This is a genomic window from Rhodococcus sp. 06-1474-1B, from assembly GCF_002258885.1.
GTDB classification, from domain to species: domain Bacteria; phylum Actinomycetota; class Actinomycetes; order Mycobacteriales; family Mycobacteriaceae; genus Rhodococcoides; species Rhodococcoides fascians.
The window spans coordinates 173,014-288,356 of the sequence record NZ_NOYR01000023.1; the positions used below are offsets into that span (position 1 = coordinate 173,014).

The following is a 115,343-nucleotide window of genomic DNA, read 5'->3' on the forward strand; positions in this document are numbered from 1 at the left end:
GGAGGCGGAAGCGCGGCTGCGCTCGCCTCGTTCCAGGCACCGTTGGCCATCGGCACCGACACCGGTGGATCCATCCGGCAGCCCGCGGCACTGACCGGCACCGTGGGAACCAAGCCGACGTACGGCAGCGTCTCGCGGTACGGACTCATCGCCTGCGCCTCCTCGCTGGATCAGGGTGGACCCTGTGGTCGTACGGTGCTCGACACCGCGTTGCTGCACGAGGTCATCGCGGGTTACGACCCGCGGGATTCCACGTCGGTCGACACCCCGGTTCGTCCCGTCGTCGAGGCGGCCCGAGAGGGCGCTCGCGGCGACCTGACCGGAGTGAAGGTGGGTGTGGTCAAGGAGTTGCACTCGGACAACTATCAGTCCGGTGTCATCTCGTCCTTCGACGCCGCAGTGGCCGCATTGACCTCGCTCGGTGCCGAGGTGGTCGAGGTGTCGTGCCCCAACTTCGTCCACGCATTGGCTGCGTACTACCTGATTCTCCCGTCCGAGGTGTCGTCCAACCTGGCTCGGTTCGACGGAATGCGGTACGGCCTGCGTGCGGGCGACGACGGCCACCACAGCGCCGAGTCGGTCATGGCCACCACCCGCGCTCAGGGGTTCGGGCCGGAGGTCAAGCGCCGCATCATGATCGGCACCTACGCGCTGTCGGCCGGTTACTACGACGCGTACTACGGGTCGGCCCTGAAGGTTCGCACCTTGATCGCGCAGGACTTCGACGCGGCATACGAGAAGGTGGATGTGCTCGTATCGCCGACGACCCCGACGACGGCATTCCCGTTGGGCGACAAGGTGGACGACCCGATGGCGATGTATCTCAACGATCTGTGCACCCTGCCCACCAACCTCGCCGGCCACTGCGCGATGTCGGTGCCGTCCGGTCTGGCGTCCGAGGACGGTCTGCCGGTGGGTCTGCAGATCATGGCTCCCGCGTTCGCGGACGAGCGGCTCTACCGAGTCGGCGCTGCGTACGAGGCCGCCCGCGGCGATCTGCGGTAGTTCGAGGTGTTGCATCGGTGGGCCGCCCGGTTGGCGCATCTGCCCTTGCTCGGTGGAGCGGTCCCGGTCATCGGATTGGCGGCGGCCACGGTGCTGGCGATCGTGGCCGCCGGTGCGATCGTGGTTCGCATCCGCCGTGGCCGTCCGCTCGGCTCGCCCGTCGGTGGGCTGAGCGCACTGGGCCTGGCAGCGGCGCTCCTGGTCGCGACCGCCGTACTGACCAATCTGACGGTGACGCGGTATCCCACGGCCGCGTCGGCACTCGGGCGTGCTCCGGTCGTGCATGTCGAAGGGCACGGCCGGTTGGTCGACGTGGAGGTGCCCGGCACGGTGTCGCAGTTCCATGCTCGTCCGGCGACGGTCTATCTCCCGGCCGCGTACGACGACGGAGCGGACGACCTCCCGGTACTGGTGTTGCTCACCGGACAGCCCGGCCACGTGGTCGACTGGATCGAAGGTGGTCGACTACCGCAGACGATGGACGCGTTCGCGGCACGTCACGGCGGCGTCGCCCCGGTTGTCGTCGTTGCCGACGGGCTGGGGGACACCGAAGCCAACCCGATGTGCATGGATTCGGGCCTCGGTAATGCTGCGACGTATCTGACAGTCGATGTCCCGCAGTGGGTTCGGTCGAACCTCCACGTGTCCTCGGACCCGCGATCCTGGGCGGTCGGCGGGTACTCCTACGGCGGAACCTGCGCCCTTCAGCTCGCGACGACGGACCCGTCGGCGTACCCCACATTTCTCGACATCTCCGGTGAGGACGAACAACGTCGTGGCACCAGAGCGGAGTCGGTCCTTGCTGCGTACGGGGCGGACACACCGGCCGACGAGGATCGGTTCGATCGTTCTACGCCGCTGAACGTGCTCTCCCGCAACAGCTTTCCCGACTCTGCCGGTGCCTTCGTCGTCGGAGCCGACGACGAGGAGTTCAGGCCGCAGACCGAGCGGGCCTACCGGGCAGCCGCCGCCGCGGGCATGGATGTGCACTACAGCGAGCTGCCGGGAGGACACTCGATGCAGGTCTGGGCGCCGGCGCTCGATCAGGAGATGGACTGGCTCGGCAATCGGCTCGGTCTGCTCGGCTGACGGACCAGCACTCCCTTTTCCGGCGGCCCCTCTCGTTAGCGGCAGCGAGCCATGGCCTCGCCTTGGTCGGTCCCGTATCGATGGCCGTGGCCCGACGTGACATCCAATGCGGCGAGCAGGTCGACGGACGTCTGCAGGAAGCCGACGACAGGCAACCACGGCGGCCGTGGGGCGTCGATCGTGAACGTCGTCGTATCCGGCGGCGACCACAACAGATCGAGAGACCATCGCGCGACGGGGTCCGAGGAGTTGGCCAGGACGGCGGCACCGTCGGTGTCGACCGATCCCGCGGGCGGGCCGGCCCAGACAGCCCCGCAGAGTGACGAAATGTTCTGTTGCACGGCAAGGTACGCATCACTTCCTGCAACCGAACCCAGGCTCTGGCCGTACACGACGACTTTCGGTGTGGTCGGCTCCGCCGCCGCTCGGGTGGCGACCGCTCGAACCACGGCGTTCGCGGACCGGCGGGCGTCGTCCTCGGCGAACAGGAAGGTCGCCCAACTCGGCTTGTCGGAGTACTGCACCGCCACCGTCGCGACGTCACCGCCGAACGTTCTTTCGGCCCCGGTGATCGCATTCTCGTCCACCCAGCCGGACCCGGTGGGAATCGCGACCACGACGACGCTGCGTTCGAAGGCTCCAGCCCGTTCCATCTCGGAGACGGCCAGTGCCACACGCTCGTCCGGTGTCGCGGCCGACTCGAGTCCCACGTACGTCCGTACGGTGTCGAGATCCTGCCCTCCCGACGCGAACGCGCGGCCCTCGCGTCCCAGCGTGCGCCACGGCGCCGAGGATCCGGGACCGCCGGATCTCGTCTCCGATGTCGGGGCGGCCACTGCGTCGTCCATCGCCGAGTTCGAGGCCGAGTACGAGGCCGACAGAGTGGACCGCACGAACGGAACGGCCAGGGTGTATAACAGCGCAGCGACCGTGACGAGCATTGCCACGCAACGGTTCCGGCCCGGAGCGGAGAAGATTCGCCGGAGCGCGCTACCGGCTCCGCACAGTACGAGCGCAACGCACAGGGCACCCCCGGCAACATCGACGGCGTAGCTCCAGCTCACCGGCTCGACGTCCATCGCGGCTCGTAATCGATTCTGCCAGTGCATGTTCGAGGCCAACGCGACGCTCGAGATCAGTGCAGCAGCGACGACGGTCCACGCTCGTAGTCGTAGCGACGCGGGCCGTCGTGGCCCGAACACCCGTCGGCCCGCCCATGCGACCGTCAGAGCGAGTACCACCATGATTCCGGTGAACAGGGCCGCAGTGACGGCGGAGCGGGGCAGAAGTGACGGAGCCGAGGAGATCGCCACAGCCGCTGCAACGGACACCGACGTGCCGAGTCTCGGCAAGCGAATATGGTTGGGCAACAGGACATCCGATGCGACCGGGGTCTCGACCCCACGGTCCGGGATGGCCGTGGTGGACATCAGCGTCGGTCCGTGCGGGTCGGGGTCATCGACACACGTCGGTACCGCGCGACAACGGATGCGATCAGCAGCGTCAGCGCCAGCACGGCTCCGAACAGTGTCAGGGGCATGGCGGGTTCGGCGACCGGTGCACCGAACGATTGTCGCCAGGAATTGAGGTCGACTGCCGTTGCCGCCACGACCGCCGCTGCGTCGCAGATCTGCCGGGACCCGTCGTCGGTGCGATGGTCACAGGCGTCGTGCATGCGACTGTCGAGTTGGGCGTCGATCGCCCTGCGCCACTGTGGGTCGACGGTCGTCCCCGTCGCGTTCGCGTACCGGAGGAGGTCGTATCCCAAGTCGTGGGCTCGGCACGCAGCCTCGAACTCGGGTGGCAGTGGGATCGGGGACGAGCAATCCCCGCCGGGATTGCTCGCCATCCCGTCCTGCACCGCGGGCCGGTAGCCCATAACGCCTGCGAAGTCGTTCGGGATGGTCGACGCAGCGTCCTCGGCGGGTTCGGTGACCAGTGCACGAACGGTCTGTGCCACGGGGGAGCGACCGTCCTCGATGGGTGACGACGTTGCTGCTCCCGTCGTGGCGGTCACGACGACGATGGCAGCTGCCACGCACATCAGGGTGCGAGATGTGTTCCGGCTCATGAGGATCGACGCTAAGTTCCGCCGGCCGAGGCAAGCATCGCTCCGAGGTTCGGCTGTGGTGAGTGCCCCCGGGACCGGTTCGACGCGGTCCTGATACCTCCGAGCCATGCCGAACCGATACCCCGGTACGAGGACGCCGGCGGTCGATGCTGCCTAGGCTCGAGACGTGCGAAAGAAAAGGTCGACGAGTATCGAACTCGGGGTACGTGCTCGGCGCCGGGTGCCCGAGCAGATCGGCGGCGTCCGTTCGGTCGACGTGCTGATCATTGCGGTGACGGCAATTCTGTACTCGGTCGCGTGGCCGACACTGACGGTGACGCATCAGGTTTCGGTTCCGTTGCTACCGTTCGTCGCAGCGTTGGCAGCGTTTCCGTTCGCTCTGATCAGACTCAATCCCGCGATGGGGTGGGCGGTATCGGCGCTGTCCGCGTTGGTGATTCCGGCGGCGTTCGACCGCGTTCCGGATTACGACTACCCGTGGCAAGTGGTGCACATCCTCGTCCTGTTGGCGTTGCTGTTCGCGGTCGCGCTGCGTTCTCCGGCGCAGGTGCTGTTGGTGGCGTGGTTGGCCAGCATGCTGGTGTTCTTCGCGTACATGCCGGGCTCCGACGGAATCGGGTGGTCGGTGGGCCTGACTGCCGTGGTCGTGTTCGGGCTGCTGACCCGGTGGCTCGTTCTTTCGCGCAGGCAGCTCGCGCAGCAGGAGGAGGTCAGCGAACTCGAACGCACTCGCCGCACGATTCTCGAGGAGAGGGCGAAGATCGCCCGCGATCTGCACGACGTCGTGGCACACCACATGTCGATGGTCGTCGTTCAGGCCCAGAGCGCGCCGTACCGACTGGACGACGTGTCACCGGCCGCGGCTCGGGAATTCGAGTCGATCGGCGCGAGTGCACGCGAGGCGCTCAACGAAATCCGGGGGATGCTCGGGGTACTGCGCAGTGATGGAGCGCAGATGCAGGACGCGCCCGCGCCGAGTGCACTGGATCTCGAACGCACATTGCAGGCGAGTCGCAGAGCGGGCATGAATGTGCGGTGGACCATCACCGGTACCGTCGAATCGGTTTCGGAGACAACAGGACTGGCCCTGTTCCGTATTCTGCAGGAATCGCTGTCCAATGCCGCGCGCCATGCGCCCGAAGCCGAGGTGGAGGTGTGTATCGCGATCGGCCCTGCCGTCGTGGACATGACGGTGATCAACGCACCGGCTCCGAACCCGAGCATCTCCCGCACTCCCGGAAGCGATTGCGGCGGGCACGGAATCGCGGGAATGCGCGAGCGAGCGCAGGCCGCACACGGCCGGCTGCATGCAGCCCCTCTGCCCGGCGGTGGGTTCGAGGTTGCGGTTCGTGTGCCGACCGGAATGTCGACTCCGCCGGCAACGGGTGACGCCGGCGACGCGGTTTAGGCTGTCACGCGTGGTTACAACGGTGTTCATCGCCGACGATCAAGCGATGGTGCGGCAGGGGTTCGGTGCACTGCTCGGCGCTCAGGACGACATCTCGGTCGTCGGCGACGCCGACAACGGTCGTACCGCCGTCAGCGAGGTAGCGCGGCTGTTGCCGGACGTAGTGCTGATGGACGTGCGCATGCCCGAGATGAACGGGCTCGACGCGGCCCGCGCGATCCTGTCCGCGTCGCACGCGTCGCCGGTCCGTGTCCTGATGCTGACGACCTTCGACATCGACGATTACGTCTACGAGGCCCTGGCTCTCGGGGCCAGCGGATTCCTCCTCAAGGACGCGCCGGCCGAGGAACTGATCAGAGGCGTACGGGTCGTCGCGGCCGGCGACGCGCTGCTGGCACCGTCGGTGACCCGACGGCTCATCTCCGACGTCACGACTCGTCGCGGTGCGCGGAGGAACACTCCCTCGCGCCTGGCCGATCTGACGCCGCGCGAGCGCGAGGTTCTCGAACTGATCGCGACCGGTATGTCCAATGCGGAAATTGCAGGTGCGCTGTTCTTGGCCGAACAGACGGTCAAGACCCATGTGGGCAAGGTGCTGAGCAAGCTCGGGCTACGCGACCGCGCGCAGGCGGTCGTGCTGGCCTACGAAACCGGTGTCGTCACGCCCAAGTGAGGCCGACCGGTACCGGCGCGCGCGGGGACCCACGCCCGATTAGGCTGATGTTCGTCACTTCGGTCCGCTCCGCGGGCCTGCGAGCAGAGAGGCCAAAATCGATGCGCATCGGAGTTCTGACCGGAGGCGGCGATTGCCCAGGGCTCAATGCGGTGATCCGCGCTGTCGTTCGCACCGCCGACGCGCGATACGGCTCCACGGTCGTCGGATTCCAGGACGGGTGGCGTGGGCTTCTCGAAGACCGTCGAGTCCAGCTGCGCAACGACGACCGCAACGACCGGCTGCTCACCAAGGGCGGCACCATGCTCGGGACGGCTCGAACCAACCCCGACGTGTTGCGGGCCGGTCTCGACCGAGTCAAGCAGACCCTCGAGGACAACGGCATCGACGTGTTGATTCCGATCGGCGGTGAAGGAACTCTGACGGCAGCTGCGTGGCTGTCCGAGGAGGGCGTACCGGTGGTCGGTGTCCCCAAGACGATCGACAACGACATCGATTGCACCGACGTCACATTCGGCTTCGACACGGCGCTCACCATCGCCACCGATGCGATCGACCGACTGCACAGCACCGCCGAATCGCACCAGCGAGTGATGCTGGTGGAGGTGATGGGGCGACACGCAGGCTGGATCGCGCTGCACGCGGGATTGGCCTCGGGCTCGCACATGACTCTCATCCCGGAGCAGCCCTTCGATGTCGAAGAGGTATGTACGTTGGTGCGCAAGCGTTTTCAGCGGGGCGACTCCCACTTCATCTGCGTCGTGGCCGAGGGGGCCAAGCCCGTCGAAGGGTCGATGCAATTGCTCGACGGAGGTATCGACGAATTCGGTCACGTCCGATTCACCGGAGTCGCACATCAGCTCGGCGTCGAGATCGAACGTCGCATCAACAAAGAGGTACGCACCACGGTGCTCGGTCACGTGCAGCGTGGCGGCACTCCCACTCCGTACGACCGTGTGCTCGCAACGCGATTCGGTGTCAACGCCACCGATGCCGCGCATTCCGGAGACTTCGGAAAGATGGTGTCGCTGCGCGGTGCCGAGATCGGCCTGGTGTCGTTGGCCGAGGCCACCAAGCAACTCAAGCGGGTCCCTCAGACCCGGTACGACGACGCAGCAGCGTTCTTCGGCTGACCCCGAGGCGGATCGGTGCGCGAGGACACGTGGTTACTCGGGTGGCGAATGCAATGCATAAACTACGGAGCATGACTGCTGCAACCGTCGATCTGATCGATTACGACGATGTGCTCGCCACGTTCGACCCCGTGCTCGGCATGGAGGTCCACGTCGAGTTGGGTACGGCCACCAAGATGTTCTGTGGTTGCCCCACCGCGTTCGGTGCGGAGCCCAATACGCAGGTGTGCCCGGTGTGCCTGAGCCTCCCCGGCGCACTGCCGGTGGTCAACGCTGCTGCGGTGGAGTCGGCGATTCGTATCGGGCTGGCGCTCAATTGCTCGATCACTCCGTGGGGACGGTTCGCGCGGAAGAACTACTTCTACCCGGATCAGCCGAAGAACTACCAGATCTCGCAGTACGACGAGCCGATCGCCACGGAGGGTTACCTCGACGTCGTGCTCGACGACGGCAGCACGTTCCGCGTCGAGATCGAGCGTGCCCACATGGAGGAAGACACCGGCAAGTCGACGCACGTCGGTGGCGCAACCGGACGAATCGAGGGCGCATCGCATTCGTTGCTCGACTACAACCGTGCCGGTGTGCCCCTGGTCGAGATCGTGACCAAGACCATCACCGGTACCGGGGCGCGGGCCCCGGAGGTGGCGCGGGCGTACGTGACCGCATTGCGTGACCTGTTGAAGTCGCTGAACGTCTCCGATGTGCGGATGGATCAGGGTTCGTTGCGTTGCGATGCCAACGTCTCGTTGATGCGGAAGTCCGCCACCGAGTTCGGTACTCGCACCGAGACGAAGAACGTCAACTCGCTCAAGAGCGTCGAGGTCGCCGTGCGCTACGAGATGCGCCGTCAGGCTGCAGTGCTCGAATCCGGCGGCGAGGTGACGCAGGAAACCCGACATTTCCAGGAGTCCGACGGCACCACCACGGCGGGCCGGAAGAAGGAGACCGCGGAGGACTACCGCTACTTCCCGGAGCCCGACCTCGCTCCCGTGGCCCCGGATGCGGCGTGGATCGAGGAGCTGCGAGCCACTCTGCCCGAGCTGCCGTGGTTGCGCCGCGGGCGAATTCAGAAGGACTGGGGCGTCTCCGACGAGGAAATGCGCGACTTGGTCAACTCGGGTGCTCTCGAACTCGTGGCGGCGACCGTCGACGCGGGCGCGTCGGCGCAGGCTGCGCGGTCGTGGTGGGTGTCCTACCTGGCGCAGCAGGCCAACATCGCCGGCGTCGAATTGGGGGATCTGGCGATCACTCCGGCTCAGGTGGCCGAGGTGGCAGCCTTGGTGGCCGACGGCAAGGTCAACAACAACGGTGCTCGTCAGATCGTGGACGGCGTCTTGGCCGGTGAGGGCGAGCCCGCAGAGGTGATGTCGGCGCGGAACCTGGTGTTGGAGAAGGACGACACCAAGCTCCAAGCCGCCGTCGACGAAGCACTTGCCGCGAACCCCGGTGTGGTGGACAAGATTCGCAGTGGCAAGGTCCAGGCCGCCGGTGCCATCGTCGGCGCGGTGATGAAGGCGACGCGGGGACAAGCCGATGCCGCCCGAGTCAAGGAACTCGTGCTGGCGGCGTGCGGTCAGTCCTGATCGACGCATGAGCAGGGCGGCCGGGCAGCGATTGCTGCCCGGCTGCCCTGGTCGTTCGAAGGAGGTGTCGGATCAGTCGAAGCCGCCACCACCGCCGGCAGGGAACGGCACCTTGACGACGCGGTCGTCGGTGGGGCCGACGGCAGTGCCGTTCTTGTTCACCGTCCCCACCAGAATCTGACCGTCGCTCGTGCTGGTCGCCCCGTTCAACTGCCCGTACTTGTCCTGGATCAACAGGGTCGGCTCGGCGGACACGGCTCCGGTATTCGGGTCCGTGGCCAGTGCTGCAACAGCTTTCGCTGTGGTGAGGGCAACCGCGACGCCGCTCTGACCGGCGGCGCACCCGGCCACACCCGGACGGTCGGGCCAGGTCCACACCGGGGAGAACACTGCTCCCAGCTTGTCGATGCGCTGCAGGCGATCCTCGGTGGCGGTGCGGTCGGTGACGTAGATGTTGCCGCTGCCGTCGGTGCACACGTCGCCCGCTGTACCGATGCCACTGAGCGCGATATCCGGACGCGGGGGAGTGGGAGTGGGCGACAGTGATGTCACGCGTAACAGCTTGCCGGACAACGAGTTCGGGTTGGCGGCGGCGACGGGATCGCCGTTGTCGCCGGTCAACACCAGAAGTTCGTTCGGCGTGTAGAACTCGAGGGAACCTCGAACTCCCGCGGCCCCGCGGGGGATCCCGGTCAAGATGTCCTTGGGTACGTCCCCCTGCGCGAGCCGAACGACCCGCGTATCCGACGCCGTCGTGATCAGCGCGTAGAGCAGTTTGTCCTCGGCGTACGTGGGCGAGAGTGCGATGTCCAGCAGACCTCCGTCGCCCGTGCCGTCGACGGGGATCGTGGCCACCTGCTGTGGCGTCCGGCCTGCGGTGACCTCCATGATGCGGCCGGTCCTGCGTTCTGCCACGAGGCTGCTCTGTCCGTCGGGAAGAGCTACGAGTCCGCCCGTGGTGTCGAGGCAGGTGGCGATCACTGCCGGGTCGGGATCCACGCACGGTCCCGAGACGGGCTGCGGGGCATTCGGACCCGCCGGGGGCGAGGTCTCGCTGGGTGTGGTGGGTTTGAGTTCGGCAGCTCCGACATCCGGCGCGGGGGTGAACGGGGACGAGTTGGAATCGTCGAATCGGGCGCACCCGGCGAGCAGAACAGCCGTCGTCGACAGGGCGACCACAGCCGCGCGGGCAGTTCGTGACGATGCTCCGAGCGGCTTCATGGTTCGAACGTTACGGAACGTCGAGTCCGACGCGCCACGCGGCCGTGAGCGTCAACGTCGGTGGCGCGGGGTTGTCGGCCTTAGTGTGGGGAGGTGACCGATACACCGCGTGACCCCAACCAGCAGGATCCCTCGTACGAACCGGCCGAGAGCCCGTACGACAACCCCACCGAGAAGATTTCGCCCACGCGTTCGGGTTCCGACGCGTCCGGTGCATCGACCACAGCGTTCGGTGCGCAGCGTTCGGATCGTCTGCCCCGAACCGACGACGAGTTGGACTTCCCGAATTCCTCCGCATCCGACAAGCGGAGCACCGATGCGGCACCGACAGAGAAGATCCCGACGTACCGTCCGTCGGCCTTCGCCGACTCGCCGACCCAGACGCCTACGACGGCTACGACGGCCGGTGCCACCTCGAACGCGTACTCGGATCGTCCGACGGAGTATCTCGGTGAGTCCTCCGATTCGGCAGTCGCCGCCCCGGCAGCCCCGGTGCGCACCGAGACCGTGGAAGTTCCGGCCCGACGCGGCACCACCGATCTGGGCCTGTTCGTCCTACGCGTCGCCATCGGAGCAGTGTTCCTCGGGCACGGCTTACAGAAGCTCGTCGGATTGTGGAACGGTCCCGGGCTGGACGGATTTCAGAATCTCCTGGAGGAGTCCGGGTTCCGATACCCGGAGATCCTCGCCATCGCGGCCGCGGCCGGCGAAACCCTCGGCGGCGCACTGCTGATCCTGGGGCTGGCGACGCCGCTGGCCGGTGCAGCTGTGTTGGCGACCATCATCAACGCCTGGTGCTTCAAGCAGGTGGCAGAGCCGGGGCTGCAGTTCTCCGGTGCCACCGGCGTGGAGTACGAAACCGTTCTCGGCTTCGCGGCCGCGGCCATCATTCTCACCGGACCCGGAAAGATCGCGTTCGACGGCCGCCGCGGCTGGGCGACCCGCCCCCGCATCGGATCGTTCCTCGCACTCGCAGTGGGAATCGCTGCGGGCGTATGCATCTGGATCTTCCTGAACGGAGCGAATCCGGTCGTCCGCTGATCCGGTCGACAACCAACCATGTGAGTGGTTCCTCGTAGCCTGCTACGAGGAACCACTCACATATCTTTTAATCTGCTCAGGGCACGTAGCGCACAGCACCCTTGTCCGCGGATGTCGCCAGTGCGGCGTAGGCGCGCAGCGCCGTCGTGACCGTGCGCTGTCGATCGACCGGCTGCCACGGCCGCTCGGACGCGAGCATCTTCGCGCGTCGAGTTTCCAGAGTTTCCTCGTCGACGAGGATCTCGAGCGTGCGCGTGGCGACGTCGATGCGGACCTGGTCGCCGTTCTCGACGAGGCCGATCACGCCGCCGGCCGCAGCCTCGGGGGAAATGTGTCCGATGGACAGGCCCGACGTACCACCGGAGAACCGTCCGTCGGTGATCAGGGCACAGACCTTGCCCAGACCGGCACCCTTGAGGAACGCGGTCGGGTGCAGCATCTCCTGCATTCCCGGTCCACCCTTGGGTCCCTCGTACCGCACGACGAGCACGTCACCGGGTTGGATCTTCTTCTGCAGGATGGCCGAGACGGCTTCTTCCTGAGACTCGACGACCAGCGCAGGTCCCTGGAACGAGAAGAGGTCCTCGTCGATGCCCGCGGTCTTCAGAATCGCGCCGTCGACGGCGATGTTGCCGCGCAGCACCACCAGACCGCCCTCGACCGTGTAGGCGTGTTCGAGATCGCGGATGCAACCACCCGCGGCGTCGGTGTCGAGGGAGGACCAGCGATTGCTCGTGGAGAACGGTTCGACGGTTCGGACACCGCCGGGAGCGGCATGGAACAGCTCGATCGCCTCGTCGGATGCGGCACCGGAGCGGATGTCCCACGTGTCGAGCCACTCGTCGAAGCTCTTCGTGTGGACGGTCGAGACGTCGGTCTCGAGCAGATTCGCACGCCGCAGTTCACCCAGCAGGGCGGGAATTCCACCCGCCCGGTGCACGTCTTCCATGTGGTAATCCGAATTGGGGGACACCTTGGCCAGGCACGGCACCTTGCGGCTGATGCCGTCGATGGTGTCGAGATCGAAATCGACCTCGCCCTCCTGCGCCGCCGCGAGCGTGTGCAGCACGGTGTTGGTCGAGCCGCCCATCGCCACGTCCAGTGCCATCGCGTTGCGGAATGCCGCCGGGGTGGCGATGTTGCGGGGCAGCACCGACTCGTCCTCGTCCCGGTAGTACTTGATCGCCGCCTCGACGATGGTCGTGCCGGCCCGGGTGAACAGGGCGCGGCGGGCCTCGTGGGTGGCCAGCGTGGAGCCGTTGCCGGGCAACGCCAGCCCGAGCGCTTCGGTGAGGCAGTTCATCGAGTTGGCGGTGAACATGCCCGAGCAGGACCCGCATGTCGGGCACGCGCTGCGCTCGACCTCGTCCAGGCCCTCTTCGGACACGGCATCGTTCGCGCTGGCAGAGATCGCGGTGATCAGGTCGGTGGGTGCCTGCGCGACCCCTCCGACGACCACAGCTTTACCGGCCTCCATCGGCCCACCGGAGACGAACACCGCCGGGATGTTCAATCGCATGGCCGCGTTGAGCATGCCGGGGGTGATCTTGTCGCAGTTGGAGATGCACACGAGTGCGTCCGCAGTGTGGGCGTTGGCCATGTACTCGACCGAGTCGGCGATGATCTCGCGGCTGGGCAGCGAGTACAGCATGCCCCCGTGCCCCATCGCGATTCCGTCGTCGACGGCGATGGTGTGGAACTCGCGAGGGACTCCGCCTGCCGCGCGGACGGCGTCGGCGACGATCTCGCCGACGTTCTTCAGGTGAACGTGGCCGGGTACGAACTGGGTGTACGAGTTCGCGATGGCGACGATCGGTTTACCGAAATCCGAATCGGTCATTCCGGTGGCGCGCCACAGCGAGCGCGCGCCCGCAGCATTGCGTCCGACAGTGGTGACCCGTGAGCGTAGCGGCGGCATAGTGCAGTTCCTCGTTCGTTGCAGCGGTGATCGCAACGAGGAGATTACTCGGCCGCTCGTCAGCGATCCTTCGGTGCCTGTTCGTCGTCGTGCTCGGCATTCTCGGCCTCTGCGCGTGCCTGATCCTCCGCCGCAGCTGCCGCGGCATAGGGGTCGGTGATGCGACCGCCGCTGGCGGCCGCGAGTTGGGGGAGCCGATCGAACCGCACGAGCGGAAGTGACTTCTCCGTCTTGTCGGTGAGCACCACGCGTGCCCAGCGGCGATCGGGGAAGTGCAGTCCGACCACGGACTCCCACTCGATGACGTCGGAGCCGATGAAACGGCGGGCCGTGATCGCCTCGGGAGTGATGACGGTGCGCACACGCAGCACCCAGATGCACGCGACGATCGGCAGAATCAGCAGCCAACCCAGTGCGGCGGGCCAGCTCGCCGCCGGCAGAGAGGTACTGAACAGGAGCAACCCGACGCCGATCAGGGCCAGACGCGGGAGGCGGATGACCTGCCTGCTCGACGGCGGTGGCCCGTCGGCACTGTTCGGTTGCTCGGAACCGGTGTGGGATGATGGCCGAGGTGGTTCGGACTGCTGCGAAGACGACACCCATTCATCTTCGCATTGCATCTACGCGATCTCACATAATGGGATTGCGTCGTGACGAGTTTGACTCTTCCCTGTGCGCGCGCCTACCGTTCAGTGCGTGAAGCGGAATTGGATACTCGTAATCGGCCGGCGCGTCAACGCCTGAGCCGGTTGTTCAAACTCGCATCGACGCGCCACCCTCGTACAGCTCATGCTGACGGGGGTTTTTTCTTGCCCAGAGATCGCCCAGCAATTTCACATTCCTGAGGAAGCAATCAGTGAGCGCACCAACCGCACGCCCAGGGCCCACGACACGTAAGTCGGGGACAGCCACGAGCCCGTCGACCAGCAACCCGTCCGCAGACGCGGCGACCAACGGATCGCGACGCCACGTCGCACCCGAGAAGGTCAGCGGCGCACAGTCGGTCGTACGAGCTCTCGAAGAACTCGACGTCGACACCGTATTCGGCATTCCCGGTGGCGCGGTTCTCCCGGTCTACGATCCGCTCTTCGACTCCGTCAAGGTGCGCCACGTGCTCGTTCGCCACGAGCAGGGTGCGGGTCATGCCGCCACCGGCTACGCCCAGGCGACCGGCAAGGTCGGCGTCTGCATGGCGACGTCCGGCCCGGGCGCGACCAACCTCGTCACCCCGTTGGCCGACGCGCAGATGGACTCGGTTCCCATCGTCGCGATCACCGGTCAGGTCGCCCGCAGCCTCATCGGTACCGATGGGTTCCAGGAAGCCGACATCTCGGGTATCACGATGCCCATCACCAAGCACAACTTCCTGATCACCGACGGTGCGGACATCCCGCGCATCATGGCCGAGGCGTTCTACATCGCCGCGTCGGGTCGTCCCGGTGCCGTCCTCGTCGACATCCCGAAGGATGTGCTGCAGGCGCAGACCACGTTCTCGTGGCCGCCGGAAATGCGTCTGCCCGGTTACCGCCCGGTCACCAAGCCGCACGGCAAGCAGGTTCGCGAAGCGGCACGCTACATCGCCGATGCCAAGCAGCCGGTGCTGTACGTCGGTGGCGGCGTCATCAAGGCCAACGCCTCGGCAGAACTGCTCGAGCTCGCCGAACTGACCGGCATCCCGGTCGTCACGACGCTGATGGCGCGCGGGGCATTTCCCGACACCCACCAGCTGAACCTGGGCATGCCCGGTATGCACGGCACCGTCGCGGCGGTCGCCGCTCTGCAGCGCAGCGACCTGCTGATCACGCTCGGTGCCCGGTTCGACGACCGCGTCACCGGTCAGCTCTCGTCCTTCGCTCCCGATGCCAAGGTCATCCACGCCGACATCGACCCGGCCGAGATCGGCAAGAACCGATACGCGGACGTGCCGATCGTGGGCGACTGCGGCGAGGTCATCACCGAGCTGATCGAGGCCCTGCGGGCCGATCGCGCCACCGGAACGACTCTCGACCTCGAGCAGTGGTGGGTCTACCTCGACGGCATCCGCAAGACGTACCCGTTGAGCTACGACCGTCCGTCCGACGGTTCCATGTCTCCCGAGTTCGTCATCTCCTCGGTCGGCAAGTTCGCCGGTCCCGACGCGATCTACTGCGCCGGCGTCGGCCAGCACCAGATGTGGGCCGCTCAGTTCATCAACTACGAGAAGCCGCGCACGTGGCTCAACTCCGGTGGTCTCGGCACGATGGGGTACGCGGTTCCGGCCGCCATGGGAGCCAAGATGGGCCTGCCCGACGCCGAGGTGTGGGCCATCGACGGCGACGGCTGCTTCCAGATGACCAACCAGGAGCTTGCTACCTGCGCGGTCGAGGGAATCCCGATCAAGGTCGCGCTCATCAACAACGGCAACCTCGGCATGGTTCGGCAGTGGCAGACCCTGTTCTACGAGGAGCGCTACTCCAACACCAATCTCGGAACTCACGGTGCCGTGCGCATCCCCGATTTCGTCAAGCTGGCCGAGGCGTTGGGCTGCGTCGGTTTGCGATGCGAGCGGGAAGAGGACGTGGATGCGGTGATCGCCCAGGCACGCGCCATCAACGATCGTCCGGTCGTCATCGACTTCATCGTCGGTGCCGACGCCCAGGTGTGGCCGATGGTGGCCGCCGGAACGGGTAACGACGAGATCATGGCCGCCCGCGGCATCCGTCCGCTGTTCGACGAGGACGAGACCGTGGGCAGTGAGCCAGGACTCGACGACGCGATGGAACGCGAGCAGGCACCGCACCCGATGAACAACGACGCGAAAGGCACGGACCTGTGAGCACCAGCCATACCCTCAGCGTTCTCGTCGAGGACAAGCCAGGTGTATTGGCGCGCGTGGCCGCGTTGTTCTCGCGCCGCGGCTTCAACATCTCCTCACTCGCGGTCGGCGGCACCGAGATTCCCGATATCTCGCGCATGACGATCGTGGTGACGGTCGACGAGTTCCCGCTCGAGCAGGTGACCAAGCAGCTCAACAAGCTCATCAACGTCATCAAGATCGTCGAGCAGGACGACGATTCCTCGGTGGCGCGCGAGTTGGTCCTGATCAAGGTCCGCGCCGATGCCAGCGTTCGGAGCGAGGTCATCGAAACGGTGAATCTGTTCCGCGCCAAGGTCATCGACGTCTCTCCCGAGGCGGTGACGGTCGAGGCGACGGGCACCCGCTCCAAGCTCGACGCGTTGCTGAAGATGTTGGACCCCTATGGAATTCGAGAAATAGTTCAGTCGGGAGTCGTTGCCGTCGGACGTGGACCGAAATCGATCACTGCGTCGCGTTAGCGGCCCCGGTGACGAACATGCGTAAAACCCAAGAGGAAAGGTAACAACCAGTGGCAGTCGAGATGTTCTACGACGACGATGCTGATCTGTCGATCATCCAGGGCCGCAAGGTCGCTGTGATCGGCTACGGAAGCCAGGGCCACGCGCACTCGCTCAGCCTGCGCGACTCCGGCGTCGATGTTCGCATCGGCCTGGCGGCAGGCTCGAAGTCCCGCGCCAAGGCGGAGGAGCAGGGCCTGAAGGTCGGAACTCCCGCAGAGGTGTCCGAGTGGGCCGACGTGATCATGGTGCTCGCACCCGATACCGCTCAGGCCAAGATTTTCTCCGAGGAGATCGAGCCCAACCTGAAGGACGGCGACGCGCTGTTCTTCGGCCACGGCCTCAACATTCACTTCGACCTGATCAAGGCTCCGGAGTTCGTGACCGTCGGCATGGTTGCCCCCAAGGGCCCCGGCCACCTCGTGCGTCGTCAGTTCGTCGACGGCAAGGGTGTTCCCGCGCTCATCGCCATCGATCAGGACCCGAAGGGTGAGGGCCAGGCCCTCGCGCTGTCGTGGGCCAAGGGCATCGGCGGCACCCGCGCAGGCGTCATCAAGACCACGTTCAAGGAAGAGACCGAGACCGACCTGTTCGGTGAGCAGGCCGTGCTGTGCGGCGGCACCGAAGAACTCGTCAAGACGGGCTTCGAGGTCATGGTCGAGGCCGGCTACGCACCCGAGATGGCGTACTTCGAGGTGCTGCACGAGCTCAAGCTCATCGTCGACCTCATGTACGAGGGCGGCATCGCCCGCATGAACTACTCGGTGTCCGACACCGCGGAGTTCGGTGGGTACCTCTCCGGACCGCGCGTCATCGACGCAGGCACCAAGGAGCGCATGAAGGCCATCCTGGCCGACATCCAGTCGGGCGAATTCACCCGTCGCCTCGTCGCCAACGTCGAGAACGGCAACACCGAGCTCGAAGGCCTGCGCAAGGCCAACGCCGAGCACCCCATCGAGGTCACCGGCAAGAAGCTGCGCGACCTCATGAGCTGGGTCGACCGCCCGATCACCGAGACGGCCTGATTCTCATCGAATCGCGTTGTCACGCAATCTGATCGAAGGGCACCCCTGGATTGCCGGGGGTGCCCTTCGGTGCGTGAGTCCGGTGGCGTCACCGTGTGACGTCTCGGGCCTCTAAACTGTTCGTGCTGCACAGCCCGCCGAATTTTTCCGACCACGTCTCGAACCGATATAGGGAGTTTTTCACGTGAGCCAGCCAGGCCGTCCTGTCGTTCTGATCGCCGACAAACTTGCGCCGTCCACCGTCGAGGCACTGGGCGACGGCGTCGAGGTTCGCTGGGTCGACGGTCCGGATCGCCCCGCGTTGCTCGCTGCAGTTCCCGAGGCCGACGCCATTCTCGTGCGGTCCGCGACCACGGTCGACGCCGAGGTGCTCGCTGCCGGGACCAACCTGAAGATCGTCGCCCGCGCCGGTGTCGGCCTGGACAACGTCGACGTACCCGCTGCCACCGAGCGCGGCGTCCTCGTCGTCAACGCACCGACCTCCAACATCCACACGGCCGCCGAGCATGCGGTGACGTTGCTTCTCGCGGCCGCGCGCCAGATCCCCGCTGCCGACGCAACCCTGCGTCAGCACGAGTGGAAGCGCAGCAAGTTCAACGGTGTCGAGATCTTCGGCAAGACCGTCGGCGTCGTCGGACTCGGCCGAATCGGCCAGCTGTTCGCGCAGCGTCTTGCCGCGTTCGAGACCCACATCATCGCGTACGACCCCTACGTCTCGGCAGCGCGCGCGGCGCAGCTCGGTATCGAACTGGTGAGCCTGGACGAGCTGCTCGAGCGGGCCGACATGTTCTCGGTGCACCTGCCGAAGACGCCGGAGACCAAGGGCATCATCGGCAAGGAAGCCCTCGCCAAGACCAAGCCCGGGGTCATCGTCGTCAACGCCGCACGCGGTGGACTGGTCGACGAGCAGGCACTGGCCGACGCCATCACCTCCGGTCACGTGTTCGCCGCGGGCATCGACGTCTACGCCTCCGAGCCGTGCACCGACAGCCCGTTGTTCGAGCTGCCGCAGGTCGTCGTCACTCCCCACCTCGGGGCATCGACCACCGAAGCGCAGGACCGAGCGGGCACCGATGTGGCCAAGTCCGTGTTGCTGGCTCTCGCAGGCGAATTCGTGCCCGACGCGGTCAACGTCAAGGGTGGGGCCGTCGGCGAAGAGGTATCGCCGTGGCTCGAAATCGTGCGTAAGCAGGGTGTGCTGCTCGGAGCCCTGTCCGACGAGCTGCCCACCTCGTTGTCGGTGGACGTTCGCGGCGAACTCGCGAGCGAGGACGTGCAGATCCTGAAACTGTCCGCGTTGCGCGGACTGTTCTCGGCCGTCATCGAGGATTCGGTCACGTTCGTCAACGCTCCGTCGCTCGCCGAGGAGCGCGGTGTCACAGCAGAAGTGACCACCGCTCCCGAGAGCGAGAATCACCGCAGTGTCGTCGACATTCGCGCCGTCTACGGTGACGGATCGGTCCTCAACGTTGCCGGCACTCTGACGGGCACCTCGCAGGTCGAGAAGATCGTCAACATCAACGGCCGCAACTTCGACCTCCGCGCCGAGGGCAAGAACCTCATCGTCAACTACGCGGATCAGCCCGGCAGCCTGGGTCGAATCGGCACTCTGCTCGGCGACGCCGGAATCGACATCCAGGCCGCAGCACTGAGCCAGGACTCCGAGGGCGACGGTGCCACCATTCTGCTGCGCGTCGACAAGGACGTTCCGGCAGAGCTCAGTGCGAGCATCGCCACCGCTGTGGGTGCCTCCACCATCGAGCTGGTCGACCTGTCCTGATCGCTCGCAGCCGATCGGACCGACACGAACTACGAGGAGTGAAATGAAGCTGGCCGTCATCGCCGGGGACGGAATCGGACCGGAGGTCGTCGCCGAAGCGCTTGCCGTTCTCGACGTGGTCGCACCCGGAGCCGAGAAGACCGAGTACGACCTCGGGGCGCGGCGCTACAACGCCACCGGAGAGTTGCTGCCGGATTCGGTGTTGGCAGAACTGCGTGAGCACGACGCAATTCTGTTGGGAGCCATCGGCGATCCGTCGGTGCCCAGTGGTGTGCTCGAGCGTGGGCTGTTGCTGCGGGCGCGATTCGAGCTCGATCACCACATCAATCTGCGGCCGGCCAAGTTGTACCCGGGCGTGGTCGGTCCGCTGGCCGGGGACAAGCAGATCGATGTCGTCGTCGTTCGGGAGGGTACCGAGGGGCCGTACACCGGCAACGGTGGTGCACTGCGCGTCGGTACACCGCACGAGGTGGCCACCGAGGTCAGCGTCAACACTCGCTACGGAGTGGAGCGCGTGGTGCGCAACGGTTTCGAGCGGGCGCTGACCCGCAGGAAGCACCTGACGCTGTTGCACAAGACCAACGTGCTCACGTTCGCCGGTAGCCTGTGGGCCCGCACGGTCGAGGCAGTTTCGGCGGACTTCCCGGACGTCGAGGTCGCGTATCAGCACATCGATGCCGCCATGATTCACCTCGTCACCGATCCCGGCCGGTTCGACGTGATCGTCACCGACAATCTGTTCGGCGACATCGTGACCGACCTCTCGGCTGCCGTCACCGGCGGAATCGGTTTGGCCGCAAGTGGAAACATCGACGCCACCGGTACCAACCCCAGCATGTTCGAGCCGGTGCACGGTAGTGCGCCCGACATCGCGGGACAGCAGAAGGCCGATCCGACCGCTGCCATCCTGTCGGTGTCCTTGCTACTCGATCATCTCGGCGACGCGGCGGGGGCCGCGCGAGTAGAAGCCGCTGTCGCAGCGGATCTCGCCGAGCGGGGAACCACGACCGTTTCGACGAAAGAGATCGGCGCTCGGATCGCCGCTCGCCTGTAACTCTCACGCCACGACATGCCACGGTGGGCCGACAGCCCACCGTGGCATGTCGTGTATCACGGGCAGGTCACCCCTTAGGCACGTCAGCGGGCGCGGTCTGCACCGGCGTCGGACGTCTCGTCCGTGGGCTCGGGTGCCGGATCGTCGGGCACGATCGGTACGGAGAGCGCGGGAAAGACCGCCGACACCAGGAACGCCACGGGGAAGCTGATGGCCGCGATCGCCCCGAACACCGGCGGCACAGCCGAGGCGAACACGTACTGACTCGTGTTCTGTACCCCGAGAGCGCGTCCGCTCCAATACGGTCCCGAGATTTCCGCGACAGCAGTGAACGCGAGGCCGTTCGGGGCAACGGTGGCAACGGACGCGACGACGAGCAGGACGATGGCGGCGGGGGAGTCGAACCAGTCGGCGATGCCGAGCCCGAGCATGCTGGCAGCGGCCGTCACGGCCACCCACCGCAAAGGCCGCATGCGGCTACCGACACGATCGGACAGCGCGCCCACGCTCATCCGACCCAGTGCGCCGAGAATCTGGGTCAGCGTGACGAGGACACCCGCGGCCGCGGCCGTCCACCCTCGGTCGGTCATCAGCCACACGAGCGCATACGTCCACACCACGTACTGCGGCACCACCAACAGGATGGACGTGGCGTGAATGCGCCACAGTTGGCTGCTGTTGCGGTACGGATTGTCGAGCAGACCCTGCGCCGCCGCATCGGTGCGGTTCGGACGGGGAGGGTCGACCACGGCCAGGCACAGCAGAGCGCTCGCAGCGCAGACGGCAGCGGGCACGAGCAGGGCCGCGCCGACTCCGTGGTCACGTGCGACAGGCGGGATGGTCAGTGCCGCGACGGCCACGCCGAGGGGAACCGACATCTGTCTGATGCCCATGGCCAGCCCACGACGGTGCGGCGGAAACCAGCCCACCACGACGCGTCCGCTCGCGCTGTTCGCGCTGGCCGCAGACATACCGCCGATCAACAGCAGGGCGGCGAGCGCCGGAATGGACGTGCTGACCACCGCAGCCAGGCTCGCGGCAGCGGTGAGCCCGAGCCCGATCACCAGAACGAGACGTTCGCCGATGCGGTCGACGAGCACGCCCCATGCGATGAGGGTCAGCATGATGCCCACGGTGGGCATCGCAACCACGAATCCTGCAGTCGCAAGTCCGAGTCCCCGGTCGTCGTGCAGGGCGGGAATGAGAAATGCAGCACCGTTGATGAAGACGGCACCGGCAGTCTGCGCGAGCATCCCGAGCACGAGCATGAACCACCGTCGCGTCTCGCCGATACTGGACAGCTGCTTCGTGGCGCTCATTCCGGCCTCTCGTCTCACTATGTGAACACGTAATCTTGCTATCTGGATGCAGATCGAAACATTACACCGGCGAAAGATCGACGGACAGGACGGCATCGGCGTGCGGAGAATGGCGGTCGATAGACTTTCGACATGCGTCTCGGTCGAATTGCAAGTCCTGATGGTGTGGCATTCGTGAGTATCGAAGGTGAGGGGGATGCCCGGACGGCGAAGGAAATTGCCGAACATCCTTTCGGCACACCGACGTTCACGGGTCGATCGTGGCCACTGGCCGACGTGCGACTGCTCGCACCGATCCTCGCCAGCAAGGTGATCGCCATCGGTAAGAACTACGCCGCGCACGCCGCCGAGATGGGTGGTGAAGCACCGGAGACTCCCGTCATTTTCATCAAGCCGAACACCTCCATCGTCGGTCCGGGTGCGGCCATCGTGCTGCCTCCGTCGTCGAACGAGGTGCACTACGAAGGCGAACTCGCCATCGTGATCGGTCGTCCGTGCAAGGACGTGCCCGCCTCCAAGGCGTACGACGTGGTGCTCGGATACACCGTCGCCAACGACGTCTCGGCACGCGACCATCAGAAGCACGACGGGCAATGGACCCGGGCGAAGGGGCACGACACGTTCTGCCCCCTCGGGCCGTGGATCGAGACGTCCCTCGATCCTTCAGACCTCGAGATCAAGACCGAGGTCGACGGCGTCGTCAAGCAGCAGAGTCGTACTTCGCTTCTACTGCACGATATTCCGAAGATCATCGAGTGGGTGTCCGCAGTGATGACCCTGCTGCCCGGAGACGTCATTCTGACCGGAACGCCCGAGGGTGTCGGCCCCATCACCGACGGAGACAGTGTGTCGATCACCGTCGAGGGAATCGGTACCTTGACCAACCCAGTCGCAGCGAAGAAGTAGGACAACGATGACCACAGCAGCAGATGTCCGCGTTCGGTTCTGCCCGTCGCCCACCGGCACACCGCACGTCGGTCTGGTCCGCACCGCCCTGTTCAACTGGGCGTTCGCGCGACATCACGGCGGCACCTTCGTCTTTCGGATCGAGGACACCGACGCCGCTCGCGATTCCGAGGAGTCCTACGCAGCGTTGCTCGACGCGCTGCGATGGCTCGGTCTGGATTGGGACGAGGGCCCCGAGGTGGGCGGTCCCTACGAGCCCTACCGCCAGTCGCAGCGACGCGACCAGCATGTGGCTGTCGTACAGCAACTGCTCGATGCCGGCGAAGCCTACGAGTCGTTCTCGACGCCCGAGGAAGTCGAAGCGAGGCACAAGGCCGCCGGGCGTGACCCCAAGCTCGGCTACGACAACTTCGACCGCGACCTGACGCCGGAGCAGAGGCAGGGATTCCTCGACGAGGGACGCGGGGCCGTGGTGCGGCTGCGCATGCCCGATCACGATCTGACGTGGAACGACCTCGTACGCGGCGAGACCACGTTCAAGACGGGGACCGTACCGGACTTCGCCTTGACTCGCGGCAACGGAGTTCCGCTGTACACGTTGGTCAATCCGGTCGACGACGCACTGATGAAGATCACGCACGTGCTGCGCGGCGAGGACCTGTTGTCGTCGACGCCTCGACAGCTCGCACTGTACGAGGCCCTGATCCGAATCGGTGTGGCCGACCGCACCCCGGAGTTCGGACATCTGCCGTTCGTGATGGGCCAGGGCAACAAGAAGCTGTCCAAGCGTGACCCCGAATCGAACCTGTTCATCCACCGCGACCGAGGCTTCGTCCCGGAGGGGCTGCTGAACTACCTGGCGCTTCTCGGGTGGGGCATCTCCGACGATCACGACGTGTTCTCGCTCGACGAGATGGTGGCGGCGTTCGAGATCTCGTCGGTCAATTCCAACCCTGCGCGCTTCGACCAGAAGAAGGCCGACGCGATCAACGCCGAGCACATCAGGATGTTGGCTGCAGACGACTTCGCGGCACGGTTACGCGAATTCCTCGTTGCTCGAGGGCATCTCACCGAGCCGGTCGACGAGAAGATGTTCGCTGTCGCGGCGGATCTGGTGCAGACGCGCATCGTCGTGCTGTCGGATGCGTGGGGCCTGCTGAAGTTCCTCTTCGTCGACGACGCGGAGTTCGAGATCGATCCTGCAGCGGCGGCCAAGAATCTCGGCGCAGACGCGGCACCGGTACTCGACGCCGCCATCGAAGCACTGACCGCAGTGACGGATTGGTCGACGGCCGAGCTGGAAGTCGCCCTCAAGGACGCGCTCATCGAGAAGATGGAACTCAAGCCCCGCAAGGCCTTCGCGCCGGTTCGGGTGGGAGTCACCGGCTCCCACATCAGCCCGCCGCTGTACGAGTCCATGGAACTTCTCGGCCGCGAGAGGACCCTCGCTCGTTTGACCGCCGCACGTACCCTTATCGCGTGACGGCGGTGCGACGCCGGCCGTCGAGGTCGGTCGGAGACTTTCGCACATGAGCGTCGCCGACCGACTGGATCGACTGCAGCGCAGGCGTCCGGTTCTCGGATTTCCGATTGCGGTGGTCTACAAGTTCGTCGACGATCAGGGTGGTTACCTGGCCGCGCTGATCACGTACTACGCATTCGTCTCGCTCTTTCCTGCGCTGCTGCTCTTCTCCGTGATTCTGGGCATCGTGTTGATGGGCAACCCGGAGTTGCAACAACAGATCCTGAACTCGGCACTCGGTCAGATCCCGGCGATCGGGGAAGAACTGGGGCGTCCCGAACGGATAGGTGGCGGCACGGTCGGTCTGACGGTGGGTATCCTCGGGTCGCTGTACGGCGGACTCGGCGTGTCCGTTGCGCTGCAGAACGCGATGAACACCGCATGGGCCGTACCGAAGAACTTTCGGCCCGATCCCATTCGAGCCCGAGTGCGGGGATTGGGTTTGCTGAGCACCGTGGGTCTGGCGGTACTGGCGATCACCGCACTCAATGTGCTCAGTGCCGCAGGATATTTCGGTCCGGAATCCGGTCTCGTCGTGTTCGTGATCGGAACGCTGCTGTACGTCGGGGTGTTCGTCGTTGCGTTTCGGCTCGCCACAGTGCGAGCGGTGTCGATCGGACAGGTACTCCCGGGAGCCATAGCGGCCGGTCTGACGTGGCAGCTGCTGCAGACCTTCGGCGGTGTGTACGTGAAGTACGTCGCCGCGAGTGCGACGGTGACGAACGGTGTCTTTGCGGTCGTGCTCGGGCTGTTGGCCTTTCTGTACGTGACCTCGGTATCGATCGTGATCTGCATCGAGATCAACGTGGTTCGTGTCGACAGGCTGTTTCCGCGGGCCCTTCTGGCCCCGTTCACCGACGACGTCGACCTGACCGAAGGTGACAAACTCACCTACACCGGACAGGCAGAAGCACAGCGCAGTACCGCGTTCGAGGAAATAGACGTGACGTTCGAGGACCCACCGAGCGCTCAGTCGGACTCCGGCTCGGCAGCCGGGGCACCGTAGAAGCGGTCGATCCTGGTCTCCATCGGGAAGAGCACCGCCGTGTCGCCGAACATCAGACGCGTGGCCGAGTCTGCCGCCGCAGCAACGGCCTCGGACACCCACGGTGCGTCTCCGAGTGGACAGTGCACCACTACTTCGTCGTGCTGAAAGAACACCAACTCACTTCTGCTCGACCGCAATCGCCCGCGCAGATCTGCCAACAGGCACAGCGCCCACTCGGCTGCGGTCGCCTGCACCACGAAGTTGCGCGTGAATCGGCCACGCGCGTGGGCGTCACCGGTGGACCACCACTGCGGCGTAGGGGGAGGGCACGCTCGGCCCAGCCACGACCGGACCACCTCGCCGCGCTCGCCGGCCCGCGCCGCCTCTTCCACGACCGCCACCGCGTCGGGGAATCTGGCGCGTAGGCGGGTCAGCAACGCACGAGCCTCACCCGACGTCGCGCCGTACAGCACTCCGAGAACAGCGACCTTGGCGTGCGCACGATCACCGTCGAACGACTCGGCCGCGACGGGGGCGTAGAGATCCGCTGTTCCCGCAGCGGCGACCATGCGTGGGTCACCCGACATCGCGGCGAGAATGCGGGGCTCGAGCTGGCCGGCGTCGGCGGCGACGAAGGTGTACCCCGGGTCGGCGATCACGCTGGCGCGCAGAGGTTTCGGGATCTGCAGACCCCCACCGCCCCGGCTCGCCCAGCGGCCGGAGACGACGGCCCCTGGCACGTAGACCGGCCGGAAACGATCTCCGCGAACCCACGCGTCCAGCCACGTCCACCCGTTGGTGCTGTGCAGTTTCGACAGATCTCGGTGGCGAAGCAACAGCGGCACCGCAGGATGGTCGATGTCTCGGATCACGTGTGCTCGAGTGGATGTGAGCTCGATACCGGCGCGCGCGAACGCGGCGACCACCTCCGCGGGTGAACCGGGGTTCACGCGGCGCCCGAACGCCGACGAGATCTCGTTCTCGAGCTTCACCAACGCAGGAGGAGTCGATCCGTCGACCGGCCTCGCACCGAGGGTCGCGTCGAGGTGCCGCCGATGCGCAGCGGCCGAGAACGGCAATCCGTCGAATGTCATCTCCGCCGCGGCCAGACCTCCGGCCGACTCGGCGGCCGCCAACAGCTGCAGCGCCCGATCGTCACCGATCTCCTCGCTCTGACGGCGGTAGTCGGCGAGCACTGCCACCGGATCCGCATGCGGGTCGGCGTCGAACAATCCGGGTCGCAGGTCTGCGGGTGTGGACGGTGTCGTGGTGCGCCCCGTTCGCATCGCCAGAATGGCACCGACGAGGGCGAGATCGTGGCAGCGCCGGACCCGCACCCCTCCGTCGAGCAGTCGCGGGTAGATGCGGCTCGTGTCCTCCCACACCCAACGGGGAGCGTGCTCTCGTTCGACAGCGGCCACGGAGCCCACCAGATCGTCGGTCACCTCCTCGGCAGCGGAACTGCCGCCGGACGGGGAGCCGTCCTCGTCGAGGCGGATCAGCACGGCCCGGTTGCCCTGGGGAACGAGCAGCACCTTCATCGGCGTCTGCGAAGTTCGAGAACGCTCACGACACAGAAGTCTGCTGCATGCTCTGCGGCCGACGATGCGCGGGTTCTGCGTTCACGCGATGGTGTCCGAGCGGGCCTCGAGGGCGGTTATCAGGGCTCTGAGCAGCCGATTTGGAGAATGGGTAGTGACCTTTGATAGTCTCTATCCCGGCTCGAAACGCAGTGCACATCGATCGGATGCGTATTTCGATTCAAGTCCCTTGGGGTATGGTGTAATTGGCAACACAGCGGTTTCTGGTACCGCCATTCTAGGTTCGAGTCCTGGTACCCCAGCGAGCAGGTGAGCGGCGATTTTGCCGCCGATGCCGAGGCAGTTAAGCTACTTCAGCATCACGTGTTCGATACAGCGTCAACAATGCAGGTGAAGTTCCTGGCCCCGTCGTCTAGCGGCCTAGGACGCCGCCCTCTCAAGGCGGTAGCGCGGGTTCGAATCCCGTCGGGGCTACGAAGACAGCACCCCCTCGATCTCCGGATCGAGGGGTTGCTGTCGTTTCGGTGTGACCGTCGTTGCTGTCGTGCGGTGGTATCGCTTCGCGTCAGACGCTCTTGCGGCGGAACATCTTCTGGTGATCGGCCGGACCGTGGGCATTGTTCACCTTGGGGCCACCGTCCTTGTGGTCGACGGAATTGTGCGACTTGCTGTTCTTCTGTTCGAGAACCTCGCGGAACTTCTTCTTCAACTCTTCGCTGCCGGATTCTGACATGGGGCACTCCTTGCAGTCGGCGACCGGCCGGGTGGGCCGTTCGAGACGAACGTACTCCACTTCTGCGGTCACTTCAGCCGGTTTTTGGTGGGTGCCGCTCGATCGGCCTCGGTTCGGCGCTCAGAGGCGCTTGTGCAGCGCGTCGGCGGCGGCGAGCAGGTCTGCCGCCCAGCGTGCGCCCGGCTTGCGTCCGATGCGGTCGATCGGGCCGGACACCGAGATCGCTGCCACGACAGTGTCGTTGCTGTCGCGAACGGGAGCCGAGACGCTCGCGACCCCCGGCTCACGTTCACCTGCGCTCTGCGCCCACCCTCGCCTGCGGATCTCCAGCAGCACCCGTTCGCCGAATTCGGCGTCCGGCAGCACTGTGCGTTGAGTCTGCGAATCTGCCCACGCCAGAAGAACTTTCGCCCCGGAGCCGGCTGTCATGGGTAGCCGGGCCCCGACGAGCACGGTATCTCGGAGACCGGTCGGGGGCTCCATGGATGCGACACAGACACGAACGGTCCCCTCGCGGCGGTAGATCTGCACGCTCTCTCCGGTGATTTCGCGAAGCCGAGGCAGTACCGATGCTGCGGCGTCGAGCAGAGCATCCGACGCGCTCGCCGCCAATTCCCCCAGCCCCGGACCGGTGCGCCACAATCCGTCGGAATCGCGCACGAGGAGGCGGTGGGTTTCGAGTCCGACCGCGAGCCGATGCGCAGTGGCGCGGGGGAGCGCTGTGCGGGCACACAGGTCGTTGAGAGTGCAGGGTGTCTCGGCCACTGCATGCAACACGGCCATGGCCTTGTCGAGGACACCGATACCGCTCGATTTGTCGACGGTGCCGCTCAGGCTATGCTGTCTCATAGAACGATATTAGCCTCCCGAATGCTGAGATTGCACAACCGCGAGAAGTCCAGCGTGCCGCGGGGGACGATGTCGAGACGATCACGCGAGGTGGACCAGCCCGTCCGCCGGCGCGACGACAGGGAAGACGAGGTCTGCGACAGCGATGTCCGAAACGACGAAATCCGATGCGTCCGTAGCACAAGCGCCGAAGACGCTGGCGGAGAAGGTGTGGGACCAACATGTGGTCGTCCCCGGTGGGGGAGAAGGCGGTGCACGTGAGCCGGATCTGATCTACATCGATCTGCACCTCGTGCACGAGGTCACCAGCCCCCAGGCATTCGACGGTCTGCGGTTGGCCGGCCGCGACCTTCGTCGCCCGGACCTGACGATCGCAACGGAGGACCACAACGTCCCGACGGCCGACATCTTCGCGCCGATTGCCGATCTCGTCTCACGCACCCAGGTCGATACTCTTCGCCGCAACTGCGAGGAATTCGGAGTTCGGTTGTACCCGATGGGAGATCTCGATCAGGGCATCGTCCACATCATCGGCCCGCAGCTCGGTCTGACCCAGCCGGGTATGACCATCGTGTGCGGAGACAGCCACACCTCGACGCACGGTGCATTCGGTTCGATCGCAATGGGAATCGGCACCAGCGAGGTCGAGCATGTGATGGCCACCCAGACTCTGTCTCTGCGACCGTTCAAGACCATGGCCATCACCGTCGACGGAGAACTGGCTCCCGGTGTGACGAGCAAGGATCTGATTCTCGCGGTGATCGCCAAGATCGGCACCGGCGGCGGTCAGGGATACGTGCTCGAATATCGCGGTGAGGCCATCCGCAAGTTGTCGATGGAAGCCCGAATGACCATCTGCAACATGTCGATCGAGGCCGGGGCGCGCGCGGGCATGATCGCACCCGACGAGATCACGTACGAATACCTGAAGGGACGGCCGCATGCGCCCCAGGGGGCAGAGTGGGATGCGGCGGTGGCCGCCTGGAACGAACTGGCAACCGACCCGGATGCAGTGTTCGACAACGAGGTACACATCGATGCGAGCACTCTGACGCCGTTCGTCACCTGGGGAACGAACCCGGGTCAAGGTGCTCCGTTGGGAGATGCCGTGCCCGATCCCGAGGCAATGCTCGACGAGGGCGAGCGCGTATCGGCCCAGAAGGCCTTGCAGTACATGGGTCTCGAAGCCGGTACACCGATCCGCGAGATCTCCGTCGACACCGTGTTCGTCGGCTCGTGCACGAACGGCCGCATCGAGGATCTGCGTGCGGTGGCGTCCGTCCTCGAGGGCCGCCGCGTCGCAGACGGCGTGCGAATGCTGGTGGTACCCGGGTCGATGCGGGTGCGCGCGCAGGCCGAAGAGGAAGGGCTCGGTGAGATCTTCACCGCAGCAGGGGCCGAGTGGCGGCAGGCCGGCTGCTCGATGTGTCTGGGAATGAACCCCGATCAGCTCACCTCGGGAGAGCGTTCGGCATCCACGTCCAACCGCAATTTCGAGGGGCGTCAGGGCAAGGGTGGTCGCACTCACCTCGTGTCGCCTCTGGTTGCGGCGGCCACTGCAGTTCGCGGAACCCTGTCCTCTCCGGCGGATCTCGCGTAGCAGCGAGCCCTCCGACCGGATCGATCGAACTCACAGGAGAAATTTCGATGGAAGCTTTCACTCGACACAAAGGCATCGGCGTTCCGCTCCGGCGGTCCAATGTCGATACCGACCAGATCATTCCGGCGGTCTATCTCAAGCGAGTGACTCGCACCGGATTCGAGGACGGATTGTTCGCCGGTTGGCGGTCCGATCCGAACTTCATCTTGAACCTCGCGCCCTACGACCGCGGATCGGTTCTCGTGGCCGGGCCGGACTTCGGCACGGGATCGTCACGCGAGCACGCTGTCTGGGCGCTGTCGGACTTCGGTTTCCGGGTCGTCATCGCATCCAGATTCGCCGATATCTTCCGCGGAAACATGGGCAAGGCCGGCTTGGTGGCGGCCGAGGTGGAGCAATCGGACGTCGAATTGCTGTGGAAAGCCTTAGAAGAACAGCCCGGTCTGGAGCTCGTCGTGGACCTCGTCGACAAGACGGTCACGGCTGGAACCTTGGTGGTGCGCTTCGCGATTGACGACTACACGCGGTGGCGTCTGCTGGAGGGTCTGGACGACATCGGACTGACATTACGCCAGGTAGAGGCCATTACGGAGTACGAAAAGTCAAGGCCTTCATACAAACCCCTCACCCTTCCGGCAAGGATCGAGGAGCCGTCGAAAAGCTGACGGACGGGGGGTCCGACACGCTTTGCGGCCGTGAAGCATTCCGCGACACCGAAATGAAAATTGGCGTGGCGCATAGACTCTTGACGACTTGGGGTTTACCGTTGTAGTAGTCGGTCCGACGATGGGCCACAATATAGCGGAGGAAATCCATGAACAAGGCAGAGCTGATTGACGCCCTGACCGAGAAGTTGGGGTCTGACAGGCGGAGCGCCACAGAGGCTGTCGAGAACATCGTCGACACCATCGTGCGCGCGGTCCACCGCGGCGAAAGTGTCACGATCACGGGCTTCGGCGTGTTCGAGCAGCGTCGTCGCGCGGCGCGTGTCGCCCGTAACCCCCGCACCGGTGAGACCGTTCGCGTCAAGCCGACCAACGTACCGGCATTCCGTCCGGGCGCGCAGTTCAAGGCCGTCATCGCCGGTGGACAGAAGCTGCCCGCAACCGGACCTGCCGTCAAGCGCGGTTCGGCAGCAGCTCCGGCCAAGAAGACTGCGGCAGCGAAGAAGACGGCCGCCAAGAAGGCAGCGGTGAAGACGACCGCCCGCAAGGCCACCACCGCGGCAGCCAAGAAGGCGGCTCCGGCGAAGACTGCCGCCAAGAAGGCAGCTCCCGCAAAGACCGCCGCCAAGAAGGCAGCTCCCGCAAAGACAACCGCACGCAAGACCACGACGGCTGCTGCCAAGAAGGCTCCGGCCAAGACGACCGCACGCAAGGCCGCAACCACTACGGCCCCTGCCAAGAAGGCTCCGGCCAAGACAGCGGCCAAGAAGACCGTCGCCAAGAAGGCCCCCGCCAAGAAGGCTCCGGCCAAGAAGGCACCCGCGAAGCGCGCTGCAAAGAAGTAGCGCTCGACCGGCACCGGTCATCCAGGACCGGGCCGTTCTCGCACTCCACAGAAGGCCCCGACCGAAATTTCGGTCGGGGCCTTCTGCCGTGTTCGTGATCCGAGGATCCTCGGATGCGACTCAGTCGTCGGCGACCAGGTTCGGTAGCGGGCTGGCGATGTGGTCGGCCGCGACGAGCCGACCGTCGTGGCGCGAGAGCACCCACACGCTCCCTTTTCGATTTCTGTTGGCAGGCAACGTGATGCCGTCCTTGTCGGCCCACCATCGCATGAGATCGGGGATCACCTTGCCTTGGCTGCAGATCACCGGTGTGCTCATGGACTCGGCGATGTCGCGAGCCCGGTGGCGGCCCTTTCGGGGGTCCTCGGCGTACCCCTCCTCGGACAGCAGATGCTCCGGTTCGACCTGCACGCCCAGTGATTCGGCGAACGGCGCGACCGTCTGTTCGCACCGGACGCGGTCGGCCGCATACACCGAGTCACCGCCGAACGCGCCCAGCAGTGAGACGAGTGCCTCGGCCTGACGTCTACCGGTCTTGTCGAGGGGGCGATCGGCGTCGTTGCCCTTGTATCGCGACCGCGAGCCGGCACTGCCGTGCCGGACCAGCAGCACGGTGGACGTAGCGGCCGGCTTGGCGACGAATCGTCGAAGAATCTTGTGGTCCATGGGATACGAGAGTTCGCCGCCGATCTTGTCGGGTGCGATCCAGCGAAGATCGTCCACTTCGTCGTTCGGGACGAATTCTCCGCCGGTTGCCTCGGCAGCCCAGTAGAGCACCTTCTTCATGCGACGGTGGCCGGGAATCGGGTAGGTGACGTAGGACAGCGACCGTCCGAGAGTCGAGTCGAAGCCCGTCTCCTCCTTGACTTCTCGGACAGCCGCGTCGACCGCTGTCTCCCCGGGATCGAGCTTTCCCTTGGGAAAAGACCAGTCGTCGTACTTCGGCCTGTGTACCAGAGCTACTTCCACCACCGAGTCGTTCTCCGGCGATCGTCGCCACAGAATCGATCCGGCCGCGAAGATGTTGGCGCGGGGGGAGCCATCGGAAGTGCCCATCAGGACGCCTGATTCCTCCGGCTGCGCATCAATTCCACCTGGTGTTCTCGGACACTTTCGCCTTGCGCAGGCGACGCGACCCAGCCACCGTCCGGCCCCAGTTCCCAGCAGCGGGTGGTGGGGTCGAGGGCCGAGTCGAAGATGTCACCGAGTTGCTTGGTCAGCTTCGGATCCTTGACCTGGGCCATCACTTCCACTCGCCGGTCGAGGTTTCGGTGCATCATGTCGGCGCTGCCGATCCAGAATTCGTCGGCACCCTGGAAATGCAGAACCCGTGAGTGTTCGAGGAACCTGCCGAGAATGGACCGAACTTCGATGTTCTCCGACAGGCCCGGTACGCCCGGCTTGAGCGCGCAGATCCCGCGTACGACCACCTTGACGGGGACCCCGGCGACCGATGCGCGGTACAGAGCGTCGATCACCTGCTCGTCGACAAGAGCGTTGGCCTTGAGGCGAATTCCGGCTGCGCGACCCGCCTTGAGGTGCTCGACTTCCGCTTCGATGCGCTCGACGATGCCGCGTCGCACGCCGTACGGGGCCACGAGAAGATTGCGGTACTTGGACTTTCGCGAGTATCCGGTGAGCGAGTTGAACAGGTCGGTGAGGTCCGCACCGATCTCGGGCGACGACGTGAGCAACCCGACGTCCTCGTAGATACGCGCCGTCTTCGGATTGTAGTTGCCCGTGCCGATATGGCAGTACCGGCGGATGACCGATCCTTCTCGGCGGACGACGAGGCAGGTCTTGCAGTGAGTCTTCAACCCGACGAGGCCGTAGACCACGTGCACCCCGGCCTTTTCGAGCTTGCGTGCCCACTCGATGTTCGCCTGCTCGTCGAATCGTGCCTTGATCTCGACGAGTGCAACCACCTGCTTGCCGGCCCCGGCCGCGTCGACGAGTGCGTTGACGATCGGCGAGTCACCCGAGGTGCGGTACAGAGTTTGCTTGATCGCGAGGACCTGCGGATCGGCCGCAGCCTGTTCGATGAAGCGCTGCACGCTGGTGGAGAACGAGTCGTACGGGTGATGCACCAGAACGTCGCCGTCGCGCAGCGTCGAGAACACGCTCTTCGGGGTTTCGCGCTCACCGAACGCGGGATGTGTTGCCGGGACGAAGGGAGCGTCCTTGAGATTGGGGCGGTCGACGCTGTAGACCTGCCACAGGCACGACAGATCGAGCAGACCGGGAACCTGAATGACGTCGCCCGGATCGACGTCGAGTTCACGTAACAACAGTTCGAGCATGTGCTCGGTCATGTCGTCGGCGATCTCGAGGCGGACGGGAGAACCGAAACGCCTACGGGCCAGCTCTCGTTCGAGTGCCTGCAGGAGATCCTCGTCGCGGTCCTCTTCGACCTCGAAATCGGCGTTGCGAGTAATGCGGAACGCGTGGCTCTCGACCACCTCCATGCCGGGGAACAACACGTCGAGGTGCGCCGAGATCAATTCCTCCATCGACAGGAAGGCGTCGATGCGATGGCTTCCCTCACCGCGCTTGACGCGCACGAATCGGTCGACGTTGTCGGGTACCTTCACACGGGCGAAGTGCTCGCCGGTCGTGGAGTAATCCTTCACCGTCACAGCGAGATTCAGGCTCAGGCCGCTGATGTACGGGAAGGGGTGCGCCGGGTCGACGGCCAGTGGGGTGAGGACCGGGAAGACCTGTTCGGTGAAATAGTCGGACAGACGCGCACGCTCGTCGCTGTCGAGATCGGACCACCGGATGATTGCGATGCCCTCTGCCGTGAGCTCGGGCAGGATCGAATCGAGCAGTACTCGGGCGTGTTTGAGAGCGAGCTCCTGAGTACGCTGCCCGATGACCGCGAGCTGCTCGCGCGGGGTCATGCCATCGGCCGATCGAACCGACAGTCCGGTCTCGTCGCGGCGTTTGAGCCCTGCGACACGAACCATGTAGAACTCGTCCAGATTGGACGCGTAGATGGCCAGGAACTTGGCACGCTCGAGTAGCGGCAGGGACGAGTCCTCTGCGAGCGCGAGAACACGGGAGTTGAAATCCAGCCAGCTCAATTCCCGGTTCAGGTACCGATTTTCGGGAAGCACCATGGCGGCATCCACCGATTCCGGAGTGGCGGCAGGAAGGGCGGAGGGAATGCTCGGCATCGTTGCGGTCACCGGGGCACTCCACACCGGCTCCGCACCGTTGCTGTCCGCGGTCTCGATCGCCGGATCTTCGGTCGCTGGCTGCGCGTCGTCTGTGCTCACAGCACGATCATCCCCCATACCCGCCGTCGGTGAAACTCCGATGACCGAACTTGTTCGCACGTTCACCGAATCACGCGGTGGTTGCGGATTCCTCGTCGCTCCAACCGAGTGAGCGGAGTACGGCTGTCGTCTCCGGTCCGACCCCGAGTCGATGAGCCCGACGTACGTCGTCGACGGTGTCGACGTCGAGTCGAAGTCCCGGCCACGTGCCGTCCAGTGGTCGCGCTCCCGACAAGGTGTGGCGGCGTGCGGAATCCGATCCGAACAGCGGCGCGAGCTCGTCGGCAGAATTCTTCAGGATCAGCGCTGCGGTTCCGGTGCCGTGATGGTCGACCACGACCGACCTGCCGCCGGAGACTGCCGTCGCATACGCCTGCGCGAGTTCGGCGGGACGCAGCGCAGGCAGATCCGCTTGCAGCGCAACGATGTCGACCCGATCGGCCGGGGCCGCGCCGGGGTTCCCGTGGCGATCGCGTGGTGCGTGATCGACTCGCAGTGCGGCCGCAGCAGCGGAGAATGCGGCATTGAGACGGGCTTCGGGATCTCGAGCGCCGGAAGCCGACGGTTCGTCCAGCACCCGGGCACCGATTTGTCGCGCGGTGTCGGCGACGACCGGATCGGGTGTGACGACGGTGACCGAATCGACCACCGATACCGAACCGGCCGCGGTGACCGTGTCGACGAACATGGCGAGCACCAATCGGGTCCGGTCGGCCCCGGAGAACTCGGACGCCAGACGGGACTTCGCCGCTGTCAGGTCCTTGACCGCGATGACGACTCCGACCGCGCGGCGCAGCGCATCGGACGGCCGACCCTCGCGGTCGTCGTCGCTGCTTCGAATTGCGCCCATGGTGTTCGATCCTGCCAGCGTCACCGATGTCTGCCGACTCCGACCGCCCGGGCAGGTCTGCGCGTTAGGGTGATGCGCGCGTAGGCAGGGCATCGGCGAGCAGGTGAGAGGTTGGCGGCATGAGCAGAGCAGCGGTACTGGGGTCCGGGTCGTGGGGTACCGCATTCGCCAAAGTGTTGGCCGATGCCGGAACCGATGTCACCATGTGGGCGCGCCGAGAGGAACTCGCTGCCTCGATCAGCGAACGGCACGAGAACGCGGACTACCTCCCCGGAATCGAACTGCCGTCGTCGATCCGCGCCACGAGCGATCCGGCGACCGCCCTCGATGGTGCGGACATCGTGGTGCTCGCGGTGCCGTCGCAGAGTCTGCGCGCGAACCTGGGGGAGTGGACGGATGCGATCGCACCGCACGCGACACTGCTGTCTCTGGCCAAGGGCATAGAGACCGGAACGCTCATGCGCATGAGTCAGGTGATTTCACAGGTGACCGGGGCCGATCCCAGCCGTGTGGCCTGCCTGTCCGGGCCGAATCTGGCGCGCCCGATCGCCGAGGGGCAGCCGGCCGCGACCGTCATTGCGTGTTCCGACTCGCAACGAGCGCTCGAGATTCAAAAAGCTTGCGCCACAGGATATTTCAGGCCGTACACCAACTCCGACGTCATCGGTGCCGAGATCGGTGGCGCGTGCAAGAACGTCATCGCCCTCGCCTGTGGAATGGCCAGCGGAGTCGGCTACGGCGAGAACACCCTCGCGTCGATCATGACCCGAGGCCTGGCCGAGATCATCCGGCTCGGTGTCGCGCTCGGGGCCACACCGTCGACGCTGTCCGGGCTCGCCGGCGTGGGAGATCTGGTCGCCACCTGCTCGTCGCCGCTCTCGCGCAACCGTACGTTCGGTGAGCGGCTCGGTTCGGGAGGCTCCCTCGAGAGCGCGCAGGAAGCAGCGCACGGGCAGGTGGCCGAGGGCGTGAAGTCCTGTACGTCGGTGCGCGCGCTCGCCGAGAGCTACGACGTCGAGATGCCGTTGACCGATGCCGTGCACCGTGTGTGCCACGGGGGAATGTCGGTTCCGGACGCGGTGGGCCACCTGCTGGGGCGTCGAATCAAGCCCGAGTGAGGTCACGTTCTCGACGTGTGCACGAACAGGGCGAATCCGCGTTCGCGGGGAGACGGCGGTACGGTTTGTCACCGTGAGTACTCCCCGAATCAAAGTTGCCGTCGTCTTCGGTGGCCGCAGCAGTGAGCACGCGGTGTCCTGTGTCTCGGCGGGTAGCGTGCTCGCGAATCTGGACCCCGATACCTACGAGGTGGTCCCGGTGGGGATCACCCCCGACGGTGCCTGGGTGCTCGGCTCCAGTGATCCGGATGCGCTGACGATTCGTGATCGAGTACTGCCGACGGTGGACAAGTCCGGTGCCGCACTCGCGCTGAGCACCGATCCGGGACGCGCAGGCGCGCTGATCGCTCTCGGTGAGGGCGACGCCGGACAGGTCCTGGCTGCGGTCGACGTCGTGTTTCCGGTGCTGCACGGGCCGTACGGCGAGGACGGCACCCTGCAGGGAATGCTCGAACTCGCCGGTGTCCCGTACGTGGGTCCCGGAGTGTTGGCCAGTGCCGCAGGCATGGACAAGGAGTTCACCAAGAAGCTTCTGGGAGCCGACGGACTACCGATCGGCAGGCAGGTCGTGCTGCGACGCGGCACCGATGACCTGACCGAAGCCGAACGCGACCACATCGGTCTCCCTGCCTTCGTCAAGCCCGCGCGAGGCGGATCGTCGATCGGAATCTCGCGCATCACCTCGTGGGATCACCTGCAGTCGGCGATCGGCGTTGCCCGCGAGCACGACCCCAAGGTGATCGTCGAAGGAATGATCCACGGCCGCGAGGTCGAATGCGGCGTACTCGAATTCCCCGACGGCAGCGTGCGCGCCAGCGCGATCGCCGAGATCCGGCTCCCCGACGCGGACAGCGACGATCACGCCTTCTACGACTTCGACACCAAGTACCTCGACGATGTCAGCGAATTCGACATTCCTGCCGCACTCGACGACGACATCAGCGATCGTATTCGCGAACTCGCAGTCTCGGCCTTCCGCGCACTGGACTGCCAAGGATTAGCGCGGGTCGACTTCTTCGTCACCGAGGAAGGCCCGGTGATCAACGAGATCAACACGATGCCCGGATTCACGTCGATCTCGATGTACCCCAAGATGTGGGCCGAGAGCGGAATCGACTACTCGACCCTGATCAGCACCCTGATCGACACCGCTCTCGCACGCGGTACCGGCCTGCGCTGACCCGGCGCTACTGCAACGGTGCCGGGTCGAGGGGCTGCTGGGGTAGTGCTGCCGACACTGCTGACGAGGCATCCTGCAGAGGTGTCGGGCCGGAGTCGCCGGGAATGGTGAGAGCGATGTACGTGCCCCGATCTACGACGAACCACGTGCTGGCGTCGATGCCGTCGTTCTCGCCGGACACCTCGAACCACTGGACGCCGTCGATCACCTGAAGTGGTGCAGCCACATCGAATCCGATAGGGCGAGGCAGCCCGCAGCGAAGCACGACCGGCTCGGCGTTCTCCTCGGCCGATACCCAGGCTCGGACTCCGACAGGTGCCGGGTCGGCCAGGTCGGCGCGGCTGTAGTCGCCCAGCTCGTCGGGCAGCGCATCGAGGAGGGTCGAGCACTGTGCGCTCGCGGCGTCGGGTGCGTCGACCGGCCCCAGCGCTACCGGATCGTGGGCGGGGGAGCTGTTCACCGCTATCGCGGCCACGAGAACTCCCACCACCAACGCGACCGGCAGGGCGATCGCGGTGGCTATGACCGCAGGGTGGCGCTGCTCGCGGGCCTCGTCGGCCGCTGCTGCATTCTCGGACCGGGTGCCGGCGTCGTCGCCGCTGTCGTTGTCGTGGTCGTTGTCGTGGTCGGCAGAATTCATGCGCTACCGAACCGCCGAGGTCGACTGCGGGGCGACGGGACAGGTGAGGGTGCGTGTGATGGCGTCGACCTTCTGAATTCGGGAGACGATGTCCGCGATCTCGGTGTCGGATGCGCCGTCGGCCCTGACGATGACGTCGTAGGGTCCGACCACAGCTTCTGCGGATACGACGCCGTCGACCGACTCGATCTGCCGCGCAACGGTCGTGGCACGGCCGACTTCGGTCTGAACGAGAACGAAGGCTTGCACCATCGGTGGTCCCTTTCCTTGCTGGGACGATCGACTGTAAGTTGAGTCGACTGTACGTTGAGTCGGTTGCGTACTCACAGCACGAAACCGGCTGCGCCGGACCGGGCCCGGGCACCGCTAAAGGTACCGCAGGCGCGGTGCCGATTTCGCGGGAGACCGACGTCCGAATTGCGCTCTCAGGGAGGAATATCATCGACGACACCGGCCCTTCGGGGACCACCGCCGCCGAACCGACGGTGGCCCAGATCGGCGAGTTCGACGTCATCGCCCGGGCCGTCGCCGATCGAGTGCAACCGACGTCGACCATCGTCGGCCCCGGCGACGACGCTGCCGTCGTCAGTGCATCCGACGGCAGGGTGGCCGCCACGACCGATATGTTGGTGCACGGCAGGCACTTTCGGCTCGATTGGTCGACTCCGGTGGAGATCGGTCGGAAGGCGATCGCGCAGAACGGGGCAGACATCGCCGCGATGGGTGGGCAGTGTTCGGCATTCCTGGTGGCTCTCGGCTGCCCGGCGGACACACCGGTGAGCGTGACGGACGGTCTGAACGAGGGCATGTGGCGCGAGGCGTCGGCTGCGGGCTCGGCCATCGTCGGCGGTGATGTGGTGCAATCGGATCAGCTGGTGATCTCGATCACTGCGCTCGGTGACCTACAGGGCAGGGCTCCCGTACTGCGATCGGGTGCGCAGGTTGGTGATGTGATCGCGTTCGCGGGGCGGCTCGGGTGGTCCGCGGCCGGACTCGCTCTGTTGCTCGCGGGCGGCGATCGCTCCGGGCACGACGCGGTTCTCGATGCACACCGCGTGCCCTCCCCGCCGTACCGTGCCGGAATCGAGGCCGCCGAAGCAGGCGCGACATCACTCACCGATGTGTCCGACGGGTTGTTGGCCGACCTGGGTCATATCGCCGACGCATCCGGCGTATCGATGGTTCTGGAACCCGAGCGTCTTCCGATCGCCGACGAAGTCCGTTCGGCTGCAGAGCTGTTGGGGGTAGACCCCCTCGAGTGGGTACTCACCGGCGGCGAGGATCATGCTCTCGTCGGCACGTTCCCCGGCCTCGCTACTGTTCCGACGGGCTGGATCGTGATCGGCCGCGTCGAGCCGGCGTCGAATGCAACCGACGGTGGCGTCACTGTCGCCGGGCACCACCGCGTGGGCAGATCCGGTTGGTCGAGCTTCGACGGAGAGTGAGCTCCGACCGGGTCGATGGAGTCGGCTAAGTTGCAAGGATGGCTATCTACGCGCTCGGCGACCGCGAACCCGATATTCACCCGGACGCCTATGTCCATCCCGATGCAGTCGTCATCGGAGCGGTGACCTTGGCGGCGGGATCGTCGGTGTGGCCGACGGCCGTGCTCCGAGCCGATTACGGCACGATCTCCGTCGGTGCGGGCACCAACATCCAGGACGGGACCGTCATCCACTGCACCCCCATCGACGCGACCGTGATCGGTGCCGGTTGCGTTCTCGGTCACAACGCGCATGTCGAGGGTGCGACCATCGGCGACAACTGCCTCATTGCATCGGGTTCCGTGGTGCTCAACGGCTCGAGGATCGGGGCCGGTTCCATCGTGGGTGCGGGTGCGGTGGTGCCGTTCAAGTTCGTCGTTCCCGAACGCAGCATGGCGCTCGGTGTTCCCGCGAAGATCCGTGAGGGCTTCGAGGTTCCGGAGGGGCACGTGGACATCAACGTGCAGATGTACTCCGCGAACGCCGCGTACTACCGCGACGCGCTGCGCCGGATCGACCGGTGACGGCCCGCCCGCTCGCCGAGAGCGTAGATCCGGGTTGGGCCCGTGCCTTGGCTCCGGTCGAGACGAATGTTGCTGCGATGGGCGACTTTCTGCGAGCCGAGCTCGCCGCCGGAAAGCACTACCTCCCTGCCGGTGAGAACGTTCTGCGTGCATTTCGGTACCCGTTCGACCGGGTTCGGGTGCTGATCGTCGGCCAGGACCCGTACCCGACCCCGGGTCATGCAGTGGGGCTGAGCTTTTCGGTCGCCCCCGACGTGCGTCCCGTTCCGCGCAGTCTGGCCAACATCTTCAAGGAATATTCGGACGATCTCGGTCTGCCGACGCCCAGCAACGGTGATCTCACGCCGTGGGCGGAGCAGGGTGTGATGCTGCTCAACCGAGTGCTCACGGTCGAACCGTCCGCAGCGGCGTCGCACCGCAAGAAGGGCTGGGAAGCGGTGACGGAGCAGGCAATTCGTGCTCTTGTTGACAGAGCCGAGGATCCCCGGGCTCCTGGCCTGGTGGCGATTCTCTGGGGCCGTGACGCGGCGACGCTCAAACCCATGCTGGGATCGGTGCCGTGCATCGAGTCGGCCCATCCGTCACCGCTGTCCGCATCACGGGGATTCTTCGGATCCAAGCCCTTCAGTCGCGCCAACGAATTGTTGGTCGAGGGCGGGGACGAACCGATCGACTGGACGTTGCTGTGACCGGCTCAGGAAAAATCGGGGCGACGCTTCTCGACGAATGCGTCGACGCCTTCCACTCCTGCAGGTGAGACTGCGGCCGCCGAGATCGAGGCGGCCTCGGCATCCAATTGCTCTGCCAGAGTTGCGGTGTCGGACGCCGCGAGCAGCTTCTTGATTCCCTGATACGCCGAGGTGGGGCCGACGGCGAGGGTTCGGGCCAGTCGTTCGGCCTCGCTGTCGACGAAGTCGTCGCCCACGAGGCGGCTGAGGATTCCGAGACGCACCGCATCCTCACCGTTGAGAATCGAATCGTTCAACAGGATGTCCATTGCGTGGCCGGATCCGACGATGCGGGGCAGGGTCCAGGACATGCCACCGTCCGGCGTGAACCCGATGGCGGGGTAGGCCGGTCGAAGCTTGGTCGACGGTCCGCCGATGGCGATATCGGTGAGACACACCAGGCTCATGCCGGCGCCGGCCGCCCAGCCGTGTACACCAGCGACGATGGGAACCGTCACTGCTGCCAGTTCGCGAACGAAGGCGTGGAACGCATCGGCAACCGAGCCGACGAAGGCACCGCGATCGTCGGCACCGGCGAAGTCCCGTACGTTGCCGCCGGCGCAGAAGTTCGGCCCGCGGCCGATGAGCAGGACGCTTCCTACAGATGTGGCACCGGTGTTCACCTCGTGCAGTGCCTGCGTTCCCGAGGTGATGCCGTCCAGGTCGAGAGAGGAACCGCCCGCCTCGGTGGCGACGACGATGTGCAGCACTCCGTCTTCGATGCTGACCTTGCTCGAGCTTTCGCTGTCCGAATGAGTCACGTTCGGCACTCTATCGGACGTCCAACTGTTTGCCCGAATGCGCAGGAACATCGACAGACAACTGTGCCCCGCATCCGAGTGGATGCGGGGCACAGTTCTCGCACGCAGTCGAGGCCGTGGAGGAAATCGAAGAGCGGGGCCGAAATCAGCCCCGAACCACCTTGCCTGCCTTCAAGCAGGAGGTGCACACGTTCATGCGCTTGGAGTTGCCAGGCGCAACCTGAGCGTGAACGGTCTGAATGTTCGGGTTCCAACGACGGTTGGTCCGTCGGTGCGAGTGCGAGACCGACTTACCGAAGCCGGGCCCCTTGGCGCATACGTCGCAGACGGCAGCCATAGTCGCGAACTCCTTGTTAGATGTTGAGCGTTACATGTGGTCGAAGACATCGAAACGAACTACGAGCAGATGCAAGGATTGCAATGCGTGAAGATCGCCTCGAGGCAACCCTGCAAGAATAGCGGCGTCCCACCCAATCACCAAACCGCCACCGCAGACGAGGTGTACCGGCTCACGCGCGCCGCGCTGACGATTCTGCCCGACTAAGCTTCGGGCACTGTCCGCGGCCGACATCGTCGGGCCCGGGCGCAGGTACGGACGGAACGCAGGGGAGGCGCTCGAGGTGGTCGACGTACTCGAATCCATCGATGCCTCGGACCTGCGCCGGTGGGCCTATCGCTGTGTGGATTCCCTCACTGCTCGGTGCGACGAGATCGACGCACTGAACGTCTTCCCGATTCCGGACTCCGATACCGGCACCAACCTGATGTTCACGTTCCGGGCTGCGGTCGAGTCCATGCGCAGTGCCGGGCCGGCCGCAGGCGCGGGTGCGATCGGACGGGCTCTGGCGGTGGGAGCCGTATCGGGCGCGCGAGGAAATTCCGGGGTCATCGTCTCGCAACTCCTGCGCGCCGTGGGTGAGGCCGCAGCCGACGGTCCGCTGGACACCGTGTCGATCCAGGCCATGTTGCGGCGTGCACGAGTTCTGGTGGCGGGCGCGGTCAGTGTCCCCGCCGAGGGCACCATGCTCACGGTGCTCGAAGCCGCTGCCCACGAGGCCGCTGCCCACGACGCGAACGTCGATCTGGCCACGCTGGTGGTAGATATCGCCGAGGCCACCGCTCGCGCTCTCGATCGCACGACGGACCAACTCGCACCGTTGCGAGAGGCGGGCGTCGTGGATGCGGGGGCGCTGGGGTTGTCGGTGATCTTCGACGCGTTGGTCGAGGTCGTGACGGGCCGCACCCCGCCGAGGCGACGCTATCGCCGTCCTCAGGACCACGAACGGGTGATCGAAGTCGGCGTTTCGAACGCACCCGGAGCCTCCGACGGGGCGGCGGCTCGTTCGCAGTCCCGGCCGCTCGGCTACGAGGTTCTCTACGTCGTCCCCGGCATCGACGACACCCGCGCGGCAGCGCTGCGTGCAGCGCTGTCGGACCTCGGCGATTCGGTCGTGGTGGCCGGAGACGGCTCCGGGGCGTACTCCGCTCATGTGCACACCACCGACCCGGGCGGTGCCGTCGAGTGCGGGATCGCGGCGGGAAATATTCGAGGAGTGCGCATCTCGTGTTTCGGACTGGCCGAGTACGCCGTCGACGCGAACGTCGGTGAGCACGAGCCCGAGGCTATGTCGGTGGGTCGCGATATTTTGGCCCTGGTCGCCGGTGACGGTGCCGCGGCTCTCTACGTACAGGAAGGTGCGACGGTGGTGCGATGCGACGAGCCCATCGATTCGTCGGTGTTGCATCGCGCCATCGTGGGCATGAAGCACCGCGAGGTTCTGGTGCTGCCGAACGGGGCGCTGTCCGCTCAGGAGCTCGTTGCCGTCGGTGCTGCGGCCAGGGCCGACGGTAAGGACGTGTCGATGTTGCCGTGCTCGGCGATGGTGCAGGGGTTGGCTGCGCTCGCAGTGCACGACGCGGCCAGAGCAGCCGTCGACGACGCGTTCGCAATGTCCGATGCTGCAGCGGGGACGAGGTGGGGTTCGTTGCGCATCGCCGAGCAACGCTCGCTGACCTGGGTCGGCATGTGCGAGCCGGGTGACTGTCTCGGTCTGGCCGGGCAGGAAGTGGTGATCGTTGCCGAGCATCCGCTCGATGCCGGATGCAGACTGCTGGACCAGCTGTTGGCCACCGGCGGTGAGATGGTGACGGTGTTGCTCGGGGCACTGGCTCCCGCGGATCTCGGAGGTCGGCTCGCCGACTATGTGGCGGGTGCGCATCCCGGCGTCGACGTGGTGGTCTACCCGGGCGGGCAGCCCGGGGATCTCGTGCAATTCGGAGTGGAATAGGGAATCTCGGAACTATGGCAACGCTGGTGGATCGGCTCGACGATGTCCTCGGAGCGGCGGCTGCGGCACCGCTGGCCGAGGTGTTCGGCATCCATACCGTCGAAGACCTGCTGCGGCACTACCCGCATCGCTACATGACGCACGGTTCCGAGCTCGGCGAGAAGGAACCCCCCGAGGGGGAACACATCACCATTGTCGCCACCGTGGAATCGGCCACCCTGCGTTCGATGAAGAACCGCAACGGTCAATTCCTTGCCGTCACCCTTGCGGCCGACGGGCAGCGGATCGAAGCCACGTTCTTCAGCCCGCACAAGCTCAAACACGTGGTCGTGCCCGGGCGGCGGGGCATGTTCTCGGGCAAGGTCAAGTATTTCGGTCGGCGGTGGAACCTCACCCACCCCAGTTACGTGATCCTCGGGGGCGACGACAACGACGGGGCCATCGTCCCCGCGGGGCGCATCGTCGGAGGTGGCACGCTGGCCGGCCTGGCGCGTGGCTCGGTCGATTCGTCCGGAGCCGTCGACATGTCGGTGTTCGACCGCGCCTTCGTCCCTATCTATCCCGCGGCGAAAGATGTCGAGAGCTGGACATTCATGCGCTGCGTTCGGCAGGTACTCGACCAGCTGGACGACGTGGTCGATCCGCTGCCGGAATCGGTGCGCCGCGAGCGTGGCCTCATCGACATCGACGCCGCGCTGCGTTCGGTCCACTTTCCCGATACCGCGGCGGACAAGGACGCCGCCCGGGAACGATTGAAGTTCGACGAGGCATTGGCTGTTCAATTGGTACTCGCGGACCGACGACGCGACGCGTCAAACCGGGTAGCCGCGCGGTGCCCACCGATCACCGACGGCATCGCGGCGGAGTTCGATCGCCGGCTGCCGTTCGAGTTGACGGTCGGTCAGCACCAGGTTGCTGCGGAGATCGCCAACGACCTGTCGGGTCCGCATCCGATGTCGCGTCTGTTGCAGGGCGAGGTCGGCTCGGGTAAGACCATCGTCGCGTTGCGTGCCATGCTGCAGGTGATCGACGCCGGACACCAGTGCGCACTGTTGGCACCGACGGAAGTGCTTGCCTCCCAACATGCGCGATCGATTCGATCGATGCTCGGCACGCTGGCCGCCGGTGGCGAGCTGGGATCGCACGAGCTGGCCACCAAGGTGGCTCTGCTGACGGGGTCGATGTCCACTGCGGCAAAGCGATCGGCCCTGCTCGATGCCGTGACAGGTGATGCCGGGATCGTCATCGGCACCCACGCTCTCATCGAGGATCGGGTCGAGTTTCTCGACCTCGCGATGGTCGTCGTGGACGAGCAGCACAGATTCGGTGTGGAGCAGCGAGATGCCTTGCGCGCGAAGGCTCGTGGAAACACCAGCCCGCATCTCCTCGTGATGACGGCGACACCGATTCCGCGCACGATCGCGATGTCGACACTGGGGGACCTGGAGACGTCGGTACTGACGGAGCTTCCGCGCGGCAGGTCGCCGATCGTCAGCAACGTCGTCCCGGCCAGATCCAAACCGGGATGGGTGGATCGAGCCTGGCAACGGATTCACGAGGAGGTCGCGGCCGGCCGACAGGCCTACGTGGTCTGTTCTCGTATCGGTGACGGCGAGGATGCGGACACGGGCAAGAAGAGCGGAGCGGCGAAGAAGGCTGCGCCGAAAGTGGAGGACGGGCCGGAGACGACGGCTGCCGTGGATCTCTACGAGACGCTCTCCGCCGGGCCGATGGCCGATCTGCGTGTGGGGCTGCTGCACGGTCGACGGTCCGGTGACGACAAGGACATCACCATGTCGGAATTCAACGCGGGTGAGATCGACGTGCTCGTCTGCACGACGGTGGTCGAGGTGGGCGTGGATGTACCCAATGCCACGGTCATGGTGATCATGGATGCCGACCGCTTCGGCGTCAGCCAGCTCCACCAGCTGCGTGGGCGAATCGGCCGCGGCGGGCATCAGGGGCTGTGCATCATGATCAGCTGGCTCAGCCCGGGCGGTGGGTCGTTCGCTCGGCTCGAGGCTGTGGCCGCCACCAACGACGGGTTCGAGCTCGCCAAACTGGACCTGGCGACCCGCCGAGAAGGTGACGTGTTGGGAGCCGCGCAGTCGGGCACGGTGACCGGACTTCGGTTGCTCTCGTTCATCGACGACGAGGACATCATTTCCGACGCCCAGGATTGTGCCCGGTCGTTGTTCGCGCGGGACCCGTCTCTGGCCGACAATCCCGGCATCGCGTCGATGATGCGTTCGGCGTGGCGATCCGACAGAATCGACTACCTCGACAAGTCCTGACCCCGTCGCAGTCCGCACTGCACCGTTTCAGTAGCCGAAATTGAACAAAAGTTCCCGCATCGTGGGATCAGTACGCCTCCGGGGCTCTGTCTGCCGGGTAAGTTGAGCCAATGTTCTCCAAAGTTTTGGTTGCCAACCGCGGCGAGATCGCTATCCGCGCCTTCCGTGCGTCCTACGAACTCGGTGCCTCGACGGTGGCGGTGTTCCCGTTCGAGGATCGAAACTCGGTGCACCGAACGAAGGCCGACGAGGCTTATCAGATCGGGGAGAAGGGCCATCCCGTTCGGGCGTATCTCTCGGTCGACGAGATCGTCGCCGCCGCCAAGCGCAGCGGTGCCGATGCTGTGTACCCCGGCTACGGATTCCTTTCCGAGAACCCGGATCTCGCCGCCGCGTGTGTGGAGGCGGGCATCACGTTCGTCGGGCCCTCCGCCGATGTCCTCGAGCTGACCGGTAACAAGGCGCGTGCGATCGCCGCTGCGAAGGCCGCGGGACTACCGGTGTTGGCGTCGTCGGAACCGTCGTCCGATATCGACGAATTGGTCGCGGCATCGGAATCGATGACTTTCCCGCTGTTCGTCAAGGCCGTGGCAGGTGGCGGTGGTCGCGGAATGCGCCGCGTGGCCGAGCCCGAGCAACTACGCGAGTCCATCGAAGCTGCTGCGCGCGAAGCGGAGTCGGCGTTCGGCGATGCGACCGTGTTCCTCGAGCAGGCAGTGATCGACCCCCGTCATATCGAGGTACAGATCCTTGCCGACGGCCAAGGCAACGTCGTCCATCTCTTCGAGCGCGATTGCAGTGTGCAGCGTCGACACCAGAAGGTGATCGAGCTGGCCCCGGCACCCAACCTTCCTCAGGAATTACGCGAGAAGATCTGCGCCGACGCCGTGGCGTTCGCCAAGCAGATCGGCTATTCCTGCGCCGGTACCGTCGAGTTCCTTCTCGACACCCGCGGCAATCACGTCTTCATCGAGATGAATCCGCGAATTCAGGTGGAGCACACAGTCACCGAAGAAGTGACCGATGTGGACCTGGTGCAGTCGCAGTTGCGTATCGCCTCCGGTGAGACGTTGGCGGACCTGGGATTGCAGCAGGAGAACATCGTGTTGCGCGGTGCAGCGTTGCAATGCCGCATCACCACCGAGGATCCCGCCAACGGATTCCGGCCCGACGTCGGCCGCATCACTGCCTACCGCACCCCGGGCGGTGCCGGCGTGCGCCTCGACGGCGGCACGACGTTGGGTGCCGAGGTCGGTGCCTACTTCGACTCGATGCTCGTCAAGCTCACCTGTCGCGGCCGTGATTTCGACACTGCCGTGGCGCGTGCCCGACGTGCGGTGGCGGAGTTCAGAATTCGCGGTGTCGCGACGAACATCCCGTTCCTGCAGGCGGTTCTGGTCGACCCCGATTTCACCGCAGGACGCGTCACCACCTCCTTCATCGAGGAACGTCCGGAACTGCTGACGTCGCGTTCCTCGGGTGACCGTGGCACCAAAATTCTGACCTACCTGGCCGACGTGACGGTCAACAAGCCGCACGGGGAACGTCCCTCACCGGTGTACCCGCACGACAAGCTGCCCGAGGTCGACTTCTCGGCTCCCATTCCCGACGGCTCCCGGCAACGGCTGCTGGCCCTCGGGCCGGAGGGGTTCGCCCGCGATCTGCGCAATCAGAAGGCGCTCGGTGTCACCGACACCACGTTCCGTGATGCCCATCAGTCGTTGTTGGCAACGCGTGTGCGCACCAGTGGTCTGCTCGGCGTAGCGCCGTACGTGGCGCGAACGACGCCGCAGTTGCTCTCGATCGAGGCCTGGGGAGGGGCGACGTACGACGTGGCGTTGCGCTTCCTGCACGAGGATCCGTGGGAGCGGTTGGCGAGCCTGCGAGAAGCCGTGCCCAACATCGCGATTCAGATGTTGCTGCGCGGCAGGAACACCGTCGGATACACCCCGTACCCGGAGAAGGTCACCCGTAGCTTCGTCGCCGAGGCCACCGACACCGGAATCGACATCTTCCGTATCTTCGATGCGCTCAACAACGTCGATCAGATGCGTCCGGCGATCGATGCAGTGCGCGAAACCGGTACGGCCATCGCAGAAGTGGCCCTGAGTTACACCGGCGACCTGTCGAATCCGAACGAGAACCTGTACACGCTCGACTACTACCTGAAGTTGGCCGAGCAGATCGTCGATGCCGGCGCGCACGTGCTGGCCATCAAGGACATGGCGGGTCTGTTGCGTGCCCCCGCGGCCAAGACGCTGGTGACGGCGTTGCGGTCCAACTTCGACCTGCCGGTGCACGTGCACACCCACGACACTCCCGGCGGACAGCTCGCTACCTATCTCGCGGCCTGGGAAGCCGGAGCCGACGCGGTCGACGGTGCCTGTGCTGCGATGGCCGGAACCACCAGTCAGCCCGCGCTGTCGGCGATCGTCGCCGCGGCCGCGCACACCGAGCGCGACACCGGCCTCGATCTGCAGGCCGTCTGCGATCTCGAGCCGTACTGGGAGGCCGTGCGAAAAGTGTACGCGCCCTTCGAGTCCGGGCTTCCTGCACCGACCGGTCGCGTGTACACCCACGAGATTCCGGGCGGCCAGCTGTCGAACCTACGCCAACAGGCTATTTCGCTCGGTCTCGGTGATCGCTTCGAGACGGTCGAAGCCAATTACGCTGCGGCCGACCGCATGTTGGGTCGATTGACCAAGGTGACGCCGAGCTCGAAGGTCGTGGGCGATCTGGCTCTTGCGCTCGTGGGTGCGAATGCGTCCGCCGAGGAATTCGCCGAGGACCCCAGCCGGTACGACATCCCCGATTCCGTTGTCGGGTTCCTACGCGGCGACCTCGGAACACCCGCCGGCGGCTGGCCGGAGCCGCTGCGCACCAAGGCGCTCGAAGGCCGTGGTGCGGGCAAGCCGGTGACGCCGCTGACCGACGAGGACGAGAAGAACCTCGACGGGACGTCGGCGCAACGCCGTACCACTCTCAATCGGTTGCTCTTCCCCGGCCCGACAGCGGAACTCGAAGCTCATCGAGAGAAGTACGGCGACACGACCCGATTGTCGGCCAACCAGTTCTTCTACGGTCTGCGTCAGGGCGAGGAGCATCGAGTCACGCTCGAGAAGGGCGTCGAACTGCTCATCGGACTCGAAGCGATCTCCGACCCGGACGAACGCGGTATGCGCACCGTCATGTGCATCCTGAACGGGCAGCTACGTCCGGTGTCGGTGCGCGATCGGTCCATCGCGAGCGAAGCACCCACGGTCGAGAAGGCAGACCGCTCCAACTCCGGACACATTCCGGCTCCGTTCGCCGGGGTGGTCACCCTGGCAGTCGAAGAGGGCCAGAAGATCTCGGCCGGCGACACCATTGCCACGATCGAAGCGATGAAGATGGAGGCAGCGATCACGGCACCGCGGGGCGGCTCGGTCACTCGTCTGGCGATCTCGGGCGTTCAGCAGGTGGAGGGCGGCGATCTGCTCGTCGTCATCGGCGGGGGGTCGACGGGCGAAGAGGCCGGGAGCGAATGACCCGGATCGTCGCGGGCGTTGCCGGGGGTCGCCGATTGGCGGTCCCCGGCCAAGGCACCCGGCCCACGTCGGAGCGGGTTAGAGAGGCACTGTTCAGTGCGCTCGAAAGTCGGATTGAGCTCGAAGGGGCCGCGGTGTTGGATCTGTTCGCAGGGTCGGGTGCGCTCGGCCTCGAAGCACTCTCACGTGGGGCCGCGTCGGCGGTGCTGGTCGAATCCGACGCACGGGCGGCCGCGGTAGTGCGCAAGAACATCGAATCGGTCGGCCTGACCGGAGCTTCGGTCAAGTGCGCGCCGGTGGCCTCGGTCCTGGCCGGCACCGCCGACGCGGCCTACGACCTGGTGTTGGCAGATCCGCCGTACGCCGTCACGGATACCGCCGTGGCCGGTCTCCTCGAGCGGCTCGTGAGCGGGGGATGGCTCTCGGTCGACGCGGTGGTCGTGCTCGAACGGTCGTCGCGTTCGCCGGAGACCGTGTGGCCGACCGGGCTCGTGCCGGAGAAGTCGAAGAAGTACGGCGAGAGCCGAATCGAGATCGCAATCCGGGCAGGAGTGGAGCCTGCGGAATGACCGAGGTGGTCAGGAGTGGAGCCTGCGGAATGACCGGGTTGGGTCAGGAGTGGAGCCTGCGGAATGACCGGGTTGGGTCAGGAGTGGAGCCTGCGGAATGACCGGGTTGGGTCAGGAGTGGAGCCTGCGGAATGAGCTGTCTGAGCTGATAGGTTCGCGGGCATGACTGGCGCACTGTGTCCTGGATCCTTCGACCCGGTGACCATCGGTCACCTGGATATCTTCGAGCGCGCGGCGGCCGCCTTCGACGAGGTGGTGGTGACGGTGATGGTGAACAAGAGCAAGAAGGGCATGTTCAGCGTCGAGGAGCGGATCGAGATGCTCGAGGTCGCGACCGAGCATCTGCCCAATGTTCGGGTCGGTTCGTGGTACGGCCTGCTGGTCGATTACGCACGGCAAGAGGGCTTTTCGGCGATCGTGAAGGGTCTTCGGAGTGCTGTCGACTTCGATTACGAGTTGCAGATGGCGCAGATGAACCGGACGCTGACCGGAGTGGACACGGTGTTCCTCCCTGCGAATCCGGCGCACAGTTTTCTGTCGAGCTCGTTGGTCAAGGAGGTGGCCACGTTCGGGGGAGACGTCACCGGTATGTTGCCGCCGTTCGTGCAGGACCGGTTGATGTCGCGTATCGCCGAGCGTGCCGCCCAGTAGTTCGATGGCGCAGTAGTTCGATGGCCCAGTAGTTCGAAAGGGCGACACACCGGGTGGGTATAGCGCAGACCGGCGTATCGGCGGGCAGACTGAACAACGAAGAACTGTGGGTGTCGTCTGCGGAGCAGATGCGTTCGCGGTGGCAGATTCGACGATTGGGGTAACCGGTGTACCGCGTATTCGAGGCGCTCGACGAGCTCGTCGCCATTGTCGAGGAGGCGCGCGGCGTTCCGATGACTGCCGGGTGCGTCGTCCCTCGCGGCGATGTCCTGGAACTGCTCGACGACGTCCGTGACGCCATACCCGGCGAGCTCGACGATGCGCAGGACGTGTTGGATCATCGCGACAAGCTGGTGGGTGACGCGCGGGCGACGGCGGAGAAGACCGTCACCAGTGCGAACGCCGAAGCTCAGGACACGGTGGAGAACGCACGCGACTCGGCGGACCGCATTCTCGCCGACGCCAAAGCCCAGGCCGATCGCATGGTGTCCGAAGCGTCGGCGCATGCCGATCAGCTCGTGGCCGATGCCGAAGCCGAGGCCGAGCGAACGGTTCTCGAAGGCCAGCGTGAGTACGAGGCGCTGACCGTTCGCGCTCGCACCGAGGCCGATCGGATGATCGAGTCCGGTACGGCGTCGTACGAGCGGTCGGTCGCAGACGGCACCGCCGAACAGAACCGGCTCGTCTCGGAGACGGAGGTCGTTCAGGCGGCCCACGCCGAGTCGGCTCGGGTGATCGACAGCGCACACGCCGAATCCGATCGGATGCGCAGCGAGTGCGACGTCTACGTCGACACCAAGCTTGCAGAGTTCGAGGAGTTCCTCAGCGGCACCATTCGGTCGGTGGGTCGCGGTCGGCAGCAGCTGCGCACCGGCTCGGGCGTCCCGGACTACGGCAACGAACCGTACGGCGACACCTCCTACGGAAGTGCAGACCAGGGACGTCGTAGTCGGCACTGACCCGTCACGATTTGCTCACGTATGCGCAGATGCGTATCGTTGTGTGGTTGCTTACCGACAGTAGGCACACCGACAGTAAGGAAGATCAGCCGTGCCCCCGCCCAAGAGAACGACGCGTCCCGAACTGGACGCAGGATTCGTTCTGGACATTCTCAACCTCGGTCGTCGACCCGGGTCGACGAAAACCATCGAGCGGACGGTTCCGGCTCCTTCCCGAATCGGCCTCGATGCCATTGCCATCGAAGCCGGTGTACCGGTCTCGCTCGATCTGCAGTTGCAGGCGGTATCCGAGGGCGTTCTCGTCACCGGTTCCGTGCGAGCTGCCACGGCCGGTGAGTGCACGCGCTGCCTCGACCCGGCCACTGGCAATGTCGACGTCTACCTCACCGAGCTGTTCGCTTACCCGAACAGCATCACCGAGGAGACGACGGATGCGGACGAGATTCACCGCATCGTCGACGACCTGATAGATCTCGAACCCGTCATCGTCGACGCGGTCGGTCTGGAGCTTCCACTCCACCCCGTCTGCAGTGACGAGTGCGAGGGATTGTGCCCAGAATGCGGCGTTCGCCTGGCGATTGCTGAATCCGGCCACAGTCACGATACAATTGATCCTCGCTGGGCTGGACTTGCAGCCAAATTTGGCGTGGATCCAGAACCGAGCACAGAACTTGTGAACAACGAAGCCGAGGAGAAGTAAGTGGCTGTCCCGAAGCGCAAAATGTCGCGTTCCAACACGAGGTCGCGTCGTGCACAGTGGAAAACCACTGCGCCCACCCTCGTGACGTGCCCCAACCGTGGTTGCGGCGAGAAGACGCTGCCCCACATCGCGTGCCCTTCGTGCGGTACCTACAAGGGCCGCCAGGTCGTCGCAGCGGTCTGATTCCCGCTCAGGTGACAAACGAAGTAGTGGACCGACACAACGGCGGGCCACAGAACAATAGCTCTACTGCCGTCAGCGGCGGGGACGACCGAGAGTCGCTCCTCGCCGCTATCGGTGTTTCTCTGTCCGAACCCTTGTTGACGCTGGCTCTGACGCACCGGTCGTTCGCCTACGAGCACGGTGGTCTGCCGACCAACGAACGGCTCGAGTTCTTGGGCGACTCCGTGCTCGGCTTGGCGGTCACCGAGCACCTGTACGCGGTGCACCCCACCAAGTCCGAAGGACAGCTGGCCAAGATCAGAGCCAGTGTGGTCAACATGCATGCGCTCGCCGAGGTGGCTCGTGATCTCGGTGACGGCGGCCTCGGTCGTCATCTGTTGCTGGGTAAGGGCGAAGAGCAGACCGGCGGGCGCGACAAGCCCAGCATCTTGGCCGACGGTATGGAGTCCTTGCTCGGTGCCATCCACCTGCAACACGGAATCGATGTTGCCCGCACCGTGGTTCTGACACTGTTCGCCGGCTTGCTCGATCGGGCTCCCAAGCTCGGTGCGGGTCTGGATTGGAAGACCAGCCTGCAGGAGTTGACTGCGGAACGTGCACTGGGTGTCCCCGCGTACGAGATCTCGTCCACCGGACCCGACCACGACAAGGAATTCACGGCCACTGTGCTCGTCGGCGGATTCCCGCGCGGCGTCGGGGTGGGCCGGTCGAAGAAGGAAGCCGAGCAGAAGGCTGCCAGCACGGCGTGGAACTCGTTGTCGGACAACGAGACTCCTGTCGTTGCCGACTCCGCATCCGACTCTTCCTGATGCCCGAACTGCCTGAGGTCGAGGTGGTCCGGCTCGGCCTGGAATCTCACGTGGTCGGCAAGACGGTGCGCTCGGTGGAGGTACTGCACCCTCGCGCCGTACGGCGACACGACCTCGGCGGCCTCGATCTGATCGGCCAATTGCAGGGTCAGCGCATCACCTCGGCCCAGCGGCGTGGCAAGTATCTGTGGCTGGTGATGGAACCCGGAGATTTCGCGACCGTCGTCCACCTGGGTATGAGCGGGCAGATGCTCGTGCAGCCTCCCACTGCCCCGGACGAGAAGCACCTGAGAATTCGAGCTCGCCTGGACGACGGTAGCGACCTCCGCTTCGTCGACCAACGGACCTTCGGCGGTTGGGCACTCGCTCCGATCGTGACGGTGAACGGAACCCAGGTACCCGAACCGGTCGCGCACATCGCCCGCGATCCTATCGACCCACTGTTCGATGCCGAATCGGTGGTGAACGTGTTGCGCGGCAAGCACACCGAGATCAAGCGGGCACTGCTCGACCAGACCGTGCTGTCCGGTGTCGGCAACATATACGCAGACGAAGCGTTGTGGCGCGCGAAGATTCACGGCAATCGAATCGCAGAAGCACTGACGCGTCCCGCGCTGCGGCGTCTGCTGACCGGGGTCCACGCGGTGATGGGGGAGGCCCTCGCTCAAGGCGGAACCTCCTTCGATGCGCTGTACGTCAACGTCAACGGGCAGTCCGGCTACTTCGACAGGTCGCTCGATGCCTACGGGCAGGAAGGACTGCCCTGTTCGAGGTGCGGCGCACCGATCCGGCGCGAAAAATTCATGAACCGCTCCTCGTTCAGCTGCCCCACCTGCCAGCCGCGGCCGCGACACCTCCGGACCTGACCCCATTCCGCAGGCTCCACTCCTGAACCGCCCGCCTAGTATTTCGGTCATGGCAGAACAGAGCACGCCGACCAACCTCTGGGTCGAGCGCACAGGCACACGTCGATACACCGGTCGCAGTTCGCGGGGAGCCGAGGTGCTCATCGGGTCCGAATCGGTCGAGGGTGTTTTCACTCCGGGGGAGCTGCTCAAGATCGCCCTCGCGGCGTGCACGGGCATGAGCTCCGACGTCCCGCTCTCTCGTCGACTCGGTGACGACTACTCCGCCACCGTCGAGGTGTCCGGGGCCGCCGACCGCGAGAACGAGCTCTATCCCGAGTTGAACGAGATCCTTCGAGTCGACCTCAGCGCGATGGACCCCGAGGCGCAGCAACGCCTGCTGACCGTCGTCGAGCGTGCCATCGACAAGGTGTGCACGGTCGGGCGGACCTTGAAGGCCGGAACGACGATCAACCTGGACATCGACGTGGACGCCTGATGAAGTCTCGGGCGATCTTCACCGCTGCGTTGCTCTGCGGCGCGTCGATCGCCGCGGCCCCGGCCGCACAGGCGTCGAGTGCGTGTACTCCGTGGTCGGTGAGCACAGTGGCGTCGGGATTCGGGATGCTCGAGAATCTGGAGTTCGACGGCCGCGGCTCGATGATCGTTTCCGAGACGTCGCCGATCGGACCGGGTGCTCTACGTAGCGTCGCGCCGAACGGAGACCGGGGCACTCTGGTGTCGGGCGTCGAGTCACCCGGCGGCTTGGTGCGGGACGGAGACACCCTGTACTTCACCACCGGAAACAGTGCGGCCGCAGGACTTTTCGATTCCTCGACCGGAACGATCGACGCGCTCGATCTCGATACCGGTGGTCGCTCGACGTACGCGTCGGGCCTGGCGATGCCCAACGGACTGGCGAGATCGGAGACGGGTGATCTCTTCACCACCCGTAATCTGGGTGTCGCTGCAGGCCTGAGCCGGATCGCGACCGATCGCACCGTGTCGACGGTACGTGCGGATCTGGGGTCTGCCAACGGGATTGCGATTGCGCGTGGAAAGATCTACGTGGGCAACACGTTCGATGTCGAGCCCGTCGTGTACGTCCTCGACGAGCAGGATCCGTCCGGTTCGGTCTCGCGTGTTCGCGTCGACGGATTCGGACCACTCACCATGTCGGACGACCTGACCGTGGGTGTCGACGGAATGATCTATCTCGCACAGAATCTCGCGGGACGAGTTATTCGCATCGACCCGACGTCGGGGTCGTCGTGTGCCGTGGCGACAGGTGTGCCGCTGACATCTGCGGTCGCGTTCGGCGGGGTGGGATTCGACCCGACGTCGTTGTACGCAACGAGTTTCGACGGATCCGTCCGAGAGTTGAGCCCGGCATGAGCGACGAGCGTCTGACAGCGTGGGTGCACGGCCTGGTGCAGGGCGTCGGGTTTCGGTGGTGGACTCGATCGCGTGCTCTCGAACTCGGTCTCGTCGGTCACGCGACCAACCACGCCGACGGACGGGTGCTGGTGATCGCCGAGGGACCGCGCGATCGTCTCGACGCGCTTCTCGAACTGCTACGCGGCGGTGGAACCCCCGGCACGGTGACGCTCGTCGTCGAGAGTTGGGGGTCGGCCCGCGGTGATCTGAGCGGTTTCGTCGAGCGCTGACCTGCACTACCGGAGGCTGGGCGCGCGGGTGGGCACCTGGCCGGTAAAGTACGGACGCTATGTATCTGAAGAGTCTGACGCTCAAGGGCTTCAAGTCCTTCGCTTCGGCGACGACTCTTCGATTCGAGCCCGGTATCACCTGCGTGGTCGGACCGAACGGCTCCGGTAAATCGAATGTCGTGGACGCTCTGACCTGGGTGATGGGCGAGCAGGGTGCCAAAGCCCTGCGCGGCGGCAAGATGGAAGACGTCATCTTCGCGGGAACCTCGGGTCGAGCGCCGCTGGGTCGAGCCGAGGTGACGCTGACGATCGACAACTCCGACGGAGCGCTGCCGATCGACTACTCCGAGGTATCGATCACCCGCCGCATGTTTCGCGATGGTGCGGGCGAGTACGAGATCAACGGAAGTTCCTGCCGTTTGATGGACGTCCAGGAGCTGCTGAGCGACTCCGGTATCGGGCGCGAGATGCACGTGATCGTCGGGCAGGGCCGGCTGGCGGCGATTCTCGAATCCCGCCCGGAGGACCGGCGAGCATTCATCGAGGAAGCTGCCGGCGTTCTCAAGCACCGCAAACGCAAGGAAAAGGCGGTCCGCAAACTCGACGCGATGCAGGCCAATCTCGCGCGACTGACCGATCTGACGACCGAACTGCGTCGGCAACTCAAGCCGTTGGGTCGGCAGGCCGAGGTCGCACGTCGAGCGCAGACGGTGCAGGCAGACCTGCGCGACGCTCGCCTCCGGCTGGCGGCAGACGATTTGGTGGCCAGGCGAGAAGAATTCGCCAACCAGACGCAGGACGAGGAAGCGGCTCGCGAGCAGTATGCGATGGTGCAGGACGCCCTCGAGGCGGGGACCGTAGCCCTCGCCGAACACGAGCAAGCCGTCGCTCGCCTGACGCCCAGCGCCGAAGCAGCCGGGCAGTCGTGGTTTCGACTTTCCGCGCTGGCCGAACGAGTCAACGCGACTGTTCGCATCGCGCACGAGCGGGCCCGGCACCTCGACTCCGTGCAGAGCGCCGGTCGAGGGCAGGACCCAGACGAGCTGGAGGCACAAGCCGAGCGGGTTGCCGAAGAAGAGATGGAACTCGTCGAAGCCGTGGAGATGGCGCGGGAAACCCTCGAGGCGGCCCGCGAACAGTTGGCCGAACGAGAGTCGGCGGCTGCGGCTGCGGAACGGGCGCACCTGGCGGCCGTGCGTGCGGTGGCCGATCGCAGGGAGGGCTTTGCACGCTTGTCCGGGCGGGTCGATACCTTCCGGACCAAGGTCGAATCTATCGACGCCGAGGTGGCACGCCTGTCGGTGGCCATCGACGAGGCCCGTGAACGGGGCGAGGCGGCCCAGCGCGAGTTCGAGAGCGTGCAGGACCAGATCGGTACCCTCGACGCCAGCGAACTGAGCTTGGACACCCACTACGAGCGCGCAGTGGCTGCGCTACGTCATGCCGATGCGCGTGTCTCGGAATTGCAGGCCGAGGAACGCACCGCGGGTAAGCGGGTGGCGTCCTTCGAAGCGAGGATCGAGGCGCTGACGATGGGCCTCGAACGAAAAGACGGTGCCGGCTGGTTGGTGGAGAACGAACAGGACGGACTGTCGGGACTGCTGGCCGGGCACCTGACGGTCGAGCCGGGATTCGAGATCGCGGTCGCAGTCGCGATGGGACCGGCGGCCGACGCTGCCCACGCCGAGTCTTTCGCCGCTGCCCGCGATGCAGTCCTGGCGCTCCGCGCCGCGGACGGTGGTCGCGCAGCCATAGTGCACAGCAGTTCCGTTGCAGTGCAACCACTCTCGCGACCGGAACTTCCTGATGGCGCGCGGTGGGTGCTCGATCTCATCGACTACCCGGACCGCCTGGCCGGTGCCATGACGGCATTGCTCGACGGCGTGGTTGCCGTCGACTCGCTCGATACCGCGCACCGACTCGTCTCCGACAACGGCCGACTGCGCGCGGTGACCAAGGACGGCGACGTCGTCGAACCCGGGTGGGTGACCGGAGGATCGGACCGACGGCCCAGCACGCTCGAAGTGCAATCCGCCATCGACACCTCGACCGTCGAGCTGGCTGCGGCCGTGCGCCGGGCCGAGGAACTCGATGCAGCGCTTTCCGGTGCGCTCGCGGAACAGCGCGACCGACGTGAATCGGCGGAGCAGGCTCTGGCTGCCCTCAACGAATCCGATGCCGCTATGGCAGCTGTGTACGAGCAGCTGGGCAGGCTCGGTCAATTGGCGCGGTCTGCTCATGCCGAGTCGGCACGGTTGACGACGCAGCGTGATTCGGCCGAGACGAGTCGCGAGGAAGCGGTCGCTCGGCTGGCCGAGCTGGAAGACAGCCTGCGATCTGCCGAGGACGAACAATCCGGGTTCGTGGGAGACGGTGAGAGCGGCGACGCGGCTACCACGATGGAGCGTGAAATGGCGGCGGCCGCACTCACCGAGGTTCGCGCCGTGGAAGTCGAAGCTCGGCTGAACGTGCGCACCGCGGAGGAGCGTGCGCAGTCGGTCCGGGGACGGGCAGATTCGCTACGCCGGGCGGCGCGAGCCGAGCGGGAGGCCAGAGCCAGGGCCGAGAGGGAGAGCGCGGCTCGGCGTCATGCTGCCGCGGTCGCTGCCGCAGTGGCGGAGTCGGGTGAAGAGCTCGCGACTCGTCTCGGGGCGGTCGTCGCTGCTGCCGCACGACGGCGCGACGAGCTCTCGGCCGAACGGACAACGCGCACAGCCGAACTCGACACGGTCAAGGAGCAGGTTCGGGCACTTCAGGGACAGTTGGCCTCGATCACCGACGCGGTGCACCGCGACGAGGTGGCGCGTGCCCAGGCCGCCCTGCGCATCGAGCAACTCGAGACGACCATTCTCGAACAGCACGGGATCGGGCTCGACGATCTGGTGGCGGAATACGGCCCCGACGTCCCGCTGCCTCCGACCGAACTCGAAATGGCCGAGTACGAGGCGGCCAAGGAACGCGGTGAGCAGGTGGTGGCACCCGCCCCGATGCCGTTCGACCGCGCCACTCAGCAGGCGCGTGTCAAACGCGCCGAACGGGATCTGGCCACGCTCGGCAAGGTGAACCCGCTGGCTCTGGAAGAGTTCGCGGCACTGGAAGAGCGATACAACTTTCTGTCCACCCAGCTCGAGGACGTCAAGTCCGCGCGCAAGGACCTGCTCGGGGTCGTCGCCGACGTGGACGACCGCATCCTGCAGGTGTTCACCGAGGCCTGGCTGGACGTCGAGCGTGAATTCACCGGTGTCTTCGCCAAACTGTTCCCCGGGGGCGAGGGACGGCTGATTCTGACCGACCCGTCGGACATGCTCACCACCGGAATCGAAGTGGAAGCACGGCCGCCCGGCAAGAAGGTCAAGCGGCTGTCGCTGCTGTCCGGCGGCGAGAAGTCGCTGACGGCCGTTGCGATGCTCGTGGCGATCTTCCGTGCTCGACCGTCGCCGTTCTACGTGATGGACGAGGTCGAAGCAGCGCTGGACGACACCAACCTGCGGCGACTCATCGGTTTGTTCGAGCAACTCCGCGAGAAGTCGCAACTGATCGTCATCACGCACCAGAAGCCGACGATGGAAGTGGCCGACGCCCTCTACGGCGTCAGTATGCGCGGTGACGGCATCACCACCGTCATCTCGCAGCGGCTCAATCGCGAGCGCGTCGCCGTCGATGCAGTCGAACCTGCCGTCGAGGCCGCCGAACCGGACGTGTCGGTGCCCAGCGACACCGATTCCGCGACGTGAGGCTGCGCTACTTCTCGGGGTAGAGCTGCTCGGCGTAGGAGGGCCCGTAGTACTCGCGGAGTTCTTCCACCGTTTCGGGTGCCTGCGGAATCAACGCTTTCGTCAAGGACGCGACATCGGGAATGGAGTCCGCATCCCACGTGTCCGGCTGCCACAACTTGGACCGCATGAATGCCTTGGCGCAGTGGTGGAACACCTGCTCGATGTCGACGACGAGGCACATGATGGGTCGGTGGCCCTTGACCTGTAGTTCGTCGAAGAACGGTGCGTCGGTCACCAGCGACGCGCGACCGTTGATGCGCAGGGTGTCGCCGCGCCCCGGCACGAAGAAGTTCAGGCCGACGAACGGATTCTCGAGAATGTTGCGGTAGCCGTCCATTCGACGATTACCGGGCCGTTCGGCCAGTGCGATCGTGGCCTCGTCGACCACGTGGACCAGGCTGCCGGGCGGATCACCCTTGGGGGAGACGTCGCACCGCCCGCTCGCGTCCGAGGTTCCCATCAGGCAGAAAGGCGAGGCCGCGAGCCAGTGCACGTCGAGTGGATGCAGGGTCCGGCGATCCTTGTTGGCCGCCCGAAAGCTGGGTTCGCCGAACATGGCGGTCAGTTGGTCGGCGTCGCGCACCGTGGTCCACGTCATGGCGACGATGCTATCGACACGACCCGGACGGCGGACAGTCCATTTCGGCGATGCACCACCGATGCGTTCGGTCGTTACCACCTGAGAGGATGGTCACGTGAGTAATCAAGCGTGGATCATCGTCGCGGCGATCGCTGCCGTCCTGCTCGTCGTCCTCGTCGTCGGGTTCGTTCTGTCCCGTCGCCGGAGAGTGTCCCTCAAGTCGGACGAGGCCGCCCGAATCGAGGACGCGGCCACCAAGGACAGATCCGGTGGCTACACCGCGGGCAGCGGTTTCTCGTTCAGTCAGGGCACTGCGACCGCCGAGCCCGTCCCGCCTGCCCCGAAGCCCGTCCCGCCTGCCCCGAAGCCCGTCCCGCCTGCCCCGAAGCCTGTCGAGACCTTCCCGGTCGAGCCGACGCCGGTGCCACCCACCCACACTCGGGACGAGCCGGAGGTCCTCGACCCCGAGGTTCCGGTCGTCGAGCCTCAGGTGCCGGTTGTCGAGCCAGCCGAGCCGGCCGAGCCCACCGCGCCTGCGGTGCCGGAACCCGCCCCGGACGCCGAGGCGCCTGCTCCTCGACTGGACACCATCGATCCGACCGAAGGTCGGTTGGACCGTCTTCGTGGACGTCTGGCTCGTTCCCAGTCTGCGGTGGGCAAGTCCCTGCTCGGATTGCTCGGCGGCGGAGACCTGGACGAGGACTCCTGGGAAGAGGTCGAGGACACGTTGCTGATCGCCGACATCGGCTCGGCCACGACCACGGAGATCATGCGCACGCTGCGCGAGCAGATGGCAGCTCGCAGTATTCGTACCGAAGCCGATGCGCGAGCCCTGCTGCGGGAAATTCTGGTGGCGCAACTGCATCCGGAGTTCGATCGTTCGATTCGCGCGCTTCCGCACGACGGCGCGCCTGCGGTGTTGTTGGTCGTCGGAGTCAACGGCACCGGCAAGACCACGACCACCGGCAAGCTCGCCCGTGTCCTGGTCGCGGACGGCCGGCGAGTGCTCCTCGGTGCGGCCGACACGTTCCGCGCTGCTGCCGCGGATCAGCTGCAGACCTGGGCCGAGCGAGTCGGTGCCGAAGTGGTGCGCGGCAAGGAAGCCGCCGACCCGGCCGCCGTTGCCTTCGACGCGGTGAGCAAGGGAATCGAGAACGGAGTCGACGTGGTGCTGGTCGACACCGCAGGTCGCCTGCACACGAAGTCCGGTCTGATGGACGAGCTGAGCAAGGTCAAACGCGTCATCGAGAAGCGGGCCCACGTCGACGACGTGCTGCTCGTTCTGGATGCGACGGTCGGCCAGAACGGACTGACTCAGGCGCGCGTCTTCGCCGAGATCGTGGACATCACCGGTGTCGTGCTGACCAAGCTCGACGGAACCGCGAAGGGCGGCATCGTTTTTCAGGTACAGCGGGAACTCGGGGTACCCGTCAAGCTCGTCGGTCTCGGCGAAGGTGCCGACGATCTGGCTCCGTTCGAGCCAGGGGCGTTCGTCGACGCACTGCTCGGTTGATCGACCTCGCCGGGCTCCGGCGAACCGGGTAAAAAGCACAAACGCCAGCACGAAACCTTTTAGCAACAGAATTCGGTCATGCGTTCACATGCCCGAAACACCCGAGTGTCACGGATGAAACTTCGTGAAACCACTCTTCTTGCGTAACGGCGCGCCAACCGGTGTGCAGGAGAATGGAGGGTGTACGTGAGTCCCGAGGATATGTTGGCCAACTCCGGCAACGCCGCGTGGATGCTGATGGCAGCATCGCTGGTACTGCTGATGACGCCGGGCTTGGCGTTCTTCTACGGCGGTATGTCGCAGTCGAAGTCCGTGTTGAACATGATGATGATGTCGTTCGGAGCTATGGCCGTCGTCTCGATCATCTACTTCCTGTGGGGATGGTCGATGTCCTACGGCACCCAGGACATCGGCGGTGTCTTCGCCAACCCGTTCGAGTTCTTCGGACTCAAGGATTCGATCACCGACGCGGACGGCAACTACATCGCCGGCGCATGGGGTTACGCCAACGTCATCGACGTAGCGTTCCAGGTCACGTTCGCCATCATCACGGTCGCCCTGATCAGCGGCTCGATCGCCGGTCGAGTCAAGTACGGCACCTGGCTCGCCTTCGCAGGAATCTGGGTCACCCTCGCGTACTTCCCGCTGGCACACATGGTCTGGGGCGGTGGACTGCTGTCGGGCTCCGAGAAGGGCTTGGCTGCAAAGATTTTCGGAACGATGGTCAACGACGACGGTGACACCGTCGCCAACGTCGCACCGATCGACTTCGCCGGTGGAACCGTCGTGCACATCAACGCCGGTATCGCAGGCCTGATCCTGGCGATCATCATCGGCAAGCGAGCCGGATTCGGCAAGGTCGCCTACCGTCCGCACAACCTCCCGTTCGTCATGCTCGGCGCAGCGCTGCTGTGGTTCGGCTGGTTCGGATTCAACGCCGGTTCGGCATTCGCCGCCGACGGCATCGCAGGCGTGGCCTGGGTCAACACCACCGCGGCCACCGCAGCGGCCATCGCAGGCTGGCTCATCACCGAGCGCATCCGCGACGGACACGCAACCAGCCTCGGTGCCGCATCGGGCATCGTCGCAGGTCTGGTCGCCATCACCCCGGCCGCCGGTGCGCTCACCCCGGTCGGAGCCATGATCCTCGGCGTCATCGCCGGCGTGCTGTCGGCTCTCGCCGTCGGACTGAAGTTCAAGTTCGGTTACGACGACTCGCTCGACGTCGTCGGCGTCCACCTGGTCGCAGGCCTGTGGGGCACCATCGGAATCGGCTTCCTCGGATCCGAGACCGGCCTGTTCTACGGTGGTGACTACAAGCAGCTCGTCGTGCAGATCGTCATCGCGTTGTTCGCATTGGTCTTCACCGCAATCGTGACCGCGGTCATCGCCTTCGCTCTGAAGCCGCTGGGCTGGCGCGTGACGGACGAGGAAGAGGCGAACGGCATCGACGAGGCCGAGCACGCCGAGACTGCATATGATTTCGCCTGACAAGGTAGAGATAGAGATGAACGCTGCACCGTACGACAACGGGCACTCGAGGTCTTGTGAAGGGAAGCAAAAATGAAGCTGATCACGGCAATCGTCAAACCGTTCACCCTGGAGGACGTCAAGACGGGGCTGGAACAGGCCGGCGTGCTCGGAATGACCGTCAGTGAGGTTCAGGGCTACGGCCGCCAGAAGGGCCACACCGAGGTCTACCGAGGTGCGGAGTACTCGGTCGATTTCGTTCCGAAGGTGCGTGTCGAGGTAGTCGTCGACGACGCCGCAGTGGAGAAGGTCGTCGAGGTCATCGTCGAAGCAGCCCGCACCGGCAAGATCGGTGACGGCAAAGTGTGGGTTTCCCCGGTGGATTCGGTCATCCGAGTCCGTACCGGAGAACGTGGCGCCGATGCGCTCTGACCCCACAGGGTCTCGGTCCGGGGGCCCCGGTTCTGGCGCACGCGCGCCAGAACCGGGGCCTTCGGTCTCTACGGGCTCCGCATCGAAGGGCACGAGCGATGCAGCTGCGGATCTCGCTCGGGCCAGAAAGCAACTGCTCGACGGCGGCACCCGCAACCGCCGCCTCGATGCGCCCTCGCTCAGGCAGGCGCTCGTCGATCTTCACGAGTTCTGGCTGACCACCAAGGGCGCAGAACTGGGCGTGAAGCCGGATTCCGGTTTCGCGATAGTCGCAGTAGGAGGTCTGGCGCGTCGCGAACTGCTGCCGTACTCCGACCTGGACTTGATTCTGTTGCACGACGATCTCGACCCCCGCATCGTGGCCGACGTCGCCGACAAGCTCTGGTATCCGTTGTGGGACGCCCACATCAAGCTCGATCACAGTGTGCGTACCGTGCCGCAGGCCCTGCAGGTTGCCGCGGCGGACATGACCGCAGCACTCGGCATGCTCGAAGCACGCCACATCGCCGGTGACGTGGAATTGAGCAACCTGTTGATCGGTGGCATACGTCGGCAGTGGCGCACCGGAATTCGCGGTCGCTTCGACGAGCTGATCGGCCAGACTCAGGGGCGCTGGGCACGGAGCGGCGAGATCGCACACCGTGCCGAACCCGACCTCAAGAGCGGCCGCGGCGGGCTGCGCGACGTGCAACTGCTCGACGCCCTCTCGATTGCTCAGTTGACCGATGGCATGCCCGGGTTGGGACCCGAATCACCCGGCGGCGGTTTGGCATTCGCGCACGGGCGACTTCTCGACGTGCGAACCGAACTGCACCGGGTGGCCGGTCGTGCGCGAGATCAGCTACGTGCGCAGGACGCCGACGAGATCGGTGCTGCGCTTCGCATCGGCGATCGGTTCGATCTCGCTCGTGTGCTCAGCGATTCGGCACGCACCATCAGCTACTCGGTCGATGTGGGTTTGCGTACCGCCGGCAATTCGCTTCCACGACGAGGTCTTTCGCGTCTGCGTCGCGTACCCGTTCGCCGTCCGCTGGACGAGGGAGTCGTCGAGCACGCGGGCGAGGTGGTGCTGGCACGCGATGCACGACCGAACAAGGATCCGGGTCTGATCATGCGGGTTGCGGCAGCGTCGGCTCAGACCGGCATGCCGATGTCTGCCTCCACGCTCAACCGCCTGTCCGACAGCGCCCCCGAACTCCGTGAGCCGTGGCCCAAGGAAGCACTCAACGATCTGTTGGTGCTGCTGGGATCCGGCCGCAAGGCCATCGCGGCCATCGAGGCGCTCGATCGAACCGGATTGTGGGGCAGGCTGATTCCGGAATGGGGTGCGGTTCGAGATCTGCCGCCTCGAGATGCGGTGCACACCTGGACAGTGGATCGACACCTGGTCGAAACTGCCGCGTACGCAAGTGCATTGACCACACGTGTCGCTCGTCCCGATCTGCTGGTGCTCGGCGCGCTCGTCCACGACATCGGAAAGGGGCGCGGCGGCGACCACAGCGTCGTCGGTGCCGATCTCGCCGTTCAGATCGGTAACCGGCTCGGCTTGTGGCCCTCCGACGTGGCCCTGCTGACGGCAATGGTCCGCTATCACCTCTTGCTGCCGGAGACTGCCACCCGGCGCGATCTGGACGACCCGGCAACCGTGCAGACCGTCGTGGATGCGCTCGGTGCGGACACCGTTCTGCTGGAGCTTCTGCATGCGCTCGCCGAGGCGGACTCTCTCGCGACCGGACCCGGCGTGTGGGGGGACTGGAAGGCGTCGCTGATCCGTGAACTCGTTCGTCGTTGTCGGCTGGTGATGGCGGGAGAGACTCTGCCGTCGCCGGATCCGCTCGACCCGGCGCACATCGAGTTGGCCTCGCGCGGGGGAGTGCACGTCGACATCACGCCCACCGACGGTCTGCACACCTTCGTCGTGACCGTGGTTGCACCCGACACTCCAGGACTGCTGTCCGACGCGGCCGGAGTGCTGGCACTGCATTCCTTGCGGGTGCTGTCGGCCTCGCTCGGCAGTCACGACGGTTCGGCGATCAACTCGTTCGATGTCGCACCGTTGTTCGGTGCTCCGCCGCAGGCGGGGTTGATCCGGCAGGAGATCATCCGTGCGCAGGCGGGCGAGCTCGACCTGGTCGCCGTACTCGACGCGAAGGAACGAGACGCCCGCGTCGAGACCTCGGACGAGGACGGCGAGGATTCGGCTGTGCCGGTCCTGTACGCCCAGGCTCCGCCTCGGGTGCTGTGGTTCGACGACAACGAACCGGGTCAGGTCGTGCTCGAACTGCGAGCCGAGGACCGCCTCGGCCTGCTGTGTCGATTGGCGAGTGCAATCGAGCAGCAGGGATTCGATATTCGCTGGGCGCGGGTATCGACGCTGGGTAGTTCTGTGGTCGATTCCTTCTGCATCGACTTGGCCGGCGCGGACAGTCGGGCTGTGCGCGAGGATCTCGAACGCGCGCTCCTCGCCGTCGTGCCATCGCCGGAACCGCCCAAACCCCCGGAAAAGCCCGAGGGCACTTGACCGTTGGTCGGAAGTTCGTCGGAAACCGACATGCCGTGGTGACATTTCACGAACTTCCGGCCGATGGGTTTACCCCCGAGACCGATTTGTTATGTTCGTCACCTGACGCAGCAGGCCCTTCGGGCCGAACTGCCGGCTCCGCTGCTCGAACGTCTCGTCGTTCCTGCAGGCTCCAATTCTGACATTTCGAGAGGCGCGCACTGTGGGATCACACCGACGGTCGAACATCTACGTACCGGCCGAGACGGCATCGGGTACGCCCGGTGGCAAGCATCGCGCCGCGGAGGAAGTTCAGGACACCGGCAGGCGTGCGGCCACCATCGTCGCCGCAACCGGTGCCATCGTCGTCGGCGCGACCACCATGGGCGCGGGCACCGCAGGCGCGGCACCCGTCCCGGAACCGCCCGCGGCCGGATTCCCCTTCGCCGTCCCGGAGGGTGTGCTGCCTGCCGGATTCGAGCTGCCCCAGATCGTGCCACCGCAGTTCGTGCCACCGCAGTTCGTGCCACCGCAGTTCGTGCCACCGCAGTTCGCGCCGCCTTTCGGTGCGCCGCCGCAGGCCGCACCGGACCTTGCTCCGGCCCCGCAGACCGATCCTTCGGCAGTCCCGTCGGACGCCTCGACACAGGCACCGACTCCGGGGCCGCTCGCCGCTCTCGGCCCCGAGGTGGACGCCGCGGCCCAGCAGTGGCTCGACGACGTCGGACTCGGTGGAACGGGTGCCGGGCCGGCGTCGCCGCTTGAGAGTTTGCGTTCGTTGAAGAAGGCGACGGTCCAGCCCGTCGCCGGAGTGTTGACGTCGAACTTCGGTTCGCGGTGGGGCACTCAGCACAGCGGGCTGGACATCGCCGCCCCGATCGGCACGCCCATCTACGCTGCAGCCGACGGCACGGTGTCCGATGCGGGACCGGCGTCCGGGTTCGGACTCTGGGTCAAGGTTCTGCACGACGACGGCACCGAGACCATCTACGGACACGTCAACGACTTCTCGGTGCAGCCCGGTCAGCGGGTCACAGCCGGAGAACAGATCGCAACTGTGGGCAATCGCGGTCAGTCGACCGGCCCGCACCTGCATTTCGAGGTGCACGATCCCGCCGGCGTCAAAGTCGATCCCGCACAGTGGCTCTCCACCCGCGGCGTGGCTGTGACGTGGAGTGATTCGGCAAGCAAGGCCTGACCGGTCGCACCGCACCGAACGGACTCACTGCCCGACGCCCTGAGCGAGGATAAGGTGGGCTGGCGTTAGTCTGGTGACAACGCCGGACTCGGTCTGGTGACAGTGCCGGACTCGGCTCGTTTTCGGTGATCGGCTAGCTCAGGAGTGCAATCGGTGTTCGAATCCCTTTCCGACAGGTTGACCGGGACTCTCAAGGACCTGCGTGGCAAAGGTCGACTGTCCGGTGCGGATATCGACGCCACAGCCCGCGAGATCCGACTGGCCCTGCTCGAGGCGGACGTGGCGTTGCCCGTCGTGCGGGAGTTCATCAACCGCATCAAGGTCCGCGCCAAGGGTGCCGAAGTATCGGGCGCACTCAACCCGGCTCAGCAGGTCGTCAAGATCGTCAACGAGGAACTGGTCGGCATCCTCGGCGGCGAAACACGCAGACTGGTGTTCGCCAAGAACCCGCCCACCGTCATCATGCTGGCCGGCCTGCAGGGTTCCGGTAAGACGACCTTGGCGGGCAAGCTCGCCAAGTGGCTGAAGGGGCAGGGGCACACCCCGCTTCTCGTCGCCTGTGACCTGCAACGTCCCGGTGCCGTCAGCCAGCTCCAGATCGTCGGCGAACGGGCAGGCGCGGCAGTCTTCGCCCCGCACCCGGGCACGTCCATCGGCGGTGGCGAGAACGCGCTCGGTGTGTCGGCCGCGGACCCGGTCGAGGTGGCCCGCGCCGGAGTGGCCGAGGCTCGCAGCAAGCAGTACGACGTGGTCATCGTCGACACCGCAGGCCGTCTCGGTATCGACACCGAGCTGATGAGCCAGGCCGCCGGGATTCGCGACGCGGTCGAGCCGGACGAAACCTTGTTCGTTCTCGACGCCATGGTCGGCCAGGACGCCGTCAGTACCGCCGAGGCGTTCCGCGACGGAGTCGGCTTCACCGGTGTCGTGCTGACCAAGCTCGACGGCGATGCCCGCGGCGGCGCAGCACTGAGCGTGCGCGAGGTGACCGGGCAGCCCATCATGTTCGCGTCGACCGGCGAGAAGCTCGAAGATTTCGACGTCTTCCACCCCGACCGCATGGCCAGTCGCATCCTCGGGATGGGTGACGTGCTCAGCCTCATCGAGCAGGCCGAGCAGCACTTCGACGCCGAGCAGGCCGAGGCCACCGCCAACAAGATCGGCTCCGGCCAGCTCACGCTCGACGATTTCCTCGAGCAGATGATGGCCGTTCGCAAGATGGGTCCCATCGGAAATCTGTTGGGAATGTTGCCCGGCGCGGGCCAGATGAAAGAACTGGCCAATGTCGACGAGAAGCAACTGGACCGGGTGCAGGCGATCATTCGCGGCATGACGCCGCAAGAGCGCACCGATCCGAAGATCATCAATGCCTCCCGACGACTGCGGATCGCGAACGGCTCGGGCGTGAAGGTCTCCGACGTCAACCAATTGGTCGATCGGTTCTTCGAGGCACGCAAGATGATGTCGGCGATGGCCGGTCGGATGGGCATGCCGGGTGCGCGAAAGCAGGTGCGCAACAACAAGAAGGGCAAGAAAGGCAAGAAGGGTGCTCGCGGGCCCACACAGCCGAAGATCCGCGGCGGGTTCCCCGGAATGCCTGGTGGAATGCCTGCCGGAATGCCCGACCTGTCGTCGATGCCCAAGGGCCTCGATCAATTGCCGCCGGGACTCGAGGGAATCGATCTCTCGCAGCTGAAGCTGCCGAAGAAGTAAGCGGGCCTGCGGTGTCGGCATTGCGGGTGCGGGGACGCGGGCTGCCGGACGAGTCCCCGATCGACCTGTGGATCGACGGTGGCGTCCTGTCCACGGAGCCCATCGCCGATGCCGACTTCATCCACGACGGCGGGTGGATCCTGCCCGGGCTCGTCGACGCGCACTGTCATGTCGGCATCGAGTACGGCGGAGGACACACCGACCTGGCCGGGTCGATTGCGCAGGCCGAGACCGAACGAGGCGTCGGGGCTCTGCTGCTGCGTGACGCGGGCTCTCCGGTCGACACGCGGGCGTTGGACGACCACGACGACCTCCCACGCATCATCAGGGCGGGGCGGCACATCGCCTCCCCGAAGCGATACATCCCTGGCCTGGCGATCGACATCGAGGACGAATCACAACTTCCCGAGGCGGTCGCGCAACAGGCGCGATTCGGCGACGGGTGGGTCAAGCTCGTCGGTGACTGGATCGACCGCTCGGTGGGAGACCTCCGGCCCCTCTGGAACGACGCGATCCTCGTCGACGCCATTGCCGCGGCCCATGCGGAAGGGGCACGCGTCACCGCGCACGTCTTCGGGGAAGACGCGCTCCCCGGACTGATCGCGGCAGGCATCGACTGCATCGAACACGGCACCGGCCTGACCGACGAGACCATTGAGATGATGGTCCAGCACGGGACAGCGTTGGTGCCGACGTTGATCAACATCGAGACCTTTCCCGGCATCGCGGACTCGGCCATCCGCTACCCGGTCTACGCCCGGCACATGCGCGCGTTGCATGCGCGAGTCGGCGATACCGTCGGCCGTGCCCACGACGCAGGTATCCCGATCTTCGCCGGAACCGACGCCGGCGGATCCATCGCGCACGGCCGCATCGCCGACGAGGTGGACGCTCTGGGACGCGTCGGATTGTCACCGACCGACGCGCTCGGTGCTGCTTGCTGGGACGCCCGGTCGTGGCTGGGGCGAGGCGGGCTCGAGCACGGTGCGCCCGCCGATCTCGTCGTGTACTCCGACGACCCGCGCGGGGGAGCGGACGTGTTGTCCAACCCCGAGCTGGTGATTCTGCGCGGCCGCGTGACCGATCGTCGCGGACGCGCCGCGAGTGGATCGGGATACGGCGATGGTTGATCCGCGGCAAGGCCCGGACCGATTCGATGCCGACCAGTTCGGCCGCACACCAGGAGGCGCGGGGGAATTCGACGTGAACCGGCCCAGCTGGGCGGGAATGGCACCGATGAATCACGTGCAACAGCAGGGCTCGGGACTGTCCGAGACATACTGGCGTGCCGAAGCAGCGGCTGCGGAGCGCAGACCCGGCCAACGGTGGGGACTGCCGGCGGCCGCCCTCGTGCTCGGCCTCAATCTTGCCGGGTTCCTGCTCCTCGGCCTGGTCGTGTCCTCGGAGTCCTCGCCGCTGTTCGTCGTGGGGATCATGATCCCGAGCCTGCTCGCCGCAGGACTGGCGGTGGCGGTCACGATGTCGAGGGGCAACGGCCCCGTCGTCGACTTCGGGCTCCCGAGATCCGTTCACGAACTCGTCGGTCATATCCGATCCGGTCTGGCCTGGGGTGGAGTCGCCCTCGTCGGTGGAGTGCTGCTCGCACTCGTGCTGCTCTCGCGTATCGATTTTCAGGATCAGGCACCGCTGGGCGGTATGGCAGACATCGCCATGGGGTGGAAAGTCGCTTTCGCGGTGTGGATTTGGATCGGCGCACCGATCTGCGAAGAAACGATGTTCCGCGGCATGTTGTGGGGAGCTCTCGAAAAACGCACTCGACCCATGCCGATGGCGTGGCTGGGCAACCGCTGGGTGGTACTGGTGATCACGGCGGTGATGTTCGCGATCTGGCACCGAGAATGGTGGCGCTTCGTCGTCTTGCTGTGGGGAGGACTCGCCATCGGCATCGCGAGAATGAGAAGTGGCTCGATCGTCGCGTCGACCACGGCCCACTCCGTCAACAACACCTTTCCGGCTTTGGTGATTCTGCTGGCCTGACCGGGCGATTGAGGGTATCGGGTGGTCGTCTGGCAGAATGGACCGCTGTTCGCCCGTCTCCGGTTACGTACCGCGCGGCGGTCACGACAACTCCAACGCAAAACCGGGTTCTCATGCCGTGCGAACCGCTGAATTGCGCAGTGACCACTCCTCGAAAGGCTTCACCAGAACATGGCCGTCAAGATCAAGCTCATGCGTATCGGCAAGATCCGCACCCCGCATTACCGCGTCGTCATTTCCGACGCCCGCACCCGCCGTAACGGCCGTGCAATCGAGACCATCGGGACGTACGAGCCCAAGCAGGACCCCAGCGTCATCGAGATCAACTCCGAGCGTGCGCAGTACTGGCTGGGCGTCGGCGCGCAGCCGACCGAGCCCGTCGAGGCACTGCTGAAGATCACCGGCGACTGGCAGAAGTTCAAGGGCCTGCCCGGCACCGAAGGCACCCTCCGCGTCGCCGAGCCCAAGCCGTCGAAGCTCGACCTCTTCAACGCTGCGCTGGCGCAGGCGGATTCCGAGCCCCAGGGCGAGGCCACCACCGCCAAGAAGAAGAAGGCACCGAAGTCGGACGATTCCGCTGCCGCGGACACCACCGACGCTGCAGCAACCGAGACGGCAGACGCGCCGGCCGCCGAGGCTGCTGAGAAGTGAGTGCCGTTGTCGCCGATGCCGTCGAACATCTCGTTCGCGGCATCGTCGCCAATCCCGATGACGTTCGCGTCGAGATGATCACCGGCCGTCGTGGTCGCACCGTGGAAGTTCACGTGCACCCCGACGACCTGGGCAAGGTCATCGGACGCGGGGGTCGCACCGCTACGGCGCTGCGCACTCTCGTCTCCGGAATCGGTGGTCGCGGCATCCGTGTCGACGTCGTCGACACGGACCAATAGGTCACGTAACCCATCATGGAGCTGGTCATCGGTCGTGTCGCCAAGTCGCACGGCATCAAAGGTGAAGTGGTTGTCGAGGTCCGAACCGACGACCCCGACGACAGATTCGCCGTCGGCACTGTTCTGCGTGGCCGCAAGCCACGATCGAATGCACAGCCCGTGACACACACGGTGGACGCCGTCCGGGAACACTCCGGGCGGCTTCTGCTGCGTCTGAACGGCATCGACGACAAGACCGCAGCGGACGAACTGCGCGGAATTCTCTTCGTCGTCGAATCGACCGATCTCCCACCGTCCGACGATCCGGACGAGTTCTACGATCACGAACTCGAAGGCCTCACCGTGGTACTCACCGACGGTTCGGTCGTCGGTACCGTCCGCGAGGTCCTGCACTCGGCAGCAGGCGAACTGCTGTCCATCACGCCCTCGGCCGATGAGCAATCCGGTCGTTCCGAGATTCTCGTACCCTTCGTTTCGGCCATCGTGACGTCTGTGTCGTTGGCAGACAAGACAATCGAGATCGATCCGCCCGAGGGCTTGCTGGATCCGGAGTAGTTCGTGCGCCTCGACGTCGTCACCATCTTCCCGGAATACCTCACCCCACTGCGTACTGCTCTGCTCGGTAAGGCGATCGATCGCGGGCTGGTATCGGTGGACGTTCACGACCTGCGCTCCTGGACCCACGACGTGCACAAGGCCGTCGACGATTCCCCGTACGGCGGCGGGCCGGGAATGGTCATGAAGCCGACCGTCTGGGGTGACGCACTCGACCAGGTGCTGACCGACGAGTCGCTCCTCGTCGTCCCCACTCCCGCAGGCGTGCCGTTCACGCAACGCACTGCCGAAAGATGGTCCACCGAACAGCATCTCGTGTTCGCGTGCGGTCGCTACGAAGGCATCGATCAACGCGTGTTCGACGACGCCGCACGCCGCGTTCGGGTCGAGGAAGTCAGCATCGGAGACTACGTTCTCATCGGCGGCGAGGCGGCAGTACTGGTCATGGCCGAGGCCGTCGTCAGATTGATGCCGGGCGTACTCGGCAATCAGCAGTCGCACCAAGAGGATTCGTTCTCCGATGGGCTGCTGGAAGGTCCGAGTTACACCCGGCCGGCCCGATGGCGAGAACTCGACGTCCCCGAGATTCTGTTGTCCGGCGACCACGCGAAGATCGCCGCCTGGCGTCGAGAACAATCTCTGCGCAGAACAGCGGACCGACGTCCGGATCTACTGACGGACTGACGTTTTCAGCTGATTCTGCCGTCGGGGAACAACATCGACACGAAGCCGGTCAGGGTGTCCCGTGCGTGCAGTGCGCTGGCGTCGTCGCTCACGTCGACGACGGCCGTGTCCGGGTAACTCTCCATGTCGTCGGCGTAGAAGATGTCTTCACGGGACGACAGGGCCAGTACGTAGCGATTGTCCGCGCCGATGGTTCCCGTCGACAGATGGACCCACCGATCGGACACGCAGCACATCCAGCCCTGCTTGACTGCATGCACGGTCTCGCCAGGTAAGCCGTCGACGATCCCGAAGTGTTGCTTGTAGCCGTCGGCAGCTACGGGGGCCGAGCGTCGCAGCATTCCGATGAGGATGTCGGTCGACGCGGTGGTCAGGCCGCCGCTGCCGTTCAGCAGCCCGGCGTAGTAGCCGACCAGGTCGCTGGGAGTCGTTTCCGTGTTGTACCACTGGTCGTCGCCGGGAGCGTCGGTGTTCCTCAGGGCATATCGCGCCGCGACTGCGCGGACGATCTCGGACGAACCGTATCGATACCAGAGCGTGTATGCGGCATTGTCGTCGGAGAACTCGAGCATGCTGGTCATCGTGGCCAGCTCGTCGGCGGAGACGGGGCGGTTCTGCGACTGCGCCTCGAACATCACCTCGTCGGCAATGAAGAGCTTGGAGACCGACGCCGTTTCGATCGGCTCGTCGGCATCGCTGTTGTAGTAGGAGCCGGTCTCTCGATCCAGCAACGCGAAATTGACATCGGCACCGCGGGCTCGCGCCGATTCCACCGCCATCGGAATACGCGCTTCCAAGGCCACGCCGTCGACCTTCTGGATATCCGGGAACGGCGATGCCGATGTCTCGGCCGAATCCCTGCCACCGGGATCGCCGGCTTGATCATCGGGCGGTACGGAGCACGCGCTCAGGACCAACAGTGCGGCGCAGGTGGCGGTCAGTAACCGAGCCCCCCTGACCATCTACAGAACTCTCCCGCACATAGAACCGCTGACCGACCTGTCCCACACTAGCGGTAGGGTCCATCGCCGTGACCACTGCTCTGAAATCTGTGAACAAGCGCATAGCCGAAGAACTCGATGTTCGCGAAGAACAGGTTCGTGCCGCTGTAGAACTCCTCGACGGCGGGTCCACGGTCCCGTTCATCGCTCGCTACCGCAAGGAGGTCACCGGCACGCTCGACGACGCGCAATTGCGCCAACTCGACGAGCGACTTCGATACCTCCGAGAACTCGACGAGCGGCGAGATGCCGTCATCGAATCGATTCGTTCGCAGGGCAAACTCGACGACGCGCTCGAACAGTCGCTGATGCTGGCCGAGACCAAGGCCCGCGTCGAGGACATCTACCTGCCGTTCAAGCCCAAGCGTCGGACGAAGGCACAGATTGCGCGCGAGGCCGGCCACGAACCCGTCGCAGACGCGCTGTTCACCGATCCGTCCACCGACCCGGCGCAGTTCGATCAGGAGCAGCTCGACGGGGCACGAGCAATTCTCGTCGAGCGTTTCGCCGAGGATGCCGACCTGGTGGGTGAGCTGCGTGAACTGATGTGGACCTCCGGCAAGCTGGTCGCCACCGTGCGCAAGGGAAAAGAGGAGGAAGGCGCGAAATTCTCGGACTATTTCGAGTTCTCCGAACCGTTCACGAGCCTGCCCTCGCATCGCATCCTCGCGACGCTACGTGGTGAGAAGGAAGAGATTCTGTCCCTCGGGTTCGAACCCGAGCGGGACGAGCCGACTCCCGGTGTGCCCAGTGTCTACGAGGGGCGTATCGCAACCAAGTTCGGAATCGCAGATCGCGGCCGCCCGGCCGACAAGTGGCTGCTCGATACCGTTCGCTGGGCATGGCGCACCAAGATGCTGGTCACCGTCTCACTCGATACGCGCATGAGACTGCGCCAGTCGGCCGAGAAGGACGCCGTGGACGTGTTCGCGAGCAACCTCAAAGACCTGTTGTTGGCCGCACCCGCCGGAAACCGCACCACGATGGGACTCGACCCGGGCTTTCGTACCGGAACGAAGGTGGCGATCGTCGACGCCACCGGCAAGGTCGTCGACTACGACACGATCTATCCCCACAAGCCGCAGGGCAAGTGGGACCAGGCGGTGGCCACACTCGCCGGGCTCGCGGCCAAGCACAAGGTGGAGCTCATCGCCATCGGAAACGGTACGGCGTCACGCGAAACCGATTCTCTGGCAGCAGAATTGATTGCAAAGTTCCCGGCGGCGAATTTGACCAAGGTGGTGGTGTCCGAGGCGGGTGCCTCGGTCTACTCGGCGTCGGCGTACGCCTCGAGTGAGCTGCCCGAACTCGACGTCTCCATCCGCGGCGCGGTCTCGATCGCTCGCAGGCTGCAGGATCCGTTGGCCGAGCTGGTCAAGATCGACCCCAAGTCCATCGGTGTCGGCCAGTACCAGCACGACATCTCCGAAACTCTGCTCGCCCGTTCTCTCGGGGCCGTGGTCGAGGATGCGGTGAACGCGGTGGGTGTCGACGTCAACACAGCGTCGGTGCCCTTGCTGTCGAGGGTCTCCGGTATCGCCGGTTCGCTCGCCGAGAGCATCGTGGCGCACCGCGACCAGAACGGTCCGTTCGCCAGCCGCAGCACCCTCAAGGACGTACCGCGCTTGGGGCCCAAGGCTTTCGAGCAGTGCGCCGGGTTCCTGCGTATCTCCGGAGGAGAGGATCCACTCGACCGCTCCAGCGTGCACCCGGAGGCCTATCCTGTCGTGCGCCGCATCGTTGGCAAGGCAGGCGTGGGCGTGCGCGAGGTGGTGGGCAACACCGCACTCCTGCGCCGCCTCGATCCCGCCGAATTCGTCGACGAACGATTCGGGTTGCCCACCGTCACCGATATCATCTCCGAGCTGGAGAAGCCTGGACGCGACCCGCGTCCGGAGTTCAAGACCGCTACTTTCGCAGCCGGTATCGAGAAGGTCGCCGACCTGAAGCCGGGGATGACGCTCGAAGGTGTCGTGACCAACGTGGCGGCGTTCGGTGCTTTCGTCGACGTCGGCGTGCATCAGGACGGACTCGTTCACGTCTCTGCGATGTCGCACAACTTCGTCAAGGACCCGCGTGAGGTCGTCAAATCCGGCGATGTGGTGCGGGTCAAGGTGATGGAGGTCGACATCCCACGTCAGCGCATCGGCCTGAGTCTGCGGTTGGACGACGAGCCCGGTGCGAGCGGTGGCAAGGACGCACCTCGTGGGCAGCAGGGTGACCGCTCCCGCGGTACGTCCTCGAGCAAGGGCAACGGCCGTCAGAGCAATGGCGGCCAGGGCAACCGCCCGCAACGCGACCGACGCGGCGGCCAAGCAGCAACGCCTGCGGCAGGTTCCATGGCCGACGCGTTGCGCAAAGCGGGCTTCGGGAAGTAGCGCTCGGACTTTCCCGGTCGATGCCGACCCCGGCGGCGACGAACGAGAATAGGCTGATTCGGCGATAGCCGTTGTTTCGGGCGTGCTGCGGGAAGGACGTGGAGCGCGTGAGGTGGTTGGAGCACGGTGTCGTCGAGCACGGCCGCCTTCCGTTGCTCTGCTTCCTGCTCGGCCTACTCGTGGGATTTCTGCTGATTCGCCTGAGTGTCAGAATGATTCGCGCAGATGTGAAGTGGTGGCCGGGCAACATCACCCCTGGCGGTCAGCACATTCACCATGTCGTGTTCGGAATCGTGCTGATGCTGTTGGCGGGGATCGGGCTCATCGCGGTGTACGTGGACGGGTCGCAGACCATCGGTGCCGTGCTGGCGGCGATCTTCGGCAGCGGTGCTGCCCTCGTGCTCGACGAATTTGCCCTCATCTTCTATCTCCGCGACGTCTACTGGTCCGAGCAGGGCCGAACATCCGTCGATGCGGTATTCGCAGCCGTCGCCTTCACCGGGTTCCTGCTACTGGGACTTCACCCGTTGGAGTTGCTCAGCCCCGCCGATTTCCGGGCCGATCCCGATCCCTGGGTTCGCGGAACACTCGGTGTGCTGGCACTGCTCAACCTGAGTCTGTGCGTCGTCGTGCTGCTCAAGGGCAAGATCTGGACCGGGCTGATCGGGCTGTTCGTTCTGCCCATCCTCATTCTGGCCGCGGTCCGACTCAGCAGGCCGAGTGCACCCTGGGCGAGGTGGCGCTACACGAGCAGACCGAAGAAGATGGAGCGTGCGCTGCGGCGAGAGAAGAAGTGGCGCAGGCCGTTGATACGGGCCAAGATCTACCTGCAGGATGCGATCGCGGGCAAGCCCAGCATTGTTCACGCGGTCGAGGCCACCGAGGACGAGCTCGCGCGGACCGTTGTGCCTGCACCCCAGGCCGGAACCGTGGCCCAGTCCTCGGTCGGGGCGATTTCCTCGAACGCCTGACGGTCTGGCACAATAGGCGGGTTGCCTCTCGCGAGGCACACACCTCACTCGGAGTACGAACCAGTTGTGCCGCCCCGGTGGCGAGCCGCTCGGTTCCTCTGCTCAAGCGCAGAACGCAAGGATGGCACAACCGATGAACACCCTGGACTTTCTCGACAATCAGTCGCTGCGTAGCGACATCCCCGATTTCCGCCCCGGCGACACGCTGAACGTGCACGTCAAGGTTATCGAAGGCTCGAAAGAGCGTATTCAGATCTTCAAGGGCGTCGTGATTCGACGTCAGGGCGGTGGCGTTCGCGAGACGTTCACCGTTCGTAAGGTGTCGTTCGGCGTCGGCGTGGAGCGCACTTTCCCGGTGCACAGCCCCAACATCGCGCAGTTCGAGGTCCTCACTCGCGGCGACGTTCGTCGCGCGAAGCTGTACTACCTCCGCGATCTGCGTGGCAAGGCCGCCAAGATCAAAGAAAAGCGCTGACCCGGTCGTATCGACCGCTTCGAGCAGCAACCATGCCGCGTCACCGAACATCGGTGACGTGGCATGGTGCGTTGGAGCCACCGCCCTGATGTTTCGGACGCACCGGTACGAGCGATGCTCGGTGAAAACGCCGCAGGCGCGGACCGACCGGCCCGCGGGCGACGGTTGCGGCTAACCTGTCCAGGTGACGCAGTCCCCACAGGATCCGACCCCACAGGGTTCGACGAACGAGCCCGACGACGAGTCTCCCCGGAACAAGCGTGCGGATCGCAAGCAGCGGTCCTTCTGGCGTGAACTTCCCATCCTCATTCTGGTAGCTCTCGTGCTGAGTTTTCTGCTTCAGACGTTCGTCGCCCGGGTCTATCTCATCCCATCCGAATCGATGGAACCGACACTGCACGGCTGCGCCGGCTGCACCGGGGACCGCATCGTCGTGGAGAAGATCGGCTATCGATTCGGCGATCCGAAGCCCGGCGATATCGTCGTGTTCCGCGGCCCCGATTCCTGGAACGACGAATTCGTCTCGCAGCGCTCCGACAATTCGGTCATCCGCGGGGCCCAGGAAGTGGGCTCTTTGATCGGAGTCGTCGCTCCGGACGAGAACGATCTGGTCAAACGTGTCATTGCCACCGGCGGTCAGACGGTCGAGTGCTGTGACGCTCAGGGACGGGTGCTCGTGGACGGAAAGCCGTTGGACGAGCCGTACATACAGATGGATTTCCCGTTCGTTCCGGACACGATGACGTGCGAGACCGAATTGAAGTCGGGCCGGTGCTTCGACCCTGTAACGGTGCCCGAGGGCAACATCTGGGTCATGGGCGACAATCGCAGCAATTCGCGAGACTCGCGGTATCACGTCACCGACGAGTTCACCGGCACCGTTCCGCTGGACAACGTGATAGGTAAGGCCGTGGCCACCGCGTTGCCGCCATCGCGAACCGGCCTCCTGGACTCGCCGGACATTCAGGGTCGATGACGGCCCGTCCTCGTCCCGCGCCTCGTGCGCGCGCATCTCTGAGCCGCTCGTCGTGGCCGCCGCGTCCCATCATCAGGAGGGCGGCGGGGCTGCGGACCATGGAATCGGCACTCGAACGCAACGGGCTCGGTCCGGTTGCGGGTGTCGACGAAGCAGGCAGGGGAGCCTGCGCGGGGCCGTTGACGGTCGCGGCGTGCATCCTGGGCTCTCGGTCGCACACTGCCCTCGCGGACCTCGACGATTCCAAGAAGCTGACCGAGCGTCGCCGGGAGGAGCTCTTTCCCCGGATCAAGAAATTGGCACTCGCGTGGAGTGTGGTGTTCGTCGACGCGGCCGAGGTCGACCGCATCGGGGTACACGTGGCGAACATCGAGGGAATGCGCCGCGCGGTGGCGGGCCTGAGCCTCACTCCCGGGTATGTCCTCACCGACGGCTTTCGGGTTCCCGGACTTCCGGTGCCGTCTCTACCCGTCATCGGAGGGGACGCCACAGCTGCCTGCATCGCTGCGGCCAGTGTCCTGGCCAAGGTGTCCAGAGACCGGTTGATGGTGCAGATGGACACCGACATTCCCGGTTACGGATTCGCCGTGCACAAGGGGTACAGCACACGTGCGCATTCGACCGCGATGACCACGCTCGGCCCGAGCCGAGAGCATCGAATGTCCTATGCCAACGTGGCTGCCGCGGCAGCCGGTCGCTCGCGTAGCGAGGTCGACGCACTGGGGCGAATGGACTGCACCGACGACGGTGCGCCATGATTGAATTTCACGCCCGACTGGAGGATGAAAGAGACCGATGAGTGCCGAAGATCTCGAAAAGTACGAAACCGAGATGGAGCTCTCGCTGTACCGCGAGTATCGGGACATCGTCGGACAGTTCAACTATGTCGTCGAAACCGAGCGTCGTTTCTATCTCGCGAACTCCGTCGAACTCATTCCGCACAATGCCGACGGTGAGATCTACTTCGAATTGCGGATGTCCGACTCGTGGGTATGGGACATGTACAGACCGGCTCGTTTCGTCAAGCACGTGCGGGTGATCACGTTCAAGGACGTCAACATCGAAGAGCTGGACAAACCGGATCTGCGTCTCCCCGAATAGTCCTACCCGGGTCGGATCGGCAGGTGTGCCCGGTGCCTGACGGGCGCACCTGGACGGTTCCGCTCGGCAGATTTCCCGTGTGGAGTGTTCCGAAGCGCACCGATCAGCGAAAAGCTGGACAACCGACCGAATAATTCCGCGTGTTCTGTTTCGAGCAGAGGCCCGTTGCCGGGTTACGTCGAGCGCGGGAGAATCGTCGAAATGTGAACGCCGAATTCTGTTGTCTCACATAGTATTTCGATTTAATGATGCAAATAGCTTCCGGTATTCACACGTTTTCGTACCGAATGTTTTCGACCCTACGCCGATGTGAACATCGTTGGGTCTTTGCCTCGGTCCGATAATCGGTGGTAGAACTTGAATTACCACATTCTCCCAGACGCGTAAGAGGTACGAGATGGCACGCAAGACGCTTGTCCAGATGATCGACGATGTCGACGGCTCGGTAATCAAAGAAGGCCAGGGGGAGTCGATCGAATTCGGTATCGGTGGAAACCAGTACCGCATCGACTTGAATCTCAAGCATGCGAACGAACTGCACGAGCAGCTGGCTTTCTGGATCGAGCACGCCGAGAAGATTTCCGGTCGCCGCCCCCGCAAGACCGGTGCCGCGCCTGCACCGGCTCGAGGAAAGGTCGATCTGCAGGACATCAGAGCGTGGGCTCGCGAAAACGGCCACGAGGTCAGCGCCCGAGGTCGAATCAGCCAGGAAGTTCAGGCCGCCTACGAGGCTGCGCACTGACCGCCTCCCAGCCTTGATATGCCCGCTGTCTTCGGTCAGCGGTAGTTCGGTCATCGAATTCGATTACCGATTCCGTGCTTCAGCTCCGTCCGTGCAGTAATCCGGACGGAGCTTTTGCATGTTCGAACCATTTGTCGGGCGATCGACAGGGCATGAACGCCGGTAAGCACACAGGTACGACAAAACAGGTGTGTCGGCCCTGCGATTCGACGGTTCTCTCCACAGGATTGCGCGTGTCCACAGGGCAATGCGGCACCTGCACTTTCTCGGAATCACCTCCTTTCGGTCGTGTCACCGTCATGGCGACCGGATCCGGCCGTGCTGTGCGGCCGCAGAGTGGAGGAATTCGACATGCCGACCAATCAAGAACTCGGGGCCCGCGGTGAGGACCTTGCTGCACGCCATCTCGAGCACATCGGCCTGGAGGTGATCGAGCGGAATTGGCGGCATCGTTCGGGGGAGCTCGACATCATTGCGCGCGAGGGCGAGACGATGGTGTTCGTCGAAGTCAAAACGCGTTCGGGAATCGGTTACGGAACGCCGGCGGAAGCGGTGACGTACACCAAGCAGACTCGGATCAGAGGATTGGCGTTGCAGTGGCTTTCGCTTCGCGGAGGGCCGTGGGTCCACATCCGATTCGACGTGATCGCCATCGTGATCGGTCGCGGTGACGACCCTGTTCTCACTCACGTCAGGGCGGCGTTCTGATGCCCCTGGGACGAGCCCATTCGGTGGCGGTCAACGGCGTCGACGGAGTGTTGGTGGAGATCGAAGCCGATATCGGTCAGGGTCTTCCGGGGACCCATCTGGTGGGACTGCCCGATACCGCGCTGAACGAATCGCGTGATCGGGTCAAGGCCGCGGTGAAGAATTCGGGTGGTACCTGGCCGGACAGTCGAGTGATTCTCGCGTTGTCTCCGGCGACGTTGCCCAAGGGTGGCTCGGTGTACGACCTCGCGCTGGCATTGTCGGTCCTCGACGCCGCCAAGGCCATTCCGCGGGGAAGCCTGTCGGAGACGGTGTTTCTGGGGGAGTTGGCTCTGGACGGCAGGTTGCGAGCGGTCCGCGGGGTACTGCCCGGAGTGCTCGCGGTGAAGGCGGCGGGGTGGCAGCGGGTGGTGGTGCCGAGTCGGTGTCTGCCCGAAGCGGGTCTGGTGGACGGTATCGAGGTGTTGGGTGCCGATTGCCTGGCAGATGTCGTTGCGTGGCTTCGTGGTGAGCAGGCGCTGGAATCGCCCACCCCCACCGACTGGCATCAGGAGAGTTACCCGGATCTCAGTGACGTTGCCGGTCAGGCAGATGCCCGATGGGCGTTGGAGGTCGCTGCGGCCGGTGCGCATCACATCATGTTGACCGGGCCACCGGGCATCGGGAAAACAATGCTCGCGCAACGTCTTCCGGGAATACTCCCGCCGCTCACCGAGTCCGAGGCGCTGGAGGTGACCGCGATCCATTCGGTGGCGGGGCTGCTGACGAGCGCGCGACCGCTGATCACGTCACCGCCGTTCATCGCGCCACACCATTCGACGTCGGTGAGCGCGTTGGTCGGCGGAGGTACCGGTATGGCCAAGCCCGGCGCAGTCAGTCGCGCGCATCGCGGAGTTCTGTTCCTCGACGAATGCGCCGAGATGAGCATCCGGGTACTCGAAGCGTTGCGAACCCCACTCGAAGACGGTGAAATTCGGATTGCGCGTCGCGACGGGGTGGCCCGGTACCCGGCGAGGTTCCAACTCGTCCTGGCGGCCAATCCGTGTCCGTGCGCACCGGCGCGGCAGGCCGACTGCGTGTGCGCGCCCACTGCTCGCCGCAAGTACTTGGGAAAACTGTCCGGACCGCTCCTCGACCGGGTCGATCTCCGAATTCAGATGATGGGAGTCGCGACCGGGGCGCTGGTCGACGACATCGGAGAAGGAACGGCCGATATTCGCGCCCGCGTGACGGGAGCGAGGGATGCTGCCGCTCATCGTTGGTCGGAGTTCGGGTGGAGGACCAATGCGGAAGTGCCCGGACCCGCACTGCGTCAACGGTTTCGGCTCGCTCGGTCGACGCTGGCACCGATCGAGCGGGCATTGCGCAATGGATCGCTGACCGCGCGCGGCGCGGATCGTGCGATTCGGGTGGCGTGGACTCTGAACGATCTCGCCGGCGGCACCGTGCCCGGTGCAGACGAGGTCGGTGCCGCACTGGATTTTCGAGACAGGGGAGTGGCATGACCTATGACGCACGTCGGCTGGCGTGGGCGTATCTGTCTCGGGTGGCACAGGGTCCGCATCGCACGGTGACGGACCACGCCGCTGCCCACGGCCCCGAGGTCACCGCCGCAGCCGTACGCGCCGGACACTTGGGTGAGCGACTGGCAGCACGGGCTCATGTCGACACTGCAGCAGCAGATCTGGACCACATGGCCGCTCTCGGTGGACGGCTGATCACCCCTGACGACGACGAGTGGCCTGCGTGGCGTTTTCTCGGCTTCGATGGGTCCGGCCTCACCGCGGGTGTCGACACATCGCCGCCGATCGCACTGTGGGCGTTGGGAAACCGGTCTGTCGGAGCAGACACCGAACGATCGGTGTCGATAGTCGGAACCCGAGCGTCGAGTCCGTACGGCGACCACGTCACTGCCGAGATTTCCGCCGATCTGGCGCTGGACGGCTGGACCGTCGTATCGGGGGCTGCGTTCGGTATCGATGCGGCAGCGCACCGTGCGGCGCTCGGAGTCGAGGGGACGACGATGGCGGTGCTCGCCTGCGGCGTCGACCGGGCATACCCGGCGGGACACTCCCGCCTGTTGCGTCAGATCGCCTCGAGCGGGGTGGTTCTCAGTGAATACGCGCCGGGCACCACTCCGGCCAAGCACCGGTTCCTGGCGCGCAACCGGTTGGTGGCGGCACTCGGATCGGCGGTGGTGGTCGTGGAGGCGGGATGGCGGAGCGGGGCGCGCAACACCGCGGCGTGGGCGGCGAAACTGGGCCGCCCCGTTCTTGCCGTGCCGGGGCCCGTCACCTCTCCGACGTCGAAGGGATGCCATCGCATGATTCGTGAGGGTGAGGCCGTTCTGGTGTCGAGCTCGCACGATGTGGTCGCCGAGGCCGGGGCGCTCGGCTCGCCGGAGGAACCCCGTCCCGATCTGTTCCGGGAAATCGATGCGCTGTCCGAGACCGCACTGTTGATCTACGACGCGCTGCCGGCCACGGGAGCGTTGTCCACCCGTGAACTGTCGGAGAGTTCCGGAGTTCCGTTGTCGAAGGTCCGCGCCGCGCTACCGGTGATGGAGATGGACGGCTTCGTGAGCAACGACGAAACCGGGTGGGCCCGGGTGGTGCGTGGCTGAGGTGACGGCCCTACCGAGGCCCGGTGAAGGTAGGGTGTTAGGTAATGCTTAGTCGGTGCAGTGAGCATCGGCGTCGTTCGCTCGAAGAGGGGTCTGTAGTGCCGCGTAAGAAAACCACGTTGACCGTAGTGCGCACGGAAGCGCTGACCCCGCACATGCACCGGGTGTATCTGGGTGGTCCAGGCTTCGAGGAGTTCGACGCCATCGATAAGACCGATGCGTACGTCAAGCTGTTCTTCGGAACCGAGGACGAACCGATCATGCGGACTTATACCGTTCGATCCGTCGACACCGACGCGCGGGAAATCGCCATCGACTTCGTGGTGCACGGCGACGAGGGCGTCGCCGGACCGTGGGCCACACGCGCGAAGCCGGGCGACGAGATGTCGTTCTTCGGGCCGTCGGGGGCATACGCGCCTCGCCCCGATGCGGATTGGCACCTGTTCGCAGGCGACGAATCGGCTATCCCGGCCATCTCGGCTGCGGTCGAGGCCCTCCCGGAAGACGCCATCGCCAAGGTGTTCATCGAGGTCGGCGATCGTCACGACGAGATCTACATGGAGACTCTCGCAGTCGTCGACGTCACCTGGGTGCACCGGGGCGCGTCGTCGAACGAGATCGGCGACGACCGGGCCGGAGACAACGCACCGCTGATCGAGGCCGTCAAGAACACCGAATGGCTACCCGGGCAGGCGCAGGTGTTCGTCCACGGTGAGGCGCAGGCCGTCATGCACAACCTCCGTCCGTACATCCGCAAGGAACGTGGGGTCGGGGCCGAGTGGGCGTCGATCTCGGGTTACTGGCGTCGGGGGCGGACCGAGGAAACCTTCCGAGCCTGGAAGCGTGAGCTGGCACAGGCGGAGGCGGGAGTCGACGCCTGATCGAGCACCGACGTCCGCCCGACGGCGTGTCCGGTTGTCGCGCGAGACGTCAGCGCCCAAGCTGAGCCGATGACCGATTCGCTGCCGCCGCACCTGGAGGTGCACGTCGAGGAGTTCGCCGAACACCTGCGCCTCGGCCGGGAACGGTCGGAGCACACCATCCGGGCCTACGTTGCCGACGCGCGTTCGTTACTGGCGCACCTGGCCGCGTCCTCACCGGGCGCAACGATCGCCGATCTGGATCTGCGTGTCGTGCGCTCGTGGTTGGCGGGGTACTCGGCGGCCGGCGCGGCCCGGACATCTATGGCCAGGCGCACCTCGTCGGTGCGAACGTTCGGGGCGTGGCTCGAACGGGTCGGGGCTGTGAAGGTTGGCCCCGCGCAGCGTCTCGCGTCCCCGTCGGGTCACCGCACCCTGCCCGGAGTGCTGCGTCACGATCAAGCGACGCGAGCGCTGGACGCTGCCGAGTCGGGTGCCGCCGAACTCGATCCCATAGCGCTGCGCGATCGACTCGTCGTCGAACTGTTGTATGCGACCGGGGTCCGCGTGGGGGAGCTGTGCGGTCTCGATGTCGACGACGTGGACACCGATCGACGAGTCGTTCGGGTGGTGGGCAAGGGCAACAAGGAACGGTCGGCACCGTACGGTCTGCCGGCCGCGCAGGCACTCGACGCCTGGCTCACCGACGGCAGGCCTGCCCTGGCCGTCGATCGATCCGGACCGGCCCTGTTGCTCGGGCGTCGGGGTGGACGACTCGACCAGCGACAGGCCAGGTCGGCGGTGCATGCTGTGCTGGAGACGGTCCCCGGCGGACCCAGCCTGGGACCGCACGGCCTCCGCCATACGGCAGCCACGCATCTGCTGGAAGGAGGTGCAGATCTCCGGGTGGTGCAAGAACTGCTCGGACATGCATCTCTTGCCACGACGCAGATCTACACTCACGTATCCGTCGAACGGTTGCGGGCGGTGCACGATCAGGCGCATCCCAGAGCATGAGCGTCGAGCTGGGCGGCGCATCGTTTGGTAGCGTCTGCCCAGGATCGACTACACCGAATACGGGGGACCGTGGACCGCGACCGACCGCAAGGTAAATCGGAGCCGTGGTCGACGCATGGCCACAGTGCGCCGGTGAACGGGGCACGACCCGGCAGTGCAGTCGACGGCAGTGCAGTCGCCGGCCGGGGTGACGATGCCGCCGGATCCGTACCGTCGGAACCGATGTCCACTCCACGCTCCACGCCCCGGCAGCCCCCGCCGTGGCAGACGCCCGATTCTGCGCAGCGACCACCCGTGCCCCCGCGGTACAACCCGCCCGTGCCGCTTCGACCGGGCCCGCCGGCCGCCTATCCCGACGCACAGATGCCGCCCGTTCCGCCCGTCGGGGACGATCGGTCGCAGGCCCAGCCGGCCCAGCAGGCACCCTGGTCCCCGCAGCCGTGGGCAGGTGCCCCGAATCCGTATCGTCCGAGCAGTCAGGACCTGGGTGCCGAATCGCTGCTGAAACGACCCAAGCGCACCTCGTCGTCGGGGTGGCGTCGCGGTGTGCACCGGTTGACCGGTGGCGTCATCAACCCCGGCGAGTCGACGGCCGAGGAGCGCTACCGCAACCAGGTCGATCGCATACGCCAGCCGGTGCTGGGGGACTACCGCATCGCGTTCCTGTCGCTCAAGGGCGGGGTCGGCAAGACGACGACCACTCTGGGTCTGGGGTCGACGTTCGCGTCGCTGCGCGGAGATTGCGTCATTGCCGTCGACGCGAACCCGGATTTCGGGACACTCGGAGAGCGGGTACCGCGTCAGACCGCGTCGACTGTTCGCGACTTGTTGGCCGCAGCCCCGAACATTCGCCGGTATTCCGACATTCGCGCTCATACCTCGCAGGCACCGAGCCGACTGGAAGTGTTGGCCGGTGAGCGGGATCCCTCGGCGTCGGAGATGTTCGGCGAAGAGGACTATCGCGCGGTCATCGACATGCTGCAGGTCTATTACAACCTGATCCTCACCGACTGCGGAACCGGCATCATGCACTCGGCGATGAACGGGGTGCTGCAGCTGGCCAATGCGCTGGTTCTGGTCAGTTCGCCGGCCGTCGACGGGGCACGCAGTGCAGCCGCGACTCTGGACTGGCTGGAACTGCACGGATACGGCCATCTGGTCGAGCGCACGGTCGTGGTGATCAGTTCGGTCCGACCGGGTTCGTCCGCGGTCGACATGAACTTGTTGCAGCAGCACTTCCTGGAACGCTGCCGCGCGGTGCTGGTGGTTCCGTTCGACGAGCACCTCGCCGAGGGGGCCGTGGTCGATCTCGAGAAGCTGCGTCCCCAGACCAGGAGCGCTTTCGTCGAGCTTGCCGCCATGGTCGCGGACGACTTTCCTGCCGCGTCCGGTCGTCACTCCGGCCCTGCGCGCTGACCGTCACCGAACCGGCTCCGGCACGGGTTTCAATCTGATCGGACGGGCACGCACCAGGGCAGTCGGATCGAGGTATTCGCGGCCCCGCTTGATGCCCCAATGCAGGCATGTCGCCGTGCAGCCGTCGTGTCCCGACGTCAGCGAACCCAGGACTTGGCCGCGTCGTACTCGTGCTCCGGCCCCGACCGCCGCCGTCACGGGTTCGTACGTCGATCGAAGTCCGCCCGGATGGTCCACCGACACCACCGGCTTACCGGCCACGACGCCCGCGAACACGACCGTGCCGTCGGCGACGGCCAGAACCGAGGTGCCGTCCGCCGCGGCGAGGTCGACCCCGCGATGGCCGGGGAGCCAATCGTGTTCCGGGCGGTCGAACGGTGTCACGACGCTAGGGTGCGGCCGTATCGGCCACGCGAACGAGTCCGATTCGGCTGCCGCGGCCGGCGTGGTCAGCACGATCGCGGCAAGAACGCAGGCGATGCAGCCGGTACGAAGAGTGTTCACTCGTCGACGATGGCCTGTGAATGTGCTGGAAAACGAGGCCCGGCACGAATTGTGGACAACCGAAAGATTCGTCCACAGGCACCGGAATCTCTTGACAGTCGGGCCTGGTTATGACGGGGGCCGCCGCAGGTCTACACTCCTTGTTGCGGCCTGTGCGTGCACGGGTCGACTTCGCGCGTCCGCGTCATCGTATCGACTGCCTCGGCAGAGTTCACGATACGAGAACCGGTTGTCGGCGGTCCTGATCCCCCTGTGGTTCAGGTCCGACAACTTCGGCGGTCGCCAGGGCAGAGGTCACCGACACTCTGCGTCAACCGAACCATGAAAGAGAGTTATTCAGCCATGGCTGTAGTAACAATGAAGCAGCTGCTCGACAGCGGCACACACTTCGGACACCAGACCCGTCGCTGGAACCCGAAGATGAAGCGATTCATCTTCACCGACCGCAACGGCATCTACATCATCGACTTGCAGCAGACTCTGACCTTCATCGACAAGGCCTACGAGTTCGTCAAGGAGACGGTCGCCCACGGCGGCACCGTTCTGTTCGTCGGCACCAAGAAGCAGGCACAGGAGTCCATCGCCGCTGAGGCAACTCGCGTGGGCATGCCCTACGTGAACCAGCGCTGGCTCGGTGGCATGCTCACCAACTTCCAGACCGTGCACAAGCGCCTGGTCCGCCTCAAGGAGCTCGAGGCAATGGAGCAGACCGGTGGCTTCGAGGGACGCACCAAGAAGGAAATCCTCATGCTCACGCGTGAGATGACCAAGCTCGATCGCACCCTCGGCGGCATCCGCGACATGGCCAAGGTTCCGTCGGCCATCTGGATCGTCGACACCAACAAGGAGCACATCGCCGTCGGCGAAGCGCGCAAGCTGAAGATCCCGGTCATCGCGATCCTGGACACCAACTGCGATCCCGACGTGGTCGACTACCCGATCCCGGGTAACGACGACGCGATCCGTTCCGCTGCGCTGCTGACCAAGGTCGTCGCATCCGCAGTGGCCGAAGGTGTGCAGGCCCGTGCAGGCCAGAACACCGCAACCGACGCCAAGCCCGAGGTCGGCGCAGGCGAGCCGCTCGCAGAGTGGGAGCTCGAGCAGCTCGCACAGACGTCCCCGGCCGCTGACGCTCCGGCAGCAGAGGCTCCCGCAGCCGATGCGCCGGCCGCCGACGCCCCGGCAGCAGAAGAAGCACCGGCAGCAGAAGAAGCACCGGCCGCTCAGGCTTGATCGAATTCGGTCCCGGTTCACCCTCAAGGGTGGGCCGGGGCCGCTTCGGTATGTCAGGGTTGTGATCGGTCCGGCTCCACAGCGAGCCCGTCGATCACGCTTCGAGAACAGCACTTTCGTCAACGCCCGTATTCAGACTTTTGAGGAGGCTCGCCCACGATGGCGAACTACACTGCCGCCGACGTCAAGCGGCTCCGCGAGCTCACCGGCTCCGGAATGATGGACTGCAAGAACGCACTCGCCGAGAACGACGGCGACTACGACAAGGCCGTCGAGTACCTGCGTATCAAGGGTGCCAAGGACGTCGGCAAGCGCGCCGAGCGCAACACCGCCGAAGGCCTCGTCGTCGCCGAGGGTGGAGTGCTCGTGGAGATCAACTCCGAGACCGACTTCGTGGCCAAGAACGACGAGTTCCAGACGTTCGCCGCGTCCGTCGCGGCGACGGCTGCAGCAGGCGAGCCTGCTGATGTCGACGCTCTCAAGGCACTCGACCTGAACGGCAAGACCGTCGAGACGGCTCTGAACGAGTTGTCGGCCAAGATCGGCGAGAAGCTCGAAATTCGCCGCGTCGTGTCCTACGACGGCAACACCGCGACCTACCTGCACAAGCGCAGCGCGGACCTGCCGCCTGCCGTCGGCGTGCTGGTCGAGTACACCGGTGACGGCGACGCCGCCGGAGATGCTGCGCGCGCTGCCGCGATGCAGATCGCAGCGCTCAAGGCCAAGTACGTCACCCGTGACGAGGTTCCCGAGGATCTGGTCGCCGCCGAGCGTCGGATCGCAGAAGAAACCGCGCGCGAAGAGGGCAAGCCGGAGCAGGCTCTGCCGAAGATCGTCGAAGGTCGCGTCAACGGATTCTTCAAGGACGTCGTTCTCACCGAGCAGAAGTCGGTTCAGGACGGCAACAAGACCGTCAAGGCCATCCTCGACGAGGCCGGCGTGACCATCACCCGTTTCTCCCGATTCGAGGTCGGCGCCAGCTAGTTTGCGCTCGATCCGATCGGGGCGATGCCGTTCATTCGATTTCATCGAGTGGACGGCATCGTTCGTGCGCGAGGCAGGTCGGAGCCGTGTCCACCGATCGGGTGCCGATAGGGCAGGATGATCGGTGAGTAAACCGTAGTGTTCGACGAGTACCGAGGAGAGCTATGACCGATCCGGCCCCTGACCGTCCCGGGTTCCGACGCGTGATGCTCAAACTGGGTGGGGAGATGTTCGGTGGTGGCCAGGTGGGGCTCGATCCGGATGTCGTGAACAACGTTGCCGAGCAGATCGCCGAGGTGGTGGCCACCGGAGTTCAGGTCGCCGTGGTGATCGGTGGCGGAAACTTCTTCCGCGGTGCCGAATTGCAGCAGCGGGGGATGGACCGATCTCGCTCGGATTACATGGGCATGCTCGGCACGGTCATGAATTGTCTTGCGCTGCAGGATTTTCTGGAAAAGCAGGGTGTTGCCACCAGAGTCCAGACCGCGATCACGATGGGCCAGGTGGCCGAGCCGTACCTTCCGCTGCGCGCGCGACGGCACCTCGAGAAGGGGCGTGTCGTCATCTTCGGCGCAGGTATGGGCATGCCGTACTTCTCGACGGATACCACGGCGGCGCAGCGGGCGCTCGAGATCGGTGCCGAGGTGCTGTTGATGGCCAAGGCCGTCGACGGTGTCTACTCGGCCGATCCACGGCTCGATCCCGACGCGACGATGTTCGACACGATCACCCACCGCGAAGCCATCGAGCGAGGCCTCAAAGTTGCCGACGCGACTGCCTTCAGCCTCTGCATGGACAATCAGATGCCGATGTTGGTGTTCAATTTGCTGATTCAGGGAAACATTGCTCGCGCCGTGTCGGGCGAGAACATCGGCACGCTGGTCACGTCGTGAATGCCGCCGACACGACCGCGAACGAACCGAGAACGAAGACGATGGAGGACAGATCGTGATTGACGAAGCTCTCTTCGACGCCGAAGAGAAGATGGAAAAGGCCGTATCGGTTGCCCGTGACGATCTGTCCTCGATCCGCACCGGGCGGGCCAACCCGGGAATGTTCTCGCGCATCGTCATCGAGTACTACGGTGCCCCGACGCCGATCACCCAGCTGGCCAGCATCAGCGTGCCGGAGGCGCGATTGGTGGTGATCAAGCCGTACGAGTCGAATCAGCTCGGACCGATCGAAACCGCTATCCGCAATTCCGATCTCGGCGTCAACCCCACCAACGACGGCAACCTGATTCGTATCGGCGTGCCGCAGCTGACCGAGGAACGACGCCGCGAGTTCGTCAAGCAGGCCAAGGGCAAGGGCGAGGACGCCAAGGTGTCCATTCGCAACGTGCGCCGCAAGACGATGGAAGAGCTCAAGCGCATCCAGAAGGACGGCGAGGCCGGCGAGGACGACGTCGTACGTGCCGAGAACGAGCTCGACAAGACCACCGCTAAGTACACCGCCTCCGTCGACGAACTGGTCAAGCGCAAAGAGGGTGAATTGATGGAGGTCTGACCTCCTTCGATAGTTGCGCAACACGGTGGAATGACGATGAATATCGAGGAGTTGACGACAGTGGTGGGACCGGATCGGCAGGAGGGCAGCGGCACGCCCGCTGGCTCGTCCGGGGTCGCCGCCACGAAGTCCGCCGGCAAGGCGGGTCGAAATCTGCCTGCCGCGATCGGCGTCGGCGGCAGTTTGGGTATCGGGTTGATCCTCGTGCTCGTGTTCGTGCCGCTGGTATGGATCGGTGTTGTGGCCGTGGCGTTGGCCGTCGCGACGTACGAGGTGTCCAAGCGGCTCCGCGAGGGCGGTGTTCTCGTTCCGCGCATCCCGCTGATCCTCGGTGGTCAGGCCATGATCTGGCTGGGCTGGCCGTTCGGTGCCGTCGGAGTGCTCAGTGCGGCTGTGGGCACCGTCGTGGTCTGCATGGTGTGGCTGTTGCTGAGACAAGGCTTCGGTACTGCTCCCAAGAACTATCTCGAAGAACTCTCCGTCACCGTTCTGGTGGCGTGTTGGCTACCACTGTTGGCCTCGTTCGCCGTTCTGATGGTCCTGCAGGACAACGGTGCCGGTCGCATCCTGGTCTTCGTCATCGGCGTCGTGTGCTCGGATGTCGGTGGTTACATCGCCGGTGTGCTGTTCGGCAAACACCCGATGGCACCGGCCATCAGCCCGAAGAAGTCCTGGGAAGGGCTGGTCGGATCGCTCATCTTCTGCGTCATCGGTTGCCTGCTGACGGTGACCCTGATTCTCGAGGCCAATTCGATGATCGGTGTCCTGCTGGGAGTCGTGCTGGTCGTGACGGGAACACTGGGCGACCTCATCGAATCGCAGGTCAAGCGCGACCTTCGAATCAAGGACATGGGCTCGTTGCTGCCCGGCCACGGCGGCATCATGGACAGACTCGACTCGTTGCTGCCCTCTGCGTTCGTTGCGTGGCTCGTCTTCACCGTGTTGCTCTGACCGACTCCGCCGGACGATGAGCGGTGATCGCGGCGGGGTGATTCCCAGTCCCAACATCTGGCACTGGCCGCATCTGTACGAGGCGGAGAACAGGGCTCAGGACGTCGACGGCGCTGTGTTCGCGACCATTCGATCGACCGTCGATTGGACGGCCGAGAACGTCGTGGACGTGGGCTGCGGCAGCGGTTTCCATCTTCCGATCTTCGCTGCGGACGCTCGGTACGTCATCGGTGTGGAACCGCACGCCCCATTGGTGGCCGCAGCCCGCACGCGCGTCGAGTCACTTGCGAACGTCGACGTGCGTGCGGGTAGAGCGGACGCGCTGCCCGTCGACACAGGTTCGGTCGATCTCGTCCACGCGCGAACCGCGTATTTCTTCGGCCCCGGCTGCGGCCCGGGTATCAGCGAAGCGATGCGAGTTCTGCGGCCCGGAGGGGCGTTGGTGGTCGTGGACCTCGACGCGACGGCGTCTCCGTACGGGGACTGGATGCGTGCGGATCTCCCGCACTACGATCCGGCGGCCGTCGAGGCGTTCTTCGATGCCCAGGGATTCGAGATGCGACGCGTCGACACGAGGTGGGCGTTTCCCGACCGCCGGGTTTTGCGGGATGTGCTGGGAATCGAGTTCTCACCGCGGGTAGCGCGCGCTGCGGCACGGCAGGTCGACGGCCTCACCCTGAATGTGCGCTATCGCATCCACGTTCGATACAAGCCGACCGGCGTCGAGTCGATCTGAGCCTGGCTCGGCTGCGAGCGATCAGGACGCGGCAGAGATTCCGAAGATTCGAGCCAGTTCGTTGATCTTGAGGGCCTTTGCCAGACGCGGCAGATCGCTGCCGTCCTTGACGTGAGCACCGTCGGCACCGAGAGCGTCGATGACATCGTGAGCCCAGGACACGTCGGTCGGGGAGGGGGCCAGTTCGCGGTTGACGATGGCCACCTGATCGGTGTGCATACACAGTTTGCCTGCCATGCCCATCGAGAGCGTCAGGGCTGCATCGCGCCCGAGGATGCTGTCGTTCGCGGTCAGTGTCGGACCGTCGATGGGTCCGGGCAGTCGTGCGACGCGCGAGGAGACGACCAGTCGCGAGCGCGGGTAGGCCATGGCGAGCGGGTCGTCGCTCATGCCCGTGTCGCGTCGGAAGTCGCCGCTGCCGAAGGCGAGACGGAATGTCGAGTCCGCGCGCGCGATTTCGGTGGCGGCCTCGAGTCCTGCTGCCGATTCGACCAGCGCGAGGATCGGGGTGCCGTCGGCGAGGCGGGCGGCTGTCGCCTCGACCTGACCGCCGCTCTCGGTCTTCGCGAGCATGACCCCCACCAGGCCGGGCAGCCCGGACAACGCGGCGAGATCGTCGGCCCAGTACGGGGTCGTCGCGTCGTTGACGCGCACCCAGGCCGAGTTGCCCTCGCTGAGCCAGCGCACGACGGTCTCGCGAGCGGCAGGCTTCTTCGCCGGAGCGACTGCGTCCTCGATGTCGAGGATGACGGCGTCGACACCGGATGCGACAGCAGCGTCGAAGGTATCGGGCTTGGTGGCCGGAACCAACAGCCACGATCGTGCGCGGTCGGGTGCAACGCCGGATGCCACCGGTGTCTCCATGAAAGTAGTCACGTCATGCTCCTCGAGTGAAGTCGGGCACCGCCAACCTTATCGATTCAGAGCATCGGTGCCAGCTTCTGTACATAGTGTTCACGAACCGTGACGCTGGTTCTTCTTCGCTGCGCGCCGGACCTGCAGGATTCGGGCACCGCCGGCCATGGCCATCACCAGCGCGCCCGCGATCGCGGCCAGCAGCATGCTGATTCCGAGGGGTAGGTCGAGCTGCCAGGCGAAGATCTGGACGGTGACCGAGTCGAGGTTCTGCACGATGAACACCAGGAGAACGACGAGGACGACGGCCCCGACCACCAGGCCGGTCCAGAGGGCGGCGGTGCGGGTGTGCGCCACATCGGTGGGGGTGTGCTGCTGTTCCGGAACGAACTCGGGGTCGGGCGCGGAATGGCCGTCCGAATCCGGCGTGGTGATGGGGGTGAGGTCGCCGGCGGCACTCGTCGGCCGGTCGAATCCGGGCGTGACCGAGGCCGATGTGTCGAACGGTGCCTCGTTGTTGTCGTCTGCTCTGGTGGCCATGTCGATGATCCTTTCGCACGCGTGGTCCGAATGCACGCGCAATCGGTCCCGGCGTCGATACCCGTCAGGGCACCGTCGAAAACCGTCGCGAATAGGACTGTGAGCAGAACGGGTGGACAATGGTGGGTATGGAGTTGAGCCAGCAGGAACGACGCGGGGGTCGAGCATGAGTGATTCCGCAGCCGCAACGGACAGCACGACCGAGCAGAAGAGACCGAATCTTCCGCTGGTCTTCACAGCTCCGCGACGGGGTATGCCGTCGCGTCACCTCGCCGACCTGGACAAAGAGGGCCTGCGTGAGGCAGTGAAGGCACTCGGTCTACCGGCATTCCGGGCCGACCAACTTGCGCGGCATTACTACGCGCGGCTCGAGGCCGACACCACCAAGATGACCGATCTTCCGGCCGAGGCTCGGGAGAAGGTCGGTGCCGATCTTTTTCCCACCTTGCTGACGCCGATCAAGCACTTGGCATGTGATGACGGTGACACTCGAAAGACGCTGTGGAAGGCCAACGACGGGACTCTGCTCGAGAGTGTTCTGATGCGGTATCCGGATCGCGCGACGCTGTGCATCTCGAGTCAGGCCGGTTGCGGAATGGCATGTCCGTTCTGCGCCACCGGTCAGGCCGGCCTGACGCGGAACCTGTCGACGGCCGAGATCGTCGATCAGGTCCGTTCGGCGGCCGCGGACATGCGCGACGGCGTCGTCCCCGGCGGTGAGGGTCGTCTGTCGAACGTCGTGTTCATGGGGATGGGCGAGCCGCTGGCCAACTACAAGCGCGTTGTCGCGGCAGTGCGCAAGATCGTCTCACCAGCCCCCGACGGGCTGGGACTGTCACAGCGTTCGGTCACCGTGTCGACGGTCGGCCTTGCTCCGGCCATTCGAAAGCTGGCCGACGAGGGTCTGTCGGTGACCTTGGCCGTGTCTCTGCACACGCCGGACGATGAGCTGCGAGACACGTTGGTCCCGGTCAACAATCGTTGGTCGGTGGCGGAGGTTCTCTCCGCTGCCCGGTACTACGCCGATCAGACCGGTCGACGCGTCTCGATCGAGTACGCGATGATCCGGGACGTCAACGATCAGCCGTGGCGAGCGGACATGCTGGGCAAGAAGCTGCACAAAGCGCTCGGATCCCGGGTACACGTCAACCTGATTCCCCTCAACCCGACTCCGGGTAGCGAGTGGGATGCCAGCCCGAAGCCGGTGGAGCGGGAGTTCGTTCGACGGGTCATCGCGCAGGGCGTGTCGTGCACCGTGCGCGATACCCGTGGTCAGGAGATCGCAGCGGCGTGCGGTCAGCTCGCCGCCGAGAACTGAGCCGCTAGCGGGGCTTGCGGCGGACGATGACGTCGCGCACGACGAGTCCGACCAGCGCCACGGCAAATCCGACCAACCACAGGTCCTCGACCTTGCCGGTGTGATTTCCGATGATCATGAACAGCAGGAACGCGGCAACGACGATGGCTGCGACGCGCATCGCCTTGTTCGACTCGCCGCTCCATCCCCACGCGGCGGACGGCACCTCGGGCACCTCGTTGCGGGTATCGACGACCGGGTCGTACGAAGCGGATTCCAGTTCGGTATTTGCCACCGGTCGATCCTCTCGGGTGATGCGTTCACGTGGGTCCCGGCACGAACGGTGCCAGACGCGTTGTCGGAACAATATTGGCATACGACCGCCCGTCGTAGTGATCAGGGTTGCATCGCTCACCCAGCGCGTGTGTGGGCTCGAATGAGAGACTGCGGCGGTGACCCCTGAGCGCCTTCCCCATCGTCCGAGTCGGTCCCCGCTGAGCTATCCCCGCGACATGGTCGGTTACGGCCGCACGCCGCCGCTCGCGCAGTGGCCGGGTGAGGCGAACATCGCCGTCCAGTTCGTCCTCAATTACGAGGAGGGTGCCGAGAACAACGTGCTCGACGGCGACACGAAGTCCGAGACGTTCCTGTCGGAAATGATCGGCGCACAGGCGTTTCCGAATCGACACATGAGCATGGAATCGCTGTACGAGTACGGATCCAGAGCCGGAGTGTGGCGCGTGCTGCGCGCATTCGAGAAGCGTGGGTTACCGCTGACGGTGTTCGCGGTCGCCAAGGCCATGGAGCGGAACCCGGAAGTGGTTGCGGCACTGCTGGAGTTGGACCACGAGATCGCATGTCACGGCTTGCGGTGGTTGTCGTATCAGCAGATCGACGCGAACGTCGAGCGCGAGCACATGGCGGAGGCCGTGACCATCCTGCGCGAGCTGACGGGGTCTGCGCCACTGGGGTGGTACACCGGGCGCGACTCTCCGAACACCCGATCGCTCGTGGTGGAGCACGGCGGATTCGTGTACGACTCCGACTCCTATGCAGACGATCTGCCGTACTGGGAGAAGGTGCCCCGAGACGCCGGGGTCGTCGATCACCTGGTGGTGCCGTACACCCTGGACACCAACGACATGCGTTTCGCATCGCCGGGAGGATTCTCGACGGGCGACGAGTTCCACGCGCATCTACGTGACGCCTTCGACGTTCTCTATGCCGAGGGCGCGAGTGGGAGTCCCAAGATGCTCTCGGTCGGACTTCACTGCCGGCTGGTGGGCAGGCCGGCCCGCATGGCTGCACTGGAACGTTTCCTCGATCACGTGCAGTCGCACGACAAGGTCTGGGTCGCGAAGAGAATCGACATCGCCGAACACTGGCGAGCTGTGCACCCGCCCGAGGCCTGAGTCAGTCGGCCTGTCGGCACGCCGATGCCAGCGCGCTCAGATAGCGGTCGGTGAATGCTGCCTGGACGCGTCTGCCCACCGGGCCGCCGAGCTTGGTGTACCAGCGACCGGGACGCGAGAACGCCGATATGTGGGCGGTGACGGCACCGTCCGCGGGGGAGTAGTCGACGTAGAAGAGTTCTTCGCCGGACTCGGGATGCCCGTCGAGTGTTCCGTAGGCGAAACCCTGACGGTTCGCCTCGTCGATGACGTAGACCACACGACACGGAATGCGCACCGGTCCGAGTGTGAGAACGACCACCGAGTCGGGCACAGCGGTCTCGGCCTCGGAACGGACCTTCAGTCCTGCTCCTCGGTGCATGTCCCATCGCATCAACGCATCGGCCGCCGCCACGAAGTCGTCCAGCCCCGATCCCACGACCCTCGACATCGTGACGTGGTGGTATCCGGTGGGCAGTGGGCCGGCGGTGGCCCCCGCATCGTCGTAATTGAACGGTGCCGAGCGGTACTTCGAGAAGTCCATGCACCCCAGCGTGCCAGCCTGCGTCGGCACATAGGGGTTTCTCAGCCTCGGTAGGCAACAATGGACCGGTGCCAGACCATCGTGAGCGAACGACCAACTCGGATCGCCCCGAGCCGATACGTGTGCTGTTGCTGGGAAGTACCGGGTCGATCGGAACCCAAGCGCTCGACGTCATCGCCGCCAACCCGGACCGCTTCGTCGTGGTCGGGCTGGCTGCGGGCGGTGGAAACATCGAACTGCTCCGTCGCCAGATCGCGGAGACCGGTGTCCGACGGGTAGCCGTCGCCCAGCCCGAGGCCGCCGCCGAGCTCGATTTCCCCGGAGTGCTGAGTGGTCCGCGAGCAGTGACCGAGCTGGTCGAGTCGACCCCGGCGGACGTCGTGCTCAATGCCCTCGTGGGTTCTCTCGGCCTCGAACCGACCCTGGCCGCGCTGAACAGCGGTGCGCGCCTGGCGTTGGCCAACAAGGAATCCCTGGTCGCCGGCGGCGAGCTGGTTCTCGCCGCCGCAGCCCCCGGTCAGATCGTGCCGGTCGACTCCGAGCACTCCGCGCTCGCCCAGTGCCTGCGCAGCGGTTCGCGCGGCGAAGTGGATCGACTGGTTCTCACTGCATCGGGAGGTCCGTTTCGAGGGTGGAGCGAGAGCGAACTGAAGTCGGTCATGCCGGAGCAGGCCGCCGCGCATCCCACCTGGTCGATGGGGCCGATGAACACGTTGAACTCGGCGACACTGGTCAACAAAGGTCTGGAACTGATCGAGGCGCACCTGCTGTTCGGTGTGCCCTACGAGAAAATCGACGTCACCGTGCACCGGCAGTCCATCGTGCACTCGATGGTGACGTTCGTCGACGGTTCGACCATCGCTCAGGCCAGTCCACCGGACATGAAGTTGCCGATCGGGCTGGCCCTCGGCTGGCCCGATCGAGTGCCCGACGTCGCTCGTGCACTCGACTTCACGACCGCATTCTCCTGGGACTTCGAGCCACTCGACGACCGAGTGTTTCCGGCGGTGCAGCTGGCGCGTGAGGCCGGGATCATGGGTGGGTGCATGACTGCGGTGTACAACGCGTCCAACGAAATCGCAGCAGAAGCGTTCCTGGCCGACAGGATCGAATTTCCGCAGATCGTCGAGACGGTGCGCGCGGTACTGGGCGACGGCGGGCAGGACTGGTCGACGGCTCCCAGGGACGTCGACGACGTACTCGCGGCGGACTCCTGGGCCCGGGCCCACGCCCGTGAACTACTGAAACCGAAAGGCCTCTGACACATGGTGTTCGCTCTGGGTGTCGTGCTGTTCGCCGTCGGAATCGGGGTATCGATCGCGCTGCACGAGGCTGGACACATGTGGACCGCGAAAGCGCTCGGCATGAAGGTTCGCCGCTACTACATCGGGTTCGGCCCGAAGATCTTCTCCTTCCGTCGCGGGGAGACCGAGTACGGACTCAAAGCCATTCCGGCAGGCGGGTTCTGCGACATCGCCGGCATGACCGCCATCGACGAGCTCGCGCCCGACGAGGTCGAGCGCGCAATGTACCGCCAGAAGACATGGAAGCGCATCGTCGTCATGGTCGGCGGCATCGCCATGAACTTCGTGCTGGGAATCGTGCTGGTCTACGTGTTGGTGCTCGGCTGGGGCACGCCGGATCGGGTGACGCCGACAACGACGGTCCAGGGCATCGGTTGTGTCAGCACGTCCCAGACCGAGGACGGTGAACTTGCGCCGTGTTCGGGAGACGGTCCGGCTGCTGAAGCCGGACTGCGCACGGGCGACATCATCACTGCGGTGAACGGTCAGCCGACAGAGACCTGGTCCGACGTCGTTCTCGCCATTCGGGACTCGACCGGGTCGGCCGATCTGACAGTCGATCGCGACGGTGCTTCGCAGACTCTGAGCGTTCCGATCCTTCAGGTTCAGCGCTACGTCGTCGATCCTGAGACCAAAGCGAAGAACTCGACAACCGTGGGAGCGATCGGCGTCACCGGCGGTCCACCGCCGAACATTCGATACAACCCGATCGAAGCGGTGCCCGAGACCTTTGTTTTCACCGGGGACATCTTCGTGCAGACCGGGAAAGCGTTGGTGCAGTTGCCGAGCAAGGTGGAGGCACTGTGGGATTCGATCTTCGGCGGTGAACGAGGGCTCGACACGCCGATGAGTGTCGTCGGAGCCAGTGTCATCGGTGGCCAGGCCGTGGAAAACGACAACTGGCAGACGTTCGTCGGGCTGCTGGCGTCGCTCAACTTCTTCCTCGGTGTGTTCAACATCGTGCCGCTGTTGCCGCTCGATGGTGGCCATATCGCCGTGACCATCTACGAGCGCATCCGCAACATTTTCCGCAATCGTCGCGGCCTGCCCGACGGTGCGCCGGTGGACTACATGAAACTGATGCCCGTCACCTACGTGGTCATCATCGTTTTCATCGGGTTCTCCTTGTTGACGCTCACGGCGGACATCGTCAACCCGATTCAATTGTTCTAAGTAGACTCGACAGTCGTAGCTAGGAAAGAAGGCCACTGTGTCCGTGTCAGTCGGATTGGGAATGCCCGCACCGCCGGTGCCCGTACTCGCGCCACGTCGAAAGACCAGGCAGCTCCAGGTCGGGTCGGTGGGTGTCGGAAGCGAGAGCCCCATCTCGGTGCAATCGATGTGCACCACCAAGACCCACGACATCAACGCCACCCTGCAGCAGATTGCAGAGCTGACGGCGTCGGGTTGCGACATCGTTCGTGTTGCGTGCCCCACACAGGACGACGCCGACGCGCTGTCGATCATCGCCAAGAAGAGCCAGATTCCGGTGATCGCCGACATCCACTTCCAACCGAAGTACATCTTCGCGGCCATCGACGCCGGGTGCGCAGCGGTGCGCGTCAACCCGGGCAACATCAAGGAGTTCGACGGCCGCGTCAAGGAGGTCGCCAAGGCGGCCGGTGACGCGAACATTCCGATCCGCATCGGTGTCAACGCAGGCTCCCTCGACCCGCGGCTGATGAAGAAGTACGGCAAGGCGACACCCGAGGCGCTCGTCGAATCCGCGCTGTGGGAAGCAGGCCTGTTCGAGGAGCACGGTTTCGGCAACATCAAGATCTCGGTCAAGCACAACGACCCCGTCATCATGGTCGCTGCGTACGAGCAGTTGGCGGCACAGTGCGACTACCCACTGCACCTCGGTGTCACCGAAGCGGGACCGGCTTTCCAGGGGACCATCAAGTCCGCTGTGGCCTTCGGGGCCTTGTTGTCCAAGGGCATCGGCGACACCATCCGAGTTTCCCTGTCGGCACCGCCGGCGGAGGAGATCAAGGTGGGAAACCAGATCTTGCAATCGTTCAATCTGCGCCCCCGCAAACTCGAGATCGTGTCCTGCCCCTCGTGTGGGCGCGCACAGGTCGACGTCTACACCCTCGCCGACGAGGTGACTGCCGGACTCGAAGGCATGGAGATCCCGCTACGCGTCGCGGTCATGGGCTGCGTCGTGAACGGGCCGGGCGAGGCCCGCGACGCCGACCTCGGTGTTGCGTCGGGCAACGGCAAGGGCCAGATCTTCGTCAAGGGCAAGGTCATCAAGACGGTCCCCGAAGCGCAGATCGTGGAGACGTTGATCGAGGAAGCGATGCGCATCGCCGAGGAGTTCGAGAAGGACGAGATCGCCAGCGGTGGCGCGCCGGTGGTCACCGTCAGCTGAGCGGGTACACCTGTTCGGCGTCCGGTTTGCCGCTCTGCCACCGGGGGAACACATTGTCTGGAATGATTCGCTTCAGAATCGGTGCGTACGCGGTAGGTGGGTCAGGAGGTCGGTAGGTGCTCAAGCTCCTCGGCGCGAAGCCTCTCGGTAATCGGGACGTCGCGCACGTGCTCCGGGTGCTCGACGCCGACCCCGTTGCAACCTGCATGGTTGCCGCGCGCGTGCAGGAATCGGGCCTCGATCCGAGGTCGTTCCACGGCGAGATGTGGAGCAGAGGCGGTCCGGACGAGTCGCTGTGCTTCTACGGTGCGAATCTGGTTCCGTTGCTCGGTTCCAGCGACGATCTTCGTTCCTTCGCGGACCGCGCGTGCCGTGGGCCGCGTCTGTGCTCGTCGTTGGTCGGCAGAGCGGAGTTGACGCTTCCATTGTGGGAAATGCTCGAGACGGATTGGGGTCCGGCGCGAGAGGTGCGCGGTGAGCAACCGTTGTTGGCCACGTCGGTACCGTCGTCCATCTCGCCTGATCCTCTCGTTCGGCTCGTTCGACCCGACGAGCTGGACGTGTATCTGACCGCGGCCGTTGCCATGTTCATCGAAGAGGTCGGCGTCGACCCGCGACTGAACGACGGCGGTAGGGGATACCGGCGTCGGATCGCCAGTCTCATTGCAGCGCAACGTGCCTGGGCCAGATTCGAGGACGGCCGCGTGGTGTTCAAGGCCGAGATCGGCTCGCAGTCCGGGACGGTCGGGCAAATCCAAGGGGTATGGGTGCACCCGGACCGACGCGGGCACGGCCTGGGTGCATCCGGAACGGCGACCGTGGTGAACTCGGTCGTCCGCCAGGGGCGTACTGCGAGCCTGTACGTCAACAGCTTCAACTACGTCGCGCGCCGGGCCTACGCGAAAATCGGTTTGACGCAAGTGGCGACGTTCACCACGGTGCTGCTGGACTGAGAACGGTCGCTCGATCGGCCTGTCCCGAAACGCGATTCGTTGCCGTGGTCGACGCACCGGCCGTATTACGATGGGGCGCAATGAGATCACGTGATGCGACCTGGATGCGCGGACGGCTGGGCGTGGTGACCGTGATCGGTGCCGTCGTCGGTGCCTGCCTCACTGGGTGTACACCCAAGCCCGACGGTCCGGAGCCCGCAGCTCAGGCTTTCCTCGCGGCCTTCGAGGCCAACGACATCCCCACGGCCGCCGCCGATACCGACAAGCCGGACGCCGCGGCCGCTGCGCTGAGCGAGGCGTGGACCAATCTCCAAGCAGAGGCCCTCGACGCCGAGACGACGTCGGTTCGAGTCGACGGCGACACCGCCACGGTCGGCTACACCTACCGTTGGCAGCTGCCCAAGGATCGGGTGTGGACGTACGACGGCCAACTGAACATGGGTCGGAGTGCGGGAGAGTGGGTGGTGCGGTGGACCGCCTCGGATATCCACCCGAAGCTCGGCGACACGCAGACCATGGCCTTGCGCTCGACGGCTGCACCACGCGCTCGCGTCAACGAGCGCTCCGGCACCGACGTCCTGGTGCCCGGGGTCGTACATCGAATCAAGTTCGACGCCTCGGCCGCGAACAACGTCGTGGCCTCGGCGACGGCGTTGTCGACACTGCTGACACCGTTCGATGCGTCGATCACGGCCCAGTCGATCGTGGAGTCGGCGACTTCGGTCGATGGCGACTACCCGGTGGCGCTGCTGCGAGACAGCGACTTCGAACCCATCTCGGCGGCGCTGACCGAGATTCCCGGTGTCACGGCGTCCGACGAATCGGATCTCGTGTCCACCGACCCCACCTTCGCGCCGGACCTGGTGGGCCAGGTCAAGAAGGCCGTCATAGACGACGTCGACGGCAAGGCCGGCTGGAGCGTGGTGACCAGCAACCGCAACGGCGTCGACATCGACGTCCTTACCGACACCCCGCCCGAGCCGGCACCGTCCTTCTCGATCAGCCTCGATCGGAATATTCAGGTCGCGGCCCAACGAGCAGTGAACGCCAGGGCCGAGCAGGCCATGACGGTGGTCATTCAGCCGTCCACCGGGGCCATCCTCGCTGTGGCGCAGAATCCGGCCGCCGATCGGGACGGTCCGGTCGCGTCGGCCGGTCTCTACCCACCAGGTTCGACGTTCAAGATCATCACTGCCGGGGCGGCGATCTCCAGCGGACTCGCGACCCCGGGGAGCACCGTTCCGTGCCCCGGTCGTATCGAGATCGGCGAACGAAGCGTCCCCAACTACAACGAGTTCGCCCTCGGTGACGTGACCATGAGCACCGCGTTCACCCGATCGTGCAACACCTCCTTCGCGAAGCTGGCGAGCGAGATGTCGCCCGACGCGTTGACTGTGGCCGCGTCCCAGTTCGGCGTCGGTCCGGACTACGACGTTGTGGGCTTGCCGACCGACTCGGGTTCGGTCCCGCCCGCGGACGAACTCGTCCAGCGCACCGAGGACGGATTCGGCCAGGGCAAGGTGGTGGTCTCGACCTTCGGGATGGCACTGGCCGCCGCGACGGTTGCCCACGGCTCCACACCGGTTCCCAATCTTCTGGTCGGACGGGAAACCGCCATCACCGGCGATCATCCACCGATAGAACCTGCCATGGTCGACGGGTTACGCGGCATGATGCGCTCGGTGGTCACCAGCGGCACCGCAGAGCGGATCGCCGACCAGGGCGAGGTGTACGGCAAGACCGGAGAAGCAGAGGTCGAGGGCGGATCGCACTCGTGGTTCGTCGGTTACCGAGGCGACATCGCCTTCGCGACCTTGGTGGTACGCGGCGGCAGCTCGGACAATGCGGTCGCCGTCACCCGGGAGATGTTCGAGCAGCTTCCGCCCGGGTACTGAGCGCTGCGCCGGTGGGCCGGGTTCAGCCCGACAGCAGCCCGAGTCGACGACACGCGAGAACCGCTTCGTATCGAGTGTGCGAGTCGGTTTTTCGCATCACGCTGCGGAGATAGGACTTCACCGTCTCGGCACCGATCGACAGCCGTGCCGCGACTTCGACGTTGGTGCAACCGAGCGCGACCTGCGAGATGACGTCGATCTCGCGTGGCGTCAATGCCTGCGAGTCGCCGGAGTCGCTGTCCTGGTTCGCCGTCCGACCGAGTGTTGCTGCCAGTCGCGCGGTGACCGCGTCCAGTCTGTGCTTGACCGCCGCGTCTCCGATCGACCGAGCGAGCTCGGCGAGCTCGTCGTGCACACCGCGCAACTCGGCCGTCCGCGAGAGGTTCCCGTCCGACGTGGCCCGCGCACTTTCCATGAGGCGCACCCTGCGGTCGACCTCGTCCCGGATGGCGATCTCCTGACCGAGGCGCCGGGCTGCGGCGGTCATGATGTCGCCGACTCGATCACCGAGGGGGCCGCGTTCTCGCACCGCTGCGTACATGACCATGCGGGCTGCTCCGGCGACGACAACCGGCACCGCCAGGATCGACTTGAGGCCCTCGCCGAGGACCGGCCGGTCGAAGTGGTGGGTGATCGACATCGACGCGCCGTAATCACTGACGGCCGCGGGCCGACGTTGGTCCATGACCCGGCCACCGAGACCGGACCTGGGCGGGATGGCGAGCCCGTCCAGCCCACGCGTGCGGGTGCCGTGAAATTCGCTCAGGTGCAGCGTTTCCGAGGACACTTCCCCGCCGAACACGACGGGCACGGCGGACGTCGCGGCGACCTGGCGTAGTTCGGCGCGAAGGGCATCGCCGTCCCGGGGGCGCAACAGACTGGAATGGACCACGACGCTTCCTTCCTCGGTTCGGGTACGTCGACGGCGAACGTGACCCAGATCATATCCCGTCGCGCGGTTGCGGATTCGGTGGCCTCGACCAGCAGCGCTGGTTCTTCCGGACACGGTTGCGACGACTACTCTGGACGGCATGTCTGTCACCGCCGAGAGCAAGCCCCGTCAGCCACTCGTGCCAGGCGTCGTCTCGCCCGTCCTCTCCGTGCCGAAGTCGATCGAGCGACCCGAATACGCGTGGAAGTCGACCGTGAACGAAGGCAGCGAGCCGTGGGTGCAGACCCCCGAGGTCATCGAGAAGATGCGCGTGGCGTCGAAGATCGCGGCTCGCGCTCTGCAGGAAGCGGGCCGGGCCGTGGCACCGGGAGTGACCACCGATGAGCTCGACCGTATTGCACACGAATACATGGTCGACCACGGCGCCTACCCGTCCACGTTGGGCTACAAGGGTTTTCCGAAATCGTGCTGCACCTCGCTGAACGAGGTCATCTGCCACGGCATTCCCGATTCGACGGTGATCGAGGACGGGGACATCGTCAACATCGACGTCACCGCGTACATCGATGGTGTGCACGGCGACACCAACGCGACGTTCCTGGCAGGAGACGTGTCCGAGGAGGCGCGCCTGCTCGTCGAGCGGACCCACGAAGCGACGATGCGTGCCATCAAGGCGGTCAAGCCGGGGCGCGCCCTGAACGTGGTCGGGCGAGTGATCGAGTCCTATGCGCACCGTTTCGGCTACGGCGTGGTGGAGGACTTCACCGGCCACGGCATCGGTACGACGTTCCACAACGGCCTCGTCGTGCTGCACTACGACCAGCCGTCGGTGGAGACCATCATCGAGCCGGGCATGACGTTCACCATCGAACCGATGATCAACCTGGGCACGATCAACGCCGAGATGTGGGACGACGGCTGGACGGTGGTCACACACGACCGTAAGTGGACGGCCCAGTTCGAGCACACGCTCGTGGTGACCGAGACGGGTTGCGAGATCCTGACACTGCCGTGAGCGGAGCCTGCGGAGTGAATAGAAATCTGATACTGCCGTGAGCGGAGCCTGCGGAGTGAATAGAAATCTGATACTGCCGTGAAAGGCGCTCTGCTGGTTGCCGGCACTACCTCCGATGCAGGCAAGAGTGTGTTGGTAGCCGGCCTGTGCCGGATGCTGGCGCGGCGGGGTGTTCGGGTGGCCCCGTTCAAGGCGCAGAACATGTCGAACAACTCGGTCGTCACGTTGGACGGCGGCGAGATCGGCCGGGCTCAGGCGATGCAGGCGGCCGCCTGTGGCCTCGAGCCCAGCGTGCGGTTCAATCCGGTGTTGCTCAAGCCCGGCAGTGATCGGACGTCGCAGTTGGTGGTGCGCGGGCGTGCGGTGGCCCAGGTGAGTGCGAGCAACTACATCGAACATCGGCAGGCGCTCCGGCATGTGGTCGCCGACGAGTTGTCCTCGCTACGTGCCGAATTCGACGTGGTGATCTGCGAGGGTGCCGGTTCACCGGCCGAGATCAATCTACGCGCCACCGATCTGGCCAACATGGGGTTGGCGAGGGCGGCGTCGCTGCCGGTGATCGTGGTGGGCGACATCGACCGCGGGGGAGTGCTGGCGCACCTGTTCGGGACGGTGGCGGTGTTGTCACCCGAGGATCAGGCTCTGGTGGCAGGGTTCGTGATCAACAAGTTTCGGGGTGATTCGGCTCTGTTGGCACCGGGGCTCGACCAGTTGCGGACGTTGACCGGGCGGCCGACGTACGGAGTCGTTCCGTTCGCCGACGGGTTGTGGATGGACGCGGAGGATTCGCTCGGCACCGTTCCCGATGCGCCCGTGGGCAGGCCCCGTCCTCCGCTCGGCTCGCAGTGGCTGCGGGTGGCGGCGGTGCGATTGCCGAGGATCTCCAACACGACCGATGTCGAGGCGCTGGCGTGCGAGCCCGGAGTGTCGGTGCATTGGGTCACCGAGCCTTCTCGGCTCGAGGATGCGGATTTGGTGGTCGTACCCGGCAGCAAGTCCACGGTGTCGGATCTGGAATGGTTGCGGCGCACCGGTCTTGCTCGTGCCCTTTCCGAGCGCGCCGCTGCGGGGAGGCCGGTTCTCGGCATCTGCGGCGGTTACCAGATGTTGGGCCGAACCATCTCTGATTCCGTGGAGTCGGGCGTCGGAACGGTCGAGGGACTGGGATTGCTCGATCTCGACATCGAATTCGCGGCCGAGAAGGTACTCGTGCAGGTGAGTGGTCGTTCCGTCGCATTCGGCTCGGATCCCGTGCGGGGGTACGAAATTCACCATGGACGAGTGGTCCGGAACGGAGACGATGCCCTGCTGACGACCGCGGGGGGCGTCGGCGAGGGCAGTGTGCGTGGCGGTGTCGTGGGAACTCACTGGCACGGACTCCTCGAATCCGATGATTTCCGTCGATCCTTTCTCGCCTGGGTGGCAGTGAAGGCGGGTCGCGCGGGATTCGAGGTTGCGTCCGACACGTCGGTTGCGGCCCTACGGGAACAGCAGTTGGATCTGCTGGCGGATCTGGTGGACAGCAACATCGATATCGACGCCGTTCTCGATCTGATAGAGAACGGCGTCGACGGCTCGACGAGCAAGATCGTCACGCAGATGCTTTGAGCAAGCCCATCCAACTGACGGTCGAGAAGATCCCGGTGATCACGAGCGGAACGACCACCAGCAGAAGCACGCGTGGGGTGTCGGTGAAGAACGTTACGACGTCGGGCCACCAGTTCTGCCACGTGATCACGATCGCGCCGCCTCCGAAGACGACGAGGCCGGCGAGTCCGAGCGTGAACAGACCGTTCGTGCGGAAGCGCCGGTAGACGACTCCGACGAACGCCCCGATGGACCCGATCAGTAGTAGCCCGATCACCAGAGTCAGCCACTGCAGGAGCGGGTTGTCGGTGGCGTAGCGGGCCAGACCGAACATGCGGATCTTCAGTCCGAAGCCGCCGGTCGCGGCTTCGACGACCGACAACAGGTAGACGATCGTGCCGAGGGCGACCGATTGTGCTACCCCCACCAGTGCTGTCGCAGTGAGGAATTCGCGACGCGTGATGCTCAGGCTCAGTGCGTACGGGAAGCACTGGGTGATAGCCGTGACGTAGAAGGCAATAGCGAACCCATAGACCGAGAACACGCCGCCGCTGAAGCTGAAATCCGAATCGCTTTCCGGAACTACCGAGAAGATGCCGTAGGTGATCACGAACACTGCGACGAGAATTCCCAGGGGCCACGCGAATGTGGTTGCCCAGGAGGTGTTGTGGACCCGAGCTACGTTCAATATTCGCTTCATGACAAGGCCTCCTCGGCGGTGGTCGACTCGTGGATAGAGCCGGAATGGGCAGTGGTTCGATCGATGATCAACTGCTGCAACGGAATCGGTTCGATGCTGAGACCGGACGCCACGCCGAGGGATTGCTGGTGATCGTTCAGTCGCCCGTCGATCGTCGCTCGGGCTGTCGAGCCGAGAGCAGTTCTGTGCAAGATTCGATGCTCTGCAGCGAACCGGTCGACAGCCTCGGTCGGACCGGTGATCTCGAATGCTCTCTCGCGCAGATCGTCCGACTCGGCGTCGAGCAGAATTCTTCCCTTGTCGATGAGAATCACGTGCTCGATCAGATTGCTGACCTCGTCTATGAGGTGCGTCGACAGAACGACCGTTCGGGGGTTCTCCGCGTAGTCGGTCAGCAGCCGGTCGTAGAACATGTGTCGTGAGACTGCGTCCAGCCCCAGGTAGGGCTCGTCGAAGAAGGTGAGTGGCGCTCGGGACGCGAGACCGATGACGATTCCGAGTGCCGACGTCATTCCGCGAGAGAGCTTCTTGATCTTGCGACCCAACGGGAGGTCGAAATCGCGCAGCAATTCGGCGGCGAAGTCGTTGTCCCAGTGCGGAAGAATGTGGGAGGCCTGCGCAATGGCGTTCTTGACCTTCAGATCGTCGGGATACTTCTGGCTTTCCTTGACGAAGCACACGTGACTCAGAGCGCGTGGGTTCTCCCACGGGCGTTCGCCGAATACCGAGATCCCACCATCACTTTCGCGCATCTGGGCGGTCATCATCTGCATGACGGTGGTCTTGCCTGCTCCGTTGCGGCCGAGGAAGCCGTAGATCTTGTTGCGTTCGATCTCGAAGCTCACGTCGTCGACGGCGGTGAACGAGCCGAACTTCTTGGTCAGGTGTGTGGCCGACGCAACGACGCGGCGGAGTTCGTCGGGCGTACCGATATCGTGGATGCTCATCGCGCTGCCTCCCAGTTGTCGAGCATGGTCTTGAGTTCGTCCACGGTCATTCCGAGCTTGCGTGCCTCGGTGACCAGCGGGTCGATGTACTGACGGGCGAACAGATCGCGTCGACGGAACCGGAGTGCGTCCCGTGCGCCTGTGGTGACGAACATCCCGATCCCTCGTTTCTTGTAGACGACGCCGTCGGCGACGAGCTTCGCGAGCCCTTTGCCCGCTGTGGCCGGATTGATGCGATGGAACGCGGCGAGCTCGTTGGTGGAGGGAACCTGTTCTTCCTCGGCCAGGGAGCCGTCGATGATCGAGTTCTCGACGAGCTCGGCGATCTGCAGGAAGATCGGCCTGCCCTCGTCCATCAGAGCCACCGCCGCGGCGGCGAGGTTCGGTACCTCACTGGTTCATTACTCATGCAACTAACCATAGAACCGGTGCGTGGTTCTGGCAAGAGGCAGTACCGTCGTCCCCATGGAGTTCACGCATGTGAGTGCTGCGGGCGGGTCTGTTTCGGTACGAGTAGCGGGACCGGACAGTCGGCACGCCGTGCTCCTGTTGCCGGACATCGGCGATTCGGTCGATGTCTACGACTCGGTGAGCGAGCGCTTGCACAACTCGGATCTGAAAACCGTTGCGGTGGAAGACATCGACGGAGTGGGGGACGACGCTGTTCTCGCCTTGCTGGACGAGCTGAAGCTGTCGTGGGTCCACCTCGTCGGGAGCGGTGCCGGTGCGGAATCGGCCTGGAGACTGGCGGCGAAGACTTTCGGTCGGTTTGCCAGCCTCATCGCCGTGGATCGTTGCCACCCGGCGATCGCCGACCATCGGGGCATCGTGCGGGACGCCGATTGCCCCGCAATCGAGTTGCCGACGACGCTGGTCATCGGCAACTCCGAGATGCGTTCGTCCGCCGACAACAGCGGCCGCTTCGTCTACTCGGACTTTCGGGTCGTCGCGCTCGACGGCGTCGAACATGTCGCGGCCGACGCCCCGGCGGCGCTGGCCACGGAGATCGTGCTCCGCACCAGCCCCTGGTGATCGAAACCTACAGGTCGAGGCCCAGGAGGGCGTTCTCGACCACCTCGGGCAGTCCTGGGTGGATCCAGTACTGACCACGGGCCATGTCCTGGGCGGACAGTCCGAAGCTCATCGCCTGGATGAGCGGCTGGATGAGAGTCGGGGCCTGAGCTCCGATGATGTGAGCCCCGAGTATCTTGCCGGTGCCCTTCTCGGCAATGATCTTGCACAGCCCTTCGCTGTCCTCCATCGCCCAGCCGAAGGCGACGTCGCCGTAGTCTTGGACCTTCACCGTGATGTCGAGCCCTGCGTCTCTGGCCTGTTCCTCGGTCATACCCACCTCCGCGATCTGCGGATCGGTGAACACGGCAGCGGGAACGAAGCGGTGATCGTAGGTACGCAACGCGGACGTGTCGCCGTGCCAGGCGTCCTGCAACAGGTTGTACTGGACGACGCGCGCTTCCTGGTTGGCCACATGCTTGAGCTGATACGGCGAGGAGACGTCGCCCAGTGCGAACACGCCCTCGGCGGTGGTGCGGCCGAACTCGTCGACCACGATGCGGCCCTCGTCGTCCAGCTCGATCCCGGCAGCACCGAGATTCAGTCGGTCGCCGTTGGGCTGGCGGCCGACGGCCACGAGAAACGCGTCTCCGAGGACCTTGGTGCCGTCCGAGAGTTCGACGCCGTGCAGTCCGCCCTCCGAAATCCCGCGCGTGTCACCGGAGTCGAGGTGAACGTCCCACTTGGCCCGGGCGAGCTCGGTGAATCGCTTCGCGATATCGGCATCCAACGCGCGCAGCAGCGAATCCTTGCGGGCGACGATCGATACCTTCGACCCGAGTGCGGAGAAGACGTGCGCGAATTCGGCTGCGATGTAACCGGATCCGAGGATCACGAGGTGTTCGGGCAGTGCCGGTAAACGCATGACGTCGTTGTTGGTGTGGTAGTCGACACCGGAATCTTCGATCGATTGCGGCACGATGGGACGCGAGCCGGCCGCGATGACGATCCGGTCGGCCGTGATGGTCGTGCCGGTTCCGGTGTCGATGGTGCGCGGCCCGACAAAGCTCGCGTGACCCTGGAACAGCGTCACGTTGGGGCTGCCCTCGGCCCGGTATCGCTTACCGCCCTCGGAGATGGGGTCGATGCGTCCGAATACCCGCTCGACGATGTCCGGCCAGCGGACCGCGTCGACGTGTGCATCGATGCCGTACTTGGCGGAATCTCGCACGGTACGGGCGACCTCGGCCGCGTAGACGTACATCTTGGTGGGGATACAGCCGACGTTGAGGCAGGTTCCGCCGAACGTCGAATTCTCCTCGATCAGGGCGACCTTCTTGTCGTCGAACCTCTGATCGACGATCGAGTTTCCCGAGCCGGAGCCGATGATGACGACGTCGAAGTGCTCAGTCATGAAATGTGTCCGATCTCGGTGTGGTCCTTGCCCGACGCGTGGTCGGTCTTCTCTCCTCGGTGCAACCACTCGAGCCATTCGTCCATTTCCTCGAAGGCCTGGGCGCGAGGGCCCTCGGTGGACAGGAAGACGTCGTGGCGTGCGCCCTCGATGGGGACGATGGAGGTTCGATCACCCAGGCAGCCGGCCCAACGGGCGATCTGCCGGACGTCGAGAACGGCATCGGCCGCGTCGACGGCCGAGCTGTAGCGGCGAGAGAAATGCGTCACTTTCGAGCGAAGGATCAGCGAGGGAATTCCGATATCGAGGCCGCGGTGCAGCTCGGCATGCCCGTGCCGGACCGCACGGATCCAGCCGAAGGTGATGGGGAAGCCGGCGAGGGGTTTCCAGTCCAGGTCGTAATCCCACTCGCCCTGCTCCGATGCCGCGAGGGAAAGGCCGTAGGTGTCCAAGCCGCCCCCGGGAACCGGGGTCTTGGCCCGGAATCTGCCGATGACGTCGATCGCCGCGGTACCGACGCTACGTATCGCAGGCGGGCCCTGCAGGTCGAACCAGGGGCTGTTGAGGACGACGCCTGCCAGGCCCAACCCGGACGAGCCGCCTTCCTGACGGTTGAGACGGTTGAGCCACAGCGGCAACACGAGGCCACCGGTGGAGTGCGCCATCAGCAGCACCGGCGCGTCCGCGCGCTCGGCGCGCACCAGGCTCAGCGCCTCGTTCAGCTCGGCGTCGTACATCGCCAGATCGGTGACGAAGTGTGCGGTCTGGCCCTCACGGCGCGATCGTCCACATTTGCGCAGGTCAAGCGCGTAGAACGCGTATCCCTTGGCGGCGAAATGCTCGGCGATGTGTCGCTGGAAGAAGTAGTCGGTGAACCCGTGGACATAGATGACCGCGCGGTCGAAGTTGGCGACACCCGGCGGTTGATACCGCACCAGAGTGGCCTCGACCTGGCCCTCGCCGTCCGGATCGTCTCCGAGTGGGATGGTCGTCTGTTCGTAGCCGTCGCCGAGGACATCGGGAACCCAGGTAGTCACAGATCACAACTGTAGTGGGCGCCGCCGACAGCGTCCGAGGAGCACAATCGAGAGCAGGTTGACGTGGTGTCCGATGGGGTAGGCCCAGCTAGTAACCTGACCGCATCGGGTGAGTAACCCTCTACAGAAGAGTTCTCGGACCGATACCGCCACCGGCCGAGACCTTTACAGACAAGGAAGTCGATTCTCCAGTGTCCACAGATGAGCAGGGTAAGCGGATCAAGACCGACGTCGTTCTGGTCGGTGCCGGAATCATGAGCGCCACCCTCGGTGCGCTGCTCCGTCAGCTCGAGCCGAACTGGTCGATCGACGTCTACGAACGTCTCGACGCCGCAGCGGCCGAGAGCAGCGACGCGTGGAACAACGCGGGCACCGGGCATTCGGCGCTCTGCGAGCTCAATTACACGCCGCAGAACAAGGACGGCAGCGTCGATATCGCCAAGGCGCTCAACGTCAACGAGCAGTTCCAGGTCTCGCGGCAGTTCTGGGCCCACGGCATCGAGACCGGCGTCCTCTCCGACGCCAAGAACTTCATCAATCCGATCCCGCACGTGAGCTTCGTGCACGGCGAGGACAACGTGAAGTACCTGCGGGCGCGCTACGAGGCGCTCGTCGGCAACCCCTTGTTCGCCGGCATGGAGTACATCGATTCCAAGGACGAGTTCACCGCGCGACTGCCGCTGATGGCTCGTGGCCGTGACTTCTCCGATCCGGTTGCGCTCAACTGGAGTCAGGAAGGCACCGACGTCGACTTCGGTGCGCTCACCAAGCAGCTGCTGAACTACCTGTCCGCTGCGGGTGGCACCGTGCACTTCGGGCACGATGTGCGCAACATCACCAAGCAGTCCGACGGCACGTGGGACGTCAAGGTGGCGAACCAGCGCACCGGTGCCAAGAAGAACGTCAACGCCAAGTTCGTGTTCGTCGGGGCGGGCGGCGGCGCGCTGCACCTGCTGCAGAAGTCGGGCATCGCCGAGATCAAGGGCTTCGGCGGATTCCCCGTCAGCGGCGAATGGCTGCGGTGCACCAACCCCGAGCTGATCGAGCAGCACTCGGCCAAGGTGTATGGAAAGGCCTCGGTGGGAGCACCGCCGATGTCGGTGCCGCACCTCGACACGCGCGTCATCAACGGCCAGCAGGGATTGTTGTTCGGACCGTACGCGGGATGGTCACCGAAGTTCCTCAAGCAGGGCAAGATCACCGATCTGCCCGGCTCGGTCAAGCCGGGCAACCTGATGTCGATGCTCGGCGTCGGCGTGACCGAGCTCGGGCTCGTGAAGTACCTGGTGAGCGAGTTGGCTCAGTCGCAGGCCGATCGGGTCGAGACTCTGCGGGAGTTCGCGCCGACCGTCGTCGCCAAGGACTGGGAGCTGGTCACGGCCGGCCAGCGTGTGCAGGTGATCCGGAAGAAGGGACGCGGCGGCGTTCTCGAGTTCGGTACCGCTGTGGTCAACGCTGCCGACGGCAGCATCGCGGGCCTGCTCGGTGCCTCTCCCGGCGCATCGACAGCCGTACCGGCCATGCTGGACGTGCTGCAGCGGTGCTTCGGAGACAAGTACGACGCGTGGCAGCCCAAGCTCAAGGAAATGGTCCCGTCCCTGGGGGTCAAACTGGCTCAGAACAGCTCGCTGTTCGACGAGGTCTGGGCCTGGACCTCGAAGACGCTGGAGCTGGAAAGTTCGCGTGAGCTCGCACAGCACACGGGTGTGTGATAGCAA

General features: G+C 65.3%; 108 protein-coding genes and 2 tRNA genes (1 of these 110 running past the window's edge). 81 read left to right on the top strand and 29 right to left on the bottom strand.

Translation table 11 applies throughout. The features are described 5' to 3' along the window. A protein-coding gene (gatA, locus tag CH266_RS11050) for an Asp-tRNA(Asn)/Glu-tRNA(Gln) amidotransferase subunit GatA (RefSeq protein ID WP_094622411.1) crosses the window boundary here: on the top strand, positions 1 to 1,005 show its 3' portion. Its footprint begins 468 nt before the window's first position; 1,005 of the gene's 1,473 nt are visible here — the last part of the coding sequence; its start codon lies off the left edge, out of view; it ends in the stop codon at positions 1,003 to 1,005. A 6-nt stretch (positions 1,006 to 1,011) separates the two neighbouring features. After that, entirely contained in the window at positions 1,012 to 2,094 is a 1,083-nt protein-coding gene (locus CH266_RS11055) for an alpha/beta hydrolase (protein WP_094715296.1), read from the top strand. Positions 2,095 to 2,129: 35 nt separating this feature from the next. On the opposite strand, the gene CH266_RS11060 is transcribed toward CH266_RS11055, so the two are convergent. Together CH266_RS11060 and CH266_RS11065 are read right to left on the bottom strand one after the other, a co-directional pair. Continuing rightward, positions 2,130 to 3,524 (bottom strand): alpha/beta-hydrolase family protein, encoded by a 1,395-nt coding sequence (locus CH266_RS11060; protein WP_094715297.1) that lies wholly within the window; start codon positions 3,522 to 3,524, stop codon positions 2,130 to 2,132. Continuing rightward, on the bottom strand, positions 3,524 to 4,165 hold the full coding sequence (locus CH266_RS11065) for a hypothetical protein (protein WP_255175891.1): 642 nt from the start codon (positions 4,163 to 4,165) through the stop codon (positions 3,524 to 3,526). The genes CH266_RS11060 and CH266_RS11065 overlap by 1 nt, the downstream gene beginning before the upstream one ends. 220 nt (positions 4,166 to 4,385) lie before the next feature. Between CH266_RS11065 and CH266_RS11070 the strand changes: the two genes are divergently transcribed. From CH266_RS11070 to gatB, 4 genes are all read left to right on the top strand, one after another. Then, positions 4,386 to 5,573, top strand: a complete 1,188-nt coding sequence (locus tag CH266_RS11070) for a sensor histidine kinase (RefSeq protein ID WP_094715299.1) — start codon at positions 4,386 to 4,388, stop codon at positions 5,571 to 5,573. Between the two features lie 10 nt (positions 5,574 to 5,583). Continuing rightward, a complete protein-coding gene (locus CH266_RS11075; protein ID WP_032366365.1) occupies positions 5,584 to 6,246 on the top strand; it encodes a response regulator in 663 nt (220 codons plus the stop codon). A 101-nt stretch (positions 6,247 to 6,347) separates the two neighbouring features. Then, complete coding sequence (locus CH266_RS11080; RefSeq protein ID WP_032366581.1) at positions 6,348 to 7,379, top strand: ATP-dependent 6-phosphofructokinase; 1,032 nt, start codon at positions 6,348 to 6,350, stop codon at positions 7,377 to 7,379. 71 nt (positions 7,380 to 7,450) lie between these two features. Further along, positions 7,451 to 8,962: an Asp-tRNA(Asn)/Glu-tRNA(Gln) amidotransferase subunit GatB gene (gene gatB, locus CH266_RS11085; RefSeq protein WP_027496639.1), complete on the top strand. Its 1,512-nt coding sequence runs from the start codon at positions 7,451 to 7,453 to the stop codon at positions 8,960 to 8,962. Positions 8,963 to 9,034: 72 nt separating this feature from the next. Here gatB and CH266_RS11090 read toward each other — a convergent pair whose 3' ends face one another. Further along, positions 9,035 to 10,183 carry a PQQ-dependent sugar dehydrogenase gene (locus CH266_RS11090; protein WP_027496640.1) on the bottom strand — a complete coding sequence of 383 codons (1,149 nt, stop codon included), beginning with the start codon at positions 10,181 to 10,183 and terminating at the stop codon, positions 9,035 to 9,037. A 93-nt stretch (positions 10,184 to 10,276) separates the two neighbouring features. Here CH266_RS11090 and CH266_RS11095 point away from each other — a divergent pair, with 93 nt between their 5' ends. Beyond that, the gene (locus CH266_RS11095; RefSeq protein WP_032383431.1) at positions 10,277 to 11,224 is read left to right on the top strand and encodes a DoxX family protein; all 948 of its coding nucleotides are present in this window, start codon (positions 10,277 to 10,279) and stop codon (positions 11,222 to 11,224) included. Between the two features lie 76 nt (positions 11,225 to 11,300). Here the strand turns inward: CH266_RS11095 and ilvD are convergent, their stop codons facing one another. Together ilvD and CH266_RS11105 are read right to left on the bottom strand one after the other, a co-directional pair. Continuing rightward, on the bottom strand, positions 11,301 to 13,142 hold the full coding sequence (gene ilvD / locus CH266_RS11100; protein ID WP_032370767.1) for a dihydroxy-acid dehydratase: 1,842 nt from the start codon (positions 13,140 to 13,142) through the stop codon (positions 11,301 to 11,303). Positions 13,143 to 13,201: 59 nt separating this feature from the next. Continuing rightward, positions 13,202 to 13,741, bottom strand: coding sequence for a PH domain-containing protein (locus CH266_RS11105; RefSeq protein WP_179274019.1), 540 nt, complete (start codon positions 13,739 to 13,741; stop codon positions 13,202 to 13,204). 257 nt (positions 13,742 to 13,998) lie between these two features. Between CH266_RS11105 and CH266_RS11110 the strand changes: the two genes are divergently transcribed. From CH266_RS11110 to CH266_RS11130, 5 genes are all read left to right on the top strand, one after another. Further along, positions 13,999 to 15,957 (top strand): acetolactate synthase large subunit, encoded by a 1,959-nt coding sequence (locus CH266_RS11110; RefSeq protein WP_032366369.1) that lies wholly within the window; start codon positions 13,999 to 14,001, stop codon positions 15,955 to 15,957. Further along, positions 15,954 to 16,457 carry an acetolactate synthase small subunit gene (gene ilvN, locus CH266_RS11115; RefSeq protein WP_008717436.1) on the top strand — a complete coding sequence of 168 codons (504 nt, stop codon included), beginning with the start codon at positions 15,954 to 15,956 and terminating at the stop codon, positions 16,455 to 16,457. The genes CH266_RS11110 and ilvN overlap by 4 nt, the downstream gene beginning before the upstream one ends. A gap of 62 nt (positions 16,458 to 16,519) precedes the next feature. Continuing rightward, a complete protein-coding gene (ilvC, locus tag CH266_RS11120; RefSeq protein ID WP_170944858.1) occupies positions 16,520 to 17,521 on the top strand; it encodes a ketol-acid reductoisomerase in 1,002 nt (333 codons plus the stop codon). A 184-nt stretch (positions 17,522 to 17,705) separates the two neighbouring features. Further along, entirely contained in the window at positions 17,706 to 19,301 is a 1,596-nt protein-coding gene (gene serA / locus CH266_RS11125) for a phosphoglycerate dehydrogenase (RefSeq protein WP_027496645.1), read from the top strand. 43 nt (positions 19,302 to 19,344) lie between these two features. Next, positions 19,345 to 20,355, top strand: a complete 1,011-nt coding sequence (locus CH266_RS11130) for a 3-isopropylmalate dehydrogenase (RefSeq protein WP_027496646.1) — start codon at positions 19,345 to 19,347, stop codon at positions 20,353 to 20,355. A gap of 83 nt (positions 20,356 to 20,438) precedes the next feature. On the opposite strand, the gene CH266_RS11135 is transcribed toward CH266_RS11130, so the two are convergent. Beyond that, positions 20,439 to 21,674, bottom strand: coding sequence for an MFS transporter (locus CH266_RS11135; RefSeq protein ID WP_032383590.1), 1,236 nt, complete (start codon positions 21,672 to 21,674; stop codon positions 20,439 to 20,441). Positions 21,675 to 21,806: 132 nt separating this feature from the next. On the opposite strand from CH266_RS11135, the gene CH266_RS11140 reads away from it, so the two are divergent. From CH266_RS11140 to CH266_RS11150, 3 genes are read left to right on the top strand one after another with little or no spacing between them, the layout of a single operon-like run. Continuing rightward, positions 21,807 to 22,580: a fumarylacetoacetate hydrolase family protein gene (locus CH266_RS11140; RefSeq protein ID WP_027496648.1), complete on the top strand. Its 774-nt coding sequence runs from the start codon at positions 21,807 to 21,809 to the stop codon at positions 22,578 to 22,580. A gap of 7 nt (positions 22,581 to 22,587) precedes the next feature. Beyond that, on the top strand, positions 22,588 to 24,063 hold the full coding sequence (gene gltX / locus CH266_RS11145; RefSeq protein ID WP_027496649.1) for a glutamate--tRNA ligase: 1,476 nt from the start codon (positions 22,588 to 22,590) through the stop codon (positions 24,061 to 24,063). 46 nt (positions 24,064 to 24,109) lie between these two features. Then, on the top strand, positions 24,110 to 25,108 hold the full coding sequence (locus CH266_RS11150; RefSeq protein ID WP_176457068.1) for a YihY/virulence factor BrkB family protein: 999 nt from the start codon (positions 24,110 to 24,112) through the stop codon (positions 25,106 to 25,108). Here the strand turns inward: CH266_RS11150 and CH266_RS11155 are convergent. Next, a complete protein-coding gene (locus CH266_RS11155; RefSeq protein WP_027496651.1) occupies positions 25,072 to 26,631 on the bottom strand; it encodes a bifunctional 3'-5' exonuclease/DNA polymerase in 1,560 nt (519 codons plus the stop codon). The genes CH266_RS11150 and CH266_RS11155 overlap by 37 nt on opposite strands. Before the next feature lie 230 nt (positions 26,632 to 26,861). Here CH266_RS11155 and CH266_RS11160 point away from each other — a divergent pair. Both CH266_RS11160 and CH266_RS11165 read left to right on the top strand, forming a co-directional pair. Further along, positions 26,862 to 26,933, top strand: a tRNA-Gln gene (locus tag CH266_RS11160). A gap of 99 nt (positions 26,934 to 27,032) precedes the next feature. Continuing rightward, positions 27,033 to 27,105 (top strand) — tRNA-Glu (locus tag CH266_RS11165). Positions 27,106 to 27,196: 91 nt separating this feature from the next. Here CH266_RS11165 and CH266_RS25380 read toward each other — a convergent pair. After that, complete coding sequence (locus CH266_RS25380) at positions 27,197 to 27,364, bottom strand: DUF5302 domain-containing protein (RefSeq protein WP_158514274.1); 168 nt, start codon at positions 27,362 to 27,364, stop codon at positions 27,197 to 27,199. A gap of 120 nt (positions 27,365 to 27,484) precedes the next feature. Beyond that, positions 27,485 to 28,213, bottom strand: coding sequence for an IclR family transcriptional regulator (locus tag CH266_RS11175; RefSeq protein WP_027496652.1), 729 nt, complete (start codon positions 28,211 to 28,213; stop codon positions 27,485 to 27,487). A gap of 145 nt (positions 28,214 to 28,358) precedes the next feature. Between CH266_RS11175 and leuC the strand changes: the two genes are divergently transcribed. From leuC to CH266_RS11190, 3 genes are all read left to right on the top strand, one after another. Then, positions 28,359 to 29,813 (top strand): 3-isopropylmalate dehydratase large subunit, encoded by a 1,455-nt coding sequence (leuC, locus tag CH266_RS11180; protein ID WP_037219272.1) that lies wholly within the window; start codon positions 28,359 to 28,361, stop codon positions 29,811 to 29,813. A 47-nt stretch (positions 29,814 to 29,860) separates the two neighbouring features. Further along, positions 29,861 to 30,478 (top strand): 3-isopropylmalate dehydratase small subunit, encoded by a 618-nt coding sequence (gene leuD, locus CH266_RS11185; protein WP_032366380.1) that lies wholly within the window; start codon positions 29,861 to 29,863, stop codon positions 30,476 to 30,478. 149 nt (positions 30,479 to 30,627) lie between these two features. Then, complete coding sequence (locus tag CH266_RS11190; RefSeq protein WP_027496655.1) at positions 30,628 to 31,323, top strand: HU family DNA-binding protein; 696 nt, start codon at positions 30,628 to 30,630, stop codon at positions 31,321 to 31,323. A gap of 120 nt (positions 31,324 to 31,443) precedes the next feature. Here the strand turns inward: CH266_RS11190 and CH266_RS11195 are convergent, their stop codons facing one another. The 3 genes from CH266_RS11195 to cofC form a co-directional block, all read right to left on the bottom strand. Then, entirely contained in the window at positions 31,444 to 32,379 is a 936-nt protein-coding gene (locus CH266_RS11195; protein ID WP_094715300.1) for an NUDIX hydrolase, read from the bottom strand. Next, a complete protein-coding gene (locus tag CH266_RS11200; RefSeq protein ID WP_228139401.1) occupies positions 32,379 to 34,499 on the bottom strand; it encodes an RNA degradosome polyphosphate kinase in 2,121 nt (706 codons plus the stop codon). The genes CH266_RS11195 and CH266_RS11200 overlap by 1 nt, the downstream gene beginning before the upstream one ends. A 172-nt stretch (positions 34,500 to 34,671) precedes the next feature. Next, entirely contained in the window at positions 34,672 to 35,469 is a 798-nt protein-coding gene (gene cofC / locus CH266_RS11205) for a 2-phospho-L-lactate guanylyltransferase (RefSeq protein WP_174557266.1), read from the bottom strand. Between the two features lie 101 nt (positions 35,470 to 35,570). Here cofC and CH266_RS11210 point away from each other — a divergent pair, with 101 nt between their 5' ends. Next, positions 35,571 to 36,569, top strand: coding sequence for an NAD(P)H-dependent glycerol-3-phosphate dehydrogenase (locus CH266_RS11210; RefSeq protein WP_027496659.1), 999 nt, complete (start codon positions 35,571 to 35,573; stop codon positions 36,567 to 36,569). A gap of 73 nt (positions 36,570 to 36,642) precedes the next feature. After that, positions 36,643 to 37,749 (top strand): D-alanine--D-alanine ligase family protein, encoded by a 1,107-nt coding sequence (locus CH266_RS11215; protein ID WP_032391547.1) that lies wholly within the window; start codon positions 36,643 to 36,645, stop codon positions 37,747 to 37,749. A gap of 7 nt (positions 37,750 to 37,756) precedes the next feature. Here the strand turns inward: CH266_RS11215 and CH266_RS11220 are convergent, their stop codons facing one another. Both CH266_RS11220 and CH266_RS11225 read right to left on the bottom strand, forming a co-directional pair. Continuing rightward, positions 37,757 to 38,389 carry a DUF3515 domain-containing protein gene (locus CH266_RS11220; protein WP_094715301.1) on the bottom strand — a complete coding sequence of 211 codons (633 nt, stop codon included), beginning with the start codon at positions 38,387 to 38,389 and terminating at the stop codon, positions 37,757 to 37,759. A 3-nt stretch (positions 38,390 to 38,392) separates the two neighbouring features. Next, on the bottom strand, positions 38,393 to 38,641 hold the full coding sequence (locus CH266_RS11225; RefSeq protein ID WP_032370776.1) for an Lrp/AsnC ligand binding domain-containing protein: 249 nt from the start codon (positions 38,639 to 38,641) through the stop codon (positions 38,393 to 38,395). A 140-nt stretch (positions 38,642 to 38,781) separates the two neighbouring features. Between CH266_RS11225 and CH266_RS11230 the strand changes: the two genes are divergently transcribed. The 3 genes from CH266_RS11230 to CH266_RS11240 are packed head-to-tail and all read left to right on the top strand — an operon-like array spanning position 38,782 to position 41,086. Further along, the gene (locus CH266_RS11230; protein WP_441347054.1) at positions 38,782 to 39,834 is read left to right on the top strand and encodes a thiamine-phosphate kinase; all 1,053 of its coding nucleotides are present in this window, start codon (positions 38,782 to 38,784) and stop codon (positions 39,832 to 39,834) included. A 38-nt stretch (positions 39,835 to 39,872) separates the two neighbouring features. Beyond that, positions 39,873 to 40,397 carry a gamma carbonic anhydrase family protein gene (locus CH266_RS11235; RefSeq protein ID WP_032366386.1) on the top strand — a complete coding sequence of 175 codons (525 nt, stop codon included), beginning with the start codon at positions 39,873 to 39,875 and terminating at the stop codon, positions 40,395 to 40,397. Continuing rightward, on the top strand, positions 40,394 to 41,086 hold the full coding sequence (locus CH266_RS11240) for a uracil-DNA glycosylase (protein ID WP_032383425.1): 693 nt from the start codon (positions 40,394 to 40,396) through the stop codon (positions 41,084 to 41,086). The genes CH266_RS11235 and CH266_RS11240 overlap by 4 nt, the downstream gene beginning before the upstream one ends. Before the next feature lie 5 nt (positions 41,087 to 41,091). Here the strand turns inward: CH266_RS11240 and CH266_RS11245 are convergent, their stop codons facing one another. Together CH266_RS11245 and rpmB are read right to left on the bottom strand one after the other, a co-directional pair. Beyond that, on the bottom strand, positions 41,092 to 41,886 hold the full coding sequence (locus CH266_RS11245; RefSeq protein WP_032366585.1) for an enoyl-CoA hydratase/isomerase family protein: 795 nt from the start codon (positions 41,884 to 41,886) through the stop codon (positions 41,092 to 41,094). A 145-nt stretch (positions 41,887 to 42,031) separates the two neighbouring features. Further along, on the bottom strand, positions 42,032 to 42,223 hold the full coding sequence (gene rpmB, locus CH266_RS11250; protein ID WP_008717389.1) for a 50S ribosomal protein L28: 192 nt from the start codon (positions 42,221 to 42,223) through the stop codon (positions 42,032 to 42,034). Positions 42,224 to 42,506: 283 nt separating this feature from the next. Here rpmB and CH266_RS11255 point away from each other — a divergent pair, with 283 nt between their 5' ends. The 14 genes from CH266_RS11255 to smc all read left to right on the top strand — a co-directional run bounded on the left by CH266_RS11255 (position 42,507) and on the right by smc (position 60,112). Next, entirely contained in the window at positions 42,507 to 44,174 is a 1,668-nt protein-coding gene (locus CH266_RS11255) for a DAK2 domain-containing protein (protein WP_032383424.1), read from the top strand. Positions 44,175 to 44,188: 14 nt separating this feature from the next. Next, a complete protein-coding gene (recG, locus tag CH266_RS11260) occupies positions 44,189 to 46,468 on the top strand; it encodes an ATP-dependent DNA helicase RecG (protein ID WP_094715302.1) in 2,280 nt (759 codons plus the stop codon). A 110-nt stretch (positions 46,469 to 46,578) separates the two neighbouring features. Further along, entirely contained in the window at positions 46,579 to 49,995 is a 3,417-nt protein-coding gene (locus tag CH266_RS11265) for a pyruvate carboxylase (RefSeq protein ID WP_032383422.1), read from the top strand. Further along, entirely contained in the window at positions 49,992 to 50,564 is a 573-nt protein-coding gene (rsmD, locus tag CH266_RS11270; protein ID WP_032383421.1) for a 16S rRNA (guanine(966)-N(2))-methyltransferase RsmD, read from the top strand. The genes CH266_RS11265 and rsmD overlap by 4 nt, the downstream gene beginning before the upstream one ends. 162 nt (positions 50,565 to 50,726) lie before the next feature. Beyond that, entirely contained in the window at positions 50,727 to 51,215 is a 489-nt protein-coding gene (coaD, locus tag CH266_RS11275; protein ID WP_027496670.1) for a pantetheine-phosphate adenylyltransferase, read from the top strand. 167 nt (positions 51,216 to 51,382) lie between these two features. Continuing rightward, positions 51,383 to 52,174 carry a DivIVA domain-containing protein gene (locus CH266_RS11280; RefSeq protein WP_045841865.1) on the top strand — a complete coding sequence of 264 codons (792 nt, stop codon included), beginning with the start codon at positions 51,383 to 51,385 and terminating at the stop codon, positions 52,172 to 52,174. 91 nt (positions 52,175 to 52,265) lie between these two features. After that, the gene (locus CH266_RS11285; protein ID WP_176457069.1) at positions 52,266 to 52,874 is read left to right on the top strand and encodes a YceD family protein; all 609 of its coding nucleotides are present in this window, start codon (positions 52,266 to 52,268) and stop codon (positions 52,872 to 52,874) included. Continuing rightward, positions 52,875 to 53,057 carry a 50S ribosomal protein L32 gene (gene rpmF, locus CH266_RS11290; RefSeq protein ID WP_032397784.1) on the top strand — a complete coding sequence of 61 codons (183 nt, stop codon included), beginning with the start codon at positions 52,875 to 52,877 and terminating at the stop codon, positions 53,055 to 53,057. Positions 53,058 to 53,083: 26 nt separating this feature from the next. Then, the gene (rnc, locus tag CH266_RS11295; protein WP_027496672.1) at positions 53,084 to 53,866 is read left to right on the top strand and encodes a ribonuclease III; all 783 of its coding nucleotides are present in this window, start codon (positions 53,084 to 53,086) and stop codon (positions 53,864 to 53,866) included. After that, positions 53,866 to 54,732, top strand: a complete 867-nt coding sequence (gene mutM / locus CH266_RS11300) for a bifunctional DNA-formamidopyrimidine glycosylase/DNA-(apurinic or apyrimidinic site) lyase (RefSeq protein ID WP_094715303.1) — start codon at positions 53,866 to 53,868, stop codon at positions 54,730 to 54,732. The genes rnc and mutM overlap by 1 nt, the downstream gene beginning before the upstream one ends. 49 nt (positions 54,733 to 54,781) lie before the next feature. Then, positions 54,782 to 55,210 (top strand): OsmC family protein, encoded by a 429-nt coding sequence (locus tag CH266_RS11305; RefSeq protein ID WP_027496674.1) that lies wholly within the window; start codon positions 54,782 to 54,784, stop codon positions 55,208 to 55,210. Beyond that, the gene (locus CH266_RS11310) at positions 55,210 to 56,106 is read left to right on the top strand and encodes an SMP-30/gluconolactonase/LRE family protein (protein ID WP_032383419.1); all 897 of its coding nucleotides are present in this window, start codon (positions 55,210 to 55,212) and stop codon (positions 56,104 to 56,106) included. Before CH266_RS11305 ends, CH266_RS11310 begins: the two co-directional genes overlap by 1 nt. After that, positions 56,103 to 56,378 (top strand): acylphosphatase, encoded by a 276-nt coding sequence (locus tag CH266_RS11315; RefSeq protein WP_032372630.1) that lies wholly within the window; start codon positions 56,103 to 56,105, stop codon positions 56,376 to 56,378. Before CH266_RS11310 ends, CH266_RS11315 begins: the two co-directional genes overlap by 4 nt. Before the next feature lie 59 nt (positions 56,379 to 56,437). Further along, on the top strand, positions 56,438 to 60,112 hold the full coding sequence (gene smc / locus CH266_RS11320; RefSeq protein WP_094715304.1) for a chromosome segregation protein SMC: 3,675 nt from the start codon (positions 56,438 to 56,440) through the stop codon (positions 60,110 to 60,112). Positions 60,113 to 60,119: 7 nt separating this feature from the next. Here the strand turns inward: smc and CH266_RS11325 are convergent, their stop codons facing one another. Then, entirely contained in the window at positions 60,120 to 60,752 is a 633-nt protein-coding gene (locus CH266_RS11325; RefSeq protein WP_094715305.1) for an MSMEG_1061 family FMN-dependent PPOX-type flavoprotein, read from the bottom strand. Between the two features lie 97 nt (positions 60,753 to 60,849). Here CH266_RS11325 and ftsY point away from each other — a divergent pair, with 97 nt between their 5' ends. From ftsY to trmD, 12 genes are all read left to right on the top strand, one after another. Beyond that, complete coding sequence (gene ftsY, locus CH266_RS11330; protein ID WP_032384415.1) at positions 60,850 to 62,247, top strand: signal recognition particle-docking protein FtsY; 1,398 nt, start codon at positions 60,850 to 60,852, stop codon at positions 62,245 to 62,247. Between the two features lie 186 nt (positions 62,248 to 62,433). Beyond that, a complete protein-coding gene (locus CH266_RS11335) occupies positions 62,434 to 63,738 on the top strand; it encodes an ammonium transporter (RefSeq protein WP_370878683.1) in 1,305 nt (434 codons plus the stop codon). Between the two features lie 72 nt (positions 63,739 to 63,810). Further along, positions 63,811 to 64,149: a P-II family nitrogen regulator gene (locus tag CH266_RS11340; protein ID WP_019664269.1), complete on the top strand. Its 339-nt coding sequence runs from the start codon at positions 63,811 to 63,813 to the stop codon at positions 64,147 to 64,149. Further along, a complete protein-coding gene (locus CH266_RS11345; RefSeq protein ID WP_027496681.1) occupies positions 64,139 to 66,670 on the top strand; it encodes a [protein-PII] uridylyltransferase in 2,532 nt (843 codons plus the stop codon). Before CH266_RS11340 ends, CH266_RS11345 begins: the two co-directional genes overlap by 11 nt. Positions 66,671 to 66,872: 202 nt before the next feature. Then, positions 66,873 to 67,847: a M23 family metallopeptidase gene (locus CH266_RS11350; protein WP_032383416.1), complete on the top strand. Its 975-nt coding sequence runs from the start codon at positions 66,873 to 66,875 to the stop codon at positions 67,845 to 67,847. Positions 67,848 to 68,000: 153 nt separating this feature from the next. Next, complete coding sequence (gene ffh, locus CH266_RS11355) at positions 68,001 to 69,560, top strand: signal recognition particle protein (protein WP_032366589.1); 1,560 nt, start codon at positions 68,001 to 68,003, stop codon at positions 69,558 to 69,560. Between the two features lie 11 nt (positions 69,561 to 69,571). Continuing rightward, positions 69,572 to 70,690 carry an amidohydrolase family protein gene (locus tag CH266_RS11360; protein ID WP_032383415.1) on the top strand — a complete coding sequence of 373 codons (1,119 nt, stop codon included), beginning with the start codon at positions 69,572 to 69,574 and terminating at the stop codon, positions 70,688 to 70,690. Then, positions 70,683 to 71,558 (top strand): CPBP family intramembrane glutamic endopeptidase, encoded by an 876-nt coding sequence (locus tag CH266_RS11365; protein ID WP_080730117.1) that lies wholly within the window; start codon positions 70,683 to 70,685, stop codon positions 71,556 to 71,558. Before CH266_RS11360 ends, CH266_RS11365 begins: the two co-directional genes overlap by 8 nt. A gap of 171 nt (positions 71,559 to 71,729) precedes the next feature. Continuing rightward, entirely contained in the window at positions 71,730 to 72,209 is a 480-nt protein-coding gene (gene rpsP / locus CH266_RS11370) for a 30S ribosomal protein S16 (RefSeq protein WP_027496686.1), read from the top strand. Then, a complete protein-coding gene (locus tag CH266_RS11375; RefSeq protein ID WP_027496687.1) occupies positions 72,206 to 72,448 on the top strand; it encodes an RNA-binding protein in 243 nt (80 codons plus the stop codon). The genes rpsP and CH266_RS11375 overlap by 4 nt, the downstream gene beginning before the upstream one ends. A 15-nt stretch (positions 72,449 to 72,463) precedes the next feature. Next, positions 72,464 to 73,003, top strand: coding sequence for a ribosome maturation factor RimM (gene rimM, locus CH266_RS11380; protein WP_032370787.1), 540 nt, complete (start codon positions 72,464 to 72,466; stop codon positions 73,001 to 73,003). Between the two features lie 3 nt (positions 73,004 to 73,006). After that, positions 73,007 to 73,687, top strand: a complete 681-nt coding sequence (gene trmD, locus CH266_RS11385) for a tRNA (guanosine(37)-N1)-methyltransferase TrmD (RefSeq protein WP_032383414.1) — start codon at positions 73,007 to 73,009, stop codon at positions 73,685 to 73,687. Positions 73,688 to 73,692: 5 nt separating this feature from the next. Here trmD and CH266_RS11390 read toward each other — a convergent pair whose 3' ends face one another. Beyond that, positions 73,693 to 74,649: a serine hydrolase gene (locus CH266_RS11390; protein ID WP_141214519.1), complete on the bottom strand. Its 957-nt coding sequence runs from the start codon at positions 74,647 to 74,649 to the stop codon at positions 73,693 to 73,695. Between the two features lie 68 nt (positions 74,650 to 74,717). Here CH266_RS11390 and CH266_RS11395 point away from each other — a divergent pair, with 68 nt between their 5' ends. The 13 genes from CH266_RS11395 (at position 74,718) to CH266_RS11455 (ending at position 87,955) form a co-directional block, all read left to right on the top strand. Next, the gene (locus CH266_RS11395) at positions 74,718 to 77,066 is read left to right on the top strand and encodes a Tex family protein (RefSeq protein ID WP_032391539.1); all 2,349 of its coding nucleotides are present in this window, start codon (positions 74,718 to 74,720) and stop codon (positions 77,064 to 77,066) included. 107 nt (positions 77,067 to 77,173) lie between these two features. Next, the gene (locus CH266_RS11400) at positions 77,174 to 78,037 is read left to right on the top strand and encodes a hypothetical protein (RefSeq protein WP_370878684.1); all 864 of its coding nucleotides are present in this window, start codon (positions 77,174 to 77,176) and stop codon (positions 78,035 to 78,037) included. Between the two features lie 133 nt (positions 78,038 to 78,170). After that, the gene (gene rplS, locus CH266_RS11405; protein ID WP_027496692.1) at positions 78,171 to 78,512 is read left to right on the top strand and encodes a 50S ribosomal protein L19; all 342 of its coding nucleotides are present in this window, start codon (positions 78,171 to 78,173) and stop codon (positions 78,510 to 78,512) included. Positions 78,513 to 78,696: 184 nt separating this feature from the next. After that, positions 78,697 to 79,488 carry a signal peptidase I gene (lepB, locus tag CH266_RS11410; protein WP_027496693.1) on the top strand — a complete coding sequence of 264 codons (792 nt, stop codon included), beginning with the start codon at positions 78,697 to 78,699 and terminating at the stop codon, positions 79,486 to 79,488. Next, positions 79,485 to 80,246, top strand: a complete 762-nt coding sequence (locus tag CH266_RS11415; protein WP_072692096.1) for a ribonuclease HII — start codon at positions 79,485 to 79,487, stop codon at positions 80,244 to 80,246. The genes lepB and CH266_RS11415 overlap by 4 nt, the downstream gene beginning before the upstream one ends. Before the next feature lie 37 nt (positions 80,247 to 80,283). Beyond that, positions 80,284 to 80,589, top strand: coding sequence for a DUF2469 domain-containing protein (locus CH266_RS11420; RefSeq protein WP_008717288.1), 306 nt, complete (start codon positions 80,284 to 80,286; stop codon positions 80,587 to 80,589). A 397-nt stretch (positions 80,590 to 80,986) separates the two neighbouring features. Continuing rightward, on the top strand, positions 80,987 to 81,331 hold the full coding sequence (locus CH266_RS11425; RefSeq protein WP_027496695.1) for a histone-like nucleoid-structuring protein Lsr2: 345 nt from the start codon (positions 80,987 to 80,989) through the stop codon (positions 81,329 to 81,331). 351 nt (positions 81,332 to 81,682) lie between these two features. Then, positions 81,683 to 82,039: a YraN family protein gene (locus CH266_RS11430; RefSeq protein ID WP_027496696.1), complete on the top strand. Its 357-nt coding sequence runs from the start codon at positions 81,683 to 81,685 to the stop codon at positions 82,037 to 82,039. Continuing rightward, on the top strand, positions 82,039 to 83,544 hold the full coding sequence (locus tag CH266_RS11435) for a YifB family Mg chelatase-like AAA ATPase (protein WP_032366404.1): 1,506 nt from the start codon (positions 82,039 to 82,041) through the stop codon (positions 83,542 to 83,544). Before CH266_RS11430 ends, CH266_RS11435 begins: the two co-directional genes overlap by 1 nt. Then, positions 83,541 to 84,662 (top strand): DNA-processing protein DprA, encoded by a 1,122-nt coding sequence (gene dprA, locus CH266_RS11440; RefSeq protein ID WP_027496698.1) that lies wholly within the window; start codon positions 83,541 to 83,543, stop codon positions 84,660 to 84,662. Before CH266_RS11435 ends, dprA begins: the two co-directional genes overlap by 4 nt. A 98-nt stretch (positions 84,663 to 84,760) precedes the next feature. Beyond that, entirely contained in the window at positions 84,761 to 85,543 is a 783-nt protein-coding gene (locus tag CH266_RS11445; RefSeq protein ID WP_027496699.1) for a siderophore-interacting protein, read from the top strand. Positions 85,544 to 85,612: 69 nt separating this feature from the next. Then, positions 85,613 to 86,539, top strand: a complete 927-nt coding sequence (locus CH266_RS11450; RefSeq protein ID WP_027496700.1) for a tyrosine recombinase XerC — start codon at positions 85,613 to 85,615, stop codon at positions 86,537 to 86,539. 363 nt (positions 86,540 to 86,902) lie between these two features. After that, positions 86,903 to 87,955, top strand: coding sequence for a MinD/ParA family ATP-binding protein (locus CH266_RS11455; protein WP_032366592.1), 1,053 nt, complete (start codon positions 86,903 to 86,905; stop codon positions 87,953 to 87,955). 3 nt (positions 87,956 to 87,958) lie between these two features. On the opposite strand, the gene CH266_RS11460 is transcribed toward CH266_RS11455, so the two are convergent. After that, the gene (locus tag CH266_RS11460) at positions 87,959 to 88,459 is read right to left on the bottom strand and encodes a M23 family metallopeptidase (protein WP_094715306.1); all 501 of its coding nucleotides are present in this window, start codon (positions 88,457 to 88,459) and stop codon (positions 87,959 to 87,961) included. Between the two features lie 342 nt (positions 88,460 to 88,801). On the opposite strand from CH266_RS11460, the gene rpsB reads away from it, so the two are divergent. The 6 genes from rpsB to CH266_RS11490 all read left to right on the top strand — a co-directional run bounded on the left by rpsB (position 88,802) and on the right by CH266_RS11490 (position 93,869). Continuing rightward, positions 88,802 to 89,692, top strand: a complete 891-nt coding sequence (rpsB, locus tag CH266_RS11465) for a 30S ribosomal protein S2 (protein ID WP_032370791.1) — start codon at positions 88,802 to 88,804, stop codon at positions 89,690 to 89,692. A 159-nt stretch (positions 89,693 to 89,851) separates the two neighbouring features. After that, a complete protein-coding gene (tsf, locus tag CH266_RS11470; protein ID WP_027496703.1) occupies positions 89,852 to 90,676 on the top strand; it encodes a translation elongation factor Ts in 825 nt (274 codons plus the stop codon). 164 nt (positions 90,677 to 90,840) lie between these two features. Next, on the top strand, positions 90,841 to 91,569 hold the full coding sequence (gene pyrH, locus CH266_RS11475) for a UMP kinase (protein ID WP_032366408.1): 729 nt from the start codon (positions 90,841 to 90,843) through the stop codon (positions 91,567 to 91,569). A 55-nt stretch (positions 91,570 to 91,624) separates the two neighbouring features. After that, positions 91,625 to 92,182 (top strand): ribosome recycling factor, encoded by a 558-nt coding sequence (gene frr, locus CH266_RS11480; protein ID WP_027496705.1) that lies wholly within the window; start codon positions 91,625 to 91,627, stop codon positions 92,180 to 92,182. Positions 92,183 to 92,212: 30 nt separating this feature from the next. Continuing rightward, positions 92,213 to 93,133 (top strand): phosphatidate cytidylyltransferase, encoded by a 921-nt coding sequence (locus CH266_RS11485; RefSeq protein ID WP_441347048.1) that lies wholly within the window; start codon positions 92,213 to 92,215, stop codon positions 93,131 to 93,133. Between the two features lie 16 nt (positions 93,134 to 93,149). Beyond that, positions 93,150 to 93,869, top strand: coding sequence for a class I SAM-dependent methyltransferase (locus tag CH266_RS11490; RefSeq protein ID WP_176457070.1), 720 nt, complete (start codon positions 93,150 to 93,152; stop codon positions 93,867 to 93,869). A 21-nt stretch (positions 93,870 to 93,890) separates the two neighbouring features. Here the strand turns inward: CH266_RS11490 and CH266_RS11495 are convergent, their stop codons facing one another. After that, positions 93,891 to 94,733, bottom strand: a complete 843-nt coding sequence (locus CH266_RS11495; protein WP_032366409.1) for an HpcH/HpaI aldolase/citrate lyase family protein — start codon at positions 94,731 to 94,733, stop codon at positions 93,891 to 93,893. Between the two features lie 90 nt (positions 94,734 to 94,823). Then, a complete protein-coding gene (locus CH266_RS11500; RefSeq protein WP_032366595.1) occupies positions 94,824 to 95,264 on the bottom strand; it encodes a LapA family protein in 441 nt (146 codons plus the stop codon). Between the two features lie 166 nt (positions 95,265 to 95,430). On the opposite strand from CH266_RS11500, the gene rlmN reads away from it, so the two are divergent. Further along, positions 95,431 to 96,582: a 23S rRNA (adenine(2503)-C(2))-methyltransferase RlmN gene (gene rlmN / locus CH266_RS11505; protein WP_045841851.1), complete on the top strand. Its 1,152-nt coding sequence runs from the start codon at positions 95,431 to 95,433 to the stop codon at positions 96,580 to 96,582. Positions 96,583 to 96,586: 4 nt separating this feature from the next. Here rlmN and CH266_RS11510 read toward each other — a convergent pair whose 3' ends face one another. Continuing rightward, positions 96,587 to 96,856: a DUF2631 domain-containing protein gene (locus tag CH266_RS11510; protein ID WP_027496710.1), complete on the bottom strand. Its 270-nt coding sequence runs from the start codon at positions 96,854 to 96,856 to the stop codon at positions 96,587 to 96,589. A gap of 217 nt (positions 96,857 to 97,073) precedes the next feature. On the opposite strand from CH266_RS11510, the gene puuE reads away from it, so the two are divergent. Further along, entirely contained in the window at positions 97,074 to 97,973 is a 900-nt protein-coding gene (gene puuE, locus CH266_RS11515) for an allantoinase PuuE (protein ID WP_176457090.1), read from the top strand. Position 97,974: 1 nt separating this feature from the next. Here puuE and CH266_RS11520 read toward each other — a convergent pair whose 3' ends face one another. Beyond that, positions 97,975 to 98,496, bottom strand: coding sequence for a DUF1990 family protein (locus tag CH266_RS11520; protein ID WP_032366411.1), 522 nt, complete (start codon positions 98,494 to 98,496; stop codon positions 97,975 to 97,977). 122 nt (positions 98,497 to 98,618) lie between these two features. On the opposite strand from CH266_RS11520, the gene dxr reads away from it, so the two are divergent. From dxr to CH266_RS11545, 5 genes are all read left to right on the top strand, one after another. Then, complete coding sequence (gene dxr / locus CH266_RS11525) at positions 98,619 to 99,758, top strand: 1-deoxy-D-xylulose-5-phosphate reductoisomerase (protein ID WP_032383582.1); 1,140 nt, start codon at positions 98,619 to 98,621, stop codon at positions 99,756 to 99,758. 3 nt (positions 99,759 to 99,761) lie between these two features. Next, the gene (locus tag CH266_RS11530; RefSeq protein ID WP_032370793.1) at positions 99,762 to 100,973 is read left to right on the top strand and encodes a M50 family metallopeptidase; all 1,212 of its coding nucleotides are present in this window, start codon (positions 99,762 to 99,764) and stop codon (positions 100,971 to 100,973) included. 61 nt (positions 100,974 to 101,034) lie between these two features. Beyond that, complete coding sequence (gene ispG, locus CH266_RS11535) at positions 101,035 to 102,174, top strand: flavodoxin-dependent (E)-4-hydroxy-3-methylbut-2-enyl-diphosphate synthase (RefSeq protein ID WP_032370959.1); 1,140 nt, start codon at positions 101,035 to 101,037, stop codon at positions 102,172 to 102,174. A 116-nt stretch (positions 102,175 to 102,290) separates the two neighbouring features. Then, on the top strand, positions 102,291 to 103,127 hold the full coding sequence (locus CH266_RS11540; RefSeq protein WP_032366413.1) for a GNAT family N-acetyltransferase: 837 nt from the start codon (positions 102,291 to 102,293) through the stop codon (positions 103,125 to 103,127). A gap of 104 nt (positions 103,128 to 103,231) precedes the next feature. Beyond that, positions 103,232 to 105,022, top strand: coding sequence for a penicillin-binding transpeptidase domain-containing protein (locus tag CH266_RS11545; protein ID WP_094715307.1), 1,791 nt, complete (start codon positions 103,232 to 103,234; stop codon positions 105,020 to 105,022). A 22-nt stretch (positions 105,023 to 105,044) separates the two neighbouring features. On the opposite strand, the gene CH266_RS11550 is transcribed toward CH266_RS11545, so the two are convergent. After that, the gene (locus CH266_RS11550; protein ID WP_032383405.1) at positions 105,045 to 105,914 is read right to left on the bottom strand and encodes a helix-turn-helix transcriptional regulator; all 870 of its coding nucleotides are present in this window, start codon (positions 105,912 to 105,914) and stop codon (positions 105,045 to 105,047) included. 139 nt (positions 105,915 to 106,053) lie between these two features. Between CH266_RS11550 and map the strand changes: the two genes are divergently transcribed. Both map and CH266_RS11560 read left to right on the top strand, forming a co-directional pair. After that, positions 106,054 to 106,929, top strand: coding sequence for a type I methionyl aminopeptidase (gene map / locus CH266_RS11555; protein WP_052055004.1), 876 nt, complete (start codon positions 106,054 to 106,056; stop codon positions 106,927 to 106,929). 78 nt (positions 106,930 to 107,007) lie between these two features. Continuing rightward, on the top strand, positions 107,008 to 108,537 hold the full coding sequence (locus CH266_RS11560) for a cobyric acid synthase (RefSeq protein WP_094715308.1): 1,530 nt from the start codon (positions 107,008 to 107,010) through the stop codon (positions 108,535 to 108,537). Here CH266_RS11560 and CH266_RS11565 read toward each other — a convergent pair. Genes CH266_RS11565 through CH266_RS11575 form a run of 3 tightly spaced genes read right to left on the bottom strand, consistent with a single transcriptional unit; the run spans position 108,521 to position 110,522 of the window. Then, positions 108,521 to 109,216, bottom strand: a complete 696-nt coding sequence (locus CH266_RS11565) for an ABC transporter permease (RefSeq protein WP_094715309.1) — start codon at positions 109,214 to 109,216, stop codon at positions 108,521 to 108,523. The genes CH266_RS11560 and CH266_RS11565 overlap by 17 nt on opposite strands. After that, positions 109,213 to 110,163 carry an ABC transporter ATP-binding protein gene (locus CH266_RS11570; RefSeq protein WP_094715310.1) on the bottom strand — a complete coding sequence of 317 codons (951 nt, stop codon included), beginning with the start codon at positions 110,161 to 110,163 and terminating at the stop codon, positions 109,213 to 109,215. Before CH266_RS11570 ends, CH266_RS11565 begins: the two co-directional genes overlap by 4 nt. After that, positions 110,160 to 110,522, bottom strand: a complete 363-nt coding sequence (locus tag CH266_RS11575; protein ID WP_027496722.1) for a GntR family transcriptional regulator — start codon at positions 110,520 to 110,522, stop codon at positions 110,160 to 110,162. The genes CH266_RS11570 and CH266_RS11575 overlap by 4 nt, the downstream gene beginning before the upstream one ends. A gap of 106 nt (positions 110,523 to 110,628) precedes the next feature. Here CH266_RS11575 and CH266_RS11580 point away from each other — a divergent pair, with 106 nt between their 5' ends. After that, a complete protein-coding gene (locus tag CH266_RS11580; RefSeq protein ID WP_094715311.1) occupies positions 110,629 to 111,195 on the top strand; it encodes an alpha/beta fold hydrolase in 567 nt (188 codons plus the stop codon). Positions 111,196 to 111,202: 7 nt separating this feature from the next. Here the strand turns inward: CH266_RS11580 and mtr are convergent, their stop codons facing one another. Together mtr and CH266_RS11590 are read right to left on the bottom strand one after the other, a co-directional pair. Beyond that, a complete protein-coding gene (gene mtr / locus CH266_RS11585) occupies positions 111,203 to 112,588 on the bottom strand; it encodes a mycothione reductase (protein ID WP_094715312.1) in 1,386 nt (461 codons plus the stop codon). Beyond that, positions 112,585 to 113,625: an alpha/beta hydrolase gene (locus tag CH266_RS11590; RefSeq protein WP_032383400.1), complete on the bottom strand. Its 1,041-nt coding sequence runs from the start codon at positions 113,623 to 113,625 to the stop codon at positions 112,585 to 112,587. The genes mtr and CH266_RS11590 overlap by 4 nt, the downstream gene beginning before the upstream one ends. A 191-nt stretch (positions 113,626 to 113,816) precedes the next feature. Between CH266_RS11590 and mqo the strand changes: the two genes are divergently transcribed. After that, on the top strand, positions 113,817 to 115,337 hold the full coding sequence (gene mqo, locus CH266_RS11595; protein WP_094715313.1) for a malate dehydrogenase (quinone): 1,521 nt from the start codon (positions 113,817 to 113,819) through the stop codon (positions 115,335 to 115,337). The last annotated feature ends 6 nt before the right edge of the window (positions 115,338 to 115,343 follow it).

Coding starts and splice junctions, on each gene's coding strand:
- leuD (WP_032366380.1), top strand. CDS start 29,861: ATGGAAGCTTTCACTCGACACAAAGGCATCGGCGTTCCGCTCCGGCGG.
- CH266_RS11305 (WP_027496674.1), top strand. CDS start 54,782: ATGGCAGAACAGAGCACGCCGACCAACCTCTGGGTCGAGCGCACAGGC.
- recG (WP_094715302.1), top strand. CDS start 44,189: ATGGCAACGCTGGTGGATCGGCTCGACGATGTCCTCGGAGCGGCGGCT.
- rimM (WP_032370787.1), top strand. CDS start 72,464: ATGGAGCTGGTCATCGGTCGTGTCGCCAAGTCGCACGGCATCAAAGGT.
- CH266_RS11365 (WP_080730117.1), top strand. CDS start 70,683: ATGGTTGATCCGCGGCAAGGCCCGGACCGATTCGATGCCGACCAGTTC.
- dprA (WP_027496698.1), top strand. CDS start 83,541: ATGACCTATGACGCACGTCGGCTGGCGTGGGCGTATCTGTCTCGGGTG.
- ilvD (WP_032370767.1), bottom strand. CDS start 13,142: ATGCCGCCGCTACGCTCACGGGTCACCACTGTCGGACGCAATGCTGCG.
- CH266_RS11495 (WP_032366409.1), bottom strand. CDS start 94,733: ATGGAGACACCGGTGGCATCCGGCGTTGCACCCGACCGCGCACGATCG.
- pyrH (WP_032366408.1), top strand. CDS start 90,841: ATGACCGATCCGGCCCCTGACCGTCCCGGGTTCCGACGCGTGATGCTC.
- CH266_RS11265 (WP_032383422.1), top strand. CDS start 46,579: ATGTTCTCCAAAGTTTTGGTTGCCAACCGCGGCGAGATCGCTATCCGC.
- CH266_RS11150 (WP_176457068.1), top strand. CDS start 24,110: ATGAGCGTCGCCGACCGACTGGATCGACTGCAGCGCAGGCGTCCGGTT.
- CH266_RS11225 (WP_032370776.1), bottom strand. CDS start 38,641: ATGGTGCAAGCCTTCGTTCTCGTTCAGACCGAAGTCGGCCGTGCCACG.
- CH266_RS11200 (WP_228139401.1), bottom strand. CDS start 34,499: ATGCCGAGCATTCCCTCCGCCCTTCCTGCCGCCACTCCGGAATCGGTG.
- mtr (WP_094715312.1), bottom strand. CDS start 112,588: ATGACTGAGCACTTCGACGTCGTCATCATCGGCTCCGGCTCGGGAAAC.
- tsf (WP_027496703.1), top strand. CDS start 89,852: ATGGCGAACTACACTGCCGCCGACGTCAAGCGGCTCCGCGAGCTCACC.
- rpsB (WP_032370791.1), top strand. CDS start 88,802: ATGGCTGTAGTAACAATGAAGCAGCTGCTCGACAGCGGCACACACTTC.
- CH266_RS11450 (WP_027496700.1), top strand. CDS start 85,613: ATGACCGATTCGCTGCCGCCGCACCTGGAGGTGCACGTCGAGGAGTTC.
- CH266_RS11220 (WP_094715301.1), bottom strand. CDS start 38,389: ATGAATTCTGCCGACCACGACAACGACCACGACAACGACAGCGGCGAC.
- CH266_RS11430 (WP_027496696.1), top strand. CDS start 81,683: ATGCCGACCAATCAAGAACTCGGGGCCCGCGGTGAGGACCTTGCTGCA.
- CH266_RS11390 (WP_141214519.1), bottom strand. CDS start 74,649: ATGGTCAGGGGGGCTCGGTTACTGACCGCCACCTGCGCCGCACTGTTG.
- ilvC (WP_170944858.1), top strand. CDS start 16,520: ATGTTCTACGACGACGATGCTGATCTGTCGATCATCCAGGGCCGCAAG.
- CH266_RS11545 (WP_094715307.1), top strand. CDS start 103,232: ATGCGCGGACGGCTGGGCGTGGTGACCGTGATCGGTGCCGTCGTCGGT.
- CH266_RS11140 (WP_027496648.1), top strand. CDS start 21,807: ATGCGTCTCGGTCGAATTGCAAGTCCTGATGGTGTGGCATTCGTGAGT.
- CH266_RS11425 (WP_027496695.1), top strand. CDS start 80,987: ATGGCACGCAAGACGCTTGTCCAGATGATCGACGATGTCGACGGCTCG.
- leuC (WP_037219272.1), top strand. CDS start 28,359: ATGTCCGAAACGACGAAATCCGATGCGTCCGTAGCACAAGCGCCGAAG.
- gatB (WP_027496639.1), top strand. CDS start 7,451: ATGACTGCTGCAACCGTCGATCTGATCGATTACGACGATGTGCTCGCC.
- CH266_RS11065 (WP_255175891.1), bottom strand. CDS start 4,165: ATGAGCCGGAACACATCTCGCACCCTGATGTGCGTGGCAGCTGCCATC.
- rlmN (WP_045841851.1), top strand. CDS start 95,431: ATGAGTGATTCCGCAGCCGCAACGGACAGCACGACCGAGCAGAAGAGA.
- CH266_RS11580 (WP_094715311.1), top strand. CDS start 110,629: ATGGAGTTCACGCATGTGAGTGCTGCGGGCGGGTCTGTTTCGGTACGA.
- CH266_RS11420 (WP_008717288.1), top strand. CDS start 80,284: ATGAGTGCCGAAGATCTCGAAAAGTACGAAACCGAGATGGAGCTCTCG.
- rplS (WP_027496692.1), top strand. CDS start 78,171: ATGAACACCCTGGACTTTCTCGACAATCAGTCGCTGCGTAGCGACATC.
- CH266_RS11455 (WP_032366592.1), top strand. CDS start 86,903: ATGCCGCCCGTTCCGCCCGTCGGGGACGATCGGTCGCAGGCCCAGCCG.
- smc (WP_094715304.1), top strand. CDS start 56,438: ATGTATCTGAAGAGTCTGACGCTCAAGGGCTTCAAGTCCTTCGCTTCG.
- CH266_RS11135 (WP_032383590.1), bottom strand. CDS start 21,674: ATGAGCGCCACGAAGCAGCTGTCCAGTATCGGCGAGACGCGACGGTGG.
- CH266_RS11570 (WP_094715310.1), bottom strand. CDS start 110,163: ATGAGCATCCACGATATCGGTACGCCCGACGAACTCCGCCGCGTCGTT.
- CH266_RS11325 (WP_094715305.1), bottom strand. CDS start 60,752: ATGACGTGGACCACGGTGCGCGACGCCGACCAACTGACCGCCATGTTC.
- CH266_RS11315 (WP_032372630.1), top strand. CDS start 56,103: ATGAGCGACGAGCGTCTGACAGCGTGGGTGCACGGCCTGGTGCAGGGC.
- CH266_RS11190 (WP_027496655.1), top strand. CDS start 30,628: ATGAACAAGGCAGAGCTGATTGACGCCCTGACCGAGAAGTTGGGGTCT.
- rpmB (WP_008717389.1), bottom strand. CDS start 42,223: ATGGCTGCCGTCTGCGACGTATGCGCCAAGGGGCCCGGCTTCGGTAAG.
- CH266_RS11490 (WP_176457070.1), top strand. CDS start 93,150: ATGAGCGGTGATCGCGGCGGGGTGATTCCCAGTCCCAACATCTGGCAC.
- CH266_RS11565 (WP_094715309.1), bottom strand. CDS start 109,216: ATGAAGCGAATATTGAACGTAGCTCGGGTCCACAACACCTCCTGGGCA.
- CH266_RS11310 (WP_032383419.1), top strand. CDS start 55,210: ATGAAGTCTCGGGCGATCTTCACCGCTGCGTTGCTCTGCGGCGCGTCG.
- CH266_RS11520 (WP_032366411.1), bottom strand. CDS start 98,496: ATGGACTTCTCGAAGTACCGCTCGGCACCGTTCAATTACGACGATGCG.
- CH266_RS11485 (WP_441347048.1), top strand. CDS start 92,213: ATGACGATGAATATCGAGGAGTTGACGACAGTGGTGGGACCGGATCGG.
- CH266_RS11415 (WP_072692096.1), top strand. CDS start 79,485: ATGACGGCCCGTCCTCGTCCCGCGCCTCGTGCGCGCGCATCTCTGAGC.
- gltX (WP_027496649.1), top strand. CDS start 22,588: ATGACCACAGCAGCAGATGTCCGCGTTCGGTTCTGCCCGTCGCCCACC.
- puuE (WP_176457090.1), top strand. CDS start 97,074: ATGGTCGGTTACGGCCGCACGCCGCCGCTCGCGCAGTGGCCGGGTGAG.
- CH266_RS11435 (WP_032366404.1), top strand. CDS start 82,039: ATGCCCCTGGGACGAGCCCATTCGGTGGCGGTCAACGGCGTCGACGGA.
- CH266_RS11060 (WP_094715297.1), bottom strand. CDS start 3,524: ATGTCCACCACGGCCATCCCGGACCGTGGGGTCGAGACCCCGGTCGCA.
- CH266_RS11090 (WP_027496640.1), bottom strand. CDS start 10,183: ATGAAGCCGCTCGGAGCATCGTCACGAACTGCCCGCGCGGCTGTGGTC.
- CH266_RS11235 (WP_032366386.1), top strand. CDS start 39,873: ATGGCTATCTACGCGCTCGGCGACCGCGAACCCGATATTCACCCGGAC.
- ispG (WP_032370959.1), top strand. CDS start 101,035: ATGCCCGCACCGCCGGTGCCCGTACTCGCGCCACGTCGAAAGACCAGG.
- CH266_RS11530 (WP_032370793.1), top strand. CDS start 99,762: ATGGTGTTCGCTCTGGGTGTCGTGCTGTTCGCCGTCGGAATCGGGGTA.
- CH266_RS11500 (WP_032366595.1), bottom strand. CDS start 95,264: ATGGCCACCAGAGCAGACGACAACAACGAGGCACCGTTCGACACATCG.
- mutM (WP_094715303.1), top strand. CDS start 53,866: ATGCCCGAACTGCCTGAGGTCGAGGTGGTCCGGCTCGGCCTGGAATCT.
- CH266_RS11195 (WP_094715300.1), bottom strand. CDS start 32,379: ATGGGCACTTCCGATGGCTCCCCCCGCGCCAACATCTTCGCGGCCGGA.
- CH266_RS11345 (WP_027496681.1), top strand. CDS start 64,139: ATGCGCTCTGACCCCACAGGGTCTCGGTCCGGGGGCCCCGGTTCTGGC.
- CH266_RS11130 (WP_027496646.1), top strand. CDS start 19,345: ATGAAGCTGGCCGTCATCGCCGGGGACGGAATCGGACCGGAGGTCGTC.
- CH266_RS11080 (WP_032366581.1), top strand. CDS start 6,348: ATGCGCATCGGAGTTCTGACCGGAGGCGGCGATTGCCCAGGGCTCAAT.
- CH266_RS11210 (WP_027496659.1), top strand. CDS start 35,571: ATGAGCAGAGCAGCGGTACTGGGGTCCGGGTCGTGGGGTACCGCATTC.
- CH266_RS11155 (WP_027496651.1), bottom strand. CDS start 26,631: ATGAAGGTGCTGCTCGTTCCCCAGGGCAACCGGGCCGTGCTGATCCGC.
- coaD (WP_027496670.1), top strand. CDS start 50,727: ATGACTGGCGCACTGTGTCCTGGATCCTTCGACCCGGTGACCATCGGT.
- CH266_RS25380 (WP_158514274.1), bottom strand. CDS start 27,364: ATGTCAGAATCCGGCAGCGAAGAGTTGAAGAAGAAGTTCCGCGAGGTT.
- CH266_RS11175 (WP_027496652.1), bottom strand. CDS start 28,213: ATGAGACAGCATAGCCTGAGCGGCACCGTCGACAAATCGAGCGGTATC.
- rpsP (WP_027496686.1), top strand. CDS start 71,730: ATGGCCGTCAAGATCAAGCTCATGCGTATCGGCAAGATCCGCACCCCG.
- CH266_RS11340 (WP_019664269.1), top strand. CDS start 63,811: ATGAAGCTGATCACGGCAATCGTCAAACCGTTCACCCTGGAGGACGTC.
- rsmD (WP_032383421.1), top strand. CDS start 49,992: ATGACCCGGATCGTCGCGGGCGTTGCCGGGGGTCGCCGATTGGCGGTC.
- map (WP_052055004.1), top strand. CDS start 106,054: ATGTCTGTCACCGCCGAGAGCAAGCCCCGTCAGCCACTCGTGCCAGGC.